This window comes from Rhizobium sp. FKL33 (assembly GCF_005222915.1).
Classification (GTDB): domain Bacteria; phylum Pseudomonadota; class Alphaproteobacteria; order Rhizobiales; family Rhizobiaceae; genus Rhizobium_E.
This window is the reverse complement of the sequence record NZ_STFX01000020.1, coordinates 1-115,343: the sequence shown is the minus strand read 5'-3', so window position 1 is coordinate 115,343 and position 115,343 is coordinate 1. Positions and strand designations below refer to the sequence as shown.

The window sequence follows — 115,343 nt, the reverse complement described above, 5'->3', positions numbered from 1 at the left end:
TCCGGCGGGTGGCGCACAAATATTGGCCGCAAGCCTCGCGCATATGCGCGTATTTTCAGCGTATTTGTTGACTCAGTCCGCCCAACTGCTATGTGTCCCCTGCTTTGACGGCAGTCGACAAGGCTGCCTCCTTCCATTTTCCGGAGCCGTCGACGACATGATCTCACGCGAAACACACGACCGGATGGCGAATGCGATCCGTTTCCTCTCCATGGACGCCGTGGAAAAGGCCAATTCGGGTCATCCTGGCCTGCCGATGGGCGCTGCCGATGTGGCGACTGTGCTGTTCACCCGCTATCTGAAATTCGACCCCAAGGCTCCGAACTGGCCCGACCGCGACCGCTTCGTGCTGTCCGCCGGCCATGGCTCGATGCTGCTCTATTCGCTCCTCTACCTCACCGGCTATGAGGACATGACGATCGACGACATCAAGTCGTTCCGCCAACTGCACGCCAAGACCGCCGGCCACCCCGAATACGGCCACGCTTCCGGCATCGAGACGACCACCGGTCCGCTCGGCCAGGGCATCGCCACCGCCGTCGGCATGGCGATCGCCGAAAAGAAGCTCGAGCTGGAATTCGGAAGCGATCTTCAGGATCACTTCACCTATGTGCTCGCCGGCGACGGCTGCCTGATGGAAGGCATCAGCCAGGAAGCGATTTCGCTGGCCGGCCATCTCAAGCTCAACAAGCTGATCGTCTTCTGGGACGACAACAATATCACCATCGATGGCGCGGTCTCCATGGCCGACTCCACCGACCAGCACGCCCGCTTCCGCGCCTCGGGCTGGAACACCATCGCCGTCGACGGCCATGATCCGGAAGCGATCGCCGCCGCGATCGAAACCGCCCAGAAGTCCGATAAGCCCACCCTGATCGCCTGCAAGACGGTGATCGGTTTCGGCGCCCCCAACAAGGCCGGCACCCACAAGGTGCACGGCTCGCCGCTCGGCGCCGACGAAATCGCCGCAGCCCGCAAGGCGCTGAACTGGGAATCGGAAGCCTTCGTGGTGCCCGCCGACGTGCTCTCGGCCTGGCGCGAATCCGGAACTCGCTCCGCCGATGCGCATAAGGCCTGGGCCAGTCGCCTGCAGGCATCGGCCAAGAAGGACGAGTTCAACCGCCGCTTCGTCGGCGAATTGCCGGCTGCCCTTTCGGGCGCCGTGTCGGCCTACAAGCAGAAGCTAGCCGAAACCAAGCCGACGGTCGCAACCCGCAAGGCCTCCGAGGACGCGCTGGAAGTCATCAACGGCGTGGTCGCCGAGACGATCGGCGGCTCGGCCGACCTGACCGGCTCCAACAACACCAAGACCAGCCAGACCGCCTCGATCACCCCCACCGATTTCTCGGGCCGTTACCTGCATTACGGCATCCGCGAACATGGGATGGCGGCGGCGATGAACGGGATTGCGCTGCACGGCGGCCTGATCCCCTATTCCGGCGGCTTCCTGATCTTCTCGGACTATTGCCGTCCGTCGATCCGCCTCGCCGCGCTGATGGGCATCCGCGTCATCCATGTGCTGACGCATGACTCGATCGGGCTGGGCGAAGACGGCCCGACCCACCAGCCGGTGGAACAGATGGCCGCGCTGCGCGCCATCCCGAACCTGGTGATGTTCCGCCCGGCAGACGCCACCGAGACGGTGGAATGCTGGCAGGCCGCGCTCGAAGCCAAGGATCATCCCTCGGGCATCGCGCTCACCCGCCAGAACCTCGCCGCCATGCGCACCACCTATTCGGCCGAAAATCTCTCGGCCAAGGGCGCTTATGTGCTGCAGGACGCCGCCGACGCCCAGGCGACCATCTTCGCCTCCGGTTCGGAAGTCGAAATCGCCGTGAAGGCCAAGGCGCTGCTCGCCGACAAGGGTATCGCAGCCCGCGTCGTCTCGGCGCCGAGCTTCGAACTGTTCGAAGCCCAGTCGGACGAATACAAGGCCTCCGTCCTCGGCTCGGCCAAGGTCAAGGTCGGCGTCGAAGCCGCCATCCGCCAGGGCTGGGACCGCTTCATCGGCTCCGACGGCGTGTTCGTGGGCATGAAGGGCTTCGGCGCTTCCGGCCCGTACAAGGAGCTTTACAGCTATTTCGGCATCACGCCGGAAGCGATCGCCGACGCCGTCGTCGCCAAGCTCGCCTGATCTACGCGGCAGACCGGCTGCAAGGCCGGTCTGCCGCCCTATGACCGTCCCATCACGTCCCAAGCGGAGAAATAGCACTATGGCTATCAAGGTAAGCATCAACGGATTTGGCCGCATCGGCCGCAACGTCCTGCGCGCGATCGTCGAATCCGGCCGCACCGACATCGAAGTCGTGTCCATCAACGACCTCGGCCCGGTCGAAACCAATGCGCATCTTCTGCGCTACGACTCGATCCATGGCCGTTTCCCGGCTGATGTGAAGGTCGAAGGCGACGCCATCATCATCAATGGCGGCAAGCCGATCAAGGTGACCGCCGTCAAGGATCCGGCCACGCTTCCGCATGCCGAACTCGGCGTCGACATCGCCTTCGAATGCACCGGCATCTTCACCAGCCGCGACAAGGCCGCCGCTCACCTGACCGCCGGCGCCAAGCGCGTCATCGTCTCGGCACCGGCCGACGGCGCCGACCTGACCGTCGTCTACGGCGTCAACCATGACAAGCTGACCAAGGATCACCTGGTCATCTCCAACGCCTCCTGCACCACCAACTGCCTGGTGCCGGTGGTGAAGGTGCTCAACGACCTCGTCGGCGTCGATCATGGCTTCATGACCACGATCCACTCCTACACCAACGACCAGCCGTCGCTCGACCAGATGCACAAGGATCTGTACCGCGCCCGCGCCGCCGCTCTCTCGATGATCCCGACCTCGACCGGCGCCGCCAAGGCCGTCGGCCTCGTGCTGCCGGAACTCAAGGGCAAGCTCGACGGTTCGTCGGTCCGTGTGCCGACCCCGAACGTCTCGGTCGTCGACCTGAAATTCGTCGCCAAGCGCAACACCACCGCGCAGGAAATCAACGACGCCATCAAGGCTGCCGCCGACGGCCCGCTCAAGGGCGTGCTCGGCTATACCGAAGAGCCGCTCGTGTCGCGCGACTTCAACCATGACTCCCACTCCTCGATCTTCGCGATCGACCAGACCAAGGTCATGGAAGGCAATTTCGTTCGTATCCTGACCTGGTACGACAATGAATGGGGCTTCTCGAACCGCATGTGCGACACCGCCGTCGCCTTCGCCAAGCTCATCTGATCCCGATCTTCCGGATCCATTGACGCTCATTCGCCCGCGGCATTAGCCGCGGGCGTTTTCTTTTGAGCCTATCCTTGCCCGGCATCCGCATCTATTGCCGCTCGACTTGATCGCGGGACATTTTGCAACGCAAAATTTTCTTCTTTGCGTGTGACAACAGCCTCATTGTCGTCCAATATGGGCCTGATGATTTGCCGTCGGCGCGGAGCGCCGTTCGCGTTGCCGCCCCAAATTCCGGTTGCGGCTCAATGATTTGAACAGATTATGGTGACGAGCGCGCCCCGCTCGAATGGGCGCATTGTGTGGAGAAGACGGGTTTGGAAGGGTTTTACCTGGTCGTTCTGGTCGGCGCGTCGCTGGTGCTTCTCGCCGCCATGTCCTCCCTGATCGCCTTTCGCTTCGGCGCGCCCCTTCTGCTGCTCTTCCTCGGCATCGGCCTTCTCACCGGCGTTGACGGCCTCGGGATCAATTTTTCCAACAACCAGGCCGCCTACTGGCTGGGCTCGCTGGCGCTGGCCGTCATCCTGTTCGACTCCGGTTTCGGCACGCCGATCCGCGCCTTCCGCATCGCTGCGCTGCCCGCGATTTCGCTGGCCACCTTTGGCGTCCTGATCACCGCAGGCCTCTTCGCATTGGGCGCCATGGCGCTGCTCGGCTTTTCCTTCCTCGAAGGCCTGCTGCTCGGCTCGATCGTGGCGTCGACGGACGCGGCGGCGGTGTTTTTCCTGCTCCGGATCGGCGGCGTCAACATTCGCGACCAGATCACCTCGACGCTGGAAGTGGAATCGGGCACCAACGACCCCATGGCGATCTTCCTGACCGTCACCCTGGTCGAACTCGTCGCCGGCGGCCATGGCGTCGCCGATCTCGACTGGCATGTGCTGCTGAGTTTCTTCGAAGAAATGGGCATCGGCGTGATCAGCGGCCTGGCCGGAGGCTGGATCATCGTCACCGTCGCCAACCGCTTCGTTCAAGACAAGGGGCTGGCGCCCATCCTCGTGCTGGCGCTGTCGCTTCTGGTGTTCTCCTTCACGGGCGTGATCGGCGGCAGCGGCTTCCTGGCCGTCTATGTCGCAGGCCTCTTCGCCGGCAATCGCGAGGTGCAGGCGAAACTCGCCATCAAGCGCTTCCAGGAAGGCATGACCTGGCTCGCCCAGATCATTATGTTCATCATGCTCGGCCTTTTGGCCACCCCGTCCGAATTTCATATCATCGCGATTCCGGCCGTGCTTCTCGGCCTGTTCCTGATCCTGTTCGCCCGGCCGATCGCCGTCTGGCTCTGCATGCTGCCCTTCGATTTCCACCAGAAGGAAATCACCTTCGTCGCCTGGGTCGGCTTGCGCGGGGCAGTCTCAATTCTGCTGTCGATCCTGCCGATCATCAACGGCCTGGAAAACGGCCAGGCCTTCTTCAACATCACCTTCATCATCGTGCTGGTGTCGCTGATCGTGCAGGGCTGGACGATCAAGCCGATCGCCAAGCGCCTGGGCCTGATCATCCCCAAGCAGGTCGGCTCCGTCGACCGTCTCGAGCTCGATCTGCCTCGCGCCGTCAATCACGAACTCGTCTCCTATCGCGTCATCTCCGGCTGCCCGGTGGCCAACGGCGCCCGCCTGCCGCGCTGGGCCATGCCGTCGCTGGTCATCCGCGACAGCAGGTCGATGCGCTACCAATATGCGGGACGGCTGAAAGAGAATGATATCGTCTATCTCTTCGTCACCCCCGCTTTCATTCCGCTGCTCGACAAGCTCTTCGCCGACAAGGCGGAGTTGGACCCCGAAGACGAACAGTTCTTCGGCACTTTCTCGATCTCTCCCGGTCGCCCTGCCCGCGAACTCGACGCGGCCTATGGGCCAGGGCTTCTGACCGAGATCGAGAAGTCGATGACCGTGGGCGAGTTGATGATGGCGCGGCTCGGCGGACGCGCCGAATATGCCGATCGCGTGCGTTTCGGCTCGATTATTCTGATCGTGCGCGACATCGACGAGCACAATCATATCTCGTCCATCGGAATCTCGATGGAGTCGGTCGATCCGGGTGGAAAGCTGCCATTGTTCCTGAATTTCCGGGATCTCTGGGCGCGGCTGAAGGCGCGATCCGCTGGCGCCTGAGCAGGGCAATGAGCGCTTGAATCCGTCGCGCGGCGGTGTATGGTCCGCACCGGAAACCCCACCCAAGCGAATGGAAAGAACATGGCGTCCTTCAAGACCCTCGATGATCTCACCGACATTTCCGGCAAACGCGTTCTGGTCCGCGTCGATCTCAACGTGCCCTGCAAGGACGGCAAAGTCACCGATGCCACCCGCATCGAGCGCGTCGCGCCGACGATCCTCGAACTGTCGGACAAAGGCGCCAAGGTGATCCTGCTCGCCCATTTCGGCCGTCCCAAGAGCGGTCCGGAAGCGGAATTCTCGCTGGCCGTCATTCAGTCCGCCGTCGAAGCCGTGCTCGATCGTCGCGTGCATTTCGCCAGCGACTGCATCGGCGACGCGGCAAGCTCTGCGGTCGCTTCGCTCGAAGACGGCGGCATCCTGCTGCTGGAAAACACCCGCTTCCACAAGGGTGAAGAGAAGAACGATCCGGACTTCGTCAAGGCGCTGGCCGCCAATGGCGACATCTATGTCAACGACGCCTTCTCGGCCGCCCATCGCGCCCATGCCTCCACCGAAGGCCTCGCGCATCATCTGCCAGCCTATGCAGGCCGCACCATGCAGGCCGAACTCGAAGCGCTGGAAGCCGGCCTCGGCAATCCGAAGCGTCCGGTGGTGGCGATTGTCGGCGGCGCCAAGGTCTCGACCAAGATCGACCTGCTCAAGAATCTCGTCCGCAAGGTCGACGCGCTGGTGATCGGCGGCGGCATGGCCAACACCTTCCTGGCCGCCCAAGGGATCGATGTCGGCAAGTCGCTCTGCGAGCATGATCTGGCCGACACCGCCAAGGCGATCCTGGCCGAAGCGCAGGACGCCGGCTGCGCCATCGTGCTGCCCACCGACGTCGTCGTGGCCCGCGAGTTCAAGGCCAATGCGACCAATGAAACCGTCGCCGTCGCCGCAATTCCCGCCGACGCCATGGCGCTCGATGTCGGCCCGGACTCGATCAAGGCGGTGAACGACTGGATCGCCAAGGCGGAAACGCTGGTGTGGAACGGCCCGCTCGGCGCTTTCGAAATCGGGCCTTTCGACACCGCCACCGTCTCGGTCGCGAAGTTCGCCGCCGAAGAGACCAAGGCCGGCAAGCTCGTCTCCGTCGCCGGCGGCGGCGACACCGTCTCGGCGCTCAATCATGCCGACGTCGCCGACGACTTCACCTATGTCTCGACCGCAGGCGGCGCATTCCTGGAATGGATGGAAGGCAAACCGCTGCCGGGCGTGGATGTGCTGAAGTCCTGATCGGGTTTCACATCAAGATCATCAATGGCGGGGCTCGGCCCCGCCATTGTCGTTTCAGAGCCGCGCCCGCGTGCTGCGCGGCGTGGTGAGATAGAGCGTCGTCTCGCTGCTCGCCACCCCCGGCACGAGACGGATGCGCTTGAGCAATTCGTCGAAGCCGGGCAGGTCGGCGGCGCCCAGTTCCGCCACCAGGTCCCACTGCCCATGGGTGGTGTGGACGGCGGAAATTTCCGAAAAGCCGTTGAGCGCCTTCAGCACGCGCTCGGTCTTGTGGCCCTCGACCTCAATCATCATGATGCCGCGCACCGGCAGCGCGCTGGTGTCCGAGCGCAGGATCACCGTATAGCCGACGATCTCCCCTGTCTCCTCCAGCCGCTCCATGCGGCTGCGCACGGTCGCCCGCGCAGCCCCCAGTTCTATCGCGAGGTCGGAAATGCTCCGCCGCGCATTGTGCCTGAGAAGCGTGATGAGTTTCTGGTCTAACTCGTCCATGGCGGAACCTGTCGGTTTGATTTGCCATTTTGATAAGCCATAGCGGCTCTTTTGCCAATTATCTCTGTTCACTTCGCCAGATGACGATGGTCAAATCATGGCAAGTGAAGAGGGGTTAGCGATGCTGGTGAAACTCGTTGGCGCGCCGGTTCAGGATGGAGCGGGACGCAAGGGATGCGATATGGGGCCGGCGGCCTATCGGGCGGCGGGTCTGGCCGAAAGCCTGACCGAACTCGGCCATCAGGTGGTCGACACGGGCGACGTGAAGCCCATGGCGCCGCGCCAGCACAGCCACCCCAACAAGGCGATCAAGAAGCTCGACCAGACCATCGCCTGGATCGAAGCGCTGGACGCCGCCGCCTTTGAGGCGACCGAAGACGGCTTTCCCGTGTTCATGGGTGGCGACCACAGTCTCTCTGCCGGCACGGTTACCGGCGTTGCGCGCCGGGCGCAAATGCTGGGCCGACCGCTTTTCGTGCTCTGGCTCGACGCCCATACCGATTTCCATACGCTCGACACCACCGACAGCGGCAATCTGCACGGCACGCCGGTCGCCTATTTCACCGGCCAGCCGGGCTTTGAGGGCTATTTCCCTGACGTCGTCGCCCCTGTCGACCCCAACAACGTGTCGATGATCGGCATTCGCAGCGTCGATCCCGAAGAGCGCCGGCTGATCACCGCCGCCGGCGTCGACATCGTCGACATGCGCATGATCGACGAGGAAGGCATCGCCGCCCCGCTGAAGCGCTTCCTGAAAAAGGTGAAGGACGCGAATGGCCTGCTGCATGTCAGCCTCGACGTCGATTTTCTCGACCCGTCGATCGCGCCTGCCGTCGGCACAACCGTTCCCGGCGGCGCGACCTTCCGCGAGGCGCATCTGGTGATGGAGCTTCTGCATGACAGCCGCCTCGTCACCAGTCTCGATCTGGTCGAACTCAACCCTTTTCTCGATGAACGGGGTCGCACCGCGATCCTGATGGCCGATCTCGCCGCGAGCCTTCTCGGCAAGCAGGTGATGGACAGACCCACAAGGAGCTTTTGATGAACGCGATGCCCAAACTGAATGTCGTGCCTTTCGTCAGCGTCGACAGCATGATGAAGCTGGTCATGAAGATTGGCGTCGAACGCTTCATCACCGAACTCGTCGCCTATCTCGAAGAGGACTTCCGCCGCTGGGAGGTGTTCGACAAGACGCCCCGCGTCGGCTCCCATTGCGATGACGGCGTGATCGAGCTGATGCCCACCAGCGACGGCGCGCTCTACGGCTTCAAATATGTCAACGGCCATCCCGCCAACACCCGCAGCGGCCGCCAGACCGTGACCGCCTTCGGCGTGCTCTCGGATCTGTCCAACGGCTATCCGCTGATGATCACTGAAATGACCATTCTGACGGCGCTGCGCACGGCGGCGACCTCGGCCATGGCGGCGAAATATCTCGCTCCCAAGGGCGCAAAGACCATGGCCATCATCGGCAATGGCGCGCAGTCGGAATTCCAGGCGCTGGCCTTCAAGGCCGTGCTCGGCATCGACAAACTGCGCCTTTACGACATCGACCCCTCCGCCACCCGCAAATGCGCCGCCAATCTCGCCGACCGCGGCTTCACGATCGTCGAAGCCAAGACGGCGGAAGAAGCGGTCGCCGGCGCCGACATCATCACCACCGTCACCGCCGACAAGAAAAGCGCCACCGTGCTGCATGACAACATGGTCGGCGAAGGCGTCCACATCAACGCGGTGGGCGGCGACTGCCCGGGCAAAACGGAGCTCGCCCGCGACATCGTCTTGCGCGCCGACATCTTCGTGGAATATCCGCCCCAGACCTGGATTGAAGGCGAGATCCAGCAGCTCGACCGCGACCATCCGATCACAGAACTCTGGCGCGTCATTTCCGGCCAGACCGAAGGACGAAAGAGCGCCCGCCAGATCACCCTGTTCGACAGCGTCGGCTTCGCCATCGAGGATTTCTCCGCGCTCCGTTACCTGCGGGATCAGTTGACCGCGAATGGCGTTTACGAGGAGCTCGATCTGCTGGCGGATCCGGACGAGCCGCGCGATCTTTACGGCATGCTGCTGCGTTCCGTCGCTTGACCAAACGCGGAGGCGTCGGAAAACCGGGTTGACCGTGACATAATAGCGACATTCACATTTGTTAACAGAGACTGGGTCTGGTATTTGCCGTCAATGCCATATTGACGGCACTTGTGCGGGATCAAAACCGTGGCCAAATAGACGCTCAAGGGATGCGCTGGCGAGAAGACCCGCGGCGAGGATGTTTAAATCCCGGTTCATCCAATTTGCGTATTGAATGTGTTGAAGCCGCCCGAGGAACAGGGTTCCAGGCGCCAACCGGCCAGGGAAGTTCAGGAATGCCTAGAAACATCATATTCGCTGTCTTGATCGCGTCCTCGGCGCTCGCGCCGGCCGGCTACGCATGGGGTGCGGAAACGCCGGCGCCCGCCGCGCCTGCCGCGCAGAATCTTCCGGCCATCCGCGTGACCGAAGTCGCCGAGCGGGAGCTCACCGATCGCGTCATCGCCTCCGGCACAATCCAGCCGGTTGAAACCGTCTATGTCCAGCCGCAGGTGGAAGGCGTTCGCATCGAAGAGCTGAAGGCGGATGTCGGCGATGTGGTTCAAGCCGGCCAGGTGCTTGCGACGCTGAGCCGCGACGCGCTCCAGCTGCAGAGGCAGCAATATCTCGCCACCATCGCCAAGACGGAAGCGGTGGGCGCCCAGTATGAGGCTCAGCTGGCCGAAGCCAGAACCAATGAAGCCGAAGCCGTTCGCCAGGCCGAGCGCGCCGACACCCTGATCCGCACAAAGGCCGTTTCGCAGACCCAGCTCGAGCAGTTGCAGTCCGAGGCGGAAGCCGCAAAGGCCCGCACCCGCGCCGCCGAACAGACCATCGCCGCCAACAAGGCGGATCTGGATGTCGCGCGCAGTCAGCTGGCGGATATTGAGCTGTCGCTGTCGCGCACCGAACTCAAAGCGCCAGTCGCCGGGATCGTCACCGAGCGCAACGCCAAGATCGGCGCCATCGCCAGCGCCTCGGGCAACCCGCTGTTCACGCTGATCCGTGACGGCAAGATCGAACTTCAGGCCGATGTCGCCGAAGGCGATCTCCTGAAGCTCAAGCAGGGGCAGAAGGTCAATCTTTCCATCGCCGGCACTTCGACCCGCGTCGAAGGCGTGGTGCGCATCATCGATCCCGTGGTCGATCAGACGAGCCGTCTCGGCAAGGTCAAAATTGCAATCGCGGACGCCAGTCTCGCCCGGGCCGGCATGTTTGCCTCCGCGGAGATCATCATCTCGCAGCGCAAGGTCCTGTCCCTCCCCTTGACGGCGGTGACGGCCGAAAAGGACGGCGACTATGTCCGCAAGGTCGTGGACGGCGTGGTCGGCATGACCAAGGTGCAAACCGGCGTCGCAGACGGCGACTATGTCGAGATCGCTTCCGGCTTGAAGGACAAGGATGTCGTGGTCGAAAAGGCCGGCGTCTTCGTGCGCGACGGCGACCGCATCGCCCCGGTTCGCGCCCAACAAACCGCTTCGAACTGACGAGGACCCCGGAACATGAACTTCTCCGCCTGGTCCATTCGCAATCCGATCGCTCCGATCCTCGCCTTCTTCCTGCTGATGTTTCTCGGGTTGAAGGCGTTCTACGATCTGCCGATCACGCGCTTTCCGAATATCGACGTCCCCGTCATCTCGGTCAGCGTCACCCAATCCGGCGCCTCGCCGTCTGAACTCGAAACGCAGGTGACGCGCGAAATCGAAGACGCCGTCGCCGGCATCACCGGCGTCGACTATATGCAGTCGACGGTCAATGACGGCGTGTCCACAACCTCCGTCGTCTTCAAGCTGGAAGTGCCGACCGACAAGGCGTTGCAGGACGTCAAGGACGCGGTCGACCGCATCCAGGCCGACCTGCCGGCCACCGCCGACACGCCTGAAGTGACCAAGATCGACGTCGAAGGCTCGGCCATCCAGACCTTCGCCGTCTCTTCGCCTGACATGACGCTCGAGGAATTGTCTTGGTTCGTGGAAGACACGGTCAAGCGCGCGCTGCAGGGCAAGCCCGGCGTCGGCCGTATCGATCGCTATGGCGGCGTCGACCGCGAGGTGCAGATCGATCTCGACCCCGACAAGCTGAACGCGTATGGCGTGACGGCGGCGGATGTGAACGCGCAGCTGCGCAGCACCAACGCCGATCTCGGCTCCGGCCGCGGCCAGCTGGCGGGCGCCGAACAGGCGATCCGAACCCTCGGCGACCAGCGCAACGTCAAGCAACTCGCCGATACGACGATTTCCGTCGGCAATGGCCGCTTCGTGAGGCTTGCCGATCTCGGCACGATCCGCGACTCCTATGAGGAGCCCGACTCTTTCTCGCGCTTCAATGGCAACCCTGTGGTCTCTTTCGCGGTGTTCCGCTCCAAGGGCGCGAGCGAAGTGACAGTGGCCGAAACCGTGGCGACGGAGCTCGACGCCATCCGCAAGAGCTACCCGCATGTGCGGATCGAGCTTGTGGACGACGCCGTCTACTTCACCTACGGCAATTACGAAGCCGCCATGCACACGCTGATCGAAGGCGCGATCCTCGCCGTCATCGTGGTGTTCCTGTTCCTGCGGAACTGGCGCGCCACGCTGATCTCGGCCGTCGCGCTGCCATTGTCGGCGATCCCGACCTTCTGGGTCATGGATATGCTAGGCTTCTCGCTCAATCTCGTGAGCTTCCTGGCGCTGACGCTGGCGACCGGCATTCTGGTCGACGACGCCATCGTCGAGATCGAAAACATCGCCCGCCACATCAAGATGGGCAAGACGCCGTATCGGGCGGCGATCGAGGCTGCAGACGAAATCGGCCTGGCGGTGATCGCCACCACCTTCACCATCATCGCCGTTTTCGCGCCTGTCTCCTTCATGGGCGGCATCGCCGGACAGTACTTCATCCAATTCGGCCTCACCGTGGCCATCTCGGTGTTCTTCTCGCTCGCGGTGGCGCGATTGATCACGCCCCTGATGGCGGCCTATCTCATGCGCGCCTCCGACGCAAATGTCGGTCACGAGCATGACCGCGACGGCTGGATCATGCGCGGCTATACGGCTGTCGTGCGCGCGCTGACACGCCGCTGGTATGGCCGTTACGGCACGTTTGTCGTGACTCTCGGTCTATTGTTCGGCTCCTTCGCGCTTCTCATGCAGGTGCCGGGCAGCTTCATGCCGCCGGAAGATTCCGGCCGCGTGATTCTGTCGCTCGAACTGCCGCCCAGCGCTTCGCTCGACGAAACCGACGCCACAACGTCCGAGATCTATGCGCGCATCAAGGACATGCCGACGATCGAAAACATCTTCGTGCTCGGCGGCTCATCCCCCAAGGGCGATCTCGAGCGCCGCCGCGCGGCCATCTACGTCAATCTCAAGAAGATCGAGCACTCGCTTCTGAAGAAACTGGTCAACGACGTCGCCGCTCGCCTGCCGCTCGTCGGTCAGTTCGTGCCGAAGATGGAGATCAAGGGCCGCACGGTGCCGCAATGGGTGATCGAAGAAGAGATCTTCCAGAAGATCGCCGACATTCCCGACGCCCGCGTCCTCAAGCTGAACGATCGCGGCGAACGCGACATCGCCTTCAATTTCACCTCGTCGAACGCCGAAGATCTCGACAACGCCGTGGCCGTGCTCGAAGCCAAGCTTCGCCAAGAGCCGAAGCTGCAGAATGTCGGCTCGGAAGGCGCTCTGCCGCGCTCGGAAATCCAGATCAAGCCGGATCCGGTGCGGATGGCGCGGCTCGGCATCACCACCGCCACGCTTTCGGAAACCGTGCGCGTGGCGACCATCGGCGATGTCGATACGGCGCTGTCGAAAGTCTATCTCGACGACCGCATGATCCCGATCCGTGTGCAGCTCGATCTCTCGGTCAGGCGTAGCATGGCTGAACTGCGCGCCATCAAGCTGCCGACCGCGTCGGGCGCGTCAGTGCCGCTATCGTCGGTGGCCGAAATTAGCTATTCGGAAGGTCCGAGCGTCATTAAGCGCTATGACCGCAGCCGTGTGGTGACCGTCGGCGCCAGCCTGCCCAAGGGCGTAGCGCTCGACCCCGCGACCGACGCCTTCAAAAAGGCCGTTGACGACGCCAAACTGCCCCCGAGCGTCAAGATCGTCGAGAGCGGCGACGCCAAGGTGCAGAAGGAAATGGTGGCCGGCTTCGGCAACGCCATGCTGCTCGGCCTGCTTCTGATGTTCACGGTGCTGGTGGTTCTGTTCCAGAACGTGCTGCAGCCGATCACGATCATCTTCTCGCTGCTTCTCGCCACCGGCGGTGTCGCAGTGGCGCTGTTGGCCACCAACAATGCCCTGTCGATGCCGGTGCTGATCGGCATCCTGATGCTGATGGGCATCGTCGCGAAAAACGCCATCCTTCTGATCGATTTCGCCATCGAGATGATCCATCAGGGCATGAAACGCTCCGACGCGATGGTGGAGGCGGGTCGCAAGCGCGCCCGGCCGATCATCATGACCTCGATCGCCATGTCCGCGGGCATGCTACCCTCGGCGCTCGGCGTCGGCGAAGGTGGGGCCTTCCGTGCGCCGATGGCGATCGCGGTGATCGGCGGCATCATCGTATCGACCGTTCTGTCGCTGGTTGTGGTGCCGAGCTTCTTCCTGATCATCGACGATATCTCGCGCGCGCTCGGCTGGGCGCTGGGTCGCCTGGTGGGCAAGCGCGAAGCCGAACCCGAGGCGTTGGAGACCGTGGAGCTTACCCGTATTCTCACAGAGAACAGCCGGACTATCTCGAGCCTCGAAGAGCGCCTCAACGCGCTCGACGCGGGTCCGGCGCGGCCGGCGTCCAAGAACACGACGCCGCCCGCCAACGATGTCGGCGACAGGCCGTTGGCGGCGGAATAAAACCATTCTTAAACCCGGCTTCGGCCGGGTTTTTGCTGTTCGCACTCCAAGCATTGATCGAAATCAATTCCCCGTGCCGGCTTTTAGCTACACTTGATGAAAGGGAAAGATTTTCGGTTCAACTCCGGAGGACAATCGTGAACAAGATGCTGAAGATGAATCACCGCGACCGCGAGATCCTGCTATCCACGCCGCTGATGTCGGGGCTCAATCCGACGCTTGCTCGTCGGGTCTTGGAAAGCGCTGCGGTGTTCAGCGGCGAGGCGAAGGATGTCCTGTTCCGCGAAGGCGCGGAAGCGGAGAACTTCTATGTGGTTCTTTCCGGCTATATCAGGCTCTTCCGACTCTCCCGCGACGGGAAAGAAGCCGATATCGGCGTGTATGGCCCCGGCGAGACCTTCGGCGAATGCGCGATGTTCCTCGGCTGCAAATACGCCTTCAACGCGCAGGCGGCGGAGCCGGTGACGCTGGCGCGGTTCGACGTCGCGAAGATCCGCCAGATCATGGCTGAGGAGCCGGAATTCTCCATGGCGCTGCTCCGGGTGCTCGCCCATCACCTCCAGGACGCACGCGAGAATGTCGCCAATGACCGGCTGCACACCGCGCCGCAACGCGTCGCCAATTATCTCCTGGACATGCTGCAGCACAGCGGCGCCGGCAATTCCAACTCCTTCCGCCTGCCCTTCCAGAAGAGCCTGCTCGCCGGCAAGCTCGGTCTCGCCCCGGAAGCGCTGTCGCGCGCCTTCTCGATGCTCAAGACCTCAGGCGTCTCGATCCGCGGCCGCATGGTGCAGATCACCGACGCCGAGGCGCTGCGCCGCATCTGAAGAACTTTGCTGAATATAAAAAGCCCGGCGCGGGAGGAGGTGCGCCGGGCTTGATTATGACAGACAGCTTGGGAGGAGGAGCGCTATCTGTCGCCGTCAGCGGTTTGGGAGGAGGAGTAACCGTATGACAAGTATCAAGGTAATGCTGCGTCGCACAAAAATCAAGAGATTATTTCGCAGCGCGAAGAAAATGACGTTCACGACTTTGTGAGGCCTTTGCGCATCCAATCTTCTGGACAGGCGCAGACACGACGCACCAAGGCTGCCCCGAAAAGCAGTTCAACGTCAAAACATTGATTTACATGGAGTTTCTGGAGCGGGTGAAGGGAATCGAACCCTCGTATTCAGCTTGGGAAGCTGCTGCTCTACCATTGAGCTACACCCGCTCTGATGGCGTTCAATGTCATCACTTACCGGCGCATGTCAAGGCTGGCGTTAATCCTGCGCCTTGAAATGCTTGGAGAGCTTGAGGCCCTGCGCCTGATAGTTCGAGCCGAGCCCTGTTCCGTAAAGCGCTTCGGGCTTTTCCCGCATATGCTCATAGACGAGACGACCGATGATCTGGCCGTGATCGAGAATGAACGGCACGTCGTGGCTGCGCACTTCCAGCACCGCCCGCGCGCCTGCGCCGCCCGCCTCGACATGGCCGAAACCGGGATCGAAGAAGCCGGCGTAATGCACGCGGAATTCACCCACCAGCGGATCGAACGGCACCATTTCGGCGGCGTAGAGCGGCGGCACATGCACCGCTTCACGGCTCACGAGAATGTAGAATTCATCGGGATCGAGGATCAGTTCGTTGCGGCCGCGGCTATAGATCGGCTCCCAGAAATCATAGATGTCATGGGCCGCCTTCACATCCACATCGATAACGGCGGAATGGCGCTTGCCGCGATAACCCACCAGACCGTCCGGGCCCGAGCCCTGGAGATCGATGGACAAAGCGATCGATGACCCTGAAATGATCGGGCTTTCGGCCGCGACCAGCGTTTCGGCCAGGTGCAGAGACAACATCTCGTCTTCGCGCAGCAGCGACTGTCCCTCGCGGAAGCGGATCTGCGACAGGCGCGACCCCCGCCGAACAATGATCGGGAAGGTCTTCGGCGAGATTTCGAGGTAAAGCGGCCCGCTATAGCCGGTCGCGATCTGATCGAATTCCTGGGCGTAATCGGTGATGACGCGAGTGAAGATATCCAGACGCCCCGTCGAGCTCTTTGGATTGGTCGAGGCCGACAGATGCTGCGGCAGATCGATCGTCTCCAGCAGCGGCACGATATAGACGCAGCCGGTTTCGAGCACTGCGCCGTCGCTGAGATCGACGACATGCAGGCTGAGCCGGCTCAATTTGTCGGCCACACGCTTGCTCGGTCCCGGCAGGAAGGAGGCGCGCACCCGGAACGCCTTGGCGCCGAGACGCAGGTCGAGGCTCGCCGGCTGGATCTGGTCGTGATCCAGCGGCTTTTCGGCCTTCAGCCGTCCCTCGTCCCACAGCGCCCTGATCGCGCGATCCGCCAGAATTCCTGCCATCTCAACCTCTATTTTTGCCGGGACAATAGAAATCCGACCTTGCGGACGCAAGCGCGAATCGCCCGTGATTGACCTCAGAGGCGGTTTGAGTTAAGCCAATCCACGGAATTCGTGGTGATTTGGCCGGCCGGCTTGCAGCCACGTTAAACAACTAGCTAAAAAGGCCGGGTTCTCTGATGAAACCGGCTTGCTTATGCGGCCGGTTTTTTTGTGTTGAGGTGGTTCACATGAGCAAGAATTGGCGGCCGGCAACGAAATTGGTGCATGGCGGAACGCTGCGGTCGCAATATGGCGAGACGTCGGAAGCGATCTTCCTGACCCAAGGTTTCGTCTACGAAACGTCGGAAGCAGCCGAAGCCCGTTTCAAGGGCGAGGATCCCGGCTTCATCTATGCCCGCTATGGCAGCCCCACCAATGACATGTTCGAAAAGCGCATGTGCCTGCTCGAAGGCGCCGAAGACGCCCGCGCCACCGCCTCGGGCATGGCCGCCGTGTCCGCCGCGATCCTCTCCCAAGTGAAGGCCGGCGACCATATCGTCGCCGCCCGCGCACTGTTCGGCTCCTGCCGCTGGGTGGTGGAGACGCTGGCGCCGAAATACGGCGTCGAATGCACCCTCGTCGATGGACGCGATCTCGCCAATTGGGAAGCCGCAATCCGCCCCAACACCAAGGTGTTTTTCCTGGAAAGCCCGACCAATCCGACGCTCGAAGTGGTCGATATCGCCGGCGTCGCCAAGCTCGCCAACCAGATCGGCGCCAAGGTCGTCGTCGACAATGTCTTCGCGACGCCGCTCTTCCAGAAGCCGCTCGAGCTCGGCGCGCATGTCGTCGTCTATTCCGCCACCAAACATATCGACGGCCAGGGCCGCTGCCTGGGCGGCGTCGTGCTGTCGGACAAGCAGTGGATCGACGAGAACCTGCACGATTATTTCCGCCATACCGGCCCTGCCATGTCGCCCTTCAACGCCTGGGTTCTGCTGAAGGGCCTGGAAACCATGGCGCTGCGCATCAAGCAGCAGACGGAAAACGCCGCCCGCGTCGCCGATTTCCTCGCCAACCACCCCAAGATCGAGCGGGTGATCTATCCCGGCCGCCCCGACCATCCGCAGGCCGATATCATCGCCCGCCAGATGACCGGCGGCTCGACGCTGGTGGCTTTCGAGCTCAAGGGCGGCAAGAAGGAAGCTTTTGCGCTGCAGAACGGCCTCGATGTGGTGTCGATCTCCAACAATCTCGGCGATGCGAAGAGCCTGATCACCCATCCGGCCACCACCACGCACAAGAACCTCACCGACGAAGCGCGCGCTGAACTCGGCATTTCCGCTGGTCTCTTGCGCCTGTCGGCCGGCATTGAGGACGGCGACGATCTGATCGAGGATTTCGAACGCGCGCTGAGCGCCGTCTGATCCTTCAAGAACGGGTCAGCCCGGAGACCGGAGACGCTTGCGCGTCTCCGACGGGCTTTCCCGAAACTGCAGCCGATAAGATCGCGAGAAGGCCGAGGCCGAATTGAAGCCGGTGGCCGTCGCGATCTCGGCAAAGGATGCCGGCGTCTCGATGACCTTGCGCCGCGCCGCGTTCAGCCTCAGCGCCAGATAATGCACATGCGGCGTCACGCCGAAGGACTGGTTGAACAGGCTCTGCAGATGCCGCGCCGACAGGCCGCTTTTCCGCGCGAGCTTTTCCAGCGATAGCGGCTGGTCCACCGTCTCCTCCATCAGCCGCACGGCTTCAGAAATCCGCCGGTCGATGATCCCCGGCGCAGTCGGCGGCGACGGCAGGAGATCGCGCCCTCCCCCATCGCGTTCATAGATGAAGGATCGCGCCACTTCGAGCGCCATGGAATAGCCATGGCCGCGGCGGATGATCTCCAGCATCAGATCGAGCGTCGGCACCGCGCCGGCGCTGGTCATGCGCTTGCGGTCGATGACATAGCGCTCCTTGACCGTGCCGATTTCCGGATAACGCGCGGTGAAATCGTCGAAATCCTCCCAATGCACGGTCGCCTTGTGGTCGTCGAGCAGGCTGGCTTCCGCCATCAACCAGGCGCCCGATTCGACGCCGACGATCACATCGCGATGGCGCGCCGTGCGCGACAGCGCCATCTTGATCGCCGGCGTCGCGCTGCGCTGCCAGTTGTAGCTGGCGACAACGAACAGCGGATGGCTGTCCCGCTCGGGCTGGAAGGCGCCCGACACCGGGATGCAGATACCGGCCGTCGTCTCCACCGGTTTGCCGTCCGGGCTGAGCAACCGCCAGCGATAGAGCGTGCGGCCGGCGATGCGATTGGCCGCGCGGATCGGCTCGATCACCGCGGACAACAGGATCATCGTCGTCTCGGGAAAAGCGAGGATGTCGAGGTCGGTGATTTGGTCAGCAGGATCAAACATAAGGACTTCCGATTATGTTTAGAATATTGCGCCATTTGCAAAGCAAAGCAAGCCGACCCGGCATTGAATGCGCATCAAGGCTCCCCAAGGAGGAACATTCATGCCGCTCAATATGAACCGCGACGTCTTCATCACCTGCGCCGTGACCGGCTCCGGCGACACCGCCGGCAAATCGCCGCATGTGCCGCGCTCGCCGAAGGAAATCGCCGACTCCGCCATCGAAGCCGCCAAGGCCGGCGCCGCCGTGGTCCATTGCCATGTCCGCGATCCCGAGACCGGCGCGCCGTCGCGCCGCAACGATCTCTACAAGGAAGTGACAGACCGCATTCGCCAGTCGGAAGTCGACGTGGTCATCAACCTGACCGCCGGCATGGGCGGCGACATGATTTTCGGCGACGTCGAAAGCCCGCTGCCGCTGAACCCGCAGGGCACCGATATGGCCGGCGCCACCGAACGCGTCAGCCACGTCGCCGAGAGCCTGCCGGAAATCTGCACGCTCGATTGCGGCACGATGAACTTCTCGCTCGGCGACTATGTCATGACCAACACGCCGTCGATGCTGCGCGCCATGGCCAAGAAGATGACCGCTCTCGGCGTCCGCCCTGAGATCGAAGCCTTCGACACCGGCCATCTCTGGTTCGCCAAGCAGCTGGTCGAGGAAGGCTGCATCGAGGATCCGGTGCTGATCCAGCTCTGCATGGGCATTCCTTGGGGCGCGCCCGACGACCTCAACACCTTCATGGCCATGGTCAACAATGTGCCTTCGAGCTGGACTTTCTCTGCCTTCTCGATCGGCCGCAACGCGCTCGCTTATCCGGCCGCAGCCGTGCTCGCCGGCGGCAATGTCCGCGTCGGGCTTGAGGACAATCTCTACCTCTCCAAGGGCGTGCTCGCCACCAATGCGCAGCTGGTCGACAAGGCGCGCAGCGTCATCGAAGGCATGGGCGCGAGGATCATCGGCCCGGCCGAAGTGCGCGAAAAACTGAAGCTGACCAAGCGCTGAGAGGAACCGATATGACAGCGACAATCAACAAGGCCGCCTGTATCGGCGGCGGCGTCATCGGCGGGGCCTGGGCGGCGCGGTTCGTGCTGGCCGGCATCGACACCGCCATGTACGATCCCCATCCGGAAGCCGAGCGCATCATCGGCGAGGTCATGGCCAATGCCGAGCGCGCCTATAGCCTGCTGACGGCCGCGCCGCTGCCGACCAAGGGCAAGCTGACCTTCTACAAGACGGTCGAGGAAGCCGTCGCCAGCGCCGACTGGATCCAGGAATCGGTGCCGGAGCGGATCGACCTCAAGCGCAACGTCATCACCCAGATCGACGCGGCGGCCGATCCCAAGGCGCTGATCGGCTCGTCGACCTCGGGCATCATGCCGACCGAACTGCAGCGCGACATGAAGCATCCCGAGCGCATGTTCGTCGCCCACCCCTATAACCCCGTCTATCTGCTGCCGCTCGCGGAACTGGTCGGTGGCCAGAAGACCTCGCCCGCCGTGCTGGAAGAAGCGAAGGCCAAGCTCGCGCCCATCGGCATGAAGGGCGTGATCCTCAAGAAGGAAATCGAAGCCTTCGTCGGCGACCGCCTGCTCGAAGCCGTCTGGCGCGAAGGCCTGTGGCTGATCCAGGACGATATCTGCGACACCGAAACGCTCGACGACGTGATCCGCTACTCCTTCGGCATGCGCTGGGCGCAGATGGGCATGTTTGAAACCTATCGCATCGCCGGCGGCGAAGCGGGCATGCGCCATTTCATCGCCCAGTTCGGCCCCTGCCTGTCCTGGCCCTGGACCAAGCTGATGGATGTGGTGGACCTGACCGACGAACTGGTCGACAAGATCGCCAACCAGTCGGATGCGCAATCCGGCGCTTACGGATTCCGCGAGCTGGAGCGCATCCGCGACGAAAATCTCGTCGGCATCATGCAGACGCTGAAGGGCTCCAATGGCGGCCAGGGCTGGGGCTCCGGCAAGCTGCTCGCTGAGTTCGAGGCCCATCTCTGGAAGAATGCGCCAAAGCCCGCCGCCCCCGATCTTTCGCAGCCGATCCGGCTTCTGGACCTCAAGGTGCATCCGTCCTGGGTGGATTACAACGGCCATATGACCGAGTTCCGCTACACTCAGTGCTTCGCCGATTCCGCTGATGCGCTGCTGAGGCTCATCGGCGTCGACATGGCCTATGTCGAAGCCGGCCACAGCTATTACACCGTCGAAAACCATGTGCGGCTGCTGGCCGAAACCAAGCTCGGCGAAGCGCTCTACACCAAGGCGCAGATCCTGCCATCCGATGGCAAGAAGCTGCACACCTTCCTGTGGCTCTACCGCGCCTCTGACGATTCTCTGGTGGCGACCTGCGAGCATCTGATGCTGCATGTCTCTTCCAGCCAGAGCAAATCCGTGCCGCCGCTGCCGGAAGTGATGGAGAAGCTGCAGCCGCTGATCGACGCGCATGCCAAGCTGCCCGCGCCCGAAGGCGCGGGGCGGTCTGTGGGGCAGAAGAAGTAAGCTGAAACCGTAGTTACCCCCCTCTGCCCTGCCGGGCATCTCCCCCTCAAGGGGGGAGATTGGATGTGGCGCTCACAGCGCCAACCAATTGGCCTTTCGGCTGGGCGAGCGGGACAATGGGATCCAATCTCCCCCCTTGAGGGGGAGATGTCCGGCAGGACAGAGGGGGATGCGCGGCATTCTCCAAACAAGGAGAGAACACCATGAATTTTGGACTGACCGAAGAACAGAACATGATCGTCAACACGGTCAGGAGCTTCGTCGAAACAGAGCTCTATCCCCTTGAGGACCAGGTCGAGAAGCAAGGCTTCGTGCCGCCGGAAATGGGTCAGGAAATCGCCCAGAAGGTCAAGGATCTCGGCTTTTTCGGCTGCAATATGCCTGAGGATGTCGGCGGCGCCGGGCTGGATCACCTCACCTTCGCGCTGGTCGAGCGCGAACTCGGCCGCGCCTCCATGGCGCTCACCGTGTTCTTCGGCCGTCCCTCCGGTATTCTGATGGGCTGTAACGCCGAACAGCGCGAGCGCTATCTGATCCCCGCCACCAAGGGCGAGAAATTCGACGCGCTCGCCATGACCGAACCGGGCGCCGGCTCGGACGTCCGCGGCATGAAATGCTTCGCCAAGCCCGATGGCGACGACTGGATCGTCAACGGAACCAAGCACTTCATCAGCCACGCCAATATCGCCGATTTCGTCATCGTCTTCATCGCCACCGGCGAGGAAGAAACGCCGCGCGGTCCCAAGAAGCTGATCACCTGTTTCCTGGTCGATCGCGGCACGCCGGGCTTCGAGATCCGCGAAGGCTATAATTCCGTCTCGCATCGCGGCTACAAGAACTGCATCCTCAATTTCGACGATTGCCGCCTGTCCTCGGCGCAGATCCTCGGCGAAGTCCACAAGGGTTTCGACCTCGCAAACGACTGGCTCTACGGCACCCGCCTGACGGTGGCCGCCAATTGCGTCGGCCGGGCCCGCCGCGTCTTCGATTACTGTGTGCCCTACGCCGCCGAGCGCAAGCAGTTCGGCAAGCCGATCGGCGCCAATCAGGGCGTGTCCTTCAAGCTCGCCGACATGATCACCGAAATCGACGCCGCCGATTTCTTGACCCTGCACGGCGCTTGGCTGCTCGACCAGGGCAAACCGTCCAACCGCGAAATCGCCTCGGCCAAGCTTTACGCCTCGGAAATGCTCGCCCGCGTCACCGACCAGGCCATCCAGATCTATGGCGGCATGGGCCTGATGGACGATCTGCCGCTCGCCCGCTTCTGGCGCGACGCCCGCGTCGAGCGCATCTGGGACGGCACCAGCGAAATCCAGCGGCATATCATCAGCCGCGATCTGCTGCGGCCGTTCGGGGCCTGATATGGAGCAAGCGGCTACCCCCCTCTGCCCTGCCGGGCATCTCCCCCTCAAGGGGGGAGATCGGATGGAGCGCCGTTCTGCCTCTTACAAAAGCCGCGCCAAACGCGAACGACAACTTGAAGCCTGTGCAGGCGCCCCCTGCCAATCTCCCACCTTGAGGGGGAGATGCCCGGCAGGGCAGAGGGGGGTAAGCTCCGGAGAATTGCGCCTATGAAATCCCTCTCCCCCGATTCCCTCTCCCGCCTCATCCGCCCCAAATCCATCGCCGTGTTCGGCGGCAAGGAGGCGGGCCGTGTTGTCGAGCAATGCAAGAAAATGGGCTATCAGGGCGAGATCTGGCCCGTGCATCCCACCAAGGATGAGGTGCATGGCTATCGCTGCTACCGCTCGGTCGCAGATCTTCCGGCCGCCCCCGACGCCGCCTTTGTCGGCGTCAACCGGCTCTTGACCATCGATATCATGCGCGAGTTGCGCGATCGTGGCGCGGGCGGGGCGATCTGCTACGCCTCGGGCTTTTCCGAAGCGGTCAAGGAACTGCCGGATGGCCATGAACTTCAGGCAAAGCTGGTGGAGGCCGCAGGCGACATGGCCGTGGTCGGCCCCAATTGCTACGGCTTCATCAACATGCTCGACGGCGCGCTGCTCTGGCCCGACCAGCACGGCATGGTGAGAACCGACCGCGGCGTCGCGGTGCTGACCCAGAGTTCCAACATCGCCTGCAACATTTCCATGCAGGCGCGCGGCCTGCCGCTGGCCTATCTGATGACGGCCGGCAATCAGGCGCAGACGGGGCTGTCCGCTCTGGCCGTCGCTGCGCTCGAAGATCCCCGCGTCACCGCCGTCGGCCTGCATATCGAAGGCTTCGACGATATCGAGACGCTGGAACTGCTCGGCCGCCGCGCCCGTGAGCTGAAGAAGCCGGTGATCGCACTGAAGGTCGGAAAGTCCGAAGCCGCGCAGAAGGCGACGGTGTCGCACACCGCCTCGCTCGCCGGCAATGACAAAGTGTCCTCAGCCGTGCTCGACCGGCTCGGCATCGGCCGCGTCGAGACACTGCCGGAGCTTCTGGAGACCCTGAAACTCCTGCATCTCTTCGGCCCGCTTGCGGACAACACCGTCTCCTCGATGAGCTGCTCGGGCGGCGAGGCCTCGCTGGTGGCCGACGCCGGCGAAATCCGCGACATCGTCTTCCGCGACTTGAAGCCCGAGCAACTGCCCGTGCTGCGCGAGACGCTGGGACAGATGGTCACGCTCTCCAATCCGCTCGATTACCACACCTTCGTCTGGGGCAATCGCGACAAGCAGACCACGGCCTTCGCGACCATGATGCAGGGCGACTACGCGCTCAATCTGATCGTGCTCGATTTCCCCCGCGCCGACCGCTGCGACCCGGCCGACTGGATGACCACGGTGGAGGCGGTGATCTCAGCCAAACAGGCAACCGGGGCCCATGCCGGCATCGTCGCCTCGATGGGAGAGAACCTGCCCGAGGACGTGGCGATCCGGCTGATGCAGGAAGGCGTCGGCGCCTTCTACGGCATCAACGAGGCCCTGGCGGCCGTCGAGATCGCCCATCGCATCCATCGCGCCTGGTCGCGCCCTGCCCCGCTTCCGTTGCTGCGCGAAACCGTAAGCGAAGTCGAACCGAAGACCCTGACCGAACATGAGTCCAAACAGGCGCTCGCCCCCTTCGGCCTGCCGGTTCCCAAGGGTCTGTTCGCGGCCACACCCGAAGCCGCAGCGAAGGCCGCCGCCGAGATCGGCTTCCCCGTGGCGCTCAAAGGCTCGGGCGTGGCGCACAAGACCGAGGCCGGGGCGGTCAAGCTCAATCTTCGCTCCGAAGCCGAGGTGCTGGCCGCCGCCCAGGCGATGCAATCGGTGGCAAAGGGCTATCTGGTGGAAGCTATGGCCAGCAAGCCGGTGGCCGAACTCATCATCGGCGCCATGCGCGACGCGGTCGTCGGCCCGGTGCTGACCGTGGGCGCCGGCGGCATTCTGGTGGAACTGATCGAGGACAGCGCCGTGCTGACCTTACCGACCACAAAAGCCGAAATCGAGCGGGCGCTGCAAGGCCTCAAGATCGCCAAGCTTCTGAACGGCTATCGCGGCCAGGCCAAGGCCGACATGCCTGCGCTCATCGACGCCATTGCCGCCGCCGCCGATTTCGTCATCGCCCATGCCGGGACGATCGAGGAGCTGGACATCAACCCGCTGATGGCGCTGTCTGACGGTGTGGTCGCGGCGGATGCGCTGGTGAGCGTGAGAGAGTAACAAGGCACAAAGTCGTCATCCTCGGGCTTGTCCCGAGGATCTGCCGCGGCAACGGTTTGGCTGAGCAGATGCTCGGGACAAGCCCGAGCATGACGGTCTCATCAAAGAAGCTGCAAAACGACAACCGGGAGACCCGCATGACCGACACCCCCATCAAAACCCGCCGCGAGGGCGGCGTTCTCGAAGTCACCATCGACCGGCCCAAGGCCAACGCCATTGACCTCATCACCTCGCGGATCATGGGCAAGATTTTCCAGGATTTCCGCGATGACGACAGCCTGCGCGTCGCCATCATCACCGGCTCCGGTCCGAAATTCTTCTGCCCCGGCTGGGATCTGAAGGCGGCAGCCGCCGGCGATGCGGTGGATGGCGATTACGGCGTCGGCGGCTTCGGCGGCATGCAGGAATTGCGCGATCTCAACAAGCCGATCATTGCGGCCATCAACGGCATCTGCTGCGGCGGCGGGCTGGAGATCGCCCTGTCGACCGACCTGATCCTGGCGGCGGAGCACGCGACCTTCGCGCTGCCGGAAATCCGCTCCGGCACGGTGGCCGACGCAGCCTCCATCAAGCTGCCCAAGCGCATTCCCTATCACATCGCCATGGACATGCTGCTGACCGGCCGCTGGCTGGATGCGCAGGAGGCCCATCGCTGGGGCTTCGTCAACGAAATCCTCGCGGCCGACCGGCTGATGGAGCGCGCCTGGGAACTTGCCCGCCTGCTCGAAAGCGGCCCGCCGCTGGTCTATGCCGCCATCAAGGAAGTGGTGCGCGAGGCCGAAGGTTCGAAATTCCAGGATACGATGAACAAGATCACCCGACGCCAGCTGAAGACCGTCGATATTCTCTATGGCAGCGAGGACAATCTCGAAGGCGCCCGCGCCTTTGCAGAAAAGCGCGATCCGGTCTGGAAAGGCCGGTAAGTCTCAAAGCGGAAAGGTCCGGATGCGGCTCGTATTGCGTCCGGCTTTCTTCGCCGCATAGAGCGCTTCGTCGGCGATCGAGATCATCAGTTCCTTGGCCGCCAGGCGCGCCGACGGCGTGACGCAGACGCCTACGCTGACCGTGACGAAAGAGAGACTGTCCGACCGCGACGGATGCGGCAGGTGGCGGGCGCGAACCGATGCGATCAGCGCCTCCGCCAGCTCCAGTCCCGCGGTTTCATCCGCTTCGTTCAGAATGACGGTGAATTCTTCGCCGCCGAAACGACCGACATAGGCGCCCCTGTCGCGACAGACGCGACCGAGGGCATGAGCGATGTCGCGAAGACAGGCGTCTCCGGCCTGATGACCGAGCACATCGTTGTAAGGCTTGAAATGATCGACGTCGACCATCAGTAGGGCCAGTGCGCCGTCGTCTCGGAAAGACGCCTCCAGCCGTTGTTCGAGAGCGCGGCGATTGGGCAGACCCGTCAAGGGATCGGTGAGCGACTGATCGAGGAAGCGTTGGCCCACCCGCTCCGCCGTTTCAGCCCGCGCACGGGCCGCAAGCTCGATCAGGAAGGCCCTGCTCCGGTTCCTCTCGACGTTCCAGTTGGCGTAAAGCGCGAAGAATGTCGCCGTCAGCCCCTGTATGAGCAGCGAGAATTTGAGTTCATAAGAAAGTTCTGTCTTACCAAGAACCGCAAGGAGCATAATCGCTGCCGCAGCCAGCGTGTAAATGAACGCATAGCGAAAACGCAAGATCAACAGCATATTGGCGTAGACGCTGACCAGCGGCGGTTCGGCAAAGGTGTAAGCGGAGAGCGGCGCCTGCGATTGCCAGAACAGCAGGATGGGCAGTGAAAACGCGCCGAATGCGCCGGCCGCCACCATGGCTTCGCGATATTCGCCGCTCACCCTCGGCGTAAGATAGAAGATCAGCAACGCCATCGGCGTCACCAGCAAAAGGCGTGCGGCGACGCTGAGCGCAAGGATATCCGGCATCAGATAGACGCTGGTGAGGTTGTAGAGATTGTAAAAAATCAGGCCCACGAGGATGGATTGGCGGAGATGGGCGCAACGCGCCTCTCCGCGCTCCGCCTCATGCAAAGCGTTGATATCGGGACGAAACCTGAGCAGTCTGTCTAGCGCCTGCGGAGCATCGACATTGGGAAGCATCAACCCCACCTGAATATCGTTTTTCACTACTTTAGCGATAAAGCCGAAAAATCAGGTTAATTGCTGCGCGCGATTTAGAAATATTACGGCCTCCCGTCCTCAGCAGGCCATAGAGTGGAACGGGAACACGGTCGTCGAAGTCATTCCGACGGTGATGGACGCGATTGAGCAGTTGCGCCAGCGCCTCGGGCGCCCGTCAGCCGCCGGCGGTTTCTTTCGCCAGCCAGTCGCGAAACAGCAGGGCTTCGGGCCGCACGCGGCGCTGGCTTTCCGGCTGCACGATGTAATGCGCTTCATCCAGCGCGATGGTCGCATCGAGCGCCCTGGCCAGCCGGCCGCTTTTGAGAAAGGGCTCGGCGAGATCGGACTGGATGAGCGCCGGACCAAGGCCGGCGGCGGCCATTTCCAGCGCCGAAATCGTCGTGTCGACATTGATGCCGGCAGAGGCTGGAAGCGAAATCCCGAGCAGCTTCAGAAAGCGTTGCCAGAGATTTTCATAGCCGGTCACATGGATCAGCGACGGCGCTTCGAGCAGCGTCCGCATCCGCTCGACATCGTCATTGCCCTGGATCAGATGTGGAGCGGCGACCACGATAGCCGGCTGCCGCATCAGGAGCGTCGATTTGAGCCCGGGCCAACGCCCGTCGCCGAAGCGGATATCGACATCGGCGACATCGTCGCTCGCCGCCGGCGCCCAGACGACGGTGGATATGCGCAGCGAAATATCCGGCCATTGCGCCACGAATTTCGGCAACCGCGGCGCGAGCCACAGCGCCATGAAAGAAATCGGCACCCTCAAAGTAAGATTTCTCTTACCGACAGGACCAAAAAGCCCGGCGGTCGCCGCCGCCAGTTCGTCGAAACTGTTGCGCAGCGGCGGCAGATAGGCGGCGCCCTTTTCCGTCAGCCGCAAACTGCGCGGCAGGCGTTCGAACAAGGTAACGCCGAGATGCTTTTCCAGCGACCGCACCTGATGCGACACCGCCGCCTGGGTGAGGCTGAGTTCCGTCGCGGCCAGCGTGAAGCTCTCATGCCGCGCGGCGGCCTCGAAGGCGCGCAGCCAGGCGAGCGGCGGGAGCTGGTAACCGGCAAACGGAGACTGTTCGGACATGAGGGGCACGCGCGGCTTGGGTTCGTCCTGTTCTAGCCGCCCGCGACGCTTTTGCAAGCTCAGAGCTCTGCCGGAAAGCCCGGCGCCCGCAAATCGGTGCCCGTGGCGTCTTCCAGCAGCTTCACCACCTGCGAGGACCAGGCCTGGCCGCCATAAAGCGACTTGGCGCGGATGAAGGTCTGCATCGCGTGGCTGGCGAGATCGAGCGGCACGCCGAATTCCTTGCCGAAGCCCAGCGCAAAACCGAGATCCTTGATGGCGAGATCCATGGTGAAATTGATGTTGTAGCTGCCGTTCAGGATCACCTGGCCCTCGGTCTCATGCACGAAGCTGTTGCCGGAGGAGGCCTTGATGATGTTGAAGGCGTCGGTGAGATCGATGCCGCCGCGCTTGGCCAGCATCAACGCTTCGCCCGTGGCGATGAGATGGATGAAGGCGAGCATATTGGTGATGACCTTGATCACCGCCGCCTTGCCGAGCGGACCGGCATGAAAGATGTCGCCGCCCATGGCCTCGAGCGCCGGGCGGTGCAGATCGAAGAGATCCTTGTCGCCGCCGGCGATGACGGTGATTTCGCCGCTTGCCGCCTTGTGCACGCCGCCGGTCACAGGGCTTTCCATCATCCGCACGCCCGATCTCGCGGCGATTGCCGACAACCGCTCGACATCTTCAGAGCTCAGCGTGCTCATCTCGATCCAGGTCTGGCCGGGCTTCGCGCCCTTGAGAATGCCGGTCTCGCCGGTCAGCACCAGTTCCGACACTTTCGGCGAGGGAAGACAGGTGATGACGGCATCGCTCTTGCGCGCCGCCTCTTCCGGCGTCGCAGCCCATTCGGCGCCATCGGCAATGAGCGTCTCGGCGCATTTGGGGTCGATGTCGTTGACGACGACAGTGAAGCCCGCGCGAAGAAGGGACGAGGCGAGGTTGCGGCCAAGATGACCGAGGCCGATAAAGGCGTAGCGCATATAGATGTTCTCCTGCTGTTGCCGGAAATCTTACGTCCCTCGCCCTGTGCGGCAACCAAAGAATAAGCCTTCTGAGACACCGCCGAATTTTTGCATAAAGCCAAATTTACCCCGAATGCACAAATTCTAGCACTGCATTGGCGCTTTTTCCTTTGATTGCGCCTTTGCCGCGTTCGCGCTGGAATCCTTGGCATGGGAGCGCGCCGTTCGGGCGCAAGGGAGGTTTGCATGGATGATGTCTGCACCGTATCCGCATCGCGAAGAGCCGGAGGCCGCGCCGCCCGCGTCGCCCAGCGCGCGGCGCCTCTGGCGGACAATCTCCGGCCGATCCGACCCGGTCTGTCCGGCGGGCAGTACAAACCGCTCACCGACGCGGGCGTCAAACGCATTCATGAAGCGGCGCTCGAGGCGCTCGAGGTGATCGGTCTCTCGCAGGCGCCGGAGACGGGCGTGGAGGTCATGACCCGGGCCGGCGCGGTGCTGGGCGATGATGGCCGCCTGCGCTTTCCGCGCGCGCTGGTCGAGGACATGCTGGCGGTCGCCGCCCGCGACATCACGCTGTTCGGCCGCGATCCGAAATTCGACATGCAGCTTTCGGGCACCCGCACCTATTTCGGCACCGCCGGCGCCGCCGTGCATGTCGTGGATGTCGAAAAGCGCGAATATCGCGAATCCACCTCAAAGGATCTGCTCGACGCCTCCAGGCTCGTGCATCACCTCGACAATATCCATTTTTTCCAGCGCGCCATGGTCTGCCGTGATGTCACCGACAATCTCTTGATGGACATGAACACGCTTTACGCCTGCTGCGCCGGCACGAGCAAACATGTCGGCACTAGCTTCTCAGACCCCTCCCATGTGAGCGACGGCTTTGAGATGCTGCATATGATCGCCGGCGGCGAGGATCAGTGGCGGGCGCGTCCCTTCGTGTCGAATTCCAACTGCTTCGTCGTGCCGCCGATGAAATTTGCTACCGAAAGCTGCCAGACCATGGAGCATTGCATCCGCGAGGGCATGCCCATTCTGCTCCTGTCGGCGGGCCAAGCCGGCGCCACCGCGCCCGCGCCGCTCGCAACCGCCATCGTGCAGGCGGTCGCCGAATGCCTGGCGGGCGTCGTCTATGTCAACGCCATGGCGCCGGGCCATCCCGCCATCTTCGGCACCTGGCCCTTCGTGTCCGATCTGCGCACCGGCGCGATGTCGGGCGGCTCTGGCGAACAGGGGCTGCTATCGGCCGGCTGCGCCCAGATGCACCATTTCTACGGCCTGCCGGGCGGCGCGGCCGGCGGCATGTCGGATTCCAAGCTTCCGGACATGCAGGCGGGCTGGGAACAGGGCATTCTCAATGTGCTCGCCGGTCTCTCGGGTCTCAACATGGTCTATGAATCGGTCGGCATGCATGCCTCGCTGCTCGGCTTCTGCCTGGAATCGCTGGTGCTGGGCGACGACATGCTCGGCCAGGTGCAGCGCTGCGTGCGCGGCATCGACGTGACCGAGGATTCCGTGTCGATCGACACGATGAAATCAGTTTGCCTGGAAGGCCCGGGTCATTATCTCGGCCATGAACAGACGCTGCAGGTGATGCAAACCGAATATGTCTATCCCGTCGTCGCCAACCGTTCGAGCCCGAAGGAATGGGTGGAGCTCGGCCGACCCGACCTTGTGCAAAAGGCGATCGAGCGCAAGAACCGCATACTCCGCGACGCCGCCCCAAGTCTGATCGATCCGATCGCCGATCAGGCCATTCGCGCGCGCTGGCAGATCTATTGCTGAGCAAATAGGTAAGCGACGACTTCTGGTTCTAGAGCCGGAAGTCCTTGAGCCGCTCGGTCAACAGGCCAATCGTCTGGGCGTCGGCATTGGCGAAGGCGAAGCGCAGGTGGTTGTCCTGCCCTTCGCCGAAATAGATCCCCGGCAGGCAGACGATGCCCGCCTCCCGCGCCAGTTTCTCCGCGACACACTCGGAGGGCTGGCCGGTAAAGGGATGACGGATATAGGCGAAATAGGCGCCGATGGCGTCGAGCGACCAGTCCGGCAAAGCCTGCATGACCATCTTCAACGCCTCGACACGCAGGGAAATCTCCGCCTTGTTGGCTCTCCGCCAATCGGCCAGCGCCGGAATGGCCTTTGCGAGGGCGGCCTGTGCGGCGCGGGGCGCGCAGATCTGCAGATTGTCCATCACCTTGGCGACCTGATCGACGAGCGCAGGCCCGCCCATGACCGCGCCGAGCCGATGGCCGGGAATGCAATAGGACTTCGAAAAACTATAGGTGAGGATCAGCCCCTCCTGCCAGTCCTCGACGGACATCAGCCCATGCGGCGCGGCCTCGCCATCGATGAAATCGCGATAGGTCTCATCGAGGATCAGCCAGGCGTCGTGCTTGCGGCAAAGCGCGAAGATCTCGGCGAGCAGATCGGCGGGATAGACGGCGCCGGTGGGGTTGTTCGGGCTCACCACTGCAAAGGCCTTGACGCCGCTCTGCAGCACTGCTTCGACATCGGCGGAATCGGGCAGGAAGCCGTTCTCCTGTCGGCAGGCCACCGTCTTGACGCCGATGCCGAGCATGGCGAGCGTGGTTTCCATGTTGAAATAGAAAGGCCGCGTCAGCGCAATCGCATCACCGGGACCGGCCACCGCCATGGCGGCGCAGAGGAACGCCTGATTGGCGCCCGAGGTGATATGGACATTGGCCGCCGTCACATCGACGCCATAGAGGCCAGACACGTGGGCGGCGTAAGCCTGCCGCAACGCATCCTCGCCCTCGATCGCCCCATAACCGGTATAGGCTGCCGAGCCTGCGGCTTCCGAAAGCCACGTCAACATATCCGGGTGCGGCGGATAGCCCGGCACCGCCTGGCTGAGATCGATCTTCGGGCCGCGCGAGCCGTCATAGGCCTGCGCCCAGGCAAGCACGGAGGGAATGGGCGGCGGCGACAGGCGGGCTACAAGAGGATTGAAGGCGGGCATGCGAGGCTCCATGACAGTGTCGCGCCGCATCAGGCGCGATCCTGAGCAAGGATGTGGCGCATGCGCCTGATACAGTCAATCCGGCCTCAGGCGACGGGGCGACCGTCGGGGCCGAAGCGATGCATCTTGCCCTCCTGCGCCTTCACCGACACCGTGTCGCCGGTGTTGTAGCGGGTCGTGCCGTTCTCGCGCACGGTGAGCGGTTCTTCCGCGCCGATCTCCAGATAGAGATAGGAATCCGCGCCGAGCTTTTCGGTATGGATCACCTTGCCGCTCCATTGACCGCCGCTCTCGACGACATCGAGATGTTCGGGGCGAACGCCGATGGTCGTGCAGCCATAGGGTTCGGCGAGCTTGCCGCCGAGCAGGTTCATCTTCGGCGATCCGATGAAGCCGGCGACGAACAGCGACTGCGGATTTTCATAGAGCTCCAAGGGCGTGCCGACCTGCTCGATCTTGCCAGCCGAGAGCACGACGATGCGGTCGGCCAGCGTCATGGCTTCGACCTGGTCATGCGTCACATAGATCATGATCGCATCCGACATGCTTTCATGCAGCTTGGCGATCTCGATGCGGGTGGCGACGCGCAGCGCCGCATCCAGGTTCGACAGCGGCTCGTCGAACAGGAAGACCTTGGGATTGCGCACGATGGCGCGGCCGATGGCGACGCGCTGGCGCTGGCCGCCGGAAAGCGCCTTGGGCAGGCGATCGAGATAGGGCGTGAGCTGCAGGATGTCGGCGGCGCCGCGCACCCGCTTGTCGATCTCGACCTGCGAGGCCTTGGCGATGCGCATGCCGAACGCCATGTTGTCGTAGACAGTCATATGCGGATAAAGCGCATAGGACTGGAACACCATGGCGATGCCGCGCTTGGACGGCGGCACGTCGTTGACCAGTTCGCCGTCGATGAACATCTCACCGGAAGAGATTTCCTCAAGGCCGGCGATCATTCGCAGAAGCGTCGATTTTCCGCAGCCCGAGGGACCGACAAAGACGATGAACTCGCCCTTGTTGATCTCGAGGTCGACGCCATGGATCACCTTCACCGCGCCATAGGACTTCTTGACGTCCTTGAGAACCACCCCGTTCATGCGCTTGCTCCCTCGAATTTTTCTTCTTTGATTTCAATTGCGCCTGTCATTGTCAGCCGCCTTTCACCGAACCTGCGAGCAGGCCGCGCACCAGGAAGCGCTGCAGGGTGAAGAACACCAGAAGCGGCACGATGATGGTGATGAAGGCCGAGGCGGTGAGGATTTCCCAATTGCCGCCGCGCGAACCGAGCAGATTGACGAGCCGGCCCGTCAGCACCAGTTCGTCATTGCCGGCGCCCAGGAAGACCATCGCGACGAGCAGATCGTTCCAGGTCCACAGGAACTGGAAGATCGCGAAGGAGGCGAGCGCCGGAAAGGACAGGGGCAGCACGATCTTGACGAAGATCTCGAAATCCGAGGCGCCGTCGACGCGGGCGGATTCCATGATTTCCTTCGGCAGGCCGGCCATGTAATTGCGCAGGAGATAGATCGCGAGCGGCAGGCCGAAACCCATATGGGCGAGCCAGATGCCGAGATAGGTCTTGGACGGCACGCCGAAGAAGGCGCCGACGCCGTTGTAGAATTTCAACAGCGGGATGAGTGACATCTGCAGCGGCACGACGAGCAGGCCGACCACCACCGCGATCAGGATCGAGCGGCCGGGAAACTTCATCCAGGCCAGCGCATAGGCCGCAAAGGCAGCCACCAGGATCGGGATCACCGTGGACGGGATCGCCACCGTCAGCGAATTGATGAAGGACGAGCCGATGCCGGCCGAGGTCAGCACCTCGCGGTAATTGTCGAGCGTGAAGCGCGCCGGCGTCTCGCTGACCACCACGAAACGCTGGCCGCGCGAACCTTCCATACGGGTGGCAGAGGTGATCTCGAACGAGCCGTCTTCCTTGACCGTCATCTTGGCGCCGTCGCGCAGATCGGCGCTGTCGCCGGGCTTGTAGGTGTCGGGCGCCTGCGTATTCGTGCCCCAGGCGGCGACCTTGCCGCCACGGCCTTCGAGCGCATTGCCGGAGATCACGAAAGCGCCGTCGCGCTCGACCTGTTCTTCCGGCGACGGCGCGCGGTAGACGATATTCTGGCGCGAGGTCGACAGCGATGTCCACCAGCCAGACACCGCCAGCTGGTTCTTGTCGCGGAAGGAGGAGATCAAGAGGCCGGCGGTTGGCAGTGTCCACAGCGCAACGATCAGCAGCACGGAGAGGTGAACGACCCAGATCAGCGGGGATTTCTTGCTCGCATACATCAGCGACCCTCCATCTCGGCCCGCGCATTGCGGATGTTCCAGATCATGATCGGGATGACCAGCGCCATGATGACGATAGCGATCGCCGCGCCGCGGCCGAAATCGCCGCCGCCGCGGAACATCCAGTCGAACATGAGATTGGCGAGCACCTGCGTCTGCCACTGGCCATTGGTCATGGCGAGCACGATGTCGAACACCTTGAGCACGAGAATGGTGATCGTGGTCCAGACAACCGCGATGGTGCCCCAGATCTGCGGCACCATGATCTTGAAGAAGATCTGGAACCCATTGGCGCCATCGATGACGGCCGCCTCGATCGTCTCGTCGGGAATACCGCGCAGCGCCGCCGACAGGATGACCATGGCGAAGCCGGTCTGGATCCAGATCAGGATCGCCATCAGGAAGAAGTTGTTCCAGAAGGGAATGGTGATCCAGGCCTGCGGCTCAAAGCCGAGCCAGACCACGAAGGCGTTGAGAATGCCGATCTGCTCGGAGCCGACATCGCGATAATCATAGACGAATTTCCAGATCACCGCCGCGCCGACGAAGGAGATCGCCATCGGCATGAAGATCAGCGATTTGGCGATATTGCCCCACCAGATGCGATCGGTCAGCACCGCGACCACAAGACCGAAGAAGGTCGACAGCGCCGGCACCACCAGCAGCCACAGGAAATTGTTGAAGATCGACTCGCGGAACTGGGTGTCGCCGAACATCCAAATGTAGTTGTAGAGGCCGACGAATTGCTGGCCGTCCTTGCCGTGGAAAGAAAGCCTGAGCGATTCGATCACGGGATAGATGAGATAGAGCGTCAGCGCGATGAACGCCGGGCCGAGAAACAGCCAGGGCCGGATCAGGGCGGCGCGGCGCATGTTGCGGGCGGCCGCGGCGGCGTTTGCGCCGCGCGACGGCAGCACGAGGTCGAGCAAAAAATTCGACAGGAAGAAATAGGCGGCGCAGCCCGCCACCCCGGCGATCATCGTCACTATGGCGTAAAGCAATTGCTCCATCGCTGAGCCCCTCCCCTGAAGACCGCGACCTGATTTTTGTTGTGATTGAAATACGGGGAGGCCGCGATGTCTGCAGCCTCGCCCTGATGGTGTCGCCGGCTTTGAGCCGGATCCTTACTTGAGCGCGTCCCAGGCCTTCTGGATGTCGGCGCCGACATCTTCGGCCGACTTGCCGCCCGCGTAATCGACCATGCCGGTCCAGAAAGCGCCGGCGCCGATCTTGCCGGGCATCAGGTCCGAACCGTCGAAGCGGAAAGTCGTGGCGTTGGTCAGGATCTCGCCCATCTTCTTGGAGGGCTCGTTGGCGTAAGCGTCCGGATTGACCTTCTTGAACGGGGTCAGGAAGCCGGACTGCGCCATCCACACTTCATGGGCGATCGGCGTCTGCAGCCAGGCGACGAAGGCGCGGGCGACAGGCGAATCCTTGGTGATCGCGACCAGCGTGCCGGCGCCGAGCACCGGATTACCGAGATCAGGCTTGGAGGCGTAAGGCGGCAGGTAGAAGAAGTCCGCATCCTGGCCGAGCTTCGTGCCTTCCGGGAAGAAGGACGGAATGAACGACGCCTGGCGGTGCAGGTAGCACTTGGGCGGCGAGGAGAACAGGCCCTTCGGGCTGTCGCGGAAGTCGGTGGAGGCCACCGCCTTGGCGCCGCCGTCGACATAGGCGTCGTTGCGGGCGAACCAGCCGAATTCGTTGATCGCGCCGACCACGGCCGGATCGTTGAACTTGATTTCGTTGGTGACCCACTTGTCGTAGACTTCGGGCTTCTGCGTGCGCAGCATCATGTCTTCGACCCAGTCGGTCGCCGGCCAGCCGGTCGCGCCGCCCGAGCCGAGGCCGATGCACCAGGGCTTGTGGCCGTCGGCGGCGATCTTCTCGGTCAGAGCCTTCAGCTCTTCCATAGTCTTGGGCACTTCATAGCCGGCGTCTTCGAAATTGTCGGGCGAATACCACACCAGCGACTTCAGGTCGGCCTTGTAGGGGAAGGCGTAGAAATGTTCGGCGCCGTCCTTGCCCTTGTAGCTGCCGAGCTTCACCCAGGAATCGCCGGCGGCGTAATTGTCGGTCATCCACTTGGCGGCGTCACCGCCGAGATCGGCCAGGAAGCCCTTCGAGGCGAGGTCGGCCAGAAGGCCGGGCTGCGGCAGAACGGCGATGTTGGGCGGGCTGCCGGCCTGGGTGTCGATGACGATCTGCTGCTCGTAGTTTTCCGAAGAAGAATAGTTGACGGTGGCGCCGGTCGCGTCTTCGAAATAGGCGAGCATCGACTTGACCAGCGCTTCGTCCTCACCGCGCCACGGTCCGAAAATCGTCAAGGTCTGGCCCTTCACGTCTCCATGCGCGGCCTTGAACTCCTCGAAGCTCGCCCAGTTGAAGCGCTTGTCTTCACCCGGCTTGAACTTGAGGTCGGCTGCGCCGGCGGCGCCCGCCATCAGGGCCATAGCGGCCACAGACATCAAAAAGATCTTCTTCATTCGGCAATCCTCCCTGGATCGGATAAAATAAGGACGCGGCCTTCGCCTGCCGTCCCTCCCTGCAAGCGTCTATCCTCAGGCTTTCGAATATCCGGAGCCCGAATATTGAAAGCGCTTTAAATGATTAAAGCGTCTTTAAGGGTTGAGTGTCAAGGGTGGAGCGGCAAGAATTTACACGCGCCGCGTCATCAGAACGTGCATCAATCGGGATTATCTTTTCAGATCAACGAGAAACCGATAAAGTCAGACTTATCACGCCGGCGGACGCCACACCGAGGTCCGGAACTGCTTCAACAAGCCTGATAAAAAACAATTGATGGCGCTTTCAATTGTCGTGCGCCTATCGTAGGATTTTTGAAAGTGCGGCGACGGCATGGCGACAGGAGGATCGCCATGCACGGTTTCAACCCGGCGCCGGCAATCCGAGGAGGCCATCATGAACTTGAAAGAGTTCGCCAAATCCATCGGCATGAGCCAGACAACCGTCAGCCGCGCGCTTTCAGGTTACCCGGAGGTCAAGCTCGAAACGCGCGAGAAGATCCTTCGACTGGCCCAGGAACTGGGCTATCACCCCAACCGTTCGGCCGCTGGTCTTGCCACGGGTCGAGCGGGCGCGGTTGGGATCGTCATGCGCGAGGGTCTGGGCTTCGATCCGAACACGACCGAATTCATGGCCGGTCTCGGCAGCCGGCTGGAGACCCGCCAGATCGACATTCTCATCACCGTGGTCGAGGACAGGCAGGCCGAGCTCGCCGCCTATCGCCGCCTCGCCGCCTCCAAGCGGGTGGACGCGGTGATCCTGCACACGCCGACGCTGGACGACGAGCGCATGCTGTTCTTGAAGGAGCTCAACATGCCGTTCATCGTGCATGGCCGCGGCGACGAGGACGGCGGCTATGCCTGGCTCGATATCGACAATCTCGGCGCCATGTACCGAGCGACCGGCTATCTGCTCGATATCGGCCACAAGCGCATCGGGTTGATCAACGGCGCCAAGGGCGACGTCTTCGCCGAACACCGCGAACAGGGCTATCGCCGCGCCATCAAGGAGCGCGGCCTGCAGGCGCCGGATATGCTGGTGGTCAACGGCCTGTTCACCGATGACGCCGGCTATCGCGCCATGCAGGATTTCCTGGCGCTGTCGGAGCCGCCGACAGCGGTGCTCGCCGGCTCAATGATGAGCGCGCTCGGCGTGATGCGTGCGGTGAGGTCCGCCGGCCTGCAGTTGGGACGCGACATCTCGCTGATCGCCCATGACGACGTGTTCAACTATATCAACGCCGACAATATGGTGCCGACCGTGTCGACCACCCGCTCCTCGATGCGGGAAGCGGGCGTCAGGATCGGCGACATTCTCCTACAGATGCTGGCCGGCCGCGACGTCGCCAACCATCACGAAATCTGGCCGGTGGAACTGGTGCTGCGCGAATCCACCTGTCCGCCGCCCAACGCCTGATCAGGGCCAATCGGCATAGTCCGAAGAGACGGGAATCGCGCCGCCTGTCACGGCGCTCGCCGTATGCGCGCGATATTTGGCGGGCGAAAGCCCGGTGCGGCGCTTGAAGAAATGGCTGAAATTGGCCGGATCGCGAAAACCGAGCGCATCGGAAATGTCCTGCACGCTGTGACCGGACCGTTCGAGACGCAGACGCGCCTCCTGGGTCAACCGGTCATGGATGAGTTCGATCGGCGCGCGTCCGAGCGAGCGGCTGCAGATGGCGTGAAGCCGGTCCATGCTGACCCCCAGTTCCCGCGCATAGCGAGATACCGCCCAGTGCTGGCGGAAATGAGTTTCCACCAATTGCCTGAAGCGCTGCAGGATAGGCCCGCTGCCGCCCCGATGCGGCGTCACCTGCTCGGTGGGCGCAGCCAGTCGCCAGGCAGACATGTAGATCAGCCTGATATAGGCGGCGGCGGCCATGCGCGAACCGCGTCCCGCCGCATGCGTCTCGGCGATCGCGCCTTGAAACAGCAGCGTGAATTCGCCACGCGATGCGGACGTCAGATGCTCGATCACCGAGATCCCGCCCGCAAACAGCCGAAGCGCCGGCGATTCGGCGTGATCGCCGAAAGCCTCGGCGATGATCTCGGGCGACACGCCGAGCAGAAAACCATGGCTGCCGGCAGCCATCGCGATCGCCTCGCCTTCCGATGGCGGCGCCAGCATCAGCGCCGGCCCCTGGATCTGCCGCGCCGTCTCCGCCTGGCGATGCTCGGCCTGACCGGCCGAGATGAGGACCAGATGATGAAACCAGCGATGCGGCGCCCGCCCGATCCGCAACATCCGCTGGGCGATCGTCGGCTCGATCGCCTCGGCGCGGACATGGTGATGGATCGACGTTTCGAACGGCATGACGCGTTCATTCCGGCAAGAACAGAGGACATACGCTCACCCGCTTACGCAAATTCACGCGGCCGCGCCAGTGACCTGAGGCGTCTGATTTGACTTTCGCGGCCGGACCGCGTAGCTCAGGGCCAAGGGAAGGAAACCCCTGCCGCCCGCGGTCTCAGGACATGGTGAAGTTTCCGGCGCGATCTCTTTCATCGTTCCCAATGAGGCGTTTCGCCTTGGCAATGCGGGTCCCAAGCATGCACGAAACGCCGCCATGAGGACCGCCATGAGCGAGACTTCCCGCCTACCCTCTCTGGAGGAGATCAAGGCCCAGGCCCGCCGCCTGCGTGACGCGCTGGCCAGCCGGGGTTCGCCCGTCACCCATTCCAGATCCCTCGAACTGATCGCCGCCCAATATGGCTTTCGCGACTGGAACACCTTGCACGCCGGCCTCGGCAACAGACCGCCGCCCCGGCTGCAGGTGGGCGACAGCGCCTCCGGGCTCTATCTCGGCAAACCCTTCCGGGGCAAGGTCGTGTCGCTGCAACGGATGAACGGATCGGACGACGTGATCCGCGTGGCCTTCGATTTCGACGAACCGGTCAACGTGTCGAAATTCGAAAGTTTCGACGTTTTCCGAAAGCGCGTGGTCTGCACGCTGGGGCCGGATGGCCGCACGGTCGAGAAGACGTCGGACGGCGCGCCGCATCTGCAACTCGCATGATCAATGCAAAACGCGCTCCCCGATCAGGGGAGCGCGTTGATGTCAATCAGCCGTTGCTCTTCTTCTTGCGCTTGGGCTTTTCGTCGCCGGCGCGGGCGGGCTTGGCAGGCTTGCCCCAGTCCTTGCCCGGGCGGTCGGCCGGCGGGCGATCCTGATAGGCGGAGCGATCGCCGGCGAATTCCGGCTTGCGGCCGAACTTCTTCTTCGGCGCGCCGCCGAAATCATCGGCAGTCGCATCGGCGCGACGGCCCGCGGGCTTTTCGCGCTGCGGTTTTTCCCAGGAGGTCTTGCGATCGTCGCTGCGGTCCAGCGGCTTGCGGTCGCCATAGGACTTGCGCTCGCCCTGCGGCTTGCGATCGCCGTCGAAACGCGGCGCGCTGCGCGTCGGACGCAGATCCGGCTCGCCCTCGACGAGTTTCAGGCGCATGCCGCGCTCGAGCGTCTTGTTCGGACCGATCGCCGCGAGGAAATGCTCGAGGCTGTCGTTGGAGATCTGCACGAAGGTTTCGTCCTGCTGCATCTTGATCGCGCCGATGTCGTGGCGCGTGATGTCGCCATTGCGGCAGAGCACGGGGATCAGCCAACGCGGTTCGGCGTTCTGCTTGCGGCCGACCGACAGCGACACCCAGGCGCTGGGACCGAAATCCTCGCGGCGGCGTGGGCTCGCATCTTCGCGTGCAGCCGGACGGTCGCCCTCGCGCTGCGGGCGGCGATTGGCGCCGCCATCGAACACCTGGCCGATATCGACCAGTTCTTCCGGCGCCGAACGGCCGGCGCGGTAAAGCCGGAGGAAAGCGGCGGCGACCTGGGCGGCGCCATGCGTTTCGATCAGGCGGGCGCCGATGTCGATTTCGTCCTCGTCGGCAATCCGCGTGAGCATTTCGTCGGCCATCAGCCGTTCGTCGTCACGGGCGTTCACCTCATCGGCGGAGGGCGGCGAAGCCCAGGTGGCGCGGACCGTGGCGGCCTGCAGCACGCGTTCGGCCTTGCGGCGGGCGCTGGTCGGCACGATGACCGCGCTCACGCCCTTGCGGCCGGCGCGACCGGTGCGGCCCGAGCGGTGCAGGAGCGTTTCCGGGTTGGTCGGCAGGTCGGCGTGAATGACCAGTTCGAGATTGGGCAGGTCGATGCCGCGGGCGGCGACGTCGGTGGCGATACAGACGCGGGCGCGACCGTCGCGCATGGCCTGCAGCGCATGGCTGCGTTCGTTCTGGCTGAGTTCCCCCGACAGCGCCACGACCGTGAATCCGCGATTGTGCAGCCGCGCGGTCAGATGATTGACGGCGGCGCGGGTGTTGCAGAACACGATGGCGTTCGGCGCTTCGTAATAGCGCAACACGTTAACGATGGCGTTGTCGCGATCGGACGGCGCGCAGACCAGAGCGCGGTAGTCGATGTCGACATGCTGCTTCTGTTCCGAGGCGGTGGCGATGCGGATCGCGTCGCGCTGATAGCTTTCGGCCAGCTTCGCAATCGGCTTGGACACGGTGGCCGAGAACATCAACGTCCGGCGGTCTTCCGGCGAGGATTCGAGAATGAATTCGAGGTCTTCGCGGAAGCCGAGATCGAGCATCTCGTCGGCTTCGTCGAGCACCACGGCGCGGATGGCCGAGAGATCCAGCGAATTGCGGGTGATATGGTCGCGCAGGCGGCCGGGCGTGCCGACCACGATATGGGCGCCGCGCTCCAGCGCGCGCCGCTCGTTGCGCATGTCCATACCGCCGACGCAAGTTGCGATCTGCGCGCCGGCCTCTGCGTAGAGCCATTCGAGTTCGCGGGCGACCTGCAGCGCGAGTTCGCGGGTGGGCGCGATGGCGAGCGCAAAGGGCGCTGCGGCGCGATCGAACCGGGCCTTGCCGGCCAGAAGCGTCGGCGCGAGCGCCAGGCCGAAGGCCACCGTCTTGCCGGAACCTGTCTGCGCCGAAACCAGCGCGTCACGACCTTCGAGTTCGGGCGCGAGCACGGCTTTCTGAACCGGGGTCAGATCGGAATAGCCGCGTTTTTCGAGCGCGACGGCAAGCGCCGGCTCAAGAGCTTGTATATCTGTCATTCCATGTCTTTCGGATGCTGTTGCGACCGGCGGGCCAAGGGCCCCTGAAGTCGCGCGACGCCATTTGCTGCGCCGCAAATCGGAATTGGCGCGTTCATAGGCTGATTATGCGCAAATGTACAGGGAAAAGGCCGAAGCCGCATGATTTACGGGCCAATGGTTAAGCAGCCCAATAGTCCCGCGCCTGATGGGGCAAGCCCGACAGCGCCCGGTCGAGCGCCGTCTGATCGAGGCTGGCGCGCAACGCGCGGGCCACCGACCGGATGCTGTCGTCATCGGCGAGGTTGTGATCGCGCCGGTTGGCGCGAACTTCACGTGTCAGCGCCGCGCGGTCCGCAAACGGCGAAATATCGGTCGAAGGGCGCCAGTTCTCGACGAAGATCGCCCGGAGCACTGCAGGCAGAACGTCGGCGAAGACCAGCGCGTCATGAACCGACAGATGCGCGCGAAACACATGCAGCACGGCGCGCGTCACCGCATAGGCGCGGTGACGCGTTTCCAGCGTGGTGAGATCGAGAAGCGCGGTCATGAAGCGCTCGAAATCCCGGTCCGCATGGGCGTATTCGGCTGGCACGGTCATGGCGGATCAGACGGAAATGTCCACCACGCCGCAATCGCCGGCATCGGAGGCGAAGGCCAGCAGCTTGCCGTTCTGCGACCAGCTCATGCCGGAAATGCCGCCCTTGCCGGGACGGCGAAGCAGCGCTTCCTTCTCGTCGGCCAGGCGCACGCCGAGGATCATCCCGTCGATGAAGCCGATGGCGAGCACCTCTTCGTTCGGATGAAACGCCACCGCCGTGACCATGATATTGGCCCGGGTTCCGAGCTCCAGCGGCGCCTTGCCCATCGGCCCGTCCTTGGACGAGAACGGCCAGACGATCGCCGCCGGCGCGCCTGACGAGGCGAGCCACTTGCCCTTGGGCGACCAGGACAGCGACTTCACCTTGGCGGGATAGCCGCTCATGCGCATATGGCGGGTTTCTTCGTTCGGCTTCACGTCGAGCTTCCAGCCATGCAGCGCGCTTTCCTGCATGGCGGTGACGAGGAAGCGGCCATCGGGCGAAAAGGTCACGAAAGTGTGGGCGCCCTTCCATTCGAGATCGACGGGCGCGCCATTGGTGCCCGCCCAATGCAGCGTCACGCCATTGTAGCGCGCGACGCCGATGCGCAGGCCCTTGGGCGCAAACGCCAGATGCTCGATGGTGCGCTCTTCGGTGAATTCGCGGCTCTTGCCGTCGGCGGTGACGACAACCGCCGTCTTGCCATGCGCAAAACCGACCGCGCCGGATGGACCGGCCGCCACGGCGTTGATCCATTTGCGCGGCGCTTCCGCCACCTGCGTGACCGCGCCGTCAGCGGCGATGCGCAACACCTTGCCGTCTTCCCCGCCGGTAATGAGTGATTTGGACACGGGATCGACGACGGCGGTCAACAGGCCATGATGGGCTTCGGAGACTTTATGCCCATTGTCGAGACGATGGATTTCACCCGAAGAGGCGGCGAAAAACGGCGTATCGCCCAGGAAGAAGGCCCCGTAAACGTGGCCTTCCAGATCAAGCGGCGCGACTGTGGGCATCAGGCGGCCTCACAGGCCTTGAAGCTTTCCTCGATCTTCTTGCGGTCGAGATCGCGGCCGATGAAGACGAGGCGGCTTTCGCGCTTTTCGCCTTCCTTCCACGGGCGCTGGTGATTGCCTTCGATGATCATGTGCACGCCCTGCACCACATAGCGCTCGTCGTCCTGGTCAAAGGCGATGATGCCCTTGAGGCGCAGAATGTTCGGGCCCTGCACCTGGGTGATCTTCTCGATCCAGGGGAAGAACTTCTTCGGGTTCATCTCGCCGCCGCGCAGCGAGATCGACTGCACCGTCACGTCGTGGATGGCGGACGGCGCGGCATGGTGATGATCATGCCCATGGTCGTGATCATGATGGTGGTCATGGTCATGGCCGTGATCATGGTGGTGGTCATGATCGTGATGATGATGGTCGTGATCATGGTGATGATGATCGCAATCGGGGCCGCAGACATGGTCTTCATGGCCATGCTCGAGGAAATGCGGATCGTTTTCCATGGCGCGTTCGAGATCGAAGGCGCCGACGTCGAGGATCTTGCCGAGCTCCACATTCGAGCGCTGGGTGTGATAGATGCGCGCCGAGGGATTGATCACGCGCACAATCTCCTCGATGCGCTTGACTTCCTGAGGCTCGACCAGATCGGTCTTGTTGATCAGCACCACATCGGCGAAGGCCAGTTGGTCTTCGGCTTCGCGGCTGTCCTTGAGGCGCAGCGGCAGATGCTTGGCGTCCACGAGCGCGACGACCGCGTCGAGCTGGGTCTTGGAGCGGACATCCTCGTCCATGAAGAAGGTCTGCGCCACCGGCACCGGATCGGCGAGACCCGTGGTTTCGACGATAATCGCGTCGAACCGGCCAGGGCGGCGCATCAGGCCTTCGACCACCCGGATCAGGTCGCCGCGCACGGTGCAGCAGATGCAGCCATTGTTCATTTCGTAGATTTCTTCGTCCGACTCGACGATCAGGTCGTTGTCGATGCCGATCTCGCCGAATTCGTTGACGATGACGGCGTAGCGCTTGCCATGGCTCTCCGTGAGAATGCGGTTGAGCAGCGTCGTTTTGCCGGCGCCGAGATAACCGGTGAGCACGGTGACGGGAATTGGCTTGGCGGTCTGGGCTTCGGTCATGAGACTTCCTCGCGGAATGTAATATTATATCATCGGCGCTCTATATAGGAGAGATGAGGGGCGAGCGCAAATGCCTGTCGAGGCTCTTTTCAGCAGCCAGGCGCGAAAAGGGCTGAGCCGCAGCCTATAAATTATTCCGCAAATTCTAGGGTATTTTATATTACTATATATTCATTTTTGCGACGCACAAGAATCCGTATCCTGCCCAAACCGCGAGGAAGAGACTCTCATGCTGCAGAATCTGCCGATCCAGATGAAAATTGGCCTGGTCATGATCTTCATGGCCGTGGCGTCGCTCGCAATCGCCGGCGTCGGCATTCTCGGCATGCGCGATATCGGCGGCACGCTGGCCTCGGTCGGAACCCGCGAAGAGATGGCCCGTGAAGCCATGGACCTGCGCGTCGACATTATCGCCATCAGCCGCATGACGTATCAGCTGGCGCTCGCGCCGGAGAAGGCGGGGGATTTCGCCACTGAAACCGAAAAGCGCGCCGGCGAAATGCTGGAGCGGCTGCCGAAGATCGAGCAGGTGGCGAGCCCTGACGAAAAAGCGATGCTAGCGGATGTGAAGACAGCGCTCCTCGCCTATTTCGACCAAATCCGCGCCATGGTGAAGACGGCGCAGGACGGCGGCGACGCTGCGGGGCTGAAAGCCGCGCTCGGCAAGGCGCTCGACGCGCAGAAGGCGGTGACCGCCGCCGTCAAGATCTACAGCAAATCCTCGGGCGAAAGCCTGGCGACCGCCCGCGCCGATGCGCTCAGCGAAGCCGATCTCGCGATCTGGGTGCAGATCGGGGTCGCGGCCTTCTGCGTGATCATCGGGGGCAGCGTCAGCTCCTACATCGCCCGCAACGGCATCTCCAGACCGATCAAGGCGCTGACCGGCGCGATGAGCCGGCTAGCCGGCGGCGATCTCTCCGGCGAGGTCGACAGCACCGCCCGCCAGGACGAGATCGGCGAAATGGCCCGCGCCATGGAAATCTTCCGGAAGAACAGCATCGCCATGCGCCAGCTCGAAGCGCAGGAACAGGCCATGCACGCCAAGAGCGCCGAACTGCAGAACACGATCAGCGGCGTGGTCGCCGCCGCCGTCAACGGCGATTTCTCGTTGCGCATTTCCAAGGATTACGACAATCCCGACCTCAACCGCTTCGCCTCGAGCGTCAACGAGCTGGTCGGCACGGTCGACAAGGGCGTCGGCGCGATGCGCCGCGTGATCGGGGCGCTCGCCGACGCCGATCTCACCCAGACCATGCAGGGCGAATTCCGCGGCGCTTTCGCCGAACTGCAGAACAACGTCAACGCGACCATGGAAACGCTCGCCTCGACGATCGAACGCATCCGCCTCTCCGGCTCGACCATCAACGACAACACCCGCGAACTGAGCGCCGCCGCCAACGATCTCTCCCGCCGCACCGAACAGCAGGCCGCCTCGCTGGAAGAGGCCGCCGCCGCCCTCGACGAGATCACCGCCACCGTGCGCAGCACCTCGCAGCGCGCCCATGAGGTGACCTCGATGATGGTGGAAACCAAGCAGAGCGCCGGCAAATCGGGCGCGATCGTCCGCGACGCTGTCTCCGCGATGAGCCGCATCGAGGAATCCTCCGGCAAGATCAGCCAGATCATCGGCGTCATCGACGAAATCGCCTTCCAGACCAATCTGCTCGCGCTCAACGCAGGCGTCGAAGCCGCCCGCGCCGGCGACGCCGGCAAGGGTTTCGCGGTCGTGGCGCAGGAAGTCCGCGAACTCGCCCAGCGCTCCGCCAACGCCGCCAAGGAGATCAAGTCGCTGATCAACCAGTCGGAGACGGAAGTCTCCACCGGCGTCGGCCTGGTCCGCTCGACCGGAGAGGCGCTGCTGGAAATCGAGGGCCTGGTCAACCGCGTCAATGATCACATCGAGACCATTTCCAAGGCGACCCAGGAGCAGGCTTCGGCGCTGCAGGAAATCAACAGCTCGGTCAATCACATGGACCAGATGACCCAGCAGAACGCCGCCATGGTCGAGGAGACCACCGCCGCCAGCATGTCGCTCTCCGAACAGAGCCGCCATCTGCATGAACTGCTGGAGCGCTTCCGCCTGAGCGCCTCGACGGCCCGGTCAGTCCGCCGCGCGGCTTGAGATCCGGATCGAGGCGGCTCAGCCGCCTCGTCCCCCTGGCGAAAACAGGCCGAGGTCGAACCTCGCCATGTCGTCGACCAGTTCCACGAGACCGGAGACAGCATGCACGAGAAGCGCCTCGCCTTTTGCGGCGCTGGCGCGCCGCGCATCGCCCGCCGCGCCCTCGTCGTTGAGATCGCGCATCATCCAGCCGAAGGCATGCGGCCCATAGGCGCGCAGATGGACGAAGTCCCGCGCGAAATCCGCCTGACGCGACACGAAGTCGGCGCATTTCGCCCGATCGACCAGATCGGGCCTGAGCGCCAACATCACAGACGTCTCGATATCGCCGCCATGGATATCGAAAGCCTTTCTTTCCGGCGGCACGATCGCCACTGGGATGCCGAAGCGGGTCCAGCTGGTCGCCACGCAGAGCATGCCGAAACGCAGGCGCGCCTCCATGGCGACGATCTGCAGGAGCGGCGAGTTGCCGCCATGGGCATTGAGCAGCATCAGGCGTCCGACGCCCTGCCTGCGCAGCGTCTCGGCCATGCCGAGCCAGCGTTCGATGGCCTCCTGATAGCCGAGGCTTCGGGTGCCCAGCCGATCGAGATGCTCAGGCGAGTAGCCGACCGGCTCCACCGGCAGCAGGACCGCATCGCGCCCCCCGAGCGCCGCCTCGAGCCGCCACGCCACCCCTTCTGCGATCACCGCATCCGTCTCCAGCGGCAGATGCGGCCCGTGATATTCATGCGCCCCGAGCGGCAGGATGGCGATGCGGTCGCTCCAGCCGCCGGGCGGCGGTCCCGGCATGTTGATCATCTTTTCCTTGCCTTTGCCAATCCGCTTACGTCATACAGACGGAAAGCAAAAAATCCTAGCGCGGGGCGGGACATGGCCAAGAAAGACAAACAGGCCAAAAAGGACAAGTCCGAGGAGAAGGACAAGTCCAGGGAGAGATACGAGCCCGGGACGCTTCAGCCTGAACTGACCAAGGCCGCCCGTTCCATGCGAACCTTCCTGACGCGCTCGCTATCCGCAAGCGGCCTTTATGCCGGACAGGACGGCGTGATCCTGGCGCTCTCGTCACAGGAGACGATGACGGCGGGCGCAATCGCCACTGAGCTCGGCGTCAAGCCGCCGACCATGACACGCACGCTTTCGCGCATGGAGGCGCAGGGCTTCATCAAGCGCGTCGCCGACGAGAGCGACGGACGACAGATGCGCGCAGCGCTCACCGAACTCGGCCGGCGGCAGGTCGGCGCGATTTCCTATGCGGTCAAGGCGACGGAGGCCTTCGCGCTATCCGGCTTCAGCGACAAGGAAATGCGCCAATTTTGCAAGCTTCTCAAAAAGATCAACGGCAATCTCGGTCAGGAAAACGATAAGGACGACGGTTTCGGTGAATAATGCGTCGCTTTTCCATGGCCTCGACCTTGCGGCGCGGCGGCTATGTGATACCTCAAACGATTTAGGAGGAATGTGCGGCCCGACAGGCGCGTGTAACGGCGCAGTCGGGCGGCTGGCTTCCTGGGAGGACGCATGGCTCAGAAGATAAAACTGTCGACGATCGCCGAAACGCTGGGCGTATCGACCGCGACCGTGTCGTTGGCGCTGCGCGACAGTCCGCTGGTGGCTGCGGCCACGCGGGAAAAGATCAAGGATCAGGCGCGCGCGCTCGGCTATATCTACAACAGGCGCGCCGCCAGCTTGCGCACCTCCCGCTCCGGAATTATCGGCGTCATCGTTCATGACATCATGAACCCGTTTTACGCCGAAATCCTGAAAGCGATCGAAAGCGAACTCGACCGCAGCCAGCACACCTTCATTCTCTCCAATCACTACGATTCGGTCGACAAGCAACGCAATTTCATCGAGACCATGCTGCAGCTCGGCGGCGACGGCATCATCATGTCGCCGGCCATCGGCACGCCGAAGATCGATCTGGAGCTCGCCGAGGAAAACGGCATGCCGGTCATCCTCGTGGCCCGCACGATCGAGGGCGTCACTTTGCCCGCCTTCCGCGGCGACGACAGCTACGGCATTTCGCTCGCCACCAACCATCTGATCTCGCTCGGCCATCGCGTCATCGCCATGATCGGCGGCACCGACCAGACCTCGACCGGCCGCGACCGCTATCAGGGCTATGTGAACGCGCTGCGCAAGGCCGATATCGAAGTGCTGCCGGAACTCAGAATTTCCGGCCCCCGCACCCGTCAGGGTGGATTCGAGGCGGCGGTGAATTTTCTCTCCCATCCGATGAAGCCGACGGCGGCGGTGTGCTGGAACGACCTCGTCGCCATCGGCCTGATGAACGGCATCGCCCGCGCCGGCCTCGTCTCCGGTGTCGACATTTCCGTGACCGGCTATGACGATCTCGAGGAAGCCTCGATCGCAACGCCCGCGCTGACCACGGTCTGGAACGGCCAGTCGGAAGTCGGCCGGCTCGCCGCCCGCGCGCTTCTCGACCGTCTGGCCGGCAGCCACGAGCCGGACGGCCTGCATCTGATCAAGCCCGAAATGCGCATCCGTCAGTCGACCGGGCCGATGAAACCTCGCAAGTAAAGGTGACGCTCATGAAAACCGTCCTGATGGTCGGCCGCGCCCATCCGCGATTCCGCGAACGGCTCGCGCCGCATTTCCGCCTTCTGGAGCTGCCGAGCGCGCGGCCCGAAGACGTGACCCCGGAAATGGCCGAGACGGTCACGGGCGCGACCACCTTCAACGATTTCAAGCCGCCGCTCTTCGACGCTTTGCCGAACCTGAAGATCGTCGCCAATTTCGGCGTCGGCTATGACGGCGTCGACGCCGCCTATGCCGCCGGCAAGGGCGTGATGGTCTCCAACACGCCGGAAGTGCTCGACGAAGAGGTCGCCGACACCACGATCGGCCTGCTGATCAACACCATCCGTCTGCTGCCGCAGGCGGAGAACTATCTCCGCGCCGGCCGCTGGGTGAAGGAGGGCGCGTTTCGCCTGTCGCCACTGTCCTTGCGCGGCCGCCATGTCGGTCTTTACGGCCTGGGCCGCATCGGCCAGCAGATTGCCAGGCGGCTGGAGCCCTTCAACGTCAAGATCAGCTATCACACCCGCTCGCCAAAGCCAGATGTCTCCTACGACTATCTGCCGACCCTGGAAGCTCTGGCCGAAACCGTGGACACGCTGATCGCCATCGTGCCGAAGACGCCGGACACGCATCGCACCATCAACCGCGACATTCTGAAAAAGCTCGGCCCCAATGGCGTGCTGATCAATGTCGGCCGCGGCTGGACGGTCAGCGAGCCGGACCTGATCGACGCTCTGAAGGCCAAAGAAATCGCCGGCGCCGGCCTCGACGTTTTCGACGACGAGCCGAACGTTCCGGCCGAACTCCTGGAGTTCGACAATGTCTCGCTCCTGCCGCATATCGCCTCGGCATCGGTGATCACCCGCAACGCCATGGCCGATCTCGTCGCCGACAATCTCATCGCCTTCCTGGGCGACAAGGCCCCGGTGACGCCGGTTCCGGAATGTCGGAGCCTGCTGAATTAAGGTTCGATTTACCCTGATCGTTAATCGTTAATACTCGGGTAAGGTTTGCCGCGCATTCTTGTCTGCGAGACGTCTTGAGTTTTCGCCGGAAGAAGGAGGCACGCCATGCTTCGCATGTTCGCCGTCGGGGCAATCATCATCGCCGCCGCCTATGTCTATCTGCCTGTGCAGGAAAGCGGAGCAAAGATCGACCCCGTCACATCGGCGTCGATCGGCAAGCCCGACGACCGGGAATTCACCGTGTCCAACATGGAGAACGGCGCTGTCTGCATCGTCACCCGCGGCAAGGCCTTGAGCGCCCGATCGCGCGAAGTCCAGGCCGGCGGCGATTGCGAACAGGTCTGGCCCGGCCTGGCGCGGGCCCGTAACTGGACCGACAATGGCGACGGCACCGTGGCGCTGACCAATGACGGCGGCGAGGCGATCCTGACCCTCGGCTTCGGCGACGGCGTCGAATATGAGAGCCTGGAACCCGAAAACGCGGTCGTGGCGCTCAACGGCATCGGCTGAGCGCACTCTCCTGATCAGTGACCGCCGCCCGCAGCCGGGGCGGATCGCGGCTTCTTCAGCGTCATCGCCAGTAGCACGAGCGCGGCGAACAGCAGCGCCAGAAGCATGAAGATATCGATGAACGACATCACATAGGCCTGCTGATTGACCATGCCGACGACTTTCTGGATGGCGATCGCCGATCCATCCATGCCGGCGGCGTCATATTTGGCGGTCAGATTGGCGATCATCGACACCGCTTCCGGATTGGCCGCATTCACATGTTCGGCGAGTTGGGCGTAGTGCACCTTGTTCTGCTGGGTGATCAGCGTGTTGATGATCGCCAGCCCCACGGCGCCGCCGAGATTGCGGGTCAGGTTGTAAAGACCCGACGCATTGGCGATGCGGCTCGGCGGCAGGGTGCCGAGCGCCACATTGTTGATCGGCACCATGGCGAACATCAGCGAGAAGCCGCGCAGGATCTGCGGGATCAGCAGCTCGTAGAAATCCCAGTCTGCCGTCATATGCGCCATCATGTAGTTCGATAGCGCGAACCCGCCGAAGCCGACCATCATCATCACGCGCGGATCGAGCTTGTTCGACATGATCCCGGCGATCGGCGCCGTGCAGAACATCGCCAGGCCCGACACGAACATGGTCTCGCCGATCATCAGCGAGTCGTATCCCCTGATATGCCCGAGATATTGCGGATAGAGATAGGTCAGACCGTAAAGGCCGATGCCCATGATGAACGAGAACATCGAGCCGAAGGCGAAGTTGCGGTCATTGAACGCCTTGAGATCGACGATCGGGAACGCGGCGGTGAAGGCTCGCCAGAAGAACACCAGCGCGCCGGCGGACAGAGCGACGGTGCCCATGACGATATGTTCGTCGTCGAACCAGCCCTTGGCGTTGCCTTCCTCGAGAACATATTCCATCGAGCCGAGAAACACCGCCATGGCGGCAAGGCCGGTCCAGTCGAATTTCCTCATCAGCGAATGATCGGGCTTGTCGAAATCGATGAACAGCCAGGTGGTGATCGCAACGATGATCCCCGGAATGACATTCACCAGGAACAGCCAATGCCAGGAGAAAATGCTGGTGAGATAGCCGCCGACCGTCGGCCCGATGGTGGGCGCGAGCGTCGCCACGAGACCGATGATCGGCGAGACCACAGCGCGCTTGGACGGCGGGAAGATGGTGAAGGCCGCGGCGAAGACCGACGGGATCATGCCGCCGCCGATAAAGCCCTGGATCGCGCGATAGACGATCATCTGGTCGATATTGGTGGCGGTGGCGGCGAGCGCGGAGGCGATGGTGAAGCCAGCCGCCGACACCGAAAACAGCACGCGCGTCGAGAGCACGCGCGCAAGCGTGCCCGACAGCGGGATCATGATCACTTCGGCAATCAGATAAGAGGTCTGGACCCAGGCGATTTCGTCATTGCTGGCGCTAAGCCCCGCCTGGATCTCCGACAGCGAGGCCGAGACGATCTGGATGTCGAGAATCGACATGAACATGCCGAAGACCATGGCGAAGAAGGCGATCAGCCTGCGCGGATCGACCTCCGCTGCGGCCGGCGGCGCGGGAATGGATGCTGTGGCCGCCATGGCGGACCTCCTGTCCGTCGTCCCTTGCGGGCGACGCGTTGAACAAGACGGGCGGTTGCGCTTACTTCAGATGCCGCGAAGGATCGCCGGTGCGGCTGTCGACCTCGGCGATAACGCTGAGGCCGGCCCGCAGATGGCCGCTTTCCAGCGCATCCTTCGGCAGCCGGATGCGGACGGGAATGCGCTGGATCACCTTGGTGAAGTTGCCGGTGGCATTTTCAGGCGGCAGCAGCGAGAACACCGCGCCGGAGGCAGGCGAGATGGACACGACTTCGCCATGCAGCTTTTCGCCGTCGAGCGCGTCGATTTCGAGCGTCACATCGGCGCCGGGATGGATGCCGGCGAGCTGCGTTTCCTTGAAATTGGCGTCGACATAGAGCTCGGTCACCGGTACGAGCGCCGCCAGTTTCTGGCCGGCCGAAATGAAGTCGCCGTCCTGGACGGCGATATTGCCGGCGACGCCGTCGAACGGCGCCTTCAACACGGTGAAGCCGAGATCGCGCGCTGCCTTGTCCTTCGACAGTTGCAGCGAGCGGATCTGGCTTTCGGCTTCAGCCTTCTGCGCGGTCACCACGGCAATATTGGCCTTGGCGGAGGCGATGGCCGAATCCGCGCCGGCGAGGTTGGCCTTGGCCTGGTCGAGCGCCACCTGCGCATTGTCGAGATCGGCCACCGTGCCAGCATTGTTGGCGGCGAGCTTGCTGGCGCGCTGTTCGGTGATTTCAGCGCCGCGCAGCGTCGCCTGCAACGCCGTTTTCGAGGCCTCGGCCTCGGCCACGGCGGCGCGCGCCGCTTCGATCTGGGCGTCGAAGCGCTCAAGCGCCAGTTTCTGGGTTGCGATCGCCGCGTCCGCCTGTTCGAGGGCGATCTTGTAGTCGCCGGCGTCCAGCGTCACCAGCGTATCGCCTTTCTTGACGCGCTGATTGGCGACGACATCGACATGCGCGACATAGCCCGAGACTTTCGATGCGATATTGGTGATGTCGCCTTCGATATAGGCGTCGTCGGTCGAGATCATGAAGCGGCCGTTGATCCACCAGTCATGACCGTAATAGGCGCCGCCGGCGAGCGCGGCGAGCAGCAGCACCGACAGCACGACCTTCTTGGCGCCGCCCTTCGACTTGGGTTTTGCGGGGACGGCTTGCGCCCCCTGCGCCGCGGGCGCGCTCGGGGCCTCGCCCGTCGGCTCGGCCTTGAACTCATCATCGACGGGACGGACTTTGGCGCTGCTAGTCGGATTGGCCATGGCGGACTCGATTCTTGATACGGCAATCTTATCGAACCGAACGGTTCGGTTTAAAATTGACATAATCCCTTTTTTGTTCCATAGCAATCCCAATCGAACCGCACGGTTCGAATAAAATAAACAAATGGGAAATGGCATGGCGAACAAGGAAAGCCTCGCCCCGATGGAGGAGCCGCATCAGCTCAACCTGTGCGGGCCGGGACGGCGGCCCGCAGCGGGCGAAGACCCCGCCAAGCGCGAGCAGATCCTCGACGGAGCCCAGCAGGTCTTCATGCAGCTCGGCTATGACGCCGCCAGCATGAACGACATCACCCGCGCCGCCGGCGTGTCCAAAGGCACGGTCTATGTCTATTTCCAGAATAAGGAAGAGCTGTTCGGCGCGATCATCGACCGGCAGAAAAGCCGCATCCTGAGCATGTTGCGGCAGATCCTCGAAAGCGGTCTGCCGCTGGAGGAGACGCTCCGGCAATTCGGCGTCTGCCTCACCGAACATATCAGCTCGGAACGTGTCATCCCCGCCATGCGCATGGTCATCGGCGTGCTGGACCGCATGCCCGCCCTGGCCAAGCGCTTCTACACCACCGGTCCGGGCGGCGGCCCGATGCTTCTGACCCTCTACATCCAGAAGCAGCTCGAACTCGGCACGCTCCGGGACATCGAAGACCCGGAGCTCGCCGCCCGCCAATATGCCGAACTCTGCATGGCCGGAATCTTTCGGGCGCGTATGTTCGGCGAAATGCCCGAGCCGCCCTCCTCCGAACGCATCGCGCGAAATGTCCGCGAAGCGCTCCGGCTCTTCCTCGGCGCCTATGCCGCCAGGCCCGGCGAATGAGCTTTTCCTTGACGCCAAGGGCTGAATATGGCCTAAGGCGGCGCTGACGGACTTGTCCGGCGCCGCCGCCTCGCGCGGCGTTTCCGCGACGGCTTCACAACCGAATTTCCTCCGGCGAGCCGGCCGGCCCTGATGGCCTTGCCTGGCGCGGCGGCTTTTTTGCATGATCCATGGGCCAGTAACATGACAACTTCAGGCGTCCGCGTCCGCATCGCACCTTCCCCCACCGGCGAGCCGCATGTCGGCACTGCTTATATTGCGCTGTTCAACTATCTCTTCGCCAAGAAACATGGCGGCGAATTCATCCTCCGCATCGAGGACACCGACGCGACCCGCTCCACGGCCGAGTTTGAGCAGAAGGTGCTGGACGCGCTGAAATGGACCGGCCTCACCTGGTCGGAAGGCCCCGATGTCGGCGGCCCCTATGGCCCCTATCGCCAGTCCGAGCGCAAGGACATCTACCGCCCCTTCGTCGAAAAGATGGTCGAGGAAGGCAACGCCTTCCGCTGTTTCTGCTCGCCCGAGCGGCTGGAAAAGATGCGCGAAGACCAGCGCGCCGCCGGCAAGCCCCCCGGCTACGACGGTCTCTGCCTGCATATCAAGGCCGAGGAAGTCACCGCCCGCGTCGCCGCGGGAGAGCCGCATGTGGTGCGCATGAAGATCCCGACCTCGGGCTCCTGCGATTTCCATGACGGCGTCTATGGCGACGTATCGATCCCCTGGGACAGCGTCGACATGCAGGTGCTCTTGAAAGCCGACGGCATGCCGACCTATCATATGGCCAACGTCGTCGACGACCACCTGATGAAGATCACCCATGTGGCGCGCGGCGAGGAATGGCTGGCCTCCGTGCCCAAGCACATCCTCATCTATCGCTATCTCGGCCTTGAGCCGCCGGTGTTCATGCATCTGTCGCTGATGCGCAACGCCGACAAGTCGAAGCTTTCCAAGCGCAAGAACCCGACCTCGATCTCCTATTACTCGGCGCTCGGCTATCTGCCGGAAGCGCTGATGAACTTCCTCGGTCTGTTCTTCATCCAGATCGCCGAAGGCGAGGAACTGCTGTCGATGGACGAGCTGATCGAGAAGTTCGATCCCGACAATCTCTCCAAGGCTGGCGCGATCTTCGACGTCCAGAAGCTCGACTGGCTGAACGGCCGCTGGCTGCGCGAAAAGCTGTCGCCCGAGGAGTTCGTCGCGCGCGTGCTCGACTGGGCCTCGGAAAACGACCGGCTGGTCGAAGGCCTCAAGCTCTCCCAGAGCCGCGTGACCAAGCTCGGCGAATTGCCGCCGCTCGCCGGCTTCCTGCTGTCGAACGATGTCGGCCTGACGCCTGCCTCCTTCGCCGGGCTCAAGACCCAGCCGGCGGAAACGCTTGAGATCGTCACCACCGTCCAGGCCGATCTTGAAAAGATCCTGGAATGGAATGTCGGGACCATCGAGGAAGAACTGCGCGCCATCGCCGATCGTCTCGGCAAGAAGCTGCGCGTCGTCACCCCGCCGCTCTTCGTCGCCGTCTCCGGCAGCCAGCGCTCGCTGCCGCTTTTTGATTCCATGGCGCTGCTCGGCCGCTCGGTCGTGCGCCAGCGCCTGAAAGTGGCGATCCAGGTGCTGACCTCGATGGTCGGCAGCGGAAAATGAGGAAGCCCCTCCCCCTTGTGGGGAGGGTTGGCTGAGACAGCCGCACCGGCGAACCAAAACGAACACAGCCGCAAAAGGCCAATACGATGACCGAACAGAAGACCGAAACAGCGCTTTCCTCCGATCCGACCGAAGTCCGCCGCCAGAAGCTCGACCAGCTGCGCAAGACCGTCGGCGACGTCTATCCGGCGCATTTCCACCGCACGCTCACCAATGCGGAATTCGCCGAGAAATATGCCGGTCTCGAGCCGGACCAGGAATCGGAAGACATCGTCACGGTCGCCGGCCGCGTCTATTCCTCCCGCAACTCCGGCATGTTCATGGACATCCATGACGCCTCGGGCAAGATCCAGATCTTTTCCCACAAGGACACGACGCCGGAAGAAGCCCGCGCACTTCTGCCGATGATCGACCTCGGCGACATCATCGGCGTCAAGGGCCAGGTCCGCCGCACCAAGCGCGGCGAACTCACCATCAACGCCCATGAAATCACCATGCTGACCAAGACGCTTCTGCCGATGCCGGAGAAGTATCATGGTCTGGCTGACATCGAGCTGCGCTATCGCAAGCGCCATCTCGACATCCTCACCAATGAAGAGAGCAAGCTGCGCTTCCAGCAGCGCTCGAAGATCGTCTCCGGCATCCGCCGTTTCATGGAAGGCGAAGGCTTCCTCGAAGTCGAGACGCCGATGCTGCAGACGGTCTATGGCGGCGCCACCGCCGATCCGTTCAAGACCTTCCACAACACGCTGAAGATGGACATGTATCTGCGCATCGCGCCGGAACTGTTCCTCAAGCGCACGCTGGTCTCGGGCCTGTCCGACAAGGTGTTCGAGATCAACCGCAACTTCCGCAACGAAGGCGTCTCCACCCGGCACAATCCCGAATTCACCATGATGGAGTGCTACTGGGCCTATGCCGATTACGAGGACATTATGGGTCTCGTCGAGCGGCTGTTCGAAGGCCTCGCCGTCTCTATCCACGGCACGCCCGAAGTGACCTTCGGCGACAAGCAGATCTCCTTCAAGGGTCCGTTCAAGCGCGTGCCGATGCCCGACGCCGTCAAGGAAGCCACCGGCATCGACTTCCTGGCGATCAAGACCGACGAGGAAGCCCGCGCAGCCGCCAAGGCCGCCGGCTTCGAAGTAGAGAAGGACTGGACCTGGGGCGAATGCCTCGCCTTCATCTTCGAGGAAAAGGTCGAGGGCACGCTGATCCAGCCGAGCCACGTCACGCATTTCCCCAAGGACATCTCGCCCTTCGCCAAGGAAGTGCCGGGCGAGCCGCGCCTCGTCGAACGCTTCGAGACCTATTGCAACGCCTGGGAAGTCGGCAACGCCTTCTCCGAGCTCAACGACCCCGAAGAGCAGCGCCGCCGCATGGTCGAGCAGCTCGAACAGGCCCATGCCCGCGGCGAGAAGGACAAGCAGCTCGACGACGAGTTCCTCGACGCCATCGACCAGGGCATGCCGCCCGCCGGCGGCCTGGGCATCGGCGTCGATCGCCTGATCATGCTGCTGACCAATGCGCCGTCGATCCGCGACGTGATCCTCTTCCCGGCCCGCCGCAACAAGGCCGACTGAGGCCGACAGTCCGATTACGAAAAGCCCCCGCGACGACGCCGTCCGGGGGCTTTTTCCATGTCTTGGTCTCTGCGCTCAATGCGCGGTTTCGGCCGGCGGGCTCTCGGCGGCGGCGTGATCTTCGGCAGGAGCCGCATCATGCGCGGCAGGATCCGCCTGGCCATGTTCCTCCGGCTTCGGCGCGGCGTCCGCTTCGCCGGCGGCTCCATGTTCCTCCACCGGCGCGGCATGGCCTTCAGCGGCGGAATGGTTTTCCGCCGGGGCGGCATGATCTTCTGCCGGCGCTGCGTGATCTTCGGCAGGCTGAGCCTCGTGGCCTTCGCCGGCGGCATGTTCTCCGGGCTTGGCGTCTTCCGCCGGAGACGCATGGTCCTGAGCGGATTGATCCACGGCGGCGTCATGTTCGCTGGCTGCGCCATGATCCTCGGCCGGCTTGGCGTGGTCGCCCTCGGCCGCATCGGCGGGCTCCTCGGCCGGGGCCTCCTCCGCCTTCGCCGGAGCATGATCGTCCGCAGGCTTCTCCTCGGCGCCGAGGCCCACCATGCCCAACATGGAGTCCATCATCGACGGCTCCGGCTTGGCGGAGGCGGTTTCATGGCCTTCCTCTGCGGGCGCGGCGTGTCCTTCGGTTTTCTGGCCGGCGTCATGGCCCCCGGCGGGCTTTTCCTCGCCACCGCCCAGTCCAACGATGCCCAGCATCGAATCCATCATCGACGGTTCCTTGGCAGGCTCGCCGCCATGGCCTTCCGCCTTCGCCTCTTCTCCAACAGGCGTTTCGCCATGGCCCTCAGCGGTCTTTTCGCCATGGCCTTCGGATTTGGGCTCTTCGCCATGCCCTTCGGCGGCCGGCGCGGCATGCCCTTCCTCGGCGGGAGCAGCGTGACCTTCGGTCGGCGCGCTGGCGTCATGGCCCTCGGCCGGCTTGTCCTCGCCGCCGCCCAGACCGACCATGCCGAGGACGGAATCCATCATCGAGGGCTCCTTGGCCGGCTCCTCGCCATGCCCTTCCGCCTTCGCCTCTTCGCCGGCCGGCGTTTCGCCATGACCCTCGGCGGTCTTTTCGCCGTGGCCTTCAGCCGGCGCTTCTTCGCCATGGCCTTCTGTTTTGGCTTCCTCGCCGTGGCCTTCGGCGGCCGGGGCGGCATGTCCCTCGGAAACGGTCGCGCCATGCGCAGGCTTGGCGGCGCCATGCGCGGGCTTTTCGCCTTCGGCCGGCTCGGGCTTGGGAATATCGGCGCAATCGAGCTTTTCCGGCTCGTCCTTCATCGCCGCCATGAAGGCCTTGACCTCCTCGACGTCGAGATCGACGCGCTCGCCATAGAAGTGGCCGTCCTCGGCCGGCAGGCCGTCGTAATAGCGTGCGATGAACGGCTGCTTCATCTCCGGAACGTAACGCGGCTCCAGCGCGATCACCACTTCGGCGCCGATGGCGCGGCCGCGCATGAAGGCGCGTTTGTCGGGTCCGCGATCGTCGAGGATCGACACCTGGATCAGGTCGACCTTGTTGGTCTTGGCGAGAAGGCCGGCGACGCGCAGCGCAGTCTTGATGCGCATATCGGCGTCGGCGGAGGCCATCTTCACATATTTACGCATCCACAGCCGCTTGCCGGGCGTCTTCAGCACCATGGTCTGGATCGTCTGACATTCGCCGCCGATCGTGTTGGGCTTCGGCGGCCCGAGCAGCTCGTCCTTGCCGACGTAAAGCGCGGCGGCCCCGGTGCCGCCCAGAAGCGCCAACATGCCAGCGGCTATGATCGCCAGCTTCTTGGAGAAGCGGATCTTTGGCAGGCCGATCTTCACACGCAATACTCCGGGCCAATACGCAAAACAGGAATGGTTACCGGACGATAAGGGGGCGACGTTTCGGAACGCTTAACAAACTCGCCTTAAATTTACGGCCACGACGCTTTACGGAAACTTTGGCGCCTCTCGACCGTTTTTCATCGGCAAGCTGGACGGATCGAAAATCTCGCGGAGCCACCTATGTCGCACAATCTCGCCTTCCATCTCGACCGGTTCGTGGATGCCCAGTCTTCGACCTGGCCCCGCGCGCTCGAAGAATTGCAGGCCGGGCGCAAGCAGAGCCATTGGATGTGGTTCATCTTCCCGCAGCTTGCCGGTCTCGGCATGTCTCCGACCGCACAACTCTACGCTTTCGCCTCCGTGGATGAGGCCAGAGCATTCCTCCGCCATCCCCTGCTCGGGCCGAGGCTGATCGAGGCCACCGAGGCTGTGCTCGCGCATCAGCACAAGAGCCTGCATGACATCTTCGGCTCGCCCGACGACATGAAGTTCCGCTCCTCGATGACCCTGTTCGAGCTCGCATCGGGCGACACGGCGTCGGTCTTCACCCGCGCCCTCGACGCAATGTGCGCCGGTCAGCGCGATGACAAGACGCTCGCGCTGTCGAACTGGACGCCCGAGGCCAATGCCTGATCAGGACAGCACGAAGCTCCGCATCGAGATCGAGCCGAGATCGATGGTGTCGTTGAAAAAGGCGAGGTCATCGCTCTTGTCCATCACCGCCAGCGGATAGAGAAGCGGCAGGAAATGCTCGACGGTCGGGTGCGACAACGCCGCTGCGCGACCCAGCGACCCCGCATCCAGCACCTTGCCGACATCGCGCGCCTCGATGGCGTCGGCCATATAACGGTCGAATTCCACCGCCCAGTCGAACACCTGGCCATCGAAATTCAGCGCCCGGAGATTGTGGACGATATTGCCGCTGCCGATGATCAGCACGCCCTTCTCCCTGAGCGCCCTGAGTTCGGCCGCGAGCTTGAAATGATCGGCAAGGCCTCGGGAGAGATCGAGCGACAGCTGGAACACCGGAATATCGGCTTTCGGGAACATCTGGATCAGCACCGACCAGGCGCCATGATCCAACCCCCAGCGATCATCGCCGTCGGCATGGCTGTCCGCAAGAAGCTCGATCGTCGCCTGGGCGAAATCGGGGGCCCCCGGCGCATTGTATTGCTGGGCGAACAGCTCCGGCGGAAAGCCGCCGAAATCATGAATGGTCTTGGGATTGCGGCCGATATGCACCAGCGTCGTCCCCCGCGTCATCCAGTGAGCGGATACGCAGAGAATGGCTTTCGGCGTCGGCAGGCTCTCGCCGATCTTGCGCCAGCTGCGGCTATACTCATTGTCGAGGATCGCATTCATCGGGCTGCCGTGACCGACGAACAGCGCCGGCATGCGCGGGGTCGAGGTCAGATTGGAGAATGCGTTGGAAAGCGATGCCATGATTGCCTCTGGGCCACGGGGAGCATGATTGTGATGACAACCATAATCCTCGGACCACGTTCACGATAGACGAGAAATTCTCGACAACTCGTTCGCTAATCCTAAACAACAAGAAGCCCGGACGAGCCGGGCTTCTCTGAAATCAATAAGGACGCGTCTCAGACGCTCAGGCAGAGATACTTGACTTCGAGATAGTCCTCGATGCCGTATTTCGAGCCTTCGCGGCCCTGGCCGGACTGCTTGATGCCGCCAAAGGGGGCGACTTCGGTGGAGATCAGGCCGGTATTGACGCCGACCATGCCATATTCCAGCGCTTCGGCCACCCGGAAGACCTTGGAGAGGTCCTTCGAGTAGAAATAGGAGGCGAGGCCGAATTCGGTGTTGTTGGCCATCTCGACGACCTCTTCCTCGGTCTCGAACTTGAAGAGCGGGGCGACGGGACCGAAGGTCTCTTCGCGGGCCACCTTCATCTCGCTGGTCACGCCGGTCAGGATGGTCGGCTGGAAGAACAGGCCGCCCTTCTCGTCGCGCTTGCCGCCGACCGCAACCTTGGCGCCCTTGGAGAGGGCGTCGCCGATATGCTCTTCGACCTTGTCCAGCGCCTTGGCCGAGATCAGCGGACCGGCGTTGACGCCGGCCTCGAAGCCGTCGCCGACTTTCATCTGTGACACGCGGGCAGCAAGTTTTTCAGCGAACGCGTCATAAACGCCGGCCTGGACATAGAGCCGGTTGGCGCAGACGCAGGTCTGGCCGTTGTTGCGATATTTCGACACCATCGCGCCTTCGACCGCCGCATCGAGATCGGCGTCGTCGAACACGATGAACGGCGCATTGCCGCCGAGCTCCAGGCCGAGCTTGAGGATCTGGTCGGCGCCCTGACGCATCAGGATCTTGCCGACATTGGTCGAGCCGGTGAAGGTCAGCTTGCGGATCTTGTCGTTGGCGCACATTTCCTGGCCGATCGGCGCAGAATCCGACGACAGGATGACGCTGAACAGGCCGGCCGGAAGACCGGCGCGCTCGGCGAGCAGCGCCAGCGCCAAAGCCGAGAGCGGCGTTTCGCCGGCGGGCTTGGACACCATGGCGCAACCTGCCGCCAGCGCCGGCGCCACCTTGCGCGCCAGCATGGCGTTGGGGAAGTTCCAGGGCGTGATCGCGGCGACGACGCCGACCGGCTGCTTGATGACGATGATGCGCTTGTCTGGCTGATGGCCGGGGATTGTGTCGCCATAGACGCGCTTGGCTTCTTCGGCGAACCATTCCACGTAAGATGCGCCATAGAGCACCTCGCCCTTGGCCTCGGCAACGGGCTTGCCCATTTCCGTGGTCAGGATGATGGCGAGATCGTCGGCGTTTGCGACCATGAGGTCGTAGAGCTTGCGCAGCACGCCGGCGCGCTCCTTGCCGGTCTTCGCCGCCCAGGCCTTCTGGGCCTTGTAGGCGGCGTCGATGGCGCGGGCGGTTTCCGCACGGCTCATGTCGGGCAGCGTAGCGATGACCTCGCCGGTGGCCGGGTTGGTCACGTCGAAGGTCTTGCCACTATCGCTTTTGTCCACCCAGACGCCAGACACCAGCGCCTTGTCGACGAGCAGGCTCGGATCCTTGAGTTTGGACTTGAAGGTGTCGGAGATCGCCATGGATCAGGCCTCCTTGGCGCATTCGCGCAGCGTGGTTTCGAGAATGTCGAGCGCTTCGGCGAAGACATCGTCCTGGATGGTGATCGGCGACAGGAAGCGGATGACGTTTCCGTGGACGCCGCAGGTGAGCAGGATCAGACCCTTTTCGAGAGCCCGCACCCGCACCTTGTTGGTGAAGTCTGCATTCGGGGTCTTGGTGCCGGGAATGTTGAACTCGACGGCGTTCATGAAGCCGGGGCCGCGGATGTCGGCGATCTGCGGCACGGCCTCGATCAGCGACTGCAGGCGCTGCTTGAGGCGGGCGCCCAGCTGTTCGGCACGGTCGCAAAGCTTCTCTTCCTCGATGACATCGAGCACGGCGTTGCCGGCGGCGATGCCGATCGGATTGCCGCCATAGGTGCCGCCGAGACCGCCGGGGCCGGGCGCGTCCATGATGTCGGCGCGGCCGGTGACGGCGGCGATCGGGAAACCGCCGCCCAGGCCCTTGGCCATGGTGGTGAGGTCGGGAACGACGCCGTAATGCTCCATGGCGAACAGCTTGCCGGTGCGGGCGAAGCCGGTCTGCACTTCGTCGGCGATCAGCAGGATGCCATGCTTGTCGGCGAGTTCGCGCAGCTTGACCATGAAGGCGCGCGGCACTTCATAGAAGCCGCCCTCGCCCTGCACGGGCTCAACGATGAAGGCGGCGACGCGCGCCGGATCGACATCGGCCTTGAACAGCTTGTCGAGCACCGACAGCGAATCCTCGATCGTCTGGCCATGCAGCTCCACCGGGAACGGCACGTGGAAGACGTCGGGCATCATCGCGCCGAAACCGGTCTTGTAGGGAACGACCTTGCCGGTCAGCGTCATGCCCATGAAGGTGCGGCCATGGAAGGCGCCGGTGAAGGCGATGACGGCGGAGCGGTTGGTGGCGGCGCGCGCAATCTTGATGGCGTTTTCGACCGCTTCGGCGCCGGTGGTCACGAAGATGGTCTTCTTCTTGAAGTCGCCGGGAACGGCGTTGTTCAGGCGCTCGGCGAGCGTGACGTAGTTTTCGTAAGGAATGACCTGATGGCAGGTATGGGTGAAGTGATCGAGCTGATCCTTCACCGCCGCGATCACCTTGGGATGGCGATGGCCGGTGTTGACCACGGCGATGCCGGCGGCAAAATCGATGTAGCGACGGCCCTCGACATCCCAGACTTCGGCATTCTCGGCCTTGTCGGCATAGACCTGCGTGGTGACGCCGACGCCGCGCGAGATCGCATCGGTTCTGCGGGCGGCAATATCCGTATTCAACATGGGAAACCCCTGGATGTTCGAGTGACCAAATCGAGGCGCGGACCTCTCCGCGGCTGCTGGAGAAGATTTCTTGCATTTTTTCTGTAGACTTGCAATATGGTCCTCAACATTTCGCGCGACGTATTCGACCTTGCGCGCACACCGGAACGGATGACGATGGAGATACGCTACAAGATCGCCGAGGCGGCCCGCATGGCCGGCGTGTCGGCCTCCACGCTCCGGCTCTGGGAAAGCCAGGGGCTGATCGAGCCGATCCGCACCGAATCAGGCCAGCGCCTTTATGACGCCGCGCATGTGGAGCGACTGAAAACCATCAGTTGGCTGCGTCATGAAAAGGGTCTGAACCCCGCCGCCATCCGTGAAAACCTGAAGACCGAGCCGGAACCGGAAGCCGTGGACGACGACGCCGTCGAAGACGCGGACATCGGCGAAATCCCGATCGGCAAGAAGATCCGACGTTTACGGCGTGAGGCGGGAAAGACGCTGGATGCGGTGGCGCAGGCGGTCGGGGTCTCGGTCTCGACGCTTTCGACCTTCGAACGCACCTCGCAGGGCCTGTCCTTCAAGGCGCTGCATGAACTGGTCGCCCATTTCGGCACCACGCTCGCCGTGCTCTCGGGGCAGGAAGATCGTCATGCGGGCGAATCGCTGATCCGCAGCGGCGAATGGTCGACCTGGCCGCCATCCTCGACGGGCGTGACCGTGCAGATCCTGTCGGAAGGCAAGAACCAGATGGAGTGCCATCGCTTCGTGCTCGCGCCCGGCGCCTCCAGCGAAGGCGCTTATCAGCATCCGGGCGAGGAATTTCTGCACGTGCTGGCCGGCGGCCTGGAAATCATTCTCGACGGCGACCAGTTCTTCGAACTGGGCCCAGGCGACAGCTTCTATTTCGAAAGCCGCCGCCCTCATTCCTGGCGCAACGCCGTCGACGGCGAGACGGTGCTGATCTGGGTCAACACCCCGCCGACATTCTGATGACAGCGCTTATTCGCTTGCCAACAGCGGACGCTGAACCGTGTAGTGCTGGCCGCTTTGCTCATGGTAGCAGGCCGAGGTGGATTCGCAGTCAGCGGTGTAGCGTTGCAGCGGCTTTTCGACGCAATATTTGTCGCCGCTTTCCGACAGGTAGCAATTGCCGGAAACGCGAACGGACTGGCGCGTTTCATAGCTGACCGTATCGGCGGCGAAAACATTCGCCGGAACGAGGATCGCAGCTGCCATCACATATTTCAGCATGGAACTCTCCTATCAAACATCTCCGGACATCTTCACTATTGCAGCGCAACTTGCAAGACCGTCTGACGTCGCTGCCCTGGAAGTCATAATTGCACATCACGCTGCAGGTCGCAAAAATCACAAATGCGTCTGCAATGCCCGCAGGGAAACCATGGTCGGCAGGTCAATTTTCACGTCGTCCGCAGCGCAGAGGCTTTGCCGAGCGGACGCGCTGCGGGTAGGTCCAGGGGCGGCAGGCCATGTCTGTCGAGACTTGCGGCAAAACCGGATCAAAACGCGGCAGACGACCGACCATCGGGATGGTAGAGCAGCACGATGGCGTCGCGCGCCCGAAGACTGCGCGCCGCTATGGCGTTGGGGTCAAGAGGACCAATCTGCCCTGTAACCCGACGAATCTGCAAATCGCCGATCAGCAGGCTCAGCCAGACGTCAGCCGCATCCTCCTCCCGGTCCAGGCGCAGAATACCGCCGGCGGCGGCGCGTTTGAACACCGTTGCCACCAGCGGCGCAACCGCATCACGACCAGCGCCCGCAAGGGCTCGCCCGAGATCGCCGCTTCCGTCTGCGACCGCAGCCTTGTTGAGCGCCACGGCGCGAGGCCCCGTCAGCATCGACAACAGGCGTTGCCCGATGCGATCGAGCATCGCCAGCGGTCCGACCTCTTCAGCGGCGTTGGCGGTCAGCAAAGTCTTGACCTCCTCCGCATTGCGATCGACCAGAGATCGGAACAAGCCGACCTTGTCGCCATACCATCGATAAAGGGTTTCGAGTGAAGCGCCGGCTCGCTTGGCGACCGCCTGCATGGTCACGGCCTCAAATCCGCCCTCCTCGATCAACGCATAGATCGCATCCTCGATCTGGCGGAGCCGTTCCTGTCGTTTTTCGTCGCGCATCGTTTTCCGCATCTCCCGTCTTGACCGTATCCGTAATTGATATTACGTTTTCGGTAAAGCGTAATATTAATTACACATCCAGGAGATCCACATGTTCGGACAGAAGGCCGCGCACGCAGCGCTCGCATCCCTCATCATCCTCCAGACAGTGATGCTCGGCGCGCTCTATGCCGGCGTGCCGCCGCATCCGCCGGAATCCACCCCGCTTTTCGGGATGGCGCCCTTCCTTGCGATGGCGATCTCACTGGCGGCGACAGCCTGGATCCATGGAGGCGGAAATTCGCGCATATTTGCGGGCTTCGGCGCGCTGGCGGCATTGACGGCGCTGGTCTCGTTCGGACCGCAAAAATATTTCGATCCCGCCATCGGTGAAATCTGGCCCGCAGTCGTCGCGGGCCAGGCGTCAGCCGTCATATTGCTGATATCGATTGTTCAGGAGATGATGCGCAAGCCGATACAATAAACGGCGGCCACGACAGCCGCCATCCATCCCGAACCGCAACGGCGACCGGGTGGATTACGCCGCCTTGCGGAGGCTCGCATCCATCATCTTTGCGCCCGTCGCCACCAGCATGCCGACCGCGCCGTCCAGCCAGCCGTCCTTGAGTTCGAGCGCCAGGAAGCGCTCGCGGGTGAACGGACCCGGCATCATCAGCGTCTGGGTCTTGGCGGCGGAGAAACCGAAGCGCTCGTAATAGGGCGCGTCGCCCACGAGCAGGATCGCGCCATGGCCGCGTTGTTTGGCTTCCAGGATCGCAGCCCGCATGAGCGCGCCGCCGATGCCCTTGCCTTCATGATCGGCGGACACCGCGAGCGGGCCGAGCAGCAGCGCAGAGACAGCGCCGCCGCCGGGGGTGACGCCCGCCTGGACGTTCCACAGCCGCACGGTGCCGATGACATGATCGTCCGCATCGCGGGCGACGAGCGCCAGGCCTTCGGCCGGCACGCGATTGCGGCGCAGCGCCTCGGACGACTTCTTGCGGCGATCCGGACCCATGGCGATGTCCAGCAGGCGCTCGCGCGCCACCACGTCGCCCGGGTTCTCCCGGTCGATGCGGAAAGAAAGAGAAGACTTGGGCGCAAACAGCGCCCGCACAGTGTCAAGTACAGCGGCCATCTCGGCCTCCCGTGCCCAAAACCGTTATCAGCGGCGGTGACAGTGAATTGTGAATGTGCGCCCCGGTGGCCCGGGGCGTCCAAATGCGTCGATCCTGTTGACCAGGATCAGATCACATAGGCCTTGAGCGGCTCGAACCCGTTGAACGCCACCGCCGAATAAGTGGTGGTGTATGCGCCCGTGCCTTCGATCAGAACCTCGTCGCCGATGGTCAGCGAGACCGGCAGCGGATACATGTTCTTTTCATAGAGAACGTCGGCGGAATCGCAGGTCGGGCCGGCGAGCACGCAGGGCTCCATGGCGTCGGCGTCGCGGGCGGTGCGGATCGGGTAACGGATCGCCTCGTCCATGGTTTCGGCCAGACCGCCGAACTTGCCGATGTCGAGGAACACCCAGCGATGCGCGTCGTTGTCGGACTTCTTCGACACCAGCACCACTTCGGACTTGATCACGCCGGCATTGCCCACCATGCCGCGACCCGGCTCGATGATGGTTTCCGGAATGTGATTGCCGAAATGCTTCTTGAGCGCTGCGAAGATCGCGCGACCATAGGCTTCGGACGTCGGGATGTCCTTGAGATACTTGGTCGGGAAACCGCCGCCCATATTCACCATCTTCAGCTCGATGCCGCGCTTGGCGAGCGAGGTGAACACGCGCTTGGCGTCGGCCAGCGCCGAATCCCAGGCGTCGAGCTTGGTCATCTGCGAGCCGACATGGAACGACACGCCATGCGAGACGAGGCCGAGCTGATGGGCGTAGACGAGCACGTCGACGGCCATCTGCGGCACGCAACCGAACTTGCGGCTGAGCGGCCATTCGGCGCCTTCGCCATCGGTGAGCACGCGGCAGAACACGCGGGCGCCGGGAGCGGAACGCGCGATCTTCTCGACTTCCTCATGGCAATCGACGGCGAAGAGGTTGACGCCGAGCGCATGCGCGCGGGCGACGTCGCGCTCCTTCTTGATCGTGTTGCCGAAGGAGATGCGGGCGGGCGTCGCACCGGCGTTCAGCGCCATTTCGATTTCGGCCACGGAGGCGCAATCGAAGCTGGAGCCGAGGCTGGCGAGCAGCTTGAGGATTTCGGGGGCCGGGTTGGCCTTGACCGCGTAATAGATCTGGCTGTCCGGCAAAGCGTGACGGAACGCCTTGAAATTGTCCTTGACGACATCAAGGTCCACGACGAGGCAAGGGCCTTCCGGACGTCGGGTGGCGAGGAAATCGCGGATGCGCTGAGTGGTCATGGCGGGTGTCCTTCCAAAATCCAGAGTAATTTGATCCGTTGCCGGAACCGGATCGAACCGGCCACGGACTGGACAAGCGGCATTCACCGGATAAACCGGTCGACATGAGACAAAGCTACGCAGCAAACAGGGCCAGCAGTTGGAGACACCGGACCTATAAACTGAATATGCGATGCAATGATGACCTAACGCCTCACAGCGTCAGATCGTCTTGTCTGCCTTGGATTGGAGGGATGTCCCAACCGCACTTCCGGCAATGAAGGTGTGCCTCTTCAGTAACCCCGGCTGATGGAAAGCCGGCAGACACCAGAAAGGCCCGCACCGTCGTTGCTTCAAGATGTCCTCGCATTTCCCGGTTGGCCGGAATAGCGACTGGAGCGGTTAGGTCCAGGTACCTTACCGATAACCTCACCTTAGGGATCAATCCCAGTTCGAGGGTCGGCGGACACCCACAGGCACGTGCGACTTTGGGCAAGGGCGGAGATAGGCGCGTTCGCTGTCATAATCAAGAATTTTTTGGGCCCTTTTTGATTTTTTTTCGCCGTGGTAAGACGCTGGCGTTCAAGTCTTTTCTTACATTTTTATGAATCGGGGCCCTATGGATACGCTGACGCGGATGCGCGCCTTCATCGACGTTGTCGACGCGGAAGGCTATTCGGCGGCCGCGCGCAAGCTTGGGCGATCCAAGGCGCTGCTTTCGAAATATGTGAAGGAACTCGAGGACGAGCTCGGCGCGCTCCTGCTCAACCGCACCACGCGGCAGTTCTCGCTCACCGAAGCCGGCCACACCTATTACCGCCAGGCCTCGGAAATCCTGAAGGAAATCGACAATCTCGCCGATCTCGTCCGCGAAGGCGCGACCGATCTCAAGGGCCGCATTCGGATCTCCGTGCCGCGCAGCTTCGTCGACGCCAATATCGGCCAGTGTCTCATCGATTTCTCCGCCGAACACCCTGATATCGTCCTCGACATCGTCGCCGAAGACCGCTTCGTCGATCTGATCGAGGAAGGCTTCGACGTGGCGATCCGCATCACCCGGCTCGAAGATTCCGGCATGATCGCCCGTAAGCTCTGCGATTTCGGCATGAAATTCTTCATCTCGCCGAAGCTCCTGGAGAAATATGGCGAAGTCCGCCACCCCAGCGATCTCGCCGGCATTCCCTGCATCGTCGACACCAACAACCGCAACTACAATGTCTGGCGCTTCGAGACAGGGGACGGCGCGACCCATTCGATATCCGTCTCCGGGCCGATCGAGGTCAACTCGCCGATCGCCACCACGCGCGCGGCCATTGCCGGCCTCGGCGTGGCGATGATTCCGGACTTCATCGCCCAGCCCAAGGCCGATTGCGGCGCGCTGGTCAGCGTTCTCGACGACTTCGCCGTCAAGGGAGGCGGCATCTACGCCATCTATCCGCATCGCCGCTATCTGCCCGCCAAGGTCCGCCGCTTCGTCGATTATCTGCATGGCTGGTTCAAGAAGAACGGTTGAGGCGATCCTGCCGCGCCGTCGGAATTTCGACGCAATTTTCGGCGATCTGCCGTCGATCGGAAGGGACTAGAGATTCATGAGGAAACACCTCGCGCTCGCCGCACTCCTGATCGCCGCGCCGACGGCGGCATGGACGCATCCGCATGTCTTCGCCGACGCCCGGCTGGAGATCGTCGCCGGCGCCGGCGGACATATCGAGGAATTGCACAATATCTGGCGTTTCGACGAGGTGTTCTCCTCCTCGGTGCTGATGGATTTCGACAAGAACGCCAATCTCAAGCTTGATCCCGGCGAACTGGCGGAAGTCGGCAAGACCGTCCTCGCCTCGCTGGAAGAGTTCAGCTACTACACCACGATCACCGACAATGGCCGCATCATCAAGGTCGCCAAGCCCGACATGATCCATGTCGACTACAAAGACGGCCAGCTGCTGATGTTCTTCGCCATCAAGCCGGCCCAGCCCATCCCCCTCAAGGGCAAGCTGACCTTCGGCGTCTATGATCCCACGCTCTACACCTCGATCGACTTTCCGACCGACAAGGATGTGGTGCTGATGGGCGACTTCAAGCAATGCAAGGGCGCGGTCGTGCGACCCGATCCCGACGAAGTCATCGCCGAAAACAAGTCGACGCTCACCGACGCCTTCTTCAACGACCCGACCGGCACCGACATGTCGAAACTGTTTGCGACGCGCATGGAGATCCACTGCTCATGAACCGCAAGACGCTCGCCGCCCTCCTGATTGCCGCAGCCGCGCTCACGCCGGCGCTCGCGCACGCCTCGTCGCTGGGGCTCGGCAATGCAGAGCCGGGCGCCGGGCCGCCCTCGGAATTCATGATGCGCTATTTCCCCTGGTTGGAGCCGGCGGTGTTCTTCATCAATGTCGAGCAGCAGCGTTTCTATCACGCGCTCACCGAGGCGCTGAAGGCGATGCGGCAGGACAGCTGGCAGGCCTGGTGGCTTGTCGGCGTCTCCTTCATCTATGGCGTCTTCCACGCCGCCGGCCCCGGCCACGGCAAGGCGGTCATCTCCTCCTACATGATCGCCAACGAGACCGAGCTCAAGCGCGGCGTCATGATCTCCTTCCTCTCCGCCTTCGTGCAGGGGGCGGTGGCGATCCTGGTCACCGGAGCGGGCTTCCTGGTGCTGCGCGGCACCTTCATCACGATGACCGATGTCGCCAAATGGCTGGAGGTCGCATCCTTCGCGATCATCATGGGTTTCGGCGTCATGCTGCTCTATCGCAAGCTCAAGAGCCTGACGGTGGCGATGACCGAACCCGGCCTCGCCGCCATCCCCGCCTTCTCGACGCCGCACAGCATGAGCTTCCGCGAAGGCGTCGATCATCATCATAGCCACGGCCCCGGCCTCAAGGGCCACGCGCATGCAGCCGGCGAAGTCTGCTCGGTCTGCGGCCACGCCCATGCGCCCTCGGTGGACACGGTGCGCGGCGACACTTTCTCGATGGCCGACGCCTGGACCGCGATCATGGCGGTAGGTCTTCGCCCCTGCTCCGGCGCGCTGATCGTCCTGACCTTCTCCTTCCTCAACGGTCTCTATCTCGGCGGCGCGCTGTCGGTGCTGGCCATGTCGATCGGCACGGCGATCACGGTCTCCATCCTCGCCACGCTGGCCGTCACCGCCAAGGACGCCGCCATCCGCTATGCCGGCTCCGGCATTGGCGGCAGGCTCGGCCATGGCATCGAACTCATGGGCGCCGTGATCATCATCCTGTTCGGCTTCACCTTCCTGTTGGCGTCGCTTCAGGGTTAGACCGATCACATTTCCGATATCTCGCCGGAATAATCTGCCTTTCGGCTTGATCTGCGCTACACGCGTCTCGCGCCGCGTGATGCGGCGCGACATCTTCAGGAGACGAAAATCATGACCCTCACCCTCCATGGCGTCGCGAGCCAGTCTATTCTGCCGCGTCTTTCGGGATTGTCGAAGGTGCTGGCCAAGGCCGAGGCCCATTGCGCCGAGCATGGCCTGGACCCCGCGACCTTGCTGAAAGACCGTCTGGTCGACGACATGTTTGACCTGACCCGTCAGGTGCAGATCGCCACCGATCACGTCAAATCCATGCTCTATCGCATTGCAGGCCAGGATGTGCCTTCTCTGCCCGACACCGAAACCAGCTTCGCCGAGTTGCAGGCCCGCATCGAAAAGGCCAAAGCGCTGTTCGAAGCCGTATCGGCAGACGCCGTCAACGCCCGCGCCGATGTCGAGTTCGAGGTGAAGTTCCCTTGGGCGACGCTGCCCTTTACCGGAACCTCCTACCTGCTGCAATTCGGCCTGCCGAACTTCTATTTCCACACCACCACCGCCTACGACATCGTCCGCAAGAACGGCGTGAAGATCGGCAAGGGCGATTTCCTCGGCGCCTGAGCCCATATCGCCAGACAGAATTCTCTGAGCCGGCGACCATCCGCTCGCCGGCTTTTTCATGCCCGGCGAAATTTCTGATTTACGTACCTCATAATCTCCGCTATGACCCCTGCCGGGAGGAAATGCGGGCATGAAACCGACGGTTCACGACATCGCCAGAGAAGCGGGCGTCAGCCTCGCCACGGTCGACCGCGTGCTCAACCGGCGCCCCGGCGTGCGCGCCGCCACCCGCAAACGGGTGGAAGAGGCGATTGACCGCATCGGTTTCGTGCGCGACGTCGCCGCCGCCAATCTCGCCAAGAGCCGCACCTATGCGCTGGCCTTCGTCATTCCCGAAAGCGACAATTCCTTCATGCAGGCGCTGCGCGACGAGGTCGCCGCCGCCCGCCTGCGCGGAGCGTTGGAGCGCACCGATATCCGCCTGATCGCGGTCCCCGCCTTTGACGAGCCTGCCCTCGCCCAGGCGCTCGACGCGCTGATCGACAATCCGCCCGCCGGCGTCGCCGTGGTGGCGATCGACGCGCCTGCGATCCAGTCCCGGATGGAGCGGCTCCGTCAGGCGGGCGTCGCCGTGGTGACGCTGGTCTCCGATCTCGCCGCATCTGGCCGCGACCATTTCGCCGGCATCGACAATCTCGCCGCCGGCCGCACCGCAGGCTCCCTGATGGGGCGTTTCCTTGGCAGCCGCGCGGGCGCCGTCGCTGTGATCGCGGGTTCCCTTCGGCTCGGGGACCATCGCGACCGTCTTACCGGTTTTAGTGAACGCCTCGGCGAGATTGCGCCCGATATCCGCCTGCTGGAGGTGATGGAGAGCCAGGACGATCCCGCCCGCGTCGAGGCGCTTCTCAATGCGGCCTGCCGCGATCATCCCGATTTGATCGGCGTCTACAATCTCGGCGCCGGCAATCGCGGCCTCGTCGCCGCGCTCCCGCAGACCACTGGCGAGTATCCGGTGGCGATTGCCCATGAACTCAGCTCGCTGACCCGCAAGGCGCTGGAGGACGGGCTGATCGACGCGATCCTCAACCAGGATCCCGGCCATGAAATCCGCTCCGCCATCCGCGTTCTCAAGGCCCGCGCCGACGGCCTGCCGGTGATCGCGGCGCAGGAGCGCATCCGCATCGACATATTCCTGAAAGACAATCTGCCCTGAAGGGCAAGGGAGGACACACATGTATCTCGGTCTCGATCTCGGCACGTCAGGCGTTAAAGCCACGCTGATGGACGCCGATCAGAACATCATCGGCTCCGCCAATGGCCATCTCACCGTCTCGCGCCCGCAGTCCGGCTGGTCCGAACAGGCGCCTGCCGACTGGATCCGCGCCACCGAAGAGGCGATCGCTGCGCTGAAGGCAGCCCATCCCGCGGAACTCGCCGCCGTCAAGGGCATCGGCCTCTCCGGCCAGATGCATGGCGCGACGCTGCTGGACGCCGCCGATCAGGTGCTGCGCCCCTGCATTCTCTGGAACGACACCCGCTCCTACAAGGAAGCCGCCGCACTCGACGCCGATCCGCGCTTCCGCGCGCTCACCGGCAACATCGTCTTCCCCGGCTTCACCGCGCCGAAACTGGCCTGGGTGAAGAACAACGAGCCCGAGATCTTCGCCAAGGTCCGCAAGGTGTTGCTGCCCAAGGATTACCTGCGCCTCTGGCTGTCGGGCGAACACATTTCGGAAATGTCCGATAGCGCCGGCACCAGCTGGCTCGACACCGGCAAGCGCGCCTGGTCCTCGGACCTGCTCGCCGCCACCGATCTCGACGAAAGCCAGATGCCGCGCCTGGTGGAAGGCACGGAGAAGGCAGGAGAACTGCGCAGCGAACTCGCGGCGAAATGGGGCATGGGCGCAGGCGTGGTGATCGCCGGCGGCGCGGGCGACAATGCCGCCTCCGCCTGCGGGATGGGCACCGTATCGGAAGGCGCAGCCTTCGTTTCGCTCGGCACCTCGGGCGTGCTGTTCGCCGCCAACGCGTCCTATCTCCCCAATCCCGCCAGCGCCGTGCACGCCTTCTGCCATGCGCTGCCCGACACCTGGCACCAGATGGGCGTGATCCTCTCGGCCACCGATGCGCTCAACTGGCATGCCGGGGTGACAGGCAAATCGGCGGGCGAACTGACGGCGGAACTGGGCGAGACGCTCAACGCCCCCGGCCCCGTCACCTTCCTGCCCTATCTCTCCGGCGAGCGCACGCCGCACAATGACGCGAAAATCCGCGGCGTCTTCACCGGTCTCGGTCATGAATCTGGCCGCGCCGCCCTGACCCAGGCCGTGCTCGAAGGCGTCGCCTTCGCCTTCCGCGACAATCTCGAAGCGCTGAAATCCGCCGGCGCGCGCGTGCCGCGCATGACCGCCATCGGCGGCGGTTCGCGCTCGACCTATTGGCTGAAGGCCATCGCCACCGCGCTAGATACGCCCATCGACATCCCCGCCGACGGTGATTTCGGCGCGGCCTTCGGCGCCGCCCGCCTCGGCCTCATCGCCGCCACCGGCGCCGACCCCATCGCCGTCTGCACCGCGCCCGCGACCGAAGCCAGCATCGAGCCCGAGGCCGGTCTCCGCGACGCCTTCGAGACCGCCTACCAGCGCTACCGCGCCGTCTATCCGGCGATTGCGGCGCTGAACGCCTGACACACCACCACGAACACCAAACCAAGGAGCAAACACTATGGGAACTGGCTTTTTCGGCACGATCGAAAAGATCAAATATGAAGGCGAAGGCTCGACCAATCCGCTGGCCTATCGCCATTACAACCCCGACGAAATCGTGCTCGGCAAGCGCATGGAGGATCACCTCCGCTTCGCCATCGCCTATTGGCACACATTTGTCTGGCCGGGCACCGATCCGTTCGGCGGCAACACCTTCGAGCGTCCCTGGTTCGAAAACACCATGGAAGCGGCAAAACTCAAAGCAGATGTCGCCTTCGAATTCTTCCAGCTGCTCGGCACGCCCTATTACTGCTTCCACGACGCCGATGTGCGCCCGGAAGGCAGGAATTTCGCCGAGAACACCAAGAACCTCAACGAGATCGTCGACTACTTCGCCGGCAAGCAGGCCGAGACGGGCGTGAAGCTGCTCTGGGGCACCGCCAACCTCTTCTCGCATCGCCGCTATATGTCGGGCGCCGCCACCAATCCCGATCCGGACGTCTTCGCCTTCGCCGCAGCGACCGTGAAGACCTGCATCGACGCCACCCACAAGCTCGGCGGTGAAAACTACGTGCTCTGGGGCGGCCGCGAAGGCTATGAGACGCTGCTCAACACCGACCTCAAGAAGGAACTGGACCAGATGGGCCGCTTCCTCAACATGGTGGTGGAATACAAACACAAGATCGGCTTCAAGGGCGCGATCCTGATCGAGCCCAAGCCGCAGGAGCCCTCCAAGCACCAGTATGACTACGACGTCGCCACGGTCTACGGCTTCCTCAAGAATTACGGTCTTGAGAAGGAAGTGAAGGTCAATATCGAGCAGGGCCACGCCATCCTCGCCGGCCACACCTTCGAGCATGAACTGGCGCTCGCCAATGCGCTCGGCATCTTCGGCTCGATCGACATGAACCGCAACGACTACCAGTCCGGCTGGGACACCGACCAGTTCCCCAACAATGTTCCGGAAATGGCGCTGGCCTATTACCAGGTCCTGCAGGGCGGCGGCTTCACCTCGGGCGGCACCAATTTCGACGCCAAGCTGCGCCGCCAGTCGCTCGACGCCGAAGATCTGCTGATCGGCCATATCGGCGGCATCGATTGCTGCGCCCGCGGCCTGAAGGCGGCCGCCGCGATGATCGAGGAAAAGGCCCTCTCCGCCCCCCTCGACGCCCGCTACGCCGGCTGGGCCAAGCCCGAAAACCAGAAAATGCTGGCCTCCGAAAGCCTTGATGCCATCGCCGCCCGCGTCGAAGCCGAGGACATCAACCCGCAGCCGAAATCCGGCAAGCAGGAATTGTTGGAAAACGTGGTCAATCGCTACGTTTGAGGCGAAAGACAGAGGGAGGCGGCGGAAACGCCGCCTCCCGAGCTTTGGTGCATTATGAATTGGAAATGGCAACGCCATTTTGCGCCAACACTCGGCATTCGCGTCAAGCTATGCCACATATTATGTAGGGCGGAAAAGAGAACAACACCACTTTGGATGTGGGTACGGGGGGCAGACAAAGTTAAACCTCTAACAACGTTCCTTGCGAGGCCATCGCAAACACCTTGATGCCCGCACCGAATGTCGGTTACTAACGGAAGTGAACGCAAATTTTAATGGCCCACCCCCGATTAACACTCCCGCTCCTCCACCTCAGCCTTTTTTTATCTCAACAACTGCGAAGTCGATCCCTGACGCAACCGCTTCAAGAGACTTTATATTGTTCGGCACCTCAAAAGTAAACTTAAGCTGGTTCCCACCCTTCACTGTCGCTGTGAATTTTTCATCAACCCGAGAAAAGGTCGCCACTTTACTCTTAGCTTTAAATAAAGCATCTGACAGATCTCGACCTCGTGTGACACGATTACTCGCCTCCTTCAATGCGTGCCTTAGAATGCATGTGATATCGCGACCGTCAGTATATATTTCCAACGCTGTACCAGCCGGAGATATGTAGGAAGCTCTCCTCATGTCAATATCATAACCTACATCAGAATCACTTGAAGAAATTCTACTAAGAATCTCTATAATTACAGAATCCACATCAAAAGGATAAACACCTTCACAAATTCCGATTAATGTTTTGAGAGAGTCCATAAAATCAGGTAGTTTAGGACGTTTTGTTTGCATTTCATTTGTCGCCCTAAAAACCAGATTTACAAATAAGTATTTGGTAGATTTCCAGTTCTTGTTAAATAAATTCGCACTGGCCGCCCTCAGGCGCGTGCTCCAGTCAGCACGGCTGGAGGCGTTAGCAAGCGGAATCTCTCCAGAAACCATAAAATAAAGAAGCATAGCTATGCCGTACACATCAACCAATGCAGAGCGGTTGGTAAATCGTGATCTAGCATCAATCTGTTCTGGGGCTAGAAATCCAAGCGCCTGGGACGCATTCATATAAAACTCAGTTCCAGATGCGCCTTTGAACCAAGAGAGGTCGAAATCAAGTATTCTTATATCATTTTCTCTAACACCATCCCAGTAATCTCCCGTGATCATTATATTACTTGGCCGAAGGTCCCTGTGCAATATACTCCTTTCATGGGAGTGACAATCGAATATGATATTCGATATCCATAAGCATATATATAGTTTTTCAATAACAGATCTGGCAAGTCCATCGTTAATGTACTTATGAAGATCCACCCCTTGAACATATTCCATTATTATACTTGGCGGCAATTCCGAGGCATCTAATATCTTCACAATCCCCTGGATGCCGCTTTGACTAAGAAACCGCATTGCATCAACACCCCGCCGGAAACTGTTTAACATAGCATCATCATCGCGCACCTCCATATGAGCTACCTTAACTGCTATGGAGTTCTCCGACGCATCAAAAGCTTGATAGACCCGCCCAAAGTTTCCACGACCAAGTTCAGCATGGATCCTGTTTCCAAGCCAGTATTGATTAAAGTCGCTCGGGTTAACTCTAGTCGATATATGAATAGCAGTATCATATATTTTGCAAAAGTTCTTGTACGCAGCGTAGTCAAATTCTCCATTTGCTTGATAAAATTGCTTAGTAGCCGATGAGAGATATTTCCTTATGGTGTCCGGTTCTAATTTTATTATTTCATCAGGAGAAGGTATGTCATCTTCAAGCGGCTTTATGGAGATTACCGGATTAACTAGTTCCTCATGAGGATTCGATTTTACTAACCTCGAAACCAGCTCCTTGAACCCAACCTCCCAAGTTTTTTCTTCACCAGTGTAAATGATGTTTAGAGGCAATTCTTTTATCAAATCAACGTCTTCGCTAGAAGGTTGCCTCTTTATTAAGAAGTAGTCTCCAGTAACAAATCCAATTTTCCGAAGGTAACTTAATTGACCTGAAACAGTTAGATCACTCACCCCCACTCCGTAAAACAAAACTAAGTTATGAGCGAACATGCTTTTTAAAAATTCGAGATACGGTTTCTGCTCAAGGAGATTTAATCTATCTTCATCTGTCAAAATCCACGATCTTGGAGTATCTATGTTGCCATGCAAATCGACGATTAATGGGCGCCCGTTGCCTAAACTGACCCGGCTATTCGGCGCATCTACGCCCAGAAGATGAGTTTGCAACTTTCCAGTCTTCATCTGCACATATGAATTATTTGCAAAATTATCGAGATTAAAAGAAAGTAAAGCGTCAGGATTCAAATTCCAAACTTCTTTATAAAATGTCGGCGTAGAGTAACCATCAGCACTCAGGTTGTTGCGTACAGCAACTTCGAAGTGCTCACCCATAATCTCCTTGAGGCGAGACATTCTGTGCCAATTGTCTGGTAAACTATCAATTTGTGAACTTAATTCTTCAGCTAATTTGTGTCCGATATCAGTTTGAGCAATACTGAGATAAGAGGATTTGATCTTATCTACCAACTCTTCCCAGGTCGGCAGACCGGATTCTCGAGAAGCGCCAGCCCCGCAAAAAATGACTAAGCGTTTTGTTTTTTCTGAGTAAACCTTTGAAAGACGCTTAAATGAGATCTGCTGCTCGAGTTGGGTCATTCTGCATGATTCCTTTTGGTTGCTTCACGCCATTTTGCGCGTCTTAGGCGGCAGCACAAGTATCAATGCCGGTGAACTGAGAGGTCGGGCTCCGTTTTGGAGGTCGCGCACTTTGAAGCCTCTGCTTCCAAGACGTCCTATCTCCGCCAGGAAGGTCTTTGGTGAACGCGAAACGCGCTTACTGAAATTCGCCCCATTATTGTACTAACGGCCGCTATAATCTCGGAGAGGGCTGAATATCTGTTCAGTTGATCTCCTTCTTTTTCTCGGCCCGAGGGCGGATTTCCTTACCACCAGATCGGATCAAAACATTCTTTCCTGCCAGCATTTTGACCTGCGGGAGATTCGTCATCTGCAGGACCACGACTACAATCCCTTCCCAAACACTGCCCATCAAACTAAAGCGTATCCGCTCGCCACCTGAAAAACCTCACCCTCCCATCCCCCATGACCGACCCCACCCGCACCATCACCCTCACCTTGACCGCCGATGACTACATCGCCGCCAACAAGCTGTTCACGATCAAGACCTTCGCCTCGCGCTGGCGGGTCGCGGCCTATCTCCTCATCGTCGCCATCTTCGTCCTCTCGCTGTTCGCGCCGGAGTCGAGCCGATCCGCATTCACGCCCTTCTACATTATGATGGCCCTCGGCTTCGCGCTGCCGTTCTATCAGTATGTCTATGTGGCGTGGGCGGTGGCGCGAAAATCCTATGCGGCGTAGAAGACGCTGCGCTACGAGACGACAGTCGCCTGGACGGAAGAGAACGTGACCCTGACCAACGAGCAGGGCGGCGCGACCATTCCCTGGAGCGATTTTCTGAAATGGGCCGACAATGACAGGGTGTTCCTGCTGTTTCAGGGGCCGCGCCTGTTCAACATGCTGCCCAAGCGGGCGCTGACGGCGGCCCAGATCGACGACCTCAGGCGCATCCTCGCCGCCAAGGTCAAGCCGGCTTAGCACATCGCCTTACCGTCTCCCCTTCGGCGCCCCCACCGAATTCCGCACCACCAGATCCGGCGCGAGCAAAATCTCGGTTTCCTCGGGCTTTTCGTCCTGCAGCAGCTTGAAGAGCAGCGCCATCGCCTGTTTGCCGATCGCCGTGCGCGGCTGGCGGATGGTGGTGAGCGTCGGGTTCATGAAGGTGGCCTGCGGCACGTCGTCGAAGCCGGTGACGGAGAAATCGCCGGGGATGGAGTAGCCGCGCGCAGTCAGCGCCAGCATCACCCCGATCGCCGTCTGGTCGTTGACGCACATGAAGGCCGAGGGCAGCGTGTCGCGCATGAACAGTTGTTCGACGGCGAGGCGACCGCTTTCGATCGTGCCGTCGCCGGGCATGATCAGGCCCGGGTCGAGCTCCAGCCGTGCGGCGCGCAATCCGTCTTCATAGCCGGCCTTGCGGCGGGCATGGCCGAGCCTTGTGCGGGATTCGCCGATAAAGGCGATGCGGCGATGGCCCTCGGCGATCAACAGGTCGATCGCCTTGCGGGCGCCGGCGGCGTCGTCGACGCCGACATAGGGAATGCCGCCATTATAGACCGGCTCGAACACGCCGACGCTGGGCGGCAGCCGCGCGGTCATGGTCTGGTGGCCAAACGGCAGGATGCCGGTGAACAGGATCATCCCGGCCGCCTGGTTGGAATTCAGGAATTTCAGATATTCCAGCCCGCGCTGCGGATCGTTCTGCGTATGGCCGATCAGCACGCCATAGCCATGCGCGCGCGCCTCGTTTTCCAGCCCGATCAGGATGTTGGAGAAATTGGGATCGCCGATGTCAGGCGCCACCACCAGGATCATGTTGGAGCGGCCGAGCCTGAGGCTGCGGGCCATGGCGTTGGTGGTGTAGCCGGTGATCGCGATCGCCTGCGTCACCTTGAGACGGGTTTCCTTCGCCACCTTTTCCGGGGTATGAATGGCGCGCGAAACCGTCGCGATGGATACTTCCGCGAGGCGGGCGACGTCTTCAATTGTTGCGGGGGTGGATTTCGACACGCGTGTCCTCGGTTCCGCCGTTACGGCTGCAAACTACACAGACTGCCGGCAAGGTCAAACGATCCGCCGCGAAAATTTCAGACACTCCGAATGTAAACCTTTACATCAATCCTGTAAAGGTTTACAAAATCGCCAACGCGGCGGAAAAGCCGTGAGGGAGGAAGACCATGACGGCCCCTGAGGCGAGCGAGCGACAGCCGGTTCTGGCTGCGCGCCGGATAGCCAAATCTTTCAATGGCGTCCAGGTGCTGTTCAGCGTCGATTTCGATCTCGCCAAGGGCGAAGTGCATGCGCTGATGGGTGAAAACGGCGCCGGAAAATCCACCCTGGTCAAGATCCTCTCCGGCTTCGAACAGCCGACCTCCGGCGAGATCCTGCTCGACGGCAAACCGGTGAGATTGCCGCCGAATGGCGCGGCCGAAGCGCTGGGCATCGTCATCATTCACCAGGAATTCAATCTCGCCGATCATCTCACCGTCACCGAAAGCCTGTTTCTCGGCCGCGAGGTCACCCGCTTCGGCATGCTCGACCGCAAGCATATGCGCGCTGAGACCCGCCGCGTGCTCGACCAGCTCGGCTCCCATATCGATGAAAACGCGCTGATCAGTTCGCTCTCGGTCGCCGACAAGCAGATGGTGGAGATCGCCAAGGCGATCAGCCGCGACGCCCGCGTGGTGTTCATGGACGAACCGACCGCCGTCCTCTCCCGCGAGGAGACGCTGATCCTGTTCGATCAGGTGCGCAAGCTGCGCGACAAGGGCACGAGCTTCGTTTTCGTCTCCCACAAGCTCAATGAAGTCATGGAGCTGACCGATCGCGTCACCGTGCTGCGCGACGGCCAGTGGATCAAGACCGCCCCGACCGCGATGATGGATGGCGAGGCGATCGCGCAATTGATGGTCGGCCGCGAATTGTCGAGCCTCTACCCCTCCAAACGCGAACCCGATATCGACGAAGAGATCGTGCTCTCGGTCCGCGACCTGACGACAGGCTATGTGCGCGGCGCGAGTTTCGAGCTGCGCAAGGGCGAGATCCTCGGTTTTTCCGGCCTGATCGGCTCGGGCCGCAGCGAATTGATGGAAGCGGTGGCGGGCCTGCGTCCGCGCCTCACGGGCGATGTCGAGATCCGCGGCCAATCCGTCCCCTCGGGCGACATCCGCGCCGCCAATGCCCAGGGCCTCGCCTATATGACCAAGGATCGCAAGGGCAAGGGCCTGCTGCTGGGCGAGGGCATGACCGTCAATCTGACCCTGCAGAATCTCGAACGGCATCTGAAGGCCGTCTATCTCGATCCCAGGAGCGAAACCACCGCCATGGAGCGGGCGCGCCGACGCTTCGACATCCGCGTGCGCGACGGCAATGTCGTGGCCGGCCGCATGTCGGGCGGCAACCAGCAGAAGCTGCTGCTCGCCAAGGTGATGGAGACCGAGCCCGACATCGTCATCATCGACGAGCCGACGCGCGGCATCGATGTCGGCACCAAGCAGCAGATCTATCATTTCATCGCCGCGCTCGCCCGCGAAGGCAAGTCGATCATCGTCGTCTCCTCGGAGATGCCGGAGGTGATCGGCCTCTGCACCCGCGTCGCGGTGATGCGCGAGGGCCGCATCGTCGGCATGCTCGAAGGCGAGGAAATCAGCGAACAGGAAATCATGCGCTATGCGGCCGGGCTGAAGGAAAAGCTGGCCAGCTGACAAGCGCGCGGACGACAAGATCCGGACGGGGGAAAGACGTGGATATGAGCATCAATGGCGGCGAGACAGCGCGAAAGACGCGGAGCTGGCGCAATATCGACATGCGGGCGGTGGCGCCCTTTGCGGCGCTGGCGTTGCTGCTGATCGTCGGCGCGCTGGTCAATCCCAATTTCATTGGGCTCAACAATCTCGCCAATGTCGCGACACGCTCGGCCTTCATCGCCATCATCGCAGTCGGCGCGACCTTTGTCATCTCCTCGGGCGATCTCGATCTCTCGGTCGGCTCGATGGTGGCCTTTGTCGCCAGCCTGATGATCCTGTTCATGAATTCGGGCGTCATCGCCGACCCGGCCTTGATGCTGGTCGCGGCCGCCGCGTTCACTGTCGTCATCGGCGCGGCCTGCGGCCTGTTGAACGGGTTGATCACCACCGTCGGCAAGATCGAACCCTTCATCGCCACCTTGGGCACCATGGGCATCTTCCGCGGCCTCACCACCTGGCTGTCGCAAGGGGGCGCGATCACTCTGCGCTCGCCGGAGCAGCAGGAGCTCTATCGCCCCGTCTATTTCGGCTCGGTCCTCGGCCTGCCCGTGCCGATCCTGATCATCCTCGTGGTCACGGCCGTCGCCGCCTTCATTCTCTATCGCACCCGTTACGGCCGGCATGTGGTGGCGGTCGGCTCGAGCCGCGATGTCGCCCGCTATTCCGGCGTGGCGGTGGACCGCATCCGCACCATCGCCTTCGTCATCCAGGGCCTCTGCGTCGCCATCGCCGTGCTGCTCTATGTGCCGCGCCTCGGCTCGACCTCGGCCACCACGGGCATCCTGTGGGAATTGCAGGCCATCACCGCCGTCGTGGTCGGCGGCACGGCCCTCAAGGGCGGCGCCGGCCGCGTCTGGGGCACGATCTGCGGCGCCTTCATTCTGGAGCTGGTCGGCAACATCATGCTGCTGTCCAATTTCATCAGCGAATATCTGATCGGGGCCATTCAGGGCGCGATCATCATCATCGCCATGCTCGTCCAGCGTTCGCTGGCGCGCAAGGGCTGACATGCCGGGTCAGGGGTCGCCCGGTTGGAGGAGAGACCCCGCAAAACCTCTAGGGAGAGAGAAACATGCGTATGAAACTGTTCGGACTGGCGCTCGCCATGTCCACCGTCTTCGGCGTGGCCCACGCCCAGGAAACCAAGACCATCGGCGTGTCGATCCCGGCTGCCGACCATGGCTGGACGGCCGGCGTCGTCTACCACGCCCAGCGCGTCGCCGATCTCCTGATGAAGGAGCATCCGGGCCTCAACGTCATCGTCAAGACCTCGCCCGATCCGGCCAGCCAGGCCAATGCGCTGCAGGATCTGGAAACCCAGGGCATCGACGCGCTGGTGATCCTGCCGACCGATCCGGACCCGCTCGTCAACGCCATCAAGGAAATCAAGGGCAAGGGCACCTTCGTGTCGATCGTCGACCGCGCCCCCTCGGTCAACGACGACACCGTCCGCGACCTCTATGTCGCCGGCAACAACCCCGCGCTCGGCGAAGTCGCCGGCAAATATATCAAGGACAACACGCCCGACGCCCAGGTGGTGGTGATCCGCGGCCTGCCGATCCCGATCGACCAGCAGCGCCAGGACGGCTTCGACAAGGGCATCGCCGGCTCCAACGTCAAGATCCTCGACCGCCAGTTCGGCAACTGGAACCGCGACGACGCCTTCAAGGTCATGCAGGACTACCTGACCAAATATCCGAAGATCGACGTGGTCTGGTGTCAGGATGACGACATGGCGGTCGGCGTACTCCAGGCCATCGAACAGGCCAAGCGCACCGACATCCAGTATGTCGTGGCCGGCGCCGGCTCCAAGGACATGATCAAGCGCGTCATGGACGGCGACAAGATGATCCCGGTCGACGTTCTCTATCCGCCGGCGATGGTTGGCACGGCGATGGAACTCACCGCCGCCGCCATCTACGATCAGGTGCCGGTGCACGGAACCTACACGCTCGACGCCACACTGATCACCAAGGACAACGCCAAGAATTACTACTTCCCCGACTCGCCGTTCTGATCGGTTTTGGGACCTCATTGCGCCTCGCCTTCGGGCGGGGCGTTTTTTCGTATTCGCAAGCGCTTTAAATTTTCAGTCGGCTTAAACCCGTTTGCCCGGTTGTATCGGCAAATCAAACCCTATAAACGTTAACGGAAACGTTGCAGGAGAACGTTTCAGGGAGGAAATCATGAAGACGATCAAGGGTCCTGCGCTGTTCCTGGCGCAATTCGCGGGCGACGCCGCCCCGTTAAATTCGTGGAAGACCATCACCAAATGGGCCGCCGACATCGGCTACAAGGGCGTGCAGGTCCCGTCCTGGGACGGCCGTCTGATCGACCTGAAAAAGGCCGCCGAGTCCAAGGATTATTGCGACGAATTCGCGGGCGTCGCCCGTGAGAACGGCGTCGAAGTGACCGAACTCTCCACCCATCTCCAGGGCCAGCTGGTCGCCGTTCATCCCGCCTATGACGAAGCCTTTGACGGCTTTGCAGCGCCGGAAGTGCGCGCCAATCCCAAGGCGCGGCAGGAATGGGCGGTCGAACAGGTCAAGCTGGCGCTGAAAGCGTCGCGCAATCTCGGCCTCAATGCGCACGCCACTTTCTCCGGCGCACTCGCCTGGCCCTTCATCTACCCTTGGCCGCAGCGCCCGGCCGGTCTCGTGGAGACCGCCTTCGACGAACTCGCCCGCCGCTGGACGCCGATCCTGGATTATGCCGACGAGCAGGGCGTCGATGTCTGCTACGAGATCCATCCCGGCGAAGACCTGCATGACGGGATCAGCTTCGAGATGTTCCTGGAGCGCGTGAAGAACCACGCTCGCGCCAACATGCTCTACGATCCCTCGCATTACGTGCTGCAATGCCTGGATTATCTCGACAACATCGACATCTACAAAGACCGGATCAAGATGTTCCACGTCAAGGACGCGGAGTTCAATCCGACCGGTCGTCAGGGTGTCTATGGCGGCTATCAGGGCTGGGTCGGCCGCGCCGGCCGCTTCCGTTCGCTGGGCGATGGCCAGGTCGATTTCGGCGCGATCTTCTCCAAGATGGCCGCCAATGATTTCGCCGGCTGGGCCGTCGTCGAATGGGAATGCGCGCTGAAGCACCCCGAAGACGGCGCCCGCGAAGGCGCGGAATTCGTCAAAGCCCATATCATCCGCGTCACGGAGAAGGCGTTCGACGATTTCGCCGGCTCGGGCGCCGATGACGCCGCCAATCGCCGCATGCTCGGCCTCTAATCCGCGGCTTTGAGCGCCGCGATATCGCAAGTTTCGAGCGCCGCCAGATGGCGCTCGATCTTACCAATGTCCCAATCCCACCAGGCAATGTCGAGGAGTGTGTCGACGATATGGGGTTCGAAACGCATCCGGATGATCCGCGCGGGATTTCCGCCGACCACCGCATAAGGCGGGACGTCGCGGGAGACGACGGATTCGGCGGCGACGATCGCGCCATGGCCGATCGTCACGCCCGGCATGATCGTCGCATTATGGCCGATCCATACGTCATGGCCGACGATCGTGTCGCGCGTCGGCAGATCGGCGTAACCGTCGATCGTCTCCTGGCTGAAGATGCGGAAGGGATAGGTGGTGACGCCGTCCATCGGATGATTGGCGGAGCTGGTGATGAAATAGGCGCCGCGCGCGATCTGGGTGAATTTCCCGATCACCAGTTTCTCCTGGCTGACCGGATAGAGATAGGGGGCAAGCAGGCTCGCCGTCTCGTCGACCGGACGGGAATGGCTGAAGTAACTGTAATCCCCGACCTCGATGCGGGGATGGTTGACCGCATTCTTGAGAAATATCGTTTCGCGATAAACCGTCCCATCCGCAAGCGTGATGGGATAAACGAGATTTGGATCTGGAAACGCCATCGCAAAGGCCTTTGACGGTTTGTCCTCCGCGTCGGGACCCGACGCACAGGGCTGAGAAACATGTCAGGGCTCTAGAGCATGCCCCGCCGGCCGCGCAAGCGGCGCGATGGACACCGTAAACACAACTGAGCATCAGGGAGGATTATTCATGGCTATCGAAGGAAGCACGGAAAAACGCGAAGCCCGCATTCGCCTCGGCATGGTCGGCGGCGGCTCGGGCGCATTTATCGGCGCGGTGCATCGTATCGCCGCCCGCATCGACGATCACTACGAGCTGGTGGCGGGCGCCCTGTCCTCGACGCCGGAAAAGTCCCGCCAGTCGGGCGCCGAACTCGGCCTTGCATCGGACCGCATCTATGACGACTTCAAGTCGATGGCGATCCGCGAGGCCAAGCTCAAGAACGGCATCGAGGCCGTTTCGATCGTCACGCCCAACCACATGCACTACCCCGCCGCCAAGGAATTCCTGCGCCGCGGCATCCATGTGATCTGCGACAAGCCGCTGACGTCGAACCTCGCCGACGCCAAGAAGCTTCTGAAGGTCGCACAGGAATCGGACGCGCTGTTCATCCTCACTCACAATTACACCGGCTATCCGATGATCCGGCATGCGCGGGAGATGGTGAAGTCCGGCGAACTGGGCGAGATCCGGCTGGTGCAGATGGAATATCCGCAGGACTGGCTGGCCGAACCGATCGAGCAGACCGGCCAGAAACAGGCCGCCTGGCGCACCGATCCCAAGCAATCAGGCGTGGGCGGCTCGACCGGCGATATCGGCACGCACGCCTATAATCTCGGCTGCTTCGTCTCCGGCCTGGAGCTCGAAGAACTCGCCGCCGACGTCCACACTTTCGTGCCCGGCCGCGCGCTCGATGACAACGCCCATGTGATGCTGCGCTTCAAGGGCGGCGCCAAGGGCCTGCTCTGGTGCAGTCAGGTGGCGACGGGCAACGAGAATGCGCTGAAGGTCCGCGTTTACGGAACCAAGGCCGGCATCGAATGGTCGCAGCAGGACCCGAACTATCTCTGGGTCACCGAGCTCGGCAAGCCGAAGCAGCTGATCACCCGCAACGGCGCCGGCGCCAATGCCGCCGCCGGCCGCGTCAGCCGCATTCCGGGCGGCCATCCCGAAGGCTATCTCGAAGGCTTCGCCACCATCTACACCGAAGCCGCCCGCGCCATCATCGCCAAGCGCAAGGGCGAGAAGGTGGACCCGGACGTGATCTACCCCACTGTCGAGGACGGCGTAAAAGGCGTCGCCTTCGTCGAAGCCTGCATCGCCTCTTCCAAGCGCAACGGCGCCTGGGTGAAGGCGTAACGTATCTGAACCTCAACCGGGCGACGCCTTATGCTGCGTCGCCCCTTTTCGGGATCGACCCATGACCATGCTGGACCCCAAGGCTCTCGCCGCCCGCTTTCCCGGAGATTTCATCTTCGGCGTCGCCACCGCCTCCTTCCAGATCGAAGGCGCGACCAAGGAGGACGGCCGCAAGCCCTCCATCTGGGACGCCTTCTCCAACATGCCGGGCCGGGTGCACAATCGCGACAATGGCGATATCGCCTGCGATCATTATCACCGCTGGGAGCAGGATCTCGATCTCATCAAGGAACTGGGCGTCGAAGCCTATCGCTTCTCCATCGCCTGGCCGCGCGTCTATCCCGATGGAACAGGTCCGCTGAACGAAAAGGGCCTGGATTTCTACGATCGCCTGATCGACGGCTGCAAGGCGCGCGGCATCAAGACATTCGCGACCCTCTATCATTGGGATCTGCCGCTGGCGCTGATGGGCGATGGCGGCTGGACCGCGCGCTCGACCGCGCACGCCTTCCAGCGCTACGCCCATACCGTGATCAGCCGTCTCGGCGACCGGCTGGATGCGGTGGCGACCTTCAACGAGCCCTGGTGCTCGGTGATCCTGTCGCATCTCCTCGGCATACACGCCCCCGGCGAGCGCAACATGCAGGCGACGCTCTATGCCGCCCATTACACCAATCTCGCCCATGGTCTGGCCGTGGAAGCGATCCGTTCTGAAGCGCCTAAACTGCCCGTCGGCATCGTCTATAACGCCATGTCGGTGATCCCGGCCTCCGACAGCGAGGCCGACCAGGCCGCCGCCATCAGGGCCAATGATTTCCACAACGGCCTGTTCTTCGGCCCGCTGTTCAAGGGCGAATATCCCGCGGCGCTGGTCGAGGCCTGTGCGCCGATTATGCCGAAGATCGAAGACGGCGACATGAAGACGATCTCGCGCCCGATCGACTGGTGGGGCCTGAACTACTACACCCCCATGCGCGTCGCTGCCGACCCCAATCCGGACGCCCCCTACCCGGCCCATATCCAGGCGCCGCCGGTTCATCCGGAAAAGACCGATATCGGCTGGGAGATCGACAGCTCCGGCCTCAGCCATGTCGTGCGTGATCTCTACGCCACCTATGACCTGCCGGAATGCTACATCACCGAGAACGGCGCCTGCTACAATATGGGCGTCGGCGCCGACGGCGAAGTCGATGACCAACCGCGCCTCGATTATTACGCCGACCATCTCTCGGTCACCGCCGACCTGATCCAGGAAGGCTACCCCTTCCGCGGCTATTTCGCCTGGTCGCTGATGGACAATTTCGAATGGGCCGAAGGCTACGCCATGCGCTTTGGCCTTGTCCACGTCGATTACGAGACCCAGGTCCGCACCGTGAAGAAATCCGGCAAATGGTATAGCGAACTGGCGCAGGGATTCCCCAAGGGCAATCACGCCGCGCCAAAAACGTGATCGCTGTCATTAAGTAAATTGGGAGTCCAATGTCGCGGATCAATCGCAATCTTCTCCTTGCCCATATCGGCTTTTGGGGCGTACTCGCCCTGATCGCCTTCATGAGCGCAGAATCTTATCGGCTCTTCAGCTGTTGGCAGATACTCCTATTTTATCTGCCTCCGCTGATGTTGGCTTTTATCGGACTGATTTCGATCAGCACGATCTCGCTCATCATCCTGCTTTTCAGTCCTGAGCTGCGCACCGAGGCGCGGTTTGTCTGGGCGGGGCATGGCGCAATTTTATCCTTCGGATTGATCGGGATTAATTACGCGGCACATCTGAGCGCCGGGCAGGACAGTTGTCTCTAGCCGCGATCTCGAACCGCGATCAGCCACCCTCCACCCAATCCTCCTTGAGCGTCACCACCAGCGCAAACCGCTCGTCCCGCGCATTCGCCGCAACCACCAGCTCATACTCGCCCGCATCCGCCCGGAACGCCTTGGCCTCGACATCCCAATAGGCGAGATCGCGAAGCCCGATCGGCAGCGTCACCTCGGCGCTTTCGCCTGCGGCAAGCTTGACCTTGGCGAAGGTCCGGAGCTCCTTGTCGGGCCGCTCCACCTTGGCCGCGCGCGGCCGCACATAGAGCTGCACCACCTCCGAGCCCTGACGCGCGCCGGTGTTTTCCACCCGCACCGTCACCGAAACACCCGCCGCGCCGATGACATCGGACGACACCTTGGCGTCCGCCCACGCAAATGTCGTGTAGCCGAGCCCGAAGCCGAAGGGGAACAGGGGCTCAACATTCCGCGTATCGAAATGCCGGTAGCCGACAAAGATCCCCTCGTCATAGCGCACATGCCCATCCACTCCGGGATAGGTCGTGGGATCGCCGGTGAAGACAGGCATGTCCTCAAGCGCCTTCGGGAATGTCTGCGGCAGCCTGCCCGACGGCTCCTGATCGCCGAACAGCACGTCGGCGACGGCATGGCCGAGTTCCTGACCGGGATACCACATCTGCAGCACGGCGCGGACGTCGTTGAGCCAGGGCATCTCCACCGGGCCGCCGGTCTGCAGCACCACAACGGTGTTGGGATTGACGGCCGCCACTGCCGCGATCAGCTCGTCCTGATGGCCCGGCAGCCGCATGTCGGGCAGATCCTGCCCTTCCGTATCCCATTGCGCCTCGCGGCCGACGAAGAGGACGGCGACATCCACATCCTTCGCTTTGGCCACAGCCCGCTCGATCGCCTCGGCGCCGAGCGACTTCTGCACCCCAAAGCGCAGCGCCTGAATCGTAATGCCCTCCACATCCGGCTGACGCGATGAATAGTAGACCCGGATGCGATAGGTCCTGCCCGCCTCAAGCGTCAGCGGCCGGCGGACCTCGTCATTGGCCGTGCCGAAATAGTTTTCGCCGCGCCGCCAGTCGCTCCAGCCGTCCACCACCAGCGCATCGTCGACATAAAGACGGGCGAGGCCGGCATTGGTCATGCCGAACAAATGCTCGCCATCTTCCTGAGCGGTGAAACTCAGCGCCATCCGCACTGAGAAATCGCGCGGATCGAGATCCGCCGACGGCAGTTCAAACCAGAAGAATTCGCTCTTGGCCGCGGCTTCATGCGCCACGACCGGACCGTCGCAGTCGGCGCCGTGGAAATAGTCGACCGCCACATCCTCATCGAACAGGCGGACAAGCCGGTTGTTGTCAGCGCCCTTTTCCTCTTCGATCGAATTGGCGTTGGCGAGCGCTGCACGGATGCCGTCTGCGGGGCTGACCTTATGCAGCGCGTTGATCTGCGCGGAGCCGCCGCCCATCACCCGCGCTTCCCCGGCATTGGGGCCGATCAGTGCGATGCGGTCCACGGACGTCTTGGCGAGGGGCAGCACGCCATCATTTTTGAGCAGCACCGCCCCTTCCGCGCCGATCTCGCGGATCAGCGCCCGGTCTTCGGGCAGGTCGAGTTCGCTTTCGCTGAGATCCGGCGCCGCGTCGAGGGCGCCCGCCCATTGCATCAACCGCAGCATGCGAAGCGCCGATTGGCGCACCGTTTCGGGCTTCACGGCGCCGTCCCGCACCGCCTGAACGAGTTTGTCGCCGCGATCGCGCGTCGGTCCGGGCATTTCGAGATCGAGGCCGGCATTGATGGTCTCGGCGGTCGAATGCGAGCCGAACCAGTCCGACATCACGATGCCGTCGAAACCCCATTCCTGGCGCAGAACCTGGGTCAGCAGCCAGCCATGTTCGGACGTATAGGTTCCATTGAGGCGGTTATAGGATGACATCACCGCCTTGACGCCGGCCTGTTTCACCGCTGCCTCGAAAGGCGGCAGGTAGATTTCCCGCAGCGTCCGCTCGTCGACGTCGGACGACATGGTCTGCCGCTCGATTTCGGATTCGTTGGCCGCAAAATGCTTGATGGTGGCTGCGACGCCGTTGTTCTGCAGCCCATTAATATAGGCCACGGCCAGCGCCGAGGTCAGCGCCGTGTCTTCCGAATAGCATTCGAAATTGCGGCCGTTCAGGCCGGAGCGGTGGATGTTCACCGTCGGCGCCAAGAGTACGCTCGCGCCCTTGCTCTTGGTCTGTCCCGCCAGCGCCGCCCCCATGCGTTGGGCCAACGCCACGTTCCAGGTCGCGCCCAGCGAGATGGCGGCAGGGAAGCAGGCGGCCTTGACGCCGCCCACCAGTGAGCCCGCGCCGCGCGCGCCGTTGGGTCCGTCCGACACTTTGATCTTGGGAATTCCAAGCCGCTCCACTGGAACCGTGGTCCAGAAGTCGGCGCCGGACAACAGGCTCACCTGTTCCTCCAGCGTCATCGCATCAACCAGCGCCTCGATATCCATCCCCACGGCCATGTCATCCTCCCATTTCAACACGCTTATTCCGATCAACTACTAGGTTTTTTACAATGCCTGTCAAGCGCCCTTCAGGGGCTTGCGAAAGCTCTCCAAACCGGCAAAAAGTGAAGCGGGGAAATCAGGGAGAATTGAGGGATGATCAAGTCCACGGACGGGCCGCGGCGGCGGCGTTCGCCCAAGGGCGAGCATCGGCGCGAAGAGATTCTCGACGCCGGCATGCGGATCTTCGCGCGGGGCGGTTATTCCAGCGCCTCGATCGCCTCGGTCGCCGAAGAGGTCAACCTGACCTTGCCCGGCTTGCTGCATCATTTCCCCACCAAGGTCGACCTGCTGCTCGCCATTCTCGAACGCCGCGACATCAATTCGCTGGCGCTGGTCGGCAACATGGACGGCAACTGGCGGGATGCATTGAAAGGCCTCTGCCGCATCAACCGCGCCAACACCGAGATCCCCGGCGTCGTCCGCGTTTTTTCGATCCTCAACGCCGAAAGCCTGATCGAGGACCATCCCGCCGTCGGCTGGTTTTCAAAACGCCTGGCCGAGGTGCGCGAACGGCTGGCGGCCGGCATCCGCCGCGGCGTCGAAGCCGGCGAGGTTCGTGACGACGTCTTTCCGGAAGACATCGCCGCCGAGGTGATCGGCATGATGGACGGGCTGCAGATCCTCTGGCTGCGCGCGCCGGCTCAAACCGACATCGTCGCAATTTTCGACGCCTATATAGACCGGCTGGTTCGCGATCTCGAAGTCAAGCCGTAACGAAAGAGGCCCGGAAGGATCGTCCTTCCGGCCCCATTGTCGAACATGCGTCGCGTTCAGCTCCGCAGCACCCGGTAGATCGCCGGGATCACCAGCACTGTCAGCAGCGTCGAGGAAATCAACCCGAACAGCAGCGAAATCGCCAGTCCTTGGAAGATCGGATCGGTCAGGATCACCGCCGCGCCAATGATGGCCGCAAGCGCCGTCAGCAGGATCGGCTTGAAACGGATCGCGCCCGCCTCGATCAGCACCTCGGATAGTGTCCGGCCCGCGTGATCGGCATGGCGGATGAAATCCACCAGCAGGATCGAATTGCGCACGATGATGCCGGCCAGTGCAATGAAGCCGATCATCGACGTCGCCGAAAACGGCGCATCGAACAACCAGTGCCCGCCGAGAATGCCGATGAAGGTCAGCGGCACCGGCGTCAGGATCACCAGCGGCAGCTTGAACGAGCCGAACTGCGCCACCACCAGAATATAGATGCCGAGCAGCGCGATCATGAAGGCTGCGCCCATGTCGCGGAAGGTTACCCAGGTCACCTCCCATTCGCCGTCCCATAGCAAAGTCGGCTTGCTCTCGTCAGTCGGCTGGCCATGCAGCGCAATCACCGGCTTTTCAAGGCCGGTCCAGTCCTGCTTATCGATCGCCTCCTGCACCGCAAGCATGCCGTAAAGCGGCGCCTCGAAATCGCCGGCTAGATCCGCCGTGACCATGTCGTTGCTGACCCCGTTATGCCGATAGTTCATCGGCGAGGTCTTTTCCTCGCTCACCCGCACCACATCGCCGAGTTCGACCACGCCGCGCCCGCCGGGCAGCACATTGGCCGGCATTGGCGTCACCAGGAAGCGCTCGTCGAGCACCTTGTCGGCCTTTTCCCGCTCGAGCCGGATCGGGATCGGCTGTCGCCCCTCGCCGCGATGCGAATAGCCGATCGTCTTGCCCTGCGAGAGGATCGAAATCGTGTCGAACACGTCGCTCTCCTCAACACCGTAGAATTCGGCGTCGTCGGTGGAAACCGTCAGCCGCTTGCGCGGCGCGGCCTGGCCATAGGAGTTGTCGACATCGACGATGAACGGCACCGAGCGGAACGCCGCCTCCACCTTGGCCGCAGTTTTGCGCCTCGTCTCAGTGTCGGGGCCGTAGATCTCGGCGAGCAGCGTCGCCATGACGGGCGGCCCCGGCGGCGGCTCGACCACTTTCAGGCTCGTGCCATCAGGCGTGGGGATGGCGGCAATGCGTTTGCGCAGATCGAGCGCGATCTCATGGCTGCTTCTTGACCTCTCTCCCTTGGGCGTGAGGTTGACCGCGACATCGCCCTGATAAGACGCCGAGCGCAGATAGGAATGCCTCACGAGACCGTTGAAGTTGAACGGCGACGCCGCGCCCGCATGCGTCTGGGCCGACACCACTTCCGGCATGTCCAGCGCGATGTGCGCCACCGCCTGCGCCACCCGATCCGTCGCCTCCACCGACGAGCCCTCCGGCAAGTCCAGCACCACCGACAGTTCCGACTTGTTGTCGAAAGGCAGCAGTTTCACCGTCACATGTTTGGTGTAGAACAGGCTGAGCGACGCCAGCGTCAGCGCGCCGACGAAAAGCAGGAAAACCCAGCTCCGCGCTTTTGAGGCCAGAATGGGCCGGGCCACCGCGGCATAGGCTGCGCCGAGCCGCCCGCCGGCGGCTGCGTGATCGTCATGGGCGACCGGCGCCTTGCCCGCTGCCTTCAGCATCAGCCAGGGCGTCACCATCACGGCCACGAAGAAAGAAAAAATCATCGCCGCCGAGGCATTGGCGGGGATCGGGCTCATATAGGGGCCCATCATGCCCGACACGAACAGCATCGGCAAAAGCGCCGCCACCACTGTGAGCGTGGCGACGATGGTGGGATTGCCGACTTCCGCCACCGCCTCGATCGCGCTCCGGCGCCGGCTGCGGCCGTCGCCCATGCCCCAGTGGCGAGCGATGTTCTCGATCACCACGATGGCGTCGTCGACGAGAATACCGATGGAAAAGATCAGCGCGAACAGCGACACGCGGTTGAGCGTGTAGCCCATCAGCCGCGAGGCGAACAGCGTCAGTAGAATGGTGACGGGGATGACGATCGCCACCACGAAGGCCTCGCGCCGCCCGATCGCCAGCCAGACCAGCGCGATGATCGACAGAGTGGCGAGCCCAAGATGATAGAGCAGTTCGTTCGCCTTCTCATTGGCCGTCTCGCCATAATCGCGCGTCACCTCGACCCGGATATCGGACGGGATCAACCTGCCCTTGAGCGCCTCGACCCGCGCGAGCACCGCTTCAGCCACCACCACGGCATTGGCGCCGGGACGCTTGGCGACGGCCAGCGTCGCCGCAGGCGCGCGCTCGACGCCGTCCTTACCCTTGTTGAGCGTCGACACCAGCGCCTCGGTATCCTCAGGCGCGACTTCGATCGTCGCGACATCGCGGACATAGACGGGCCGTCCGTCGCGGGCGGTGATCAACAGATTGCCGATCTCGGCAGGAGTCGACAGGGTTTCTCCCGCCATCACATCGATCTGGCGGCCGCCGTCGCGGATCTGGCCCGCCGGCGCGGCGCTGTTGGCGCCTTGCACCTTGGCGGCCAGCTGCTGGAGCGTGACGCCGTAAAGCGCGAGCTTTTCCGGCTGCGGCGAAATGCGGATGATCTCGTCGACCTCGCCGACCAGATAGGTCAGGCCGACATTCTCGACCTTGGCGACATCGGTCCGGACCTCCCGGATGATGCGGGTGAGGTCACTGGCGCTGATCCGCCCTTGCGCCTCCGGCTTGGGCGACAGCGTCAGCGTCACGATCGCCACATCGTCGATTCCCCGGCCGACAATGGCGGGCTCGGCGATGCCGACCGGAATGCGGTCGCGATTGGCCTGGACCTTGTCCCGCACGCGCAGCACGGCGATATCAGACGAGGTGCCGGTCAGGAAGCGCGCCGTGACCATCACCTGATTGTCCATCGACTGGCCGTAGATATGCTCGACGCCGTTGATGCTCTTGACGATCGTCTCCAACGGTTCGGTGATCAGCTTTTCGGCATCGTCGGCCTTGAGCCCCGGCGCGTTGACGATGATGTCGACCATCGGCACGGAGATCTGCGGCTCCTCTTCGCGCGGCAGGGTCAGAAGCGCCACCAGCCCGAAGGCGAAGGCGGCGATCAGGAACAGCGGCGTCAGCGGCGATTTGATGAAGGCCGCCGTCAAATGCCCGGCAATGCCCAGTCGTCCCTGCGGGCGGTCAACGTCTTCGGATGCGGACAGGGAAGGATCGATCTTGTTCGCGCTCACGGCGTCACCACGATATCGCCCTCAACGAGGCCGGTCAGAATTTCAGTCACGGCCACGCCGTTGCGCATGACGGTCGCGCCGCGCGCCACCGCCCGCTCGACAACCGCATCGCCTTCCTTGACCGCGGCGAAATCGATGCCGGCCCGGATGGTCAGCGCCGAAGACGGCGCAAACAGCGCCTTACGCTCGCCCACAGGCAGCTCCACCAGCACGCGGACACCGACAAACTCGGTCTCAAGTCCATCGACCTCGACATCGGCCGTCACGCGTCCGCCCGAGATTTCCGGATAGATCTTGGCGAGTTTGCCGCTAAGCGCCTTGCCGCCGGCTTCGATGCGGATATCCGCGCCCTGCTTGAGAAACTGCGCATGCCGCTCGGGAATGGCGAGCCGGAGGAAGAAGCCGCCGCCAGCGATGGTGGCGACGCTTTCGCCGGCCATAACCACGGCGTCGCGGGTGACGGGCACGGTCAAAACCGTGCCGGATGTCGGCGCCAGCACCGCGCCTTCGCGCTGCTGCTCGACCAGCACCGAACGCTGCGCCTGGGCCGCCCCGATCTGGTTGACGACGATATCCACCTGGGTGCGAAACTGGTCGAGACGCTGGGCGGTGGTCGCCCCGCTCTTGATCAGTTTCTCGGCGCGGTCGAGTTCGGACCGCGCATTGTCGAGCGAAGCCTGGAGGCCGAGAAGTTGCGCGTCGACGGCCTTGATCTGGAAATCGATCTTGTCGTCGCGGATCCGGGCGATGACCTGGCCCGCCTTGACCACGTCGCCTTCGGTGACCTCAAGCGAAGACAGCGTGCCGCCGATCCGCGCGCGCGCCAGCACGCTGTTGCGCGCCTGAACCTGGCCATAGACGGCCTTCATCTCCACGATCGTCTCAGCTGTGAGGATGTGATCGCCCGCAGTCGCCGCAAGTGGCGACGCCAGCAGAAACAAGGCCGCCAGGCTCCGAAGTCCGGATCTCCGAATCATCGCGCCGCCTCAGAAAGCGGGGCCGGAGCGGACGCCCAGCTTGCGAAACGCCAACGCTGCCGGGCAGAAGCCGGTGAAGGCCGATTGCATCAGGTTCGCGCCGACAAAGGCGGTGAGCCAGATAAAATTGGGATGCACGAGTTGCGTGAGCGCCAGAGACGCCAGCACCATGAAGCCTGCGAAGAGAAGAACGGTGCGATCAACGGACATGAGAACCTCCATTTGTTACGAATCTACGATAGTATGTAGATACAAGTTACGGAATATCAATGCCAAGATGATGATCATTGCTGCAGATCGTCATGTGCGTAAAAATAGCGCCTTTTGCTCAGCCGCCATTGACCAACATCAAAATAAGCTGATGAACAGCGCCGCCGTCGCCAAATTCTGCGCGATCATAATCGCGCTGCCGGGCGCGCTCGCGACCTGAAATGTCCCGCAGCCGATCGGTCAGGGTGGCGCGGATCTTCTTGCAGCCGGGATCATCCTTCTCGACCAGCCCGACGGACATGGCGATGATCTCATCGACCATCTCCTTGATGATCTGGCCATGCACCCGCTCATGCGCCTCCACGCCGGCGCGAAACCGCGCCCAGTTCTCGGCGACGGGCGCGGAAAGTTGTTCCCGCGCCTTTGGCAAAGTGTAGGTGATGACGAGGTTCGGCTTGGCGGAGGCCAACACGCAGTCGTTTCCGCGCCGCTGATAGTCGCGCCGCCAGGTGAGCTTGAAGGCTGTATGGGCGATCACCCGCCCGCCACCGAGCTCGGGTCCCTTCTCTCCGATCGAAGCGTAGAGTTCGGGGCCGGTGCGGCCGGAGACGGAGTAGGATTTGACATCCTCCTGCGCCGTCCACTCCGCATGGGCCGCGCCCATGAAAGCAGCGGATGCGAGAACCGCGACGACGAATGCCCTGACCTTCATGACGCCTCCAAATGCTGGGAGGCCTTGGTAGCGCGCCGGCGCATCGACGCGCAAGAGCCGCCACCCCGATCGCACCGGGATGGCGGCTGACAGAGAGTCTCAAAGCCCGATCAGGACTTCTTCGGCTCGATCTTCTTGGTCGAGGTTGTCTTGACGGCCGCCGTCTTGGCGCCGGTCTTGTGGGTGATCTTGTGCGCGACCTTATGTGTGACGCACTTCTTGCCGGCGGTCGCCTTGCAGGCCACTTTCTTCATCGGAACGGCCTTTTTGGCGACGGGCGCGGTCACGGCGGGCTTGGCGGATGTGGCGGCCATGGCCGAGGTGGCGGCGAGCGGGGCGCCGAAAGCGAGAGCAGCGGTGAGGCCGAGAGCGGTGAGCAGGTTCTTGTTCATGGTGGTGCCTTTCAGGTTCTTCGGTTGACGGGGAGGATCATCGGACATCGACATGCCGAACGCCGAGATAGGAGAGCGCCTTGACATAGGCCCTCGCGCCTTGCGCCTCCTTGTGGGCGGCGCAGAGTGTGGAGGCCTTGGCGCCCATCGTTTCAGCCATGCCGGTTCGATCTTGGGCTTGGCGACTGGCGAGAGCGGCGAGATACTGACTGTGCAGGCTCTCGCAACGCTCAAGGCGAATGCTTTGCTCGCGGCCAGGGGGCTGAGCCGCCGCCGCCGCGCTCGTGATGAGCGGGACGATGAGGAGAAGAGATGCGATATGCGTGAATTGCATTCTGTCCTCCTGTTGTCCGTGGCGTGAAGCAGTTCGCAAGGACAGGTATGACGGAGTTCTGTATGCGGGCGATGTCCCGGCTGTGTCGCGATTGTTTCCGCTTTGTAGCGGCGCGGAATTTCCCCCGTCGCGCCTTGCGCGCCCGGCCCGAGCGCGCGTAAATCCGCCATATTCCGCCGTTGAGGCTCACGCCATGAAAAACAATCCCACCCTTCTCATTGTCGATGACGACGAGGAAATCAGCGCGCTCCTCTCCGATTTCTTCCGGAAACGAAATCTCACCGTCGTCACCGCCCGCGACGGCGACGAGATGCAGGCCGCGCTGCGCAAGACCCTCGTCGACCTCATCATTCTCGACGTCATGCTGCCCGGCCGCAGCGGCGTCGAACTGTGCCAGGAATTGCGGCTGACCACCAAGATTCCGATCATCATGCTCACCGCCATGGCCGACACCGCCGACCGCATCGTAGGGCTCGAAGTCGGCGCCGACGATTATCTCGCCAAGCCGTTCGATCCGCGCGAATTGCTGGCCCGGGTGAAGGCGGTGCTGCGGCGGCAGGAAAACGGCAGGCTTTCGGCCCCGCGCCGGCCCGCCCAACCGCTGCGCTACAGCTTCGACGGCTGGTCGATGGATGTCGAGCGCCGCCGCCTGACCGATCCCGACGGCGTCCGCGTCGAGCTGACCGCGGCGGAGTACAATCTTCTCCTCGCCTTCGTCGGCAGCAACCAGCGGGTGCTGTCGCGCGAGCAGCTGATGGATCTCGCCGGCTCCGACATCGAGCAGAGCTTCGACCGCAGCATCGATATTCTGGTTAGCCGCCTGAGGCGCAAGCTGGGCGACAATCCGCGCACGCCACGCTTCATCCAGACGGTGCGGAGCGGCGGCTACCAGTTCGCCGCCGAAGCGGTTCCCGAATGAAGCGCTATCTGCCCAAGGCCTTGCATGCCTGGCTGCTGATCATTCTCGTGGCCGGGCTCGCCTCGCTGCAGATCGCCTTCCTGCGCATTCTCGCCTCCGACCGCGCCGAATCCAACGAGACGGCCGAACTCTACCGCGTCAACGAACGCGCCACCTGGCTGGTGAAGCTGCTGGCCGCCGCGCCCGAGAGCGAACGCCGCAAACTAGCCGCCAGCCTCGACACCGCCTCCTTCGTGGTCAACATGTCGACGAGCGCGCTCGTGCCCTCGCCCATCGCCTCCAACGACACGCTGGCCGAGCTCGAAGACATCCTGGTGAGCCGCCTCGGGCGCTATGGAGTCGCCGATGCGCGGGTGCGGCTCGACAGGCCCGATCATCCAGTTCCGCCTCCGCAGCCGCAAAAAACCGCCGGCAAGGAAGAGCTCGGCGAAGTCGAAAGCGACCTTGCGTCGCTGGCCTCCGATTTCCAGACCACCGAGCGCTATGCCGTATCGCTGCAGTTTCGCGACGGCCAATGGGTGAATTTCGTTTCGCCGGTCACGCCGCTGCCGCCGATCCTGTCGCCCAACAGCCTGCCGACCTACATCATCGCCGCGCTGGTGGTGATCGCCATCTCCCTCTGGGCGGTCTGGCGGCTCGCCTCGCCCTATATCCTGCTCGAACAGGCGGTCAACCGGCTGGGACGCGACCTGCGCAGCCCGCCGCTGCCCGAGACCGGGGCCGCCGATTACCGCGCCGCCGCCCGCGCCATCAACGCCATGCAGCGCCAGCTTGTCGTCTATGTCGAGGATCGCGAACATCTGGCCGCCGCGCTCGCCCATGATCTGCGCACGCCGCTCACCCGCATGCGGCTGAGGCTGGAGACCATGCGCAAATCCGATCTGCGCGACGCGCTGGCCCGCGACATCGCCGCCGTCGACCGCATCGCCGCCTCGGTGCTGGATTTCTCCCGCGCCCAGAACATCGACGGCGATTTCGAAACCATCGATCTCGCCGCTTTCGTCGAGACGCTCGCCGACGATTATCCCGAGGTCGAGATGGCGGAACCGCCGGAAGGCCGTATCCTCTGCCGCGTCGAGCCGGAAGCGTTGAGGCGCTGCCTGCGCAACCTCATCGAAAACGGCGTCAAATATGGCGGCGCCGTGATCCTGTCCCTCTCCGTCGAGGACGACGCCGTCTCCATCCTGATCGACGACGACGGCCCGGGCATTGCAGAAGACCAACTCGAAGCGGTTTTCCAGCCCTTTCGCCGGCTTGAAGGCTCCCGCAACCCCTCAACCGGCGGCTTCGGCCTCGGCCTCGCCATCGCCCGCGGCCTCGCCCGCAAACTCGGCGGCGAGATCACGCTAGCGAACAGGCCGGAGGGCGGTTTACGCGCGCGGTTCTCCCTGGCGCGCTCGGCAGGTTGACGCCCGAAAGCGCCTTGCCGGAGCGCCCGATCAATAGATTTGCGCAGCTTATGCTGACTGGATGTTGTCGTGGAAAGGTCAGATCGCGACCGCCCGGGCCAGCCTCGCCGCCCATTCCCGCACGCCCGCCTCATCCGCAATCAGATCCTGACGAATTTCGATCAGCAGCGCCGGCAGGCCGCGGTCTTCGCCGTGGATGGGAATGGTGTAGTCCTCGTCGCGGGCGATCACATAGGGTTCGTTCGCCGCCACGGTCAGCCCGTCGCGGCCGAGTTGCCTCACCAGCGCCTCGCCCCAGTCGCGCGAATGGGAGAACAGCACGCCGGCGTGCCAGGGCCTCGGGACGCCCTTGAAAACCGGGGTGAAGGAGTGGATGGCGAGGATTGTGGTCGAGCGCTCCTGCCGCGCCCGGTCATCGAAATGGGCGGCGAGGGCGGCGTGGAACGGGTGGAACATCAACTCCGTGCGCCTCTTCCGCTCCGCGGCGTCGAGATCGCGATTGCCGGGAATGTCGGTGGTCTCCGAGCGGAGCGGAATGCTGCTGTCCGCGTCGAGCGGCCGGTTGAGGTCGATCAGCAGCCGCGAATAACCGCTGAGAAAGGCCGGGGCGTCGAGAAGAGCGCTCAGCCGCCGCGTCACCTCCGCCGCCCCGATGTCCCAACCGATATGCCGCGCAATTTCGGCCTCGGGCAAACCGAGCCCCCTATATTCGGAGGGGATGTGGCGGGAGGCGTGTTCGCAGGTCAGCACGCAGGGCGAGCGCCCATGCGGATTGAGGATCTCCACCGCCTCCGGCCAGTCCGCAGTCGTGTCCGCCGGCATCAGAACAGGTTCCGGTAACGGGCGCAGATCTCGTCGGCCTCGCTGCTCGCCAGTATCTTCATCTCCTGCCGGCGCACGCCGAGATAGGTCTCGATGAAGACGGGATCGAACCAGCCGCAGACCCTGTCGTCGGTCTCAAACGCGGCGAGCGCCTGTTCCAGCGTTTCCGGCAGCCGCCTGAGCCCGAGCTCGCCCCGTTCGTCTTCGGTCAGCAGCGCCGGATCCCCGGAGAAGATCGGCGGCGACGGCAACCTGCGCCTCAAACCTTCGAGCCCAGCGCGGATGAGACCCGCCAGCGAGAGATAGGGATTGGCGGTCGAATCGGCGGCGCGATATTCGATATTGTGCTGGCGGGCCGGGTCCTTGCCGCCAAGGCCGGCGATCGGGCAGATGCGCAGCGAGGCCTCGCGGTCGCGCTCCCCGAGCCAGGTCCAGGCCGCGCTCCAGTAATGCGGCTGCAGGCGGTAATAGGAGGGAATGGTCGGCGCCGTGATCGCCGTCAGCGCCGGCAGATGCACGAGAATGCCGGCGCAGAAGGCGCCCGCCGCAGCCGAGAGGCAGCCCGGCTGCGCCGGATCATAGCCCGCCGGCTGGTCCTGCCCGTCGCGCAGCGAGAAATGGATATGCACGCCATTGCCCACGCCCTCCAGGCTGGTCTTGGGCGAGAAACTGGCGCGCCAGCCCTTGTTGCGGGCCACTTCGCGGATGATCTCGCGCACCGCCACCGCCCGGTCAGCCGCCGCCAGCGCATCGGCGGGCGCAAGCGTGATTTCGAACTGGTCGTCGCCATATTCGGCGAGAAACATTTCCGGCTCCACGCCCGCCTCTTCCAGCGCCGCCAGCACTTCCGAGGCGAAGGGATCAGCGCGCCTGAGCGCCCCTACCGAAAAAGCATGCGCCTCAGGCAGATCGGCGCCGAAAATCTGGAATTCGAGTTCGAAAGTCGCGAGCAGCCTCAGCCCCGTCTCGGCTTCGAGATCGGCGATCGCCTGTTTGAGGATCGTGCGCGAGCAGCAGCTCCACGGCCGGCCGTCGAGTTCGACGATATCGCCCAATGCCAGCGCAAACGGCGTCGCAGCCCCCGTGCCCGATGTGGTGAACACCGCGCCGAGATCGGGCAGCAGCCGAAGATCGCCCTGGGAGCCCCAGGGATTGGGATCGGCGATGGCGTTGAAGGCGGTCAGCGAGATATTGGCCGGCACCCAGCCCACGCCGGCGGCGGCATAATCTTCCAGCCGGTCGAGCCGCACCGGCCGCCCTCTTGTGACGCCCGAAATATCGGTGGTGGCGATGACGGCGAGAGACGGAAGCTTGGCGTTCATGTCCAGCCCTCCATCGCCTTGATCTTGGCGACCACGGTTTCGGTGTCGGCCAGATGGCAATAGCCGCCGAAAGCGGCGAGCGCATTGGCCTGCCGCTCCGGGGTGATCGTGGCGCAGGCGTCGGTGACGCAGGTCACCAGAAAACCGCGATCGGCGGCGTCGCGCACGGTCATGTCGACGCATTGATCGGTCAGCACGCCGGCGACGATCAGATAGCGGATGCCGAGATTGCGCAGGAGATAATCGATATTGGTGGAGTTGAACACGCCCGACGAGGTCTTGGGGATGAGGATCTCGTCGCCCTCAGGCGCGAGATTGGCTGGCGGCAGGCCTTCCGGCAGGTCCGGCGACACATGGATCGGCGTCAGCTTGTGATCAAGCGAGCGGTCGCGGCCATCGCGGGTCAGCGACTGGATGATCGTGTGCAGGGGTTCGACACCATGAGATCGCGCCGCTTCGAGCAGCCGCTCGCAATTGGGGATCGCCTGCTCACGCACGCTTTTATAGAAGTGATGATCCGGCCCGCGCTCGGGGTGATGCGGATCGAGCCCCGGCTCCAACCAGATGCGCTGCATATCCACCAGAAGCAGCGCGGTCTGGCCTTTCCTGAACGGCTCGTCGCGGCGTATGCTGTCGATCATCTCAAAAATCCTTGCTGGGTTTGGGTCCGGGCCCGCCGCGCAAGGCGGGCTCTGCATCCATGGTCACGGCGTTCTGGGCGCGGATCGCCTCCAGGGCCTCGATACGGGTGCGCGCCTCCGGTCGGGCCGCGCCGAGAAGATGCGCCGTCAGCGCCTCGATCTGAGCGAGCGCCGGCGCCATCGTGTCGAAGGGCGATTGCGCCTCGACGGGACAGGTCAGCGTCACCTCGGCCCGCGTCGCAAGCGGCGACATCCAGGGATCGGTGAACAGGATGAGATGCGCGCCGCGCTCCGCCGCCTGTTCGCCATAGCGCATCGTGTCGTTCTGGTAGCGCCGGTAGTCGAACAGGATCAGCACATCGGCCTTCGACATATCGACAAGCTGATCGACCGCGCGGGAGCCGACTTCGCCGAGATCGACCACGCCGTCGCGAAACTGCGCGAGATAGCCGGAGAGCATGCCGGCCAGATGCCGGGAAAACCGGCCGCCGAGCAGATAGACGCAGCCTTTGGCGGAGATGATCAGCCGCGCGGCCCGCTCGATCAGCGCTTCCTGGCCCGAGGCTGCGAGCTTGTCTACCGACGCCGCCACCGAGGCGAGATACTGCGCCGAGGCCGAAGCCCCTGCCCCGACCGGCTTCTTGGCCTCCATCATCATCAGCGGCGAATGCAGCCGCGCCTCGACCTCGGCCAGAAGCCGGGCCTGAAAATCGCCGAATCCCTGAAAGCCGAGCTTGCCGACGAGGCGGAGCACGGTCGGGTCCGACACGCCGGCGCGGCGGGCGAGCGCCGAGGCCGAGCCGAGACCCGCCGACGGATATTCCGCCAGAAGCGCCTGTGTGATCCGCCCCTCGGCCGGCGTCAGCCCCGGCGCCGCCTTGAGCAGCATGTCTCTAATTGTCTGTTCCATCCCGAACACACGCGTTAACGAATGTAGAGATCACTACATATCCAAAAATTTCCGTCAAGCATGAAGAAATGTTGACATTGCCTCATTTTGCGCCTTAGCTTCTTTTTAGGGCATGACAGCCTGATGGAGCGACCATGGATATCAGGGTCTATTCGAGTTTCGTGACCACCGCCGAGCTGATGAACATGACGGCGGCGGCGCACCGGCTCAACATGACGCAATCGGCGCTGTCTCGGCAGATCACCGGTCTTGAGGCGCATCTCGGCGTCAAGCTGTTTGAAAAATCCGGCCGCAATATCCGGCTGACAGGCGAAGGCGAGTTGCTGATGGCCAAGGCCCAGGCTTTGCTCGCCGCCGAGCGTGAGTTGCGGCTGCAGGCCGACGGTCTCTCTCAGGGCGATACGGGCGTGCTCCGCCTCGGCGCCTGCTCGCAGCTGATCGAGCGCTATTTCCCCGATTTCCTGCGCGGCTGGCGCGACCAGAACCCCGGCGTCGACCTGCGCATCGAGGATGCCGGCGGCGCGGAATTGATCGAAAAGCTCAAGGGCGGACAGGTCCATTGCACCGTCAGCGCCGCGCCCGCCCAGCCGGTCGAGACCTTCGGCCTACGCCGCATCGGCAGCCTCGGCTATCTCGCCGTCGCCGCCCCCGGCTTTTTTGATCGTCCGGGCCAGCCCATCGAAGCGTCGGACCTGTTCGACAAGCCGCTGCTGATGCTCAATCGCAAACACGCTTCCCGCGAAGTGTTCGATGCGGTCATGCGTGTCTATGGCGCGCGTCCAGAGATTATCGTCGAGAGCTATTCGCCGCATACGCTGTTTTCGCTCGCCGAAGGCGGCAATGGCGTCGCCATCGTGCCGTCCTCGGCGCGCATCAGTTCGGCGTCGCTGATGCGTCGGCCGATCATGCTGAAGGGCGAGCCGGTGCGCTTCGACATCTCCGCGATGTGGAACACGCAATTGCCGCCGCCCGCCTTCGCGCAACGCTTCATCGACGCGCTCGCCGCCCATATCGCCCGGGAGGAGGAGAAGGAAGAGCGCCAGCCTTTCCGCCGAGGCGCGCTCTATTCTGTTTGAGAGAATCCATTCCCGTTTCGCATGGATCGGGGGGATCAGAATTCATTGGACGTATCGATTGCCCCGCCCCTAACTTTCGGGCTGTGCAGAGTGAAACCTCACTGAGAGGACCAGGCCGACACATGAACGCCGCCAAGCGATTTGACTGGACCATGCTCAATCAGGAACGGATCGTTCTCCTGATCGCCATTCTGATTTTCGCGACGGCGTCCGCCATGCTGCCGGGCTTTTTCACGCCCGACAACATTGTCACCATCATCCGGTCGGTCTCGGTGCTCGGCATCCTCTCGCTCGGCATGGCCGTGGTCATCATCGGCCGCGGCATCGATCTTTCCGCCGTCGCCATCATGGCCATGTCGGTGGCGGCCTATCTGCAAATGCTGAGCGATGGCATGAGCGACGGCGCAGCCCTCGCCATCACGCTAGCCGGCGTTATCGGGCTCGGCCTGATCAACGGCTTTCTCGTCGCCTATGCCGACGTGCCGCCGCTGTTCGTCACGCTTGCCTCGGCCTCCTTCGTTTTCGGCTATGTCAGGTCGCAGGTCATTTCAGCCGATGCGATCAGCGCGCCGGTCGATCATTGGATCATCGGGCTCGGCTCGTTCCAGATCTTCGGCGCGCCGGTGGAAGTGTTCATCTTCGGCGCGCTCGCGCTCATCACCTTCCTCTTCCTGCGCTTCACCAAATGGGGCCGCTACGTCTATTACGCCGGCGACAATCCGGTGGCGGCGCGCAATGCCGGCATGCCGGTCCGCCCCATGCTGATGCTGCGCTATGTCATTTCGGCGGTGTTTTCCTTCATGGCCGGCATTCTGACCGCCGCCAGCCTGCATTCGATGAATACCCGCGTCGTCAATTCGACGCTGCTTTACGACATTGTTCTGGTGGCGGTGATCGGCGGCATCGGCCTGTCGGGTGGCAAGGGCGGCGTGCGCAACGTGCTGATCGGCGCGGCGCTGACCGGCGTGCTGCTCAACGCCATGACCATCATCGACATTCCGCTGATCTATCAGAACCTGATCAAATCTTCGATCCTGCTTGCCGCCATCGTCATGGACGGCCTGCTCAATCCGCGTGACGAACAGACAGCGCAGCAAGGGGATATCTGACTTTCGTGTGTGGGGAACAACACTGTCGTCAAAAGAGGGACAAGACATGAGGAAATTTCTATCGATACTTCTCGCCGGCGCCGCGATCGCGTTCGCCATTTCGACCGCTCCGGTCAAGGCTGCGGATGATCCGTCGCCCGCCATCTATGCCGAAGCGATGAAGGGCAAGCGGGTCATGCTCGTGCCCATGGCCATGGGCTTCGATCTCGCCCAGGGCTGGGCCGCCATACTCAAGCGCGAAGTCGACGCCTTCGGCGGCGTGTTCGAAACCCGCGATCCCAACTGGAGCGTCGAAGCCGGCGCCCAGGCGATCACCGAGGCGATTTCGTCGGAAACCAAGCCCGACGTGCTGATCGTCATGTCGCCCGACCTCAACTCCTATTCCAAGCTGATGAAGAAGGCGCAGGCAGCGGGCATCTATGTGATCCTCGTCGACAACCCCGCCAACTTCAAGGCCGACGCCTATGTCGGCGGCGACTGGACCCAGCTCGGCCGCCTCGAAGCCGAAGCGGTGATCAAGGGCTGCGGCCCGAATTCGTCGAAGAAGATCGGCCTCGTTCAGGGCGATCAGGTCAACGCCACCAGCCTCTACCAGTATGCCGGCATCATGGAAGTGCTGGAAAAGAATCCGGACTTCAAGGTCGTCGCCAAGCCTGACTCCAACTGGGACGCCACCACTTCGCGCAATGTGACCGCCACCATGCTGCAGCAGAATCCCGATATCTGCGGCATCATCGACTTCTGGGACGGTGACGCCACCGGCGCAGCCGCTGCCATCCGCGAAGCCAAGCTGCAGGACAAGGTCTTCCTGGTGACGACGGGCGGCGGTGAAAAGACCGCCGATTGCGACAAGATCGCCGATGGCACCTATGGCGCCGTGGTCATGACCGAGCTCGCCCAGGAAACCCACAATATGGTGGCGATCATCAAATATCTGCTGCAGAGCGGCCAGGCGCCGGGCACGGCTTCGCCCTTCATCTACACGCTGATGAAGGCGACGACGAAGGAAAACCTGCGCCCGGACAGCTGCTGGGATCTCAAGGCGCTTCAGGCCGAAGCCGGGCAGTAACAGGCAGCGAGGCGGACGTCCCGCTCTCGCAATAATCTCAGGGCGCGCTTTGCGGCGCGCCCATCGAACGATGCGGACGCGCTTCGTCTTTGCGCCGCCCCGCCCGTTTTCACCAAAGTTCCGGGTTGATTGATGACTTTTCGCGAACGCCTGCAGTCCTGGCGCTACAATCTCATTCCCGATCATCTGATCGGCGAGATCCTGTCCAAGCGCTGGACCGACAACGCCATTCCCTTCATCGCGCTGATCGCCGTCGTCGCCGGCTTCGGCTCGGCCATTCCCGGCTTCTTCAAGCCGCTGTCGCTGCAGGAATCCACCCGGCAGCTCGGCGAATTCTCGATCGTCGTCACCGGCCTTACCGTTGTCCTGCTCGGCGGCGGCATCGATCTCTCCGTGGGCTCGATCTTCGCGCTCGCCACCTTCGCCGCGGTCGGAACCTTCTTCATCTTCGAGGCGCCGGTCTGGATGGCGCTGGCCGCGGCCATCGCCACTGGCCTCGTCTGCGGCGCGATCAACGGTTATCTCATCGGCTTTCTTCGCCTCCGCGCCTTTCTCACCACGCTTGTCACCTTCATCATCGGCCGCACCATCTTCGACATTCTCGTCGTCAATTACGGCGCGGCGATCCAGACCTCGATGGCCTCCTCCGACGCCTGGGATTTCATCGGCGACGGCACATTCGCCGGCCTGTCGATCCCGGTGATCACCGCCATCGTGCTTGCCGTCATCACCCATATCGCGCTGACCCGGTCGCGACCCGGCTGGCATGTGCTGGCCGTCGGCGGCTCCAGACGCTCGGCCCATAATGCCGGCATCAAGGTCAAGCGCACCGTCTTCATGACCTATGTCTTTTCCGGCTTCTGCGCCTCGATCGCCGGCTTTCTCATCGCCTGCCGTCTGTCCGGCGCCGGCCCCGGCACCGGGCTCAACATGGAAATCCTGGCGCTGACGGCGGCCGTGGTCGGCGGCAATTCGCTGGGCGGCGGTCGCGGCTCGGTCGCCAAGGGGCTGATGGGCGCGATCATCGTACTCGTCATGAACAACGGCCTGATCCGCTTGGGCTACGGCACCGGCACGAACCAGATGGTCATCGGCCTCATGCTGGCCGTCGCCGTCACCATCGACATCCGTTGGCTCAAGAACCGGCACAAGGTGCTGAACGAAGTCTACGTCGCCCCCATCTATCTGAAAATGGGCGAGGCGCAGTCGGCGGAACCCGATTCCGGCACGCCCTATGCTCTGAATAACGCCATTTCCCGCACCGACTATATCGGGCTGGGCGAACTCGAAGGCCCCGAAGACGTCATTCTCGACCGCGACGACCATCTCTATTGCGGCACCCGCCATGGCGAAATCGTCCGCTTCTTCGCCCCCGATTACACCCGCTCCGAAGTCTTCGCCCATGTCGGCGGCTTCCCGCTCGGCCTCGCTTTCGACCGGGAGGGCAATCTGCTCAGCTGCGTCGGCGCCATGGGGCTCTATTCCATCTCGCCGGATCGCGAAGTCACGCGGCTGTCGGCCGAGACGCGCCGCTCCTGGACCTCGGTCCAGGACGACGCCCGCCTGCGTGATCCCAACGATCTCGACATCGCCCCCGACGGCCGCATCTATTTTACCGATTCCACCAAGCGTTTCGACGCGCATGACTGGGCGCTCGATTCCATCGAGAACCGCGCTACCGGTCGCCTGCTGGTCTACGACCCCAAGACCGGCGAAACCAAGACGCTGCTCGACGGCTATCACTATATGAACGGCGTCTGCATGGCCCATGACGGCAAGAGCCTGTTCTTCGCCGAAAGCTGGGCCTGCCGCGTGCATCGCTATTGGCTGGAAGGCCCCAAAGCCGGCACGGCGGAATGCGTCATCAAGGACATGCCGGGCTACCCCGACAATATCAACCGCGCCTCCGATGGCTCCTATTGGATGGCCTGGCTCGGCATGCGCACGCCGACCTTCGACCTATCGCTGCGCAATCCCGGCTTCCGCAAGCGCATGACGCGCCGCCTGCCGCAGGATGACTGGCTGTTTCCCAATATCAACACCGGCGGCGTGGTGAAATTCGATGATGCCGGCAAGATCATCGGCGCGCTCGGCGACCTGACCGGCGACTCCCACCCGATGGTCACCTCCATGCGCGAGCACAAAGGCTGGCTCTATATCGGCGGCATTCTCAACAACCGTATCGGCCGCTACAAGCTCGACGGCGCCGATGAAGCCTGGACCGGTCCGACATCCTATTGGGGAGAACGGGCATGACCATCTTCGATCCCCTCCTTGATCTCTTCCGCGGCAAGGCCGTGACCGTGCCGCCGCTCGACGGCGCCTTCCGCCCCAATCGCCGGCTTGATGAGGCCGACAGCGTCGCGACCATCGCCGCGCCCGTCGATCTCGCCATCCATGACGGCCAGCTGCTGGCCGCCGCCGGCAATGCCCTTCACGCCGTCTCCCCCAATGGGGAAACCCGGGTCTTCGCCGCCTATCAGGGCCCGATCAGCGCGCTCGCTGTCTCGTCCTCGGGCTCGATCGCCGTCGCGCTCGAAACCGGCGCGATACTCCTCGACGGCAACGAGATCGCCGCCGCCAAAGACATCCGCTGCGTCGCCGCGCTGAGCTTCACCGCCAGCGGCGAATTGCTGGTCGCCAACGGCTCCGCCCGCCATCGCCCTTCGGACTGGCGCCGCGACCTGATGGAAAAGGGCGCAACGGGCTCCGTCTGGCGCGTCAAGCCCAATGGCGAGAGCACGAAGCTTATCGATGGCCTCGGCTGGCCCTCGGGCGTTCTGGAAGACGGCGCCGATATTGTCGTCTCCGAAGCCTGGACCCGCCGCGTGATCCGTATCAGCGCCAGCGGCGCGACCAAGGCGCTGATGTCGAACATCCCCGGCTATCCCGGCCGTCTCTCCCGCATCGAGGGCGGCGCGCTTCTGTCGATCTTCGCGCCGGTCAACCGCCTCATCGAATTCGTGCTGCAGGAAGACCAGTATCGCCAGGCGATGATGGAGGAGATCGCGCCGGAATTCTGGATCGCGCCGTCGCTCGCCTCCGGCCGTTCCTTCCTCGAGCCGCTGCAATGCGGGGGCATCAAGACCATGGGCATCCACAAACCCTGGTCGCCAAGCCGCTCCTACGGTCTCGTCGCCCGGCTGGACCAGCACTTCCAGCCCATCGCCAGCTATCACAGCCGCGCCGACGGCAAGCGCCACGGCATCGTCGCCGCTTTGTCGCTGAATGGCAGGATCCATGCGGCCTCGGCCGGCGGGGATGAAATCCTCGCTCTGGCATTGTGAGCGGAGAAACAATTTTGGATACGATCATCCGGCTCGAAAACATTTCCAAACTCTATCGCGGCGTGCCGGCGGTGAAGAATGTCACCTTCGAGCTCAAGCGCGGCGAGATCCATGCTTTGCTCGGCGAAAACGGCGCCGGTAAGTCGACGCTGACCAAGATGATCGCCGGCGTCGTCGAGCCCTCATCCGGCAAACTGTTCCACAAGGGCGTAGAGACCATCTACACCACGCCCAATGACGCGCTCGAAGCCGGCATCGCCATGGTGTTTCAGGAGACTTCGCTGGTGGGCTCGATGACAGTGGCGCAGAACCTCTATCTCGGCTCGGAGAAATTCCTGAACCGCCTGCGCGGCATCTATATCTCCGCCCAGCAATTCCTGCAGTCGCTGAATTTCTCCGTCGATCCCACGGCCATGGTCGAGACGCTCGGCGCCGCCAAGAAGCAGATGGTCGAGATCGCCCGCGCCGTCCATCACAATGCCGAAGTCATCATCTTCGACGAGCCGACCGCGACGCTGACGCCGGAAGAAAAGCGCCATTTCTTCGCGCTCATCCGGCGGCTCAAGGCGCGCGGCGTCTCGATCGTCTTCATCAGCCATGCGCTGGAAGAGGCGCTGATGCTGTCGGACCGCATCACCATCCTGCGCGACGGCGAACTCGTGGCCTCGGGCGAAACCAGGTACTTCGACCGCGACAAGATCATCGCCGCCATGGTCGGCCGCACGCTGTCGGCCGAACTCTATCGCCAGCGCGACGAGAGCAAGATCCGCAAGGCCGGCAAGAAGGTCCTGTCTGTCCAGGACATCTCCATGGGCGCCGCGGTGCGCAACAATTCCTTCTCGATCTTTGAGGGCCAGATCACCGGCGTCTTCGGCCTGATCGGCTCGGGCCGCACCGAAACCTTCAAGATCGTCTCCGGCATCTACAAGCGCGACTTTCTGCGCGGCGGCTCGATCGAACTCAACGACAGGCCAGTCCGCTATGTCGTGCCGCGCCAGGCGGTGAAGGACGGCATCGTCTATGTCACCGAGGACCGCAAATCCGAAGGCTTCTTCGAGACCATGTCGATCGCCGAAAACATGTTCGGCGGCCTGCTCGCAGCCGACCGCGAGAAGAGCAAGATCATCAGCTATGCCGAGATGCAGGCGCTGTCCAAGGACTGGTCGCAGACGCTGAATGTCCGCGCCATCAACGACAATGCCCGCGTCGTCGAACTCTCCGGCGGCAATCAGCAGAAGGTGGTGATCGGCAAGGGGCTGGTGCAGAAGCCGGAGATCGTCATTTTCGACGAACCGACCCGCGGCGTCGATGTCGGCGCCATCGCCGAGATCCACCAGATCATCAATCGCTTGGCGGATGAAGGACTGGCCGTCGTGGTGATTTCCTCCTACCTTCCGGAAATCCTGAACCTGTCGGACCGTATCCTGGTCTGCCGCCAGGGCCGCATCGTCGAGGAATTCTCACCGACCGAAGCGACCGAAGAAAAGATCATGTATGCGGCGGTCCATTGAGGCCATCCGCGCAAGAAGACCAAACGAGGAAACAGCCATGAGCACGAAAACCACCTGGACCTATTACAAGGGCGCCTGGCATGAAGGCGATGTCCGCATTCTCGGCGCCGCCTCGCACGCCACCTGGCTCGGCTCGCTGGTGTTTGACGGCGCCCGCCTGTTCGAAGGCGTGTCCCCCGATCTCGATCGCCACTGCGCTCGCGTCAACGCCTCCGCAAGCGCGCTTGGCCTCAACCCCACGCTCACCGGTTCGGATATCGAGACACTGACCCGCGAGGGCCTGAAAAAATTCGCCCCCGGCACGGATGTCTATATCCGGCCGATGTATTGGGCCGAAGAAAGCGGCGCCGGCACCGTGCCGCCGCTGGCCGACTCCACCGATTTCGCGCTCTGCCTCGAGGAAATCCCGATGGTCGAGCCCAAGGGCTTCACCATCACCACCACCAGCTTCCGCCGCCCGACGCTGGAGGTCATGCCCGTCAACGCCAAGGCCGCCTGCCTCTATCCCAACAATGCCCGCATGATGCGCGAAGCCAAAGCCAAGGGCTTTCACAATGCGCTGGTCACCGACGTGATCGGCAATGTCGCCGAACTCGCCACCGCCAATGTGTTCATGGCCCGCGGCGGTGAGGTGTTCACCCCGGTTCCCAACGGCACATTCCTCGATGGCATCACCCGCCAGCGCGTCATCAAGCTCCTGCGCGAGGCCGGCGTGACCGTGCATGAGACGACGCTGACGGTGCAGGATTTCCGCGAGGCCGACGAGATCTTCTCGAGCGGCAACATGTCCAAGGTCGTGCCGATCGTCGCCTTCGACGACAAGAAACTGGAGTTCGGCCCGCTCGCCCGCAAGGCGCGCGCGCTCTATTGGGACTGGGCGCACGCCTGAGGAGGATCTCACATGGCCACTGTCAAACTTCTGACCGACGCCGACGCCGAGGCGATCCCTGCTGTGAAAGCGGTGTTCGACGACATCCGCACGACCCGCAAGAACGACTTCATCAACAATTTCTGGCGGGCGCTCGCCAATGATCCCGCCAATCTCAAACGGGTCTGGGAAAGCTTGAAATCGGTGATGGCTGTCGAAGGCGCGCTCGATCCCCTGACCCGCGAAATGATCTATATCGCCGTCTCCACCGCCAATAGCTGCCAATATTGCATCCAGTCGCACACGGCGGCCGCCCGCGCCCGCGGCATGACCGACGCCCAGCATGGAGAACTGCTAGCGGTGATCGGGCTGGCGGCGCAGACCAACCATCTGGCGATCGCCATGCAGGTGCCCGCCGATCCCGAATTCGACGTGAAATAAGAAAAATCGGGGAAAATGCGATGAAAGCGATGCTGGCGAGCGCGCCGGGGGGACCCGACGCGATGGTGTGGAGCGATGTCGAGCTCAGTGCGCCCGGCCCGGGCGAAGTCCGGATCCGCCACCGCGCGATCGGCGTCAATTTCCTTGACGTCTATTACCGCAGCGGCCTCTATCCCTGGCCCGCAAAGACGCTGATCCCCGGCGCGGAAGCGGCCGGCGTGGTCGAGGCGGTCGGCGACGGCGTGCATGACGTTGCCCCCGGCGACCGCGTCGCCTATGTCTCCCGCTTCGGCGCCTATTGCGAGGAGCGATTGATCGCCGCAGATCAACTGGTGAAAATTCCCGATGGCCTCAGCGACGAAACCGTCGCCGGCTCGCTCCTCAAGGGGCTGACGGCGCAATATCTCGTCACCTCGTCCTATGCGGTGAGGCCAGGGGATCACATCCTCGTCCATGCTGCGGCTGGCGGGGTTGGGCTGATCCTCGGACAATGGCTGAAGGCCCTCGGGGCGCATGCGATCGGCACGGCGGGCAGCCCGGAAAAGGCGGCGCTCGCCAAAACCCATGGCTACGAACATGTCATCAAATACCGCCAGGACGATTTCGTCGCTGCAGTCAGGGACATCACTGAGGGCAAGGGCTGCGCGGCCGTCTATGACAGCGTCGGCGCCGACACCTGGCGCGGTTCGCTGCAATGCCTGAAGAAGCGCGGCATGTTCGTGAGCTTCGGCCAATCGTCAGGCCTGATCGACGGCTTCAAACTCTCCGATCTCGCCGCCCACGGCTCAGTTTCGGCCAACCGGCCGGTGCTATTCGACTATATCGAAGAGCGCGCCGAACTCCTCGAGCGCTGCGCCGACCTGTTTTCCCGCATCAGGACGGGCGCGGTGCGGATCAACGCCCCCGACCTCCGTCCTCTCCGTCAGGCGACTGAAGCCCATGCCTTGCTCGAAGGCCGCAAGACCACGGGATCGATGGTGTTGATCGTCTGAGGGATTGTTCGGGACTGGATTGCTCAAACGCAAACAGCCCCGCTGCATTTCTGCACGGGGCTTTTTGGGATGTCTGAGATTTTTTTGGTTGCGGGGGCAGGATTTGAACCTGCGGCCTTCAGGTTATGAGCCTGACGAGCTACCGGGCTGCTCCACCCCGCGGAGGCAATCTGTGAAGAGGATTGAGATGTTTGCATTTTGCAGACCTGGCGGCGACCTACTCTCCCGTGTCTTAAGACAAAGTACCATTGGC

The 115,343-nt window shown here is 62.8% G+C and carries 98 protein-coding genes, 2 tRNA genes and 1 riboswitch; of the genes, 57 read left to right on the top strand and 43 right to left on the bottom strand.

Translation table 11 applies throughout. From position 1 onward, the window contains the following. The first annotated feature begins 157 nt into the window (after positions 1–157). The 4 genes from tkt to E8Q41_RS12935 all read left to right on the top strand — a co-directional run bounded on the left by tkt (position 158) and on the right by E8Q41_RS12935 (position 6,613). The gene (gene tkt, locus E8Q41_RS12950; RefSeq protein WP_137155965.1) at positions 158–2,134 is read left to right on the top strand and encodes a transketolase; all 1,977 of its coding nucleotides are present in this window, start codon (positions 158–160) and stop codon (positions 2,132–2,134) included. Positions 2,135–2,213: 79 nt separating this feature from the next. After that, positions 2,214–3,224 carry a type I glyceraldehyde-3-phosphate dehydrogenase gene (gene gap / locus E8Q41_RS12945; RefSeq protein ID WP_137155964.1) on the top strand — a complete coding sequence of 337 codons (1,011 nt, stop codon included), beginning with the start codon at positions 2,214–2,216 and terminating at the stop codon, positions 3,222–3,224. Between the two features lie 317 nt (positions 3,225–3,541). Next, positions 3,542–5,335 (top strand): potassium/proton antiporter, encoded by a 1,794-nt coding sequence (locus E8Q41_RS12940; protein ID WP_137155963.1) that lies wholly within the window; start codon positions 3,542–3,544, stop codon positions 5,333–5,335. 81 nt (positions 5,336–5,416) lie between these two features. Next, entirely contained in the window at positions 5,417–6,613 is a 1,197-nt protein-coding gene (locus E8Q41_RS12935) for a phosphoglycerate kinase (RefSeq protein ID WP_137155962.1), read from the top strand. 54 nt (positions 6,614–6,667) lie between these two features. On the opposite strand, the gene E8Q41_RS12930 is transcribed toward E8Q41_RS12935, so the two are convergent. Further along, positions 6,668–7,105: an Lrp/AsnC family transcriptional regulator gene (locus E8Q41_RS12930; protein ID WP_137155961.1), complete on the bottom strand. Its 438-nt coding sequence runs from the start codon at positions 7,103–7,105 to the stop codon at positions 6,668–6,670. 121 nt (positions 7,106–7,226) lie between these two features. Between E8Q41_RS12930 and rocF the strand changes: the two genes are divergently transcribed. From rocF to E8Q41_RS12905, 5 genes are all read left to right on the top strand, one after another. After that, a complete protein-coding gene (gene rocF, locus E8Q41_RS12925) occupies positions 7,227–8,147 on the top strand; it encodes an arginase (protein WP_137155960.1) in 921 nt (306 codons plus the stop codon). Continuing rightward, positions 8,147–9,193: an ornithine cyclodeaminase gene (locus tag E8Q41_RS12920; protein ID WP_137155959.1), complete on the top strand. Its 1,047-nt coding sequence runs from the start codon at positions 8,147–8,149 to the stop codon at positions 9,191–9,193. The genes rocF and E8Q41_RS12920 overlap by 1 nt, the downstream gene beginning before the upstream one ends. Before the next feature lie 278 nt (positions 9,194–9,471). After that, complete coding sequence (locus tag E8Q41_RS12915) at positions 9,472–10,662, top strand: efflux RND transporter periplasmic adaptor subunit (RefSeq protein WP_137155958.1); 1,191 nt, start codon at positions 9,472–9,474, stop codon at positions 10,660–10,662. 15 nt (positions 10,663–10,677) lie between these two features. Beyond that, positions 10,678–14,010 carry an efflux RND transporter permease subunit gene (locus E8Q41_RS12910; RefSeq protein WP_137155957.1) on the top strand — a complete coding sequence of 1,111 codons (3,333 nt, stop codon included), beginning with the start codon at positions 10,678–10,680 and terminating at the stop codon, positions 14,008–14,010. 146 nt (positions 14,011–14,156) lie between these two features. Next, a complete protein-coding gene (locus E8Q41_RS12905) occupies positions 14,157–14,837 on the top strand; it encodes a Crp/Fnr family transcriptional regulator (RefSeq protein ID WP_137156007.1) in 681 nt (226 codons plus the stop codon). Positions 14,838–15,149: 312 nt separating this feature from the next. Here E8Q41_RS12905 and E8Q41_RS12900 read toward each other — a convergent pair. Together E8Q41_RS12900 and E8Q41_RS12895 are read right to left on the bottom strand one after the other, a co-directional pair. Beyond that, positions 15,150–15,223: transfer RNA gene (locus E8Q41_RS12900), tRNA-Gly, on the bottom strand. A gap of 49 nt (positions 15,224–15,272) precedes the next feature. Beyond that, positions 15,273–16,364: a 2'-deoxycytidine 5'-triphosphate deaminase gene (locus E8Q41_RS12895; RefSeq protein WP_137155956.1), complete on the bottom strand. Its 1,092-nt coding sequence runs from the start codon at positions 16,362–16,364 to the stop codon at positions 15,273–15,275. A 101-nt stretch (positions 16,365–16,465) separates the two neighbouring features. Beyond that, positions 16,466–16,544, top strand: a riboswitch (SAM riboswitch). A gap of 47 nt (positions 16,545–16,591) precedes the next feature. Here E8Q41_RS12895 and E8Q41_RS12890 point away from each other — a divergent pair. After that, positions 16,592–17,770 (top strand): O-succinylhomoserine sulfhydrylase, encoded by a 1,179-nt coding sequence (locus tag E8Q41_RS12890; RefSeq protein WP_137155955.1) that lies wholly within the window; start codon positions 16,592–16,594, stop codon positions 17,768–17,770. 15 nt (positions 17,771–17,785) lie between these two features. Here E8Q41_RS12890 and E8Q41_RS12885 read toward each other — a convergent pair whose 3' ends face one another. After that, positions 17,786–18,754, bottom strand: a complete 969-nt coding sequence (locus tag E8Q41_RS12885) for a GlxA family transcriptional regulator (protein ID WP_137155954.1) — start codon at positions 18,752–18,754, stop codon at positions 17,786–17,788. Between the two features lie 100 nt (positions 18,755–18,854). Here E8Q41_RS12885 and E8Q41_RS12880 point away from each other — a divergent pair, with 100 nt between their 5' ends. From E8Q41_RS12880 to E8Q41_RS12850, 5 genes are all read left to right on the top strand, one after another. After that, positions 18,855–19,757, top strand: coding sequence for a 3-keto-5-aminohexanoate cleavage protein (locus E8Q41_RS12880; RefSeq protein WP_137155953.1), 903 nt, complete (start codon positions 18,855–18,857; stop codon positions 19,755–19,757). 11 nt (positions 19,758–19,768) lie between these two features. After that, on the top strand, positions 19,769–21,259 hold the full coding sequence (locus E8Q41_RS12875) for a carnitine 3-dehydrogenase (protein ID WP_137155952.1): 1,491 nt from the start codon (positions 19,769–19,771) through the stop codon (positions 21,257–21,259). 203 nt (positions 21,260–21,462) lie between these two features. Continuing rightward, positions 21,463–22,623 (top strand): acyl-CoA dehydrogenase family protein, encoded by a 1,161-nt coding sequence (locus E8Q41_RS12865; protein ID WP_137155951.1) that lies wholly within the window; start codon positions 21,463–21,465, stop codon positions 22,621–22,623. Between the two features lie 210 nt (positions 22,624–22,833). Continuing rightward, on the top strand, positions 22,834–24,894 hold the full coding sequence (locus tag E8Q41_RS12855) for an acetate--CoA ligase family protein (RefSeq protein ID WP_137156006.1): 2,061 nt from the start codon (positions 22,834–22,836) through the stop codon (positions 24,892–24,894). A 137-nt stretch (positions 24,895–25,031) separates the two neighbouring features. After that, a complete protein-coding gene (locus tag E8Q41_RS12850) occupies positions 25,032–25,817 on the top strand; it encodes a carnitinyl-CoA dehydratase (protein ID WP_137155950.1) in 786 nt (261 codons plus the stop codon). 3 nt (positions 25,818–25,820) lie between these two features. Here E8Q41_RS12850 and E8Q41_RS12845 read toward each other — a convergent pair whose 3' ends face one another. From E8Q41_RS12845 to E8Q41_RS12835, 3 genes are all read right to left on the bottom strand, one after another. Then, positions 25,821–26,993 (bottom strand): GGDEF domain-containing protein, encoded by a 1,173-nt coding sequence (locus E8Q41_RS12845; protein ID WP_137155949.1) that lies wholly within the window; start codon positions 26,991–26,993, stop codon positions 25,821–25,823. 196 nt (positions 26,994–27,189) lie between these two features. Further along, positions 27,190–28,104, bottom strand: a complete 915-nt coding sequence (locus E8Q41_RS12840) for a LysR substrate-binding domain-containing protein (protein WP_137155948.1) — start codon at positions 28,102–28,104, stop codon at positions 27,190–27,192. Positions 28,105–28,163: 59 nt separating this feature from the next. Continuing rightward, positions 28,164–29,075, bottom strand: coding sequence for an NAD(P)-dependent oxidoreductase (locus E8Q41_RS12835; protein WP_137155947.1), 912 nt, complete (start codon positions 29,073–29,075; stop codon positions 28,164–28,166). A gap of 222 nt (positions 29,076–29,297) precedes the next feature. Between E8Q41_RS12835 and E8Q41_RS12830 the strand changes: the two genes are divergently transcribed. Next, a complete protein-coding gene (locus tag E8Q41_RS12830) occupies positions 29,298–30,842 on the top strand; it encodes a trimethylamine methyltransferase family protein (RefSeq protein ID WP_137155946.1) in 1,545 nt (514 codons plus the stop codon). A 28-nt stretch (positions 30,843–30,870) separates the two neighbouring features. Here the strand turns inward: E8Q41_RS12830 and E8Q41_RS12825 are convergent, their stop codons facing one another. From E8Q41_RS12825 to E8Q41_RS12805, 5 genes are all read right to left on the bottom strand, one after another. Then, positions 30,871–32,037: an aminotransferase gene (locus tag E8Q41_RS12825; RefSeq protein WP_137156005.1), complete on the bottom strand. Its 1,167-nt coding sequence runs from the start codon at positions 32,035–32,037 to the stop codon at positions 30,871–30,873. A gap of 86 nt (positions 32,038–32,123) precedes the next feature. Beyond that, positions 32,124–33,128: an ABC transporter ATP-binding protein gene (locus E8Q41_RS12820; RefSeq protein WP_137155945.1), complete on the bottom strand. Its 1,005-nt coding sequence runs from the start codon at positions 33,126–33,128 to the stop codon at positions 32,124–32,126. A gap of 52 nt (positions 33,129–33,180) precedes the next feature. After that, positions 33,181–34,326: a carbohydrate ABC transporter permease gene (locus E8Q41_RS12815; protein ID WP_137155944.1), complete on the bottom strand. Its 1,146-nt coding sequence runs from the start codon at positions 34,324–34,326 to the stop codon at positions 33,181–33,183. After that, positions 34,326–35,336, bottom strand: coding sequence for a sugar ABC transporter permease (locus tag E8Q41_RS12810; RefSeq protein ID WP_137155943.1), 1,011 nt, complete (start codon positions 35,334–35,336; stop codon positions 34,326–34,328). The genes E8Q41_RS12815 and E8Q41_RS12810 overlap by 1 nt, the downstream gene beginning before the upstream one ends. A gap of 114 nt (positions 35,337–35,450) precedes the next feature. Further along, positions 35,451–36,812 (bottom strand): ABC transporter substrate-binding protein, encoded by a 1,362-nt coding sequence (locus E8Q41_RS12805; protein WP_137155942.1) that lies wholly within the window; start codon positions 36,810–36,812, stop codon positions 35,451–35,453. A 436-nt stretch (positions 36,813–37,248) separates the two neighbouring features. On the opposite strand from E8Q41_RS12805, the gene E8Q41_RS12800 reads away from it, so the two are divergent. Then, on the top strand, positions 37,249–38,268 hold the full coding sequence (locus E8Q41_RS12800; RefSeq protein ID WP_137155941.1) for a substrate-binding domain-containing protein: 1,020 nt from the start codon (positions 37,249–37,251) through the stop codon (positions 38,266–38,268). On the opposite strand, the gene E8Q41_RS12795 is transcribed toward E8Q41_RS12800, so the two are convergent. Then, positions 38,269–39,165 carry an AraC family transcriptional regulator gene (locus E8Q41_RS12795; protein WP_137155940.1) on the bottom strand — a complete coding sequence of 299 codons (897 nt, stop codon included), beginning with the start codon at positions 39,163–39,165 and terminating at the stop codon, positions 38,269–38,271. Between the two features lie 265 nt (positions 39,166–39,430). Here E8Q41_RS12795 and E8Q41_RS12790 point away from each other — a divergent pair, with 265 nt between their 5' ends. Beyond that, a complete protein-coding gene (locus tag E8Q41_RS12790; RefSeq protein WP_137155939.1) occupies positions 39,431–39,868 on the top strand; it encodes a glyoxalase superfamily protein in 438 nt (145 codons plus the stop codon). Positions 39,869–39,914: 46 nt separating this feature from the next. Here E8Q41_RS12790 and E8Q41_RS12785 read toward each other — a convergent pair whose 3' ends face one another. The 4 genes from E8Q41_RS12785 to E8Q41_RS12770 all read right to left on the bottom strand — a co-directional run bounded on the left by E8Q41_RS12785 (position 39,915) and on the right by E8Q41_RS12770 (position 44,621). Then, positions 39,915–41,918: a DEAD/DEAH box helicase gene (locus tag E8Q41_RS12785; RefSeq protein WP_137155938.1), complete on the bottom strand. Its 2,004-nt coding sequence runs from the start codon at positions 41,916–41,918 to the stop codon at positions 39,915–39,917. A 160-nt stretch (positions 41,919–42,078) separates the two neighbouring features. Continuing rightward, a complete protein-coding gene (locus tag E8Q41_RS12780) occupies positions 42,079–42,498 on the bottom strand; it encodes a DUF2267 domain-containing protein (protein WP_137155937.1) in 420 nt (139 codons plus the stop codon). A gap of 6 nt (positions 42,499–42,504) precedes the next feature. After that, positions 42,505–43,494, bottom strand: coding sequence for a WD40 repeat domain-containing protein (locus tag E8Q41_RS12775; protein ID WP_137155936.1), 990 nt, complete (start codon positions 43,492–43,494; stop codon positions 42,505–42,507). Next, entirely contained in the window at positions 43,494–44,621 is a 1,128-nt protein-coding gene (locus E8Q41_RS12770) for a GTP-binding protein (RefSeq protein ID WP_137155935.1), read from the bottom strand. The genes E8Q41_RS12775 and E8Q41_RS12770 overlap by 1 nt, the downstream gene beginning before the upstream one ends. A 229-nt stretch (positions 44,622–44,850) precedes the next feature. Here E8Q41_RS12770 and E8Q41_RS12765 point away from each other — a divergent pair, with 229 nt between their 5' ends. Continuing rightward, on the top strand, positions 44,851–46,743 hold the full coding sequence (locus tag E8Q41_RS12765; RefSeq protein ID WP_246660176.1) for a methyl-accepting chemotaxis protein: 1,893 nt from the start codon (positions 44,851–44,853) through the stop codon (positions 46,741–46,743). Positions 46,744–46,761: 18 nt separating this feature from the next. Here the strand turns inward: E8Q41_RS12765 and E8Q41_RS12760 are convergent, their stop codons facing one another. Continuing rightward, positions 46,762–47,544 carry a creatininase family protein gene (locus E8Q41_RS12760; RefSeq protein WP_137155934.1) on the bottom strand — a complete coding sequence of 261 codons (783 nt, stop codon included), beginning with the start codon at positions 47,542–47,544 and terminating at the stop codon, positions 46,762–46,764. Positions 47,545–47,616: 72 nt separating this feature from the next. Between E8Q41_RS12760 and E8Q41_RS12755 the strand changes: the two genes are divergently transcribed. The 4 genes from E8Q41_RS12755 (at position 47,617) to E8Q41_RS12740 (ending at position 50,762) form a co-directional block, all read left to right on the top strand. Next, positions 47,617–48,132, top strand: a complete 516-nt coding sequence (locus E8Q41_RS12755) for a MarR family winged helix-turn-helix transcriptional regulator (RefSeq protein ID WP_137155933.1) — start codon at positions 47,617–47,619, stop codon at positions 48,130–48,132. 132 nt (positions 48,133–48,264) lie between these two features. Further along, positions 48,265–49,287 (top strand): LacI family DNA-binding transcriptional regulator, encoded by a 1,023-nt coding sequence (locus tag E8Q41_RS12750; protein WP_137155932.1) that lies wholly within the window; start codon positions 48,265–48,267, stop codon positions 49,285–49,287. Positions 49,288–49,298: 11 nt separating this feature from the next. Then, positions 49,299–50,252: a 2-hydroxyacid dehydrogenase gene (locus tag E8Q41_RS12745; protein ID WP_137155931.1), complete on the top strand. Its 954-nt coding sequence runs from the start codon at positions 49,299–49,301 to the stop codon at positions 50,250–50,252. A gap of 105 nt (positions 50,253–50,357) precedes the next feature. Continuing rightward, positions 50,358–50,762: a hypothetical protein gene (locus E8Q41_RS12740; protein WP_137155930.1), complete on the top strand. Its 405-nt coding sequence runs from the start codon at positions 50,358–50,360 to the stop codon at positions 50,760–50,762. Between the two features lie 14 nt (positions 50,763–50,776). Here E8Q41_RS12740 and E8Q41_RS12735 read toward each other — a convergent pair whose 3' ends face one another. Further along, positions 50,777–52,351, bottom strand: a complete 1,575-nt coding sequence (locus E8Q41_RS12735; protein WP_137155929.1) for a DHA2 family efflux MFS transporter permease subunit — start codon at positions 52,349–52,351, stop codon at positions 50,777–50,779. A 61-nt stretch (positions 52,352–52,412) separates the two neighbouring features. Beyond that, the gene (locus E8Q41_RS12730) at positions 52,413–53,597 is read right to left on the bottom strand and encodes an HlyD family secretion protein (protein WP_137155928.1); all 1,185 of its coding nucleotides are present in this window, start codon (positions 53,595–53,597) and stop codon (positions 52,413–52,415) included. A gap of 136 nt (positions 53,598–53,733) precedes the next feature. On the opposite strand from E8Q41_RS12730, the gene E8Q41_RS12725 reads away from it, so the two are divergent. From E8Q41_RS12725 to lysS, 3 genes are all read left to right on the top strand, one after another. Then, positions 53,734–54,429, top strand: a complete 696-nt coding sequence (locus tag E8Q41_RS12725; RefSeq protein ID WP_137155927.1) for a TetR/AcrR family transcriptional regulator — start codon at positions 53,734–53,736, stop codon at positions 54,427–54,429. Positions 54,430–54,612: 183 nt separating this feature from the next. After that, entirely contained in the window at positions 54,613–56,070 is a 1,458-nt protein-coding gene (gltX, locus tag E8Q41_RS12720) for a glutamate--tRNA ligase (protein ID WP_137155926.1), read from the top strand. Positions 56,071–56,156: 86 nt separating this feature from the next. After that, positions 56,157–57,653 carry a lysine--tRNA ligase gene (gene lysS / locus E8Q41_RS12715; RefSeq protein ID WP_137155925.1) on the top strand — a complete coding sequence of 499 codons (1,497 nt, stop codon included), beginning with the start codon at positions 56,157–56,159 and terminating at the stop codon, positions 57,651–57,653. A gap of 75 nt (positions 57,654–57,728) precedes the next feature. Here lysS and E8Q41_RS12710 read toward each other — a convergent pair whose 3' ends face one another. Then, positions 57,729–59,453, bottom strand: a complete 1,725-nt coding sequence (locus E8Q41_RS12710) for a hypothetical protein (RefSeq protein WP_137155924.1) — start codon at positions 59,451–59,453, stop codon at positions 57,729–57,731. A gap of 183 nt (positions 59,454–59,636) precedes the next feature. Between E8Q41_RS12710 and E8Q41_RS12705 the strand changes: the two genes are divergently transcribed. Next, on the top strand, positions 59,637–60,089 hold the full coding sequence (locus tag E8Q41_RS12705; RefSeq protein ID WP_137155923.1) for a DUF1810 domain-containing protein: 453 nt from the start codon (positions 59,637–59,639) through the stop codon (positions 60,087–60,089). Here the strand turns inward: E8Q41_RS12705 and ygiD are convergent, their stop codons facing one another. The 3 genes from ygiD to E8Q41_RS12690 form a co-directional block, all read right to left on the bottom strand. Then, the gene (ygiD, locus tag E8Q41_RS12700) at positions 60,090–60,899 is read right to left on the bottom strand and encodes a 4,5-DOPA dioxygenase extradiol (protein WP_137155922.1); all 810 of its coding nucleotides are present in this window, start codon (positions 60,897–60,899) and stop codon (positions 60,090–60,092) included. It abuts the gene before it with no gap. A gap of 158 nt (positions 60,900–61,057) precedes the next feature. Next, positions 61,058–62,536: an NAD-dependent succinate-semialdehyde dehydrogenase gene (locus tag E8Q41_RS12695; protein WP_137155921.1), complete on the bottom strand. Its 1,479-nt coding sequence runs from the start codon at positions 62,534–62,536 to the stop codon at positions 61,058–61,060. 3 nt (positions 62,537–62,539) lie between these two features. Further along, the gene (locus E8Q41_RS12690) at positions 62,540–63,820 is read right to left on the bottom strand and encodes a 4-aminobutyrate--2-oxoglutarate transaminase (protein WP_137155920.1); all 1,281 of its coding nucleotides are present in this window, start codon (positions 63,818–63,820) and stop codon (positions 62,540–62,542) included. Positions 63,821–63,970: 150 nt separating this feature from the next. Between E8Q41_RS12690 and E8Q41_RS12685 the strand changes: the two genes are divergently transcribed. After that, a complete protein-coding gene (locus E8Q41_RS12685; RefSeq protein WP_137156003.1) occupies positions 63,971–64,795 on the top strand; it encodes a MerR family transcriptional regulator in 825 nt (274 codons plus the stop codon). Positions 64,796–64,804: 9 nt separating this feature from the next. Here the strand turns inward: E8Q41_RS12685 and E8Q41_RS12680 are convergent, their stop codons facing one another. Together E8Q41_RS12680 and E8Q41_RS12675 are read right to left on the bottom strand one after the other, a co-directional pair. After that, entirely contained in the window at positions 64,805–65,056 is a 252-nt protein-coding gene (locus E8Q41_RS12680) for a hypothetical protein (protein ID WP_137155919.1), read from the bottom strand. A 269-nt stretch (positions 65,057–65,325) separates the two neighbouring features. Further along, positions 65,326–65,949 carry a TetR/AcrR family transcriptional regulator gene (locus E8Q41_RS12675; protein ID WP_137155918.1) on the bottom strand — a complete coding sequence of 208 codons (624 nt, stop codon included), beginning with the start codon at positions 65,947–65,949 and terminating at the stop codon, positions 65,326–65,328. A 91-nt stretch (positions 65,950–66,040) separates the two neighbouring features. Here E8Q41_RS12675 and E8Q41_RS12670 point away from each other — a divergent pair, with 91 nt between their 5' ends. Continuing rightward, positions 66,041–66,412 carry a hypothetical protein gene (locus tag E8Q41_RS12670; RefSeq protein ID WP_137155917.1) on the top strand — a complete coding sequence of 124 codons (372 nt, stop codon included), beginning with the start codon at positions 66,041–66,043 and terminating at the stop codon, positions 66,410–66,412. A 54-nt stretch (positions 66,413–66,466) separates the two neighbouring features. Here the strand turns inward: E8Q41_RS12670 and E8Q41_RS12665 are convergent, their stop codons facing one another. Further along, the gene (locus tag E8Q41_RS12665; RefSeq protein WP_137155916.1) at positions 66,467–67,066 is read right to left on the bottom strand and encodes an N-acetyltransferase; all 600 of its coding nucleotides are present in this window, start codon (positions 67,064–67,066) and stop codon (positions 66,467–66,469) included. 107 nt (positions 67,067–67,173) lie between these two features. Further along, on the bottom strand, positions 67,174–68,307 hold the full coding sequence (odc2, locus tag E8Q41_RS12660) for an ornithine/lysine decarboxylase (RefSeq protein ID WP_137155915.1): 1,134 nt from the start codon (positions 68,305–68,307) through the stop codon (positions 67,174–67,176). A gap of 598 nt (positions 68,308–68,905) precedes the next feature. Here odc2 and E8Q41_RS12655 point away from each other — a divergent pair. The 7 genes from E8Q41_RS12655 to xylA all read left to right on the top strand — a co-directional run bounded on the left by E8Q41_RS12655 (position 68,906) and on the right by xylA (position 76,159). Further along, positions 68,906–69,799 carry a LysR family transcriptional regulator gene (locus tag E8Q41_RS12655; protein ID WP_137155914.1) on the top strand — a complete coding sequence of 298 codons (894 nt, stop codon included), beginning with the start codon at positions 68,906–68,908 and terminating at the stop codon, positions 69,797–69,799. A 76-nt stretch (positions 69,800–69,875) separates the two neighbouring features. Further along, on the top strand, positions 69,876–70,514 hold the full coding sequence (locus E8Q41_RS12650; protein ID WP_137155913.1) for a DUF1007 family protein: 639 nt from the start codon (positions 69,876–69,878) through the stop codon (positions 70,512–70,514). Next, complete coding sequence (locus E8Q41_RS12645; protein ID WP_137155912.1) at positions 70,511–71,572, top strand: nickel/cobalt transporter; 1,062 nt, start codon at positions 70,511–70,513, stop codon at positions 71,570–71,572. The genes E8Q41_RS12650 and E8Q41_RS12645 overlap by 4 nt, the downstream gene beginning before the upstream one ends. A 111-nt stretch (positions 71,573–71,683) precedes the next feature. Beyond that, positions 71,684–72,187 carry a DUF1993 domain-containing protein gene (locus tag E8Q41_RS12640; protein ID WP_137155911.1) on the top strand — a complete coding sequence of 168 codons (504 nt, stop codon included), beginning with the start codon at positions 71,684–71,686 and terminating at the stop codon, positions 72,185–72,187. Between the two features lie 130 nt (positions 72,188–72,317). Beyond that, the gene (locus E8Q41_RS12635) at positions 72,318–73,340 is read left to right on the top strand and encodes a substrate-binding domain-containing protein (RefSeq protein ID WP_137155910.1); all 1,023 of its coding nucleotides are present in this window, start codon (positions 72,318–72,320) and stop codon (positions 73,338–73,340) included. Between the two features lie 19 nt (positions 73,341–73,359). Next, complete coding sequence (gene xylB, locus E8Q41_RS12630; RefSeq protein ID WP_137155909.1) at positions 73,360–74,814, top strand: xylulokinase; 1,455 nt, start codon at positions 73,360–73,362, stop codon at positions 74,812–74,814. Positions 74,815–74,851: 37 nt separating this feature from the next. Then, positions 74,852–76,159 (top strand): xylose isomerase, encoded by a 1,308-nt coding sequence (xylA, locus tag E8Q41_RS12625; protein WP_137155908.1) that lies wholly within the window; start codon positions 74,852–74,854, stop codon positions 76,157–76,159. A gap of 312 nt (positions 76,160–76,471) precedes the next feature. Here the strand turns inward: xylA and E8Q41_RS12620 are convergent, their stop codons facing one another. Next, a complete protein-coding gene (locus E8Q41_RS12620) occupies positions 76,472–78,817 on the bottom strand; it encodes a protein kinase (protein WP_137155907.1) in 2,346 nt (781 codons plus the stop codon). Positions 78,818–79,264: 447 nt separating this feature from the next. Here E8Q41_RS12620 and E8Q41_RS12615 point away from each other — a divergent pair, with 447 nt between their 5' ends. Together E8Q41_RS12615 and E8Q41_RS12610 are read left to right on the top strand one after the other, a co-directional pair. Then, a complete protein-coding gene (locus E8Q41_RS12615; RefSeq protein WP_137155906.1) occupies positions 79,265–79,540 on the top strand; it encodes a hypothetical protein in 276 nt (91 codons plus the stop codon). Positions 79,541–79,546: 6 nt separating this feature from the next. Continuing rightward, positions 79,547–79,777, top strand: a complete 231-nt coding sequence (locus E8Q41_RS12610) for a YcxB family protein (RefSeq protein WP_137155905.1) — start codon at positions 79,547–79,549, stop codon at positions 79,775–79,777. 9 nt (positions 79,778–79,786) lie between these two features. Here the strand turns inward: E8Q41_RS12610 and E8Q41_RS12605 are convergent, their stop codons facing one another. Continuing rightward, a complete protein-coding gene (locus E8Q41_RS12605) occupies positions 79,787–80,809 on the bottom strand; it encodes a LacI family DNA-binding transcriptional regulator (protein ID WP_137155904.1) in 1,023 nt (340 codons plus the stop codon). A 167-nt stretch (positions 80,810–80,976) separates the two neighbouring features. Here E8Q41_RS12605 and E8Q41_RS12600 point away from each other — a divergent pair, with 167 nt between their 5' ends. The 4 genes from E8Q41_RS12600 to E8Q41_RS12585 all read left to right on the top strand — a co-directional run bounded on the left by E8Q41_RS12600 (position 80,977) and on the right by E8Q41_RS12585 (position 85,784). Further along, entirely contained in the window at positions 80,977–82,503 is a 1,527-nt protein-coding gene (locus tag E8Q41_RS12600) for a sugar ABC transporter ATP-binding protein (protein WP_137155903.1), read from the top strand. A 44-nt stretch (positions 82,504–82,547) separates the two neighbouring features. Then, positions 82,548–83,552, top strand: coding sequence for an ABC transporter permease (locus tag E8Q41_RS12595; protein WP_137156002.1), 1,005 nt, complete (start codon positions 82,548–82,550; stop codon positions 83,550–83,552). A gap of 65 nt (positions 83,553–83,617) precedes the next feature. After that, positions 83,618–84,562 carry a substrate-binding domain-containing protein gene (locus E8Q41_RS12590; protein WP_137155902.1) on the top strand — a complete coding sequence of 315 codons (945 nt, stop codon included), beginning with the start codon at positions 83,618–83,620 and terminating at the stop codon, positions 84,560–84,562. 169 nt (positions 84,563–84,731) lie between these two features. Next, on the top strand, positions 84,732–85,784 hold the full coding sequence (locus E8Q41_RS12585; RefSeq protein ID WP_137155901.1) for a sugar phosphate isomerase/epimerase: 1,053 nt from the start codon (positions 84,732–84,734) through the stop codon (positions 85,782–85,784). On the opposite strand, the gene E8Q41_RS12580 is transcribed toward E8Q41_RS12585, so the two are convergent. Next, positions 85,781–86,419: a CatB-related O-acetyltransferase gene (locus E8Q41_RS12580; protein WP_137155900.1), complete on the bottom strand. Its 639-nt coding sequence runs from the start codon at positions 86,417–86,419 to the stop codon at positions 85,781–85,783. The two genes, E8Q41_RS12585 and E8Q41_RS12580, sit on opposite strands and share 4 nt — an antisense overlap. 148 nt (positions 86,420–86,567) lie before the next feature. Between E8Q41_RS12580 and E8Q41_RS12575 the strand changes: the two genes are divergently transcribed. The 3 genes from E8Q41_RS12575 (at position 86,568) to E8Q41_RS12565 (ending at position 89,537) form a co-directional block, all read left to right on the top strand. Beyond that, positions 86,568–87,737, top strand: a complete 1,170-nt coding sequence (locus E8Q41_RS12575; RefSeq protein ID WP_137155899.1) for a Gfo/Idh/MocA family oxidoreductase — start codon at positions 86,568–86,570, stop codon at positions 87,735–87,737. A 67-nt stretch (positions 87,738–87,804) separates the two neighbouring features. Beyond that, complete coding sequence (locus E8Q41_RS12570) at positions 87,805–89,187, top strand: GH1 family beta-glucosidase (protein ID WP_137156001.1); 1,383 nt, start codon at positions 87,805–87,807, stop codon at positions 89,185–89,187. A 29-nt stretch (positions 89,188–89,216) separates the two neighbouring features. Beyond that, the gene (locus E8Q41_RS12565; protein WP_137155898.1) at positions 89,217–89,537 is read left to right on the top strand and encodes a hypothetical protein; all 321 of its coding nucleotides are present in this window, start codon (positions 89,217–89,219) and stop codon (positions 89,535–89,537) included. Between the two features lie 19 nt (positions 89,538–89,556). Here the strand turns inward: E8Q41_RS12565 and E8Q41_RS12560 are convergent, their stop codons facing one another. Continuing rightward, positions 89,557–92,028, bottom strand: a complete 2,472-nt coding sequence (locus tag E8Q41_RS12560) for a glycoside hydrolase family 3 C-terminal domain-containing protein (protein WP_246660175.1) — start codon at positions 92,026–92,028, stop codon at positions 89,557–89,559. Between the two features lie 138 nt (positions 92,029–92,166). Here E8Q41_RS12560 and E8Q41_RS12555 point away from each other — a divergent pair, with 138 nt between their 5' ends. Beyond that, a complete protein-coding gene (locus E8Q41_RS12555) occupies positions 92,167–92,787 on the top strand; it encodes a TetR/AcrR family transcriptional regulator (RefSeq protein ID WP_137155897.1) in 621 nt (206 codons plus the stop codon). Positions 92,788–92,843: 56 nt separating this feature from the next. Here the strand turns inward: E8Q41_RS12555 and E8Q41_RS12550 are convergent, their stop codons facing one another. From E8Q41_RS12550 to E8Q41_RS12525, 6 genes are all read right to left on the bottom strand, one after another. Continuing rightward, on the bottom strand, positions 92,844–96,062 hold the full coding sequence (locus E8Q41_RS12550; protein ID WP_205910388.1) for an efflux RND transporter permease subunit: 3,219 nt from the start codon (positions 96,060–96,062) through the stop codon (positions 92,844–92,846). A gap of 23 nt (positions 96,063–96,085) precedes the next feature. Continuing rightward, positions 96,086–97,066, bottom strand: a complete 981-nt coding sequence (locus E8Q41_RS12545) for an efflux RND transporter periplasmic adaptor subunit (protein ID WP_137155896.1) — start codon at positions 97,064–97,066, stop codon at positions 96,086–96,088. Positions 97,067–97,075: 9 nt separating this feature from the next. Then, positions 97,076–97,276 (bottom strand): DUF2892 domain-containing protein, encoded by a 201-nt coding sequence (locus tag E8Q41_RS12540; protein WP_137155895.1) that lies wholly within the window; start codon positions 97,274–97,276, stop codon positions 97,076–97,078. Between the two features lie 118 nt (positions 97,277–97,394). Beyond that, entirely contained in the window at positions 97,395–97,988 is a 594-nt protein-coding gene (locus tag E8Q41_RS12535) for a DUF922 domain-containing protein (protein WP_137155894.1), read from the bottom strand. Between the two features lie 110 nt (positions 97,989–98,098). Continuing rightward, positions 98,099–98,434 (bottom strand): hypothetical protein, encoded by a 336-nt coding sequence (locus E8Q41_RS12530; RefSeq protein WP_137155893.1) that lies wholly within the window; start codon positions 98,432–98,434, stop codon positions 98,099–98,101. Further along, positions 98,418–98,714, bottom strand: a complete 297-nt coding sequence (locus tag E8Q41_RS12525; protein ID WP_137155892.1) for a hypothetical protein — start codon at positions 98,712–98,714, stop codon at positions 98,418–98,420. Before E8Q41_RS12525 ends, E8Q41_RS12530 begins: the two co-directional genes overlap by 17 nt. 193 nt (positions 98,715–98,907) lie before the next feature. On the opposite strand from E8Q41_RS12525, the gene E8Q41_RS12520 reads away from it, so the two are divergent. Together E8Q41_RS12520 and E8Q41_RS12515 are read left to right on the top strand one after the other, a co-directional pair. Then, positions 98,908–99,633, top strand: coding sequence for a response regulator transcription factor (locus tag E8Q41_RS12520; protein WP_137155891.1), 726 nt, complete (start codon positions 98,908–98,910; stop codon positions 99,631–99,633). Beyond that, entirely contained in the window at positions 99,630–101,042 is a 1,413-nt protein-coding gene (locus E8Q41_RS12515) for an ATP-binding protein (RefSeq protein ID WP_137155890.1), read from the top strand. The genes E8Q41_RS12520 and E8Q41_RS12515 overlap by 4 nt, the downstream gene beginning before the upstream one ends. Positions 101,043–101,120: 78 nt before the next feature. Here the strand turns inward: E8Q41_RS12515 and E8Q41_RS12510 are convergent, their stop codons facing one another. Genes E8Q41_RS12510 through E8Q41_RS12495 form a run of 4 tightly spaced genes read right to left on the bottom strand, consistent with a single transcriptional unit; the run spans position 101,121 to position 104,737 of the window. Beyond that, entirely contained in the window at positions 101,121–101,864 is a 744-nt protein-coding gene (locus E8Q41_RS12510; protein WP_137155889.1) for an N-formylglutamate amidohydrolase, read from the bottom strand. Next, positions 101,864–103,186 (bottom strand): glutamine synthetase family protein, encoded by a 1,323-nt coding sequence (locus E8Q41_RS12505; protein ID WP_137155888.1) that lies wholly within the window; start codon positions 103,184–103,186, stop codon positions 101,864–101,866. Before E8Q41_RS12505 ends, E8Q41_RS12510 begins: the two co-directional genes overlap by 1 nt. Continuing rightward, positions 103,183–103,827 carry an isochorismatase family cysteine hydrolase gene (locus E8Q41_RS12500; protein ID WP_137155887.1) on the bottom strand — a complete coding sequence of 215 codons (645 nt, stop codon included), beginning with the start codon at positions 103,825–103,827 and terminating at the stop codon, positions 103,183–103,185. Before E8Q41_RS12500 ends, E8Q41_RS12505 begins: the two co-directional genes overlap by 4 nt. Before the next feature lies 1 nt (position 103,828). Further along, positions 103,829–104,737: a MurR/RpiR family transcriptional regulator gene (locus tag E8Q41_RS12495; RefSeq protein WP_137155886.1), complete on the bottom strand. Its 909-nt coding sequence runs from the start codon at positions 104,735–104,737 to the stop codon at positions 103,829–103,831. A gap of 134 nt (positions 104,738–104,871) precedes the next feature. On the opposite strand from E8Q41_RS12495, the gene E8Q41_RS12490 reads away from it, so the two are divergent. The 9 genes from E8Q41_RS12490 (at position 104,872) to E8Q41_RS12450 (ending at position 115,090) form a co-directional block, all read left to right on the top strand. Then, positions 104,872–105,813 carry a LysR family transcriptional regulator gene (locus E8Q41_RS12490; protein WP_137155885.1) on the top strand — a complete coding sequence of 314 codons (942 nt, stop codon included), beginning with the start codon at positions 104,872–104,874 and terminating at the stop codon, positions 105,811–105,813. A gap of 122 nt (positions 105,814–105,935) precedes the next feature. After that, positions 105,936–106,922, top strand: coding sequence for an ABC transporter permease (locus tag E8Q41_RS12485; protein ID WP_137155884.1), 987 nt, complete (start codon positions 105,936–105,938; stop codon positions 106,920–106,922). Positions 106,923–106,968: 46 nt separating this feature from the next. Next, on the top strand, positions 106,969–107,991 hold the full coding sequence (locus E8Q41_RS12480) for a sugar ABC transporter substrate-binding protein (protein WP_137155883.1): 1,023 nt from the start codon (positions 106,969–106,971) through the stop codon (positions 107,989–107,991). 132 nt (positions 107,992–108,123) lie between these two features. Beyond that, the gene (locus E8Q41_RS12475) at positions 108,124–110,247 is read left to right on the top strand and encodes an SMP-30/gluconolactonase/LRE family protein (RefSeq protein WP_137155882.1); all 2,124 of its coding nucleotides are present in this window, start codon (positions 108,124–108,126) and stop codon (positions 110,245–110,247) included. Continuing rightward, positions 110,244–111,278, top strand: coding sequence for a hypothetical protein (locus E8Q41_RS12470; RefSeq protein WP_137155881.1), 1,035 nt, complete (start codon positions 110,244–110,246; stop codon positions 111,276–111,278). The genes E8Q41_RS12475 and E8Q41_RS12470 overlap by 4 nt, the downstream gene beginning before the upstream one ends. Positions 111,279–111,292: 14 nt before the next feature. Continuing rightward, a complete protein-coding gene (locus E8Q41_RS12465; protein WP_137155880.1) occupies positions 111,293–112,789 on the top strand; it encodes a sugar ABC transporter ATP-binding protein in 1,497 nt (498 codons plus the stop codon). A gap of 37 nt (positions 112,790–112,826) precedes the next feature. Then, positions 112,827–113,678, top strand: a complete 852-nt coding sequence (locus tag E8Q41_RS12460; RefSeq protein ID WP_137155879.1) for a branched-chain amino acid aminotransferase — start codon at positions 112,827–112,829, stop codon at positions 113,676–113,678. Positions 113,679–113,690: 12 nt separating this feature from the next. Then, positions 113,691–114,098, top strand: a complete 408-nt coding sequence (locus E8Q41_RS12455) for a carboxymuconolactone decarboxylase family protein (RefSeq protein WP_137155878.1) — start codon at positions 113,691–113,693, stop codon at positions 114,096–114,098. Between the two features lie 20 nt (positions 114,099–114,118). Then, on the top strand, positions 114,119–115,090 hold the full coding sequence (locus tag E8Q41_RS12450) for a quinone oxidoreductase (RefSeq protein ID WP_137155877.1): 972 nt from the start codon (positions 114,119–114,121) through the stop codon (positions 115,088–115,090). Between the two features lie 85 nt (positions 115,091–115,175). Here the strand turns inward: E8Q41_RS12450 and E8Q41_RS12445 are convergent. Beyond that, positions 115,176–115,252: transfer RNA gene (locus E8Q41_RS12445), tRNA-Met, on the bottom strand. Between the last annotated feature and the right edge of the window lie 91 nt (positions 115,253–115,343).

Bases quoted from the DNA above. Each gene is read 5' to 3' on its own strand.
- ygiD (WP_137155922.1), bottom strand. From the start codon at position 60,899: ATGGCATCGCTTTCCAACGCATTCTCCAATCTGACCTCGACCCCGCGC.
- E8Q41_RS12850 (WP_137155950.1), top strand. From the start codon at position 25,032: ATGACCGACACCCCCATCAAAACCCGCCGCGAGGGCGGCGTTCTCGAA.
- E8Q41_RS12855 (WP_137156006.1), top strand. From the start codon at position 22,834: ATGAAATCCCTCTCCCCCGATTCCCTCTCCCGCCTCATCCGCCCCAAA.
- E8Q41_RS12830 (WP_137155946.1), top strand. From the start codon at position 29,298: ATGGATGATGTCTGCACCGTATCCGCATCGCGAAGAGCCGGAGGCCGC.
- E8Q41_RS12740 (WP_137155930.1), top strand. From the start codon at position 50,358: ATGCTTCGCATGTTCGCCGTCGGGGCAATCATCATCGCCGCCGCCTAT.
- E8Q41_RS12780 (WP_137155937.1), bottom strand. From the start codon at position 42,498: ATGACCGTGCCAGCCGAATACGCCCATGCGGACCGGGATTTCGAGCGC.
- E8Q41_RS12455 (WP_137155878.1), top strand. From the start codon at position 113,691: ATGGCCACTGTCAAACTTCTGACCGACGCCGACGCCGAGGCGATCCCT.
- E8Q41_RS12460 (WP_137155879.1), top strand. From the start codon at position 112,827: ATGAGCACGAAAACCACCTGGACCTATTACAAGGGCGCCTGGCATGAA.
- E8Q41_RS12825 (WP_137156005.1), bottom strand. From the start codon at position 32,037: ATGCCCGCCTTCAATCCTCTTGTAGCCCGCCTGTCGCCGCCGCCCATT.
- E8Q41_RS12880 (WP_137155953.1), top strand. From the start codon at position 18,855: ATGCCGCTCAATATGAACCGCGACGTCTTCATCACCTGCGCCGTGACC.
- gltX (WP_137155926.1), top strand. From the start codon at position 54,613: ATGACAACTTCAGGCGTCCGCGTCCGCATCGCACCTTCCCCCACCGGC.
- E8Q41_RS12510 (WP_137155889.1), bottom strand. From the start codon at position 101,864: ATGCCGGCGGACACGACTGCGGACTGGCCGGAGGCGGTGGAGATCCTC.
- E8Q41_RS12890 (WP_137155955.1), top strand. From the start codon at position 16,592: ATGAGCAAGAATTGGCGGCCGGCAACGAAATTGGTGCATGGCGGAACG.
- E8Q41_RS12555 (WP_137155897.1), top strand. From the start codon at position 92,167: ATGATCAAGTCCACGGACGGGCCGCGGCGGCGGCGTTCGCCCAAGGGC.
- E8Q41_RS12730 (WP_137155928.1), bottom strand. From the start codon at position 53,597: ATGGCCAATCCGACTAGCAGCGCCAAAGTCCGTCCCGTCGATGATGAG.
- E8Q41_RS12790 (WP_137155939.1), top strand. From the start codon at position 39,431: ATGAGCGAGACTTCCCGCCTACCCTCTCTGGAGGAGATCAAGGCCCAG.
- E8Q41_RS12590 (WP_137155902.1), top strand. From the start codon at position 83,618: ATGCGTATGAAACTGTTCGGACTGGCGCTCGCCATGTCCACCGTCTTC.
- E8Q41_RS12760 (WP_137155934.1), bottom strand. From the start codon at position 47,544: ATGATCAACATGCCGGGACCGCCGCCCGGCGGCTGGAGCGACCGCATC.
- E8Q41_RS12915 (WP_137155958.1), top strand. From the start codon at position 9,472: ATGCCTAGAAACATCATATTCGCTGTCTTGATCGCGTCCTCGGCGCTC.
- E8Q41_RS12785 (WP_137155938.1), bottom strand. From the start codon at position 41,918: ATGACAGATATACAAGCTCTTGAGCCGGCGCTTGCCGTCGCGCTCGAA.
- E8Q41_RS12485 (WP_137155884.1), top strand. From the start codon at position 105,936: ATGAACGCCGCCAAGCGATTTGACTGGACCATGCTCAATCAGGAACGG.
- E8Q41_RS12735 (WP_137155929.1), bottom strand. From the start codon at position 52,351: ATGGCGGCCACAGCATCCATTCCCGCGCCGCCGGCCGCAGCGGAGGTC.
- E8Q41_RS12670 (WP_137155917.1), top strand. From the start codon at position 66,041: ATGTTCGGACAGAAGGCCGCGCACGCAGCGCTCGCATCCCTCATCATC.
- E8Q41_RS12650 (WP_137155913.1), top strand. From the start codon at position 69,876: ATGAGGAAACACCTCGCGCTCGCCGCACTCCTGATCGCCGCGCCGACG.
- tkt (WP_137155965.1), top strand. From the start codon at position 158: ATGATCTCACGCGAAACACACGACCGGATGGCGAATGCGATCCGTTTC.
- E8Q41_RS12470 (WP_137155881.1), top strand. From the start codon at position 110,244: ATGACCATCTTCGATCCCCTCCTTGATCTCTTCCGCGGCAAGGCCGTG.
- E8Q41_RS12505 (WP_137155888.1), bottom strand. From the start codon at position 103,186: ATGAACGCCAAGCTTCCGTCTCTCGCCGTCATCGCCACCACCGATATT.
- E8Q41_RS12875 (WP_137155952.1), top strand. From the start codon at position 19,769: ATGACAGCGACAATCAACAAGGCCGCCTGTATCGGCGGCGGCGTCATC.
- E8Q41_RS12580 (WP_137155900.1), bottom strand. From the start codon at position 86,419: ATGGCGTTTCCAGATCCAAATCTCGTTTATCCCATCACGCTTGCGGAT.
- E8Q41_RS12475 (WP_137155882.1), top strand. From the start codon at position 108,124: ATGACTTTTCGCGAACGCCTGCAGTCCTGGCGCTACAATCTCATTCCC.
- E8Q41_RS12545 (WP_137155896.1), bottom strand. From the start codon at position 97,066: ATGATTCGGAGATCCGGACTTCGGAGCCTGGCGGCCTTGTTTCTGCTG.
- E8Q41_RS12755 (WP_137155933.1), top strand. From the start codon at position 47,617: ATGGCCAAGAAAGACAAACAGGCCAAAAAGGACAAGTCCGAGGAGAAG.
- E8Q41_RS12920 (WP_137155959.1), top strand. From the start codon at position 8,147: ATGAACGCGATGCCCAAACTGAATGTCGTGCCTTTCGTCAGCGTCGAC.
- E8Q41_RS12620 (WP_137155907.1), bottom strand. From the start codon at position 78,817: ATGACCCAACTCGAGCAGCAGATCTCATTTAAGCGTCTTTCAAAGGTT.
- E8Q41_RS12535 (WP_137155894.1), bottom strand. From the start codon at position 97,988: ATGAAGGTCAGGGCATTCGTCGTCGCGGTTCTCGCATCCGCTGCTTTC.
- E8Q41_RS12725 (WP_137155927.1), top strand. From the start codon at position 53,734: ATGGCGAACAAGGAAAGCCTCGCCCCGATGGAGGAGCCGCATCAGCTC.
- E8Q41_RS12795 (WP_137155940.1), bottom strand. From the start codon at position 39,165: ATGCCGTTCGAAACGTCGATCCATCACCATGTCCGCGCCGAGGCGATC.
- E8Q41_RS12450 (WP_137155877.1), top strand. From the start codon at position 114,119: ATGAAAGCGATGCTGGCGAGCGCGCCGGGGGGACCCGACGCGATGGTG.
- E8Q41_RS12500 (WP_137155887.1), bottom strand. From the start codon at position 103,827: ATGATCGACAGCATACGCCGCGACGAGCCGTTCAGGAAAGGCCAGACC.
- E8Q41_RS12530 (WP_137155893.1), bottom strand. From the start codon at position 98,434: ATGTCGATGTCCGATGATCCTCCCCGTCAACCGAAGAACCTGAAAGGC.
- E8Q41_RS12480 (WP_137155883.1), top strand. From the start codon at position 106,969: ATGAGGAAATTTCTATCGATACTTCTCGCCGGCGCCGCGATCGCGTTC.
- E8Q41_RS12565 (WP_137155898.1), top strand. From the start codon at position 89,217: ATGTCGCGGATCAATCGCAATCTTCTCCTTGCCCATATCGGCTTTTGG.
- E8Q41_RS12675 (WP_137155918.1), bottom strand. From the start codon at position 65,949: ATGCGCGACGAAAAACGACAGGAACGGCTCCGCCAGATCGAGGATGCG.
- E8Q41_RS12930 (WP_137155961.1), bottom strand. From the start codon at position 7,105: ATGGACGAGTTAGACCAGAAACTCATCACGCTTCTCAGGCACAATGCG.
- E8Q41_RS12490 (WP_137155885.1), top strand. From the start codon at position 104,872: ATGGATATCAGGGTCTATTCGAGTTTCGTGACCACCGCCGAGCTGATG.
- E8Q41_RS12865 (WP_137155951.1), top strand. From the start codon at position 21,463: ATGAATTTTGGACTGACCGAAGAACAGAACATGATCGTCAACACGGTC.
- E8Q41_RS12840 (WP_137155948.1), bottom strand. From the start codon at position 28,104: ATGTCCGAACAGTCTCCGTTTGCCGGTTACCAGCTCCCGCCGCTCGCC.
- E8Q41_RS12615 (WP_137155906.1), top strand. From the start codon at position 79,265: ATGACCGACCCCACCCGCACCATCACCCTCACCTTGACCGCCGATGAC.
- E8Q41_RS12885 (WP_137155954.1), bottom strand. From the start codon at position 18,754: ATGTTTGATCCTGCTGACCAAATCACCGACCTCGACATCCTCGCTTTT.
- xylA (WP_137155908.1), top strand. From the start codon at position 74,852: ATGGGAACTGGCTTTTTCGGCACGATCGAAAAGATCAAATATGAAGGC.
- E8Q41_RS12655 (WP_137155914.1), top strand. From the start codon at position 68,906: ATGGATACGCTGACGCGGATGCGCGCCTTCATCGACGTTGTCGACGCG.
- E8Q41_RS12640 (WP_137155911.1), top strand. From the start codon at position 71,684: ATGACCCTCACCCTCCATGGCGTCGCGAGCCAGTCTATTCTGCCGCGT.
- E8Q41_RS12810 (WP_137155943.1), bottom strand. From the start codon at position 35,336: ATGGAGCAATTGCTTTACGCCATAGTGACGATGATCGCCGGGGTGGCG.
- E8Q41_RS12845 (WP_137155949.1), bottom strand. From the start codon at position 26,993: ATGCTTCCCAATGTCGATGCTCCGCAGGCGCTAGACAGACTGCTCAGG.
- E8Q41_RS12665 (WP_137155916.1), bottom strand. From the start codon at position 67,066: ATGGCCGCTGTACTTGACACTGTGCGGGCGCTGTTTGCGCCCAAGTCT.
- odc2 (WP_137155915.1), bottom strand. From the start codon at position 68,307: ATGACCACTCAGCGCATCCGCGATTTCCTCGCCACCCGACGTCCGGAA.
- E8Q41_RS12905 (WP_137156007.1), top strand. From the start codon at position 14,157: ATGCTGAAGATGAATCACCGCGACCGCGAGATCCTGCTATCCACGCCG.
- E8Q41_RS12570 (WP_137156001.1), top strand. From the start codon at position 87,805: ATGCTGGACCCCAAGGCTCTCGCCGCCCGCTTTCCCGGAGATTTCATC.
- rocF (WP_137155960.1), top strand. From the start codon at position 7,227: ATGCTGGTGAAACTCGTTGGCGCGCCGGTTCAGGATGGAGCGGGACGC.
- E8Q41_RS12645 (WP_137155912.1), top strand. From the start codon at position 70,511: ATGAACCGCAAGACGCTCGCCGCCCTCCTGATTGCCGCAGCCGCGCTC.
- E8Q41_RS12600 (WP_137155903.1), top strand. From the start codon at position 80,977: ATGACGGCCCCTGAGGCGAGCGAGCGACAGCCGGTTCTGGCTGCGCGC.
- E8Q41_RS12745 (WP_137155931.1), top strand. From the start codon at position 49,299: ATGAAAACCGTCCTGATGGTCGGCCGCGCCCATCCGCGATTCCGCGAA.
- E8Q41_RS12800 (WP_137155941.1), top strand. From the start codon at position 37,249: ATGAACTTGAAAGAGTTCGCCAAATCCATCGGCATGAGCCAGACAACC.
- lysS (WP_137155925.1), top strand. From the start codon at position 56,157: ATGACCGAACAGAAGACCGAAACAGCGCTTTCCTCCGATCCGACCGAA.
- E8Q41_RS12540 (WP_137155895.1), bottom strand. From the start codon at position 97,276: ATGTCCGTTGATCGCACCGTTCTTCTCTTCGCAGGCTTCATGGTGCTG.
- E8Q41_RS12805 (WP_137155942.1), bottom strand. From the start codon at position 36,812: ATGAAGAAGATCTTTTTGATGTCTGTGGCCGCTATGGCCCTGATGGCG.
- E8Q41_RS12750 (WP_137155932.1), top strand. From the start codon at position 48,265: ATGGCTCAGAAGATAAAACTGTCGACGATCGCCGAAACGCTGGGCGTA.
- E8Q41_RS12705 (WP_137155923.1), top strand. From the start codon at position 59,637: ATGTCGCACAATCTCGCCTTCCATCTCGACCGGTTCGTGGATGCCCAG.
- E8Q41_RS12770 (WP_137155935.1), bottom strand. From the start codon at position 44,621: ATGACCGAAGCCCAGACCGCCAAGCCAATTCCCGTCACCGTGCTCACC.
- E8Q41_RS12595 (WP_137156002.1), top strand. From the start codon at position 82,548: ATGAGCATCAATGGCGGCGAGACAGCGCGAAAGACGCGGAGCTGGCGC.
- E8Q41_RS12910 (WP_137155957.1), top strand. From the start codon at position 10,678: ATGAACTTCTCCGCCTGGTCCATTCGCAATCCGATCGCTCCGATCCTC.
- E8Q41_RS12520 (WP_137155891.1), top strand. From the start codon at position 98,908: ATGAAAAACAATCCCACCCTTCTCATTGTCGATGACGACGAGGAAATC.
- E8Q41_RS12935 (WP_137155962.1), top strand. From the start codon at position 5,417: ATGGCGTCCTTCAAGACCCTCGATGATCTCACCGACATTTCCGGCAAA.
- E8Q41_RS12585 (WP_137155901.1), top strand. From the start codon at position 84,732: ATGAAGACGATCAAGGGTCCTGCGCTGTTCCTGGCGCAATTCGCGGGC.
- E8Q41_RS12685 (WP_137156003.1), top strand. From the start codon at position 63,971: ATGACGATGGAGATACGCTACAAGATCGCCGAGGCGGCCCGCATGGCC.
- E8Q41_RS12635 (WP_137155910.1), top strand. From the start codon at position 72,318: ATGAAACCGACGGTTCACGACATCGCCAGAGAAGCGGGCGTCAGCCTC.
- E8Q41_RS12695 (WP_137155921.1), bottom strand. From the start codon at position 62,536: ATGGCGATCTCCGACACCTTCAAGTCCAAACTCAAGGATCCGAGCCTG.
- xylB (WP_137155909.1), top strand. From the start codon at position 73,360: ATGTATCTCGGTCTCGATCTCGGCACGTCAGGCGTTAAAGCCACGCTG.
- E8Q41_RS12895 (WP_137155956.1), bottom strand. From the start codon at position 16,364: ATGGCAGGAATTCTGGCGGATCGCGCGATCAGGGCGCTGTGGGACGAG.
- E8Q41_RS12690 (WP_137155920.1), bottom strand. From the start codon at position 63,820: ATGTTGAATACGGATATTGCCGCCCGCAGAACCGATGCGATCTCGCGC.
- E8Q41_RS12560 (WP_246660175.1), bottom strand. From the start codon at position 92,028: ATGGCCGTGGGGATGGATATCGAGGCGCTGGTTGATGCGATGACGCTG.
- E8Q41_RS12820 (WP_137155945.1), bottom strand. From the start codon at position 33,128: ATGAACGGGGTGGTTCTCAAGGACGTCAAGAAGTCCTATGGCGCGGTG.
- E8Q41_RS12815 (WP_137155944.1), bottom strand. From the start codon at position 34,326: ATGTATGCGAGCAAGAAATCCCCGCTGATCTGGGTCGTTCACCTCTCC.
- E8Q41_RS12575 (WP_137155899.1), top strand. From the start codon at position 86,568: ATGGCTATCGAAGGAAGCACGGAAAAACGCGAAGCCCGCATTCGCCTC.
- E8Q41_RS12515 (WP_137155890.1), top strand. From the start codon at position 99,630: ATGAAGCGCTATCTGCCCAAGGCCTTGCATGCCTGGCTGCTGATCATT.
- E8Q41_RS12765 (WP_246660176.1), top strand. From the start codon at position 44,851: ATGCTGCAGAATCTGCCGATCCAGATGAAAATTGGCCTGGTCATGATC.
- E8Q41_RS12495 (WP_137155886.1), bottom strand. From the start codon at position 104,737: ATGGAACAGACAATTAGAGACATGCTGCTCAAGGCGGCGCCGGGGCTG.
- gap (WP_137155964.1), top strand. From the start codon at position 2,214: ATGGCTATCAAGGTAAGCATCAACGGATTTGGCCGCATCGGCCGCAAC.
- E8Q41_RS12525 (WP_137155892.1), bottom strand. From the start codon at position 98,714: ATGCAATTCACGCATATCGCATCTCTTCTCCTCATCGTCCCGCTCATC.
- E8Q41_RS12680 (WP_137155919.1), bottom strand. From the start codon at position 65,056: ATGCTGAAATATGTGATGGCAGCTGCGATCCTCGTTCCGGCGAATGTT.
- E8Q41_RS12775 (WP_137155936.1), bottom strand. From the start codon at position 43,494: ATGCCCACAGTCGCGCCGCTTGATCTGGAAGGCCACGTTTACGGGGCC.